Origin of the sequence: Streptomyces sp. 2-1, from assembly GCF_048564895.1 — a bacterium.
GTDB classification, from domain to species: Bacteria; Actinomycetota; Actinomycetes; order Streptomycetales; family Streptomycetaceae; genus Streptomyces; species Streptomyces phaeochromogenes.
In genome coordinates, this window is the sequence record NZ_CP183383.1 from 1,709,155 (window position 1) to 1,824,497 (window position 115,343).

Here is a 115,343-nt window from a genome sequence, read left to right on the forward strand (position 1 = left end):
CGCCAGGTGACGCGAGGGTCGCCCGCGTCCTGAGAGTGCGGGACGGTATCGCGCACGAACTCGTACGCGGCGCGTGCATAGCCATACGAGTCCACCACCCCCTCGGCGAGACGTGCGGCCGTCTCGCGCACGAGCGGATGATGGTGGTCGATCACCTCGTCAGCGGCCAAGTATGCGGACAGGTCGGGGGTGTTCTGGATCAGCTCCATGCCCGCAGAGCATAGGAATGCGATCACCCGATAGTCAATGACTTTTCGGGTGACCGCATATCTATGCATGCTGATATGGCGTGTCGCTAGCGGGCCATTTCCTCCTTGAGCGCCGCCACGAAGCCGTCGACGTCGTCCTCGGTCGTGTCGAAGGCGCACATCCAGCGGACGTCACCCGCGGCTTCGTCCCAGAAGTAGAAGCGGTAGCGCTTCTGCAGGCGCTCGCTCACGTCGTGGGGCAGCCGGGCGAAGACGGCGTTGGCCTGCACGGGATGGAGGATCTCGACGCCGTGCACCGCGCGCACGCCCTCGGCGAGGCGCTGGGCCATCTCGTTCGCGTGGCGGGCGTTGCGCAGCCACAGGTCCTTGGCGAGCAGCGCCTCCAACTGCACCGAGACGAAGCGCATCTTTGAGGCGAGCTGCATCGACAGCTTGCGCAGGTGCTTCATGTGGCTGACGGCGTCCCGGTTGAGGACGACGACGGCCTCGCCGAACAGCGCGCCGTTCTTCGTGCCGCCGAAGGAGAGGACGTCCACGCCGACCGCGTTGGTGAACGCCCGCATCGGGACGTCCAGGGAGGCGGCCGCGTTGGCTATCCGGGCGCCGTCGAGGTGCACCTTCATGCCGTGCGCGTGGGCGTGCTCGCAGATCGCGCGGACCTCGTCGGGCGTGTAGACCGTGCCCAGTTCGGTGTTCTGGGTGATCGACACGACCTGTGGCATCGCCCGGTGCTCGTCGTCCCAGCCGTACGCCTGCCGGTCGATCAGCTCGGGGGTGAGCTTGCCGTCGGGCGTGGGCACCGTGAGCAGCTTGAGCCCGCCCATGCGCTCGGGCGCGCCGCCCTCGTCGACGTTGATGTGCGCGCTCTCCGCGCAGATCACCGCGCCCCAGCGGTCCGTGAGCGCCTGGAGTGCCACGACGTTCGCGCCGGTGCCGTTGAAGACGGGGAACGCCTCGGCACTCGCGCCGAAGTGGCCCCGGATCACCTGCTGGAGGTGATCGGTGTAGTCGTCCTCGCCGTATGCGATCTGGTGCCCGCCGTTGGCCAGGGCCAGGGCGGCGAGCACCTCGGGGTGGGCCCCCGCGTAGTTGTCACTGGCGAATCCGCGGATCTCCGGGTCATGACGCCGCCGGGCGTCGGTCTTCGGAGGGTTCACCGCTTCTCGGTCAGCCACAGACGCTTTCCGTTCACTTCGGAGGCGGGCCGCTCCCAGACGCCGGTGATGGCCTCGGCCAGCTCCTTGACGTCCGTGAAGCCCGCGAACTTCGCGTTCGGGCGCTCGGCGCGCATCGCGTCGTGCACCAGCGCCTTGACGACCAGGATGGCAGCCGCGGACGTCGCCCCGTCCGCGCCCTCGGAGACTCCGGCCTTGCGGAAGTAGTCGCCCATGGCGAGCGTCCATGCCTCGGCCGCGGCCTTGGCGGCGGAGTAGGCGGCGTTGCCCGCGGTGGGCTTGCTGGCGCCCGCCGCGCTGATCAGGACGTACCGGCCGCGGTCGCTGCGCTGCAGTGCCTCGTGGAAGGCGAGGGAGGTGTGCTGCACGGTCCGGATCAGCAGCATCTCCAGGAAGTCCCAGTCGTCGAGGCTGGTCCTGGTGAAGGTCTCGCTTCCGCGCCAGCCGCCCACGAGGTGGACCAGGCCGTCGACCCGCCCGAAGTCCTTCTCGATGCGGGCGGCCCAGTCGTGGCTGGACTGCAGGTCGAGCAGGTCGACCGTGTCGCCGACGACCGTGGAGCCGCCGTGCGCGTAGCGGGCCGCGTCCACCGCCTCCGCGAGCCGCTCGGGATCGTTGTCCGAGCCGACGACGGTCGCTCCCGCCTCGGCGAGCCGCAGGAGCGCCGCCCTTCCGGCGGGTCCGCCCGCGCCGGCCACCGCGATCACCGCACCGCTGAGAGCCCCATTCCCCATGATCTTCGCCTCCTGAGCAGTGATATTGGCGCGGTCGCTCACGCGGCCACCCGCTCGGCACTCTCCGCCGTGATGCCCTTCGTGGAGGCGATCACGTTCTTCAGCTTCTTGGAGAGGGCCTCATAGAACATGCTCAGGGGAAACTCGTCCGGAAGCACGTCGTCCACGAGCTTTCGCGGCGGCTGGTTCAGATCGAGGGCGTCCGGACCCTTGGCCCAGCGGGATCCCGGGTGCGGGGCGAGGTACTGGGAGACCATGTCGTACGCGGCGAACCAGTGGACCAGCTTCGGGCGGTCGATGCCGTCGCGGTACAGCTTCTCGATCTCGGCGCACAGCTGGTTGGTGACCTGCGGGGCGCGCTGCCAGTCGATGTGCAGCTTGTTGTCGGTCCAGCGGACGACGTCGTGCTTGTGCAGGTAGGCGAAGAGCAGCTGACCGCCGAGCCCGTCGTAGTTGCGGACACGGTCGCCGGTCACCGGGAAGCGGAACATGCGGTCGAACAGCACCGCGTACTGCACGTCACGGCCCTGCGGGAAGCCGTCGGCCTCCAGCTTCACGGCCTCCTTGAAGGCGGTGAGGTCGCAGCGCAGCTCCTCCAGGCCGTACATCCAGAACGGCTGGCGCTGCTTGATCATGAAGGGGTCGAAGGGCAGGTCGCCGTGGCTGTGGGTGCGGTCGTGGACCATGTCCCACAGGACGAACGCCTGCTCGCAGCGCGCCTGGTCGCCGACCATCTCGCGGATGTCGTCGGGCAGTTCGAGGCCGAGCGTGTCGACGGCGGCCTCGGTGACCTTGCGGAAGCGGGCGGCCTCGCGGTCGCAGAAGATGCCGCCCCAGCTGAACCGCTCGGGGGCCTCGCGCACGGCGATGGTCTCCGGGAAGAGGACGGCCGAGTTGGTGTCGTATCCGGCCGTGAAGTCCTCGAAGGTGATACCGCAGAACAGCGGGTTGTCGTAGCGGGTGCGCTCAAGATCGGCCAGCCAGTCCGGCCAGACCATGCGCAGGACGACCGCTTCGAAGTTGCGGTCCGGATTGCCGTTCTGCGTGTACATCGGGAAGACGACCAGGTGCTGGAGCCCGTCCTCGCGGTGCGCGGCGGGCTGGAAGGCCAGCAGGGAGTCGAGGAAGTCCGGGACCTGGAAGCCGCCCTCGGCCCAGCGGTGCAGGTCCCTGACCAGCGCCTCGTGGTAGGCGGCGTCGTGCGGAAGGAGCGGGGAGAGCTCCTCGACCGCGTCGATGACACGGCGCACGGCGAGACCGGCGTCGGCCTGGTCCGGGGCGCCCTCGGCGTCGAAGTCGACCGAACCGTCCTTGGACTGCCATGGCCGGATCCGCTCCACGGCATCCTTGAGCACGGGCCAGGCCGGGTGCTCCACCACCCTGTCCCGGGGAGGAGCCTGCTCCTCCGCACCCACCTGCACAAGAATTTCCGTCATGACCCATCCTTCACGGGAGAACCTCGCGTATGGACACCGTATGCGTGGAGGGTTCTCCGCCACAAGTGGAGACTCGGGAGATTATCCTGCCTCCCCCCATCTTCACCGCTCTTTTTCCTGCCGGACGCCACGGGGACGATTACTTCCGCCGATTGCTGGGTAGCCGCCGGAGTTCGGTCAACCCGCCCGGGACTCGCCCACGCAGGAGTGAGGCCGGAGAGGCCCCGCACGGCCTGTTCTCGCCGCTGGAAGGCCTCATTCCCCGCTGCCGGAGCGGGTTCAACGCCGGGCAGGGCCATTAGGCTGCGGCCTTGCCGCGTGGGCACGGGACCGCAGCACGCGGCAGCCGAGCCGCCGTCGACGGAAGCGGAGTCAGCCTTGAAGTTTCTCACCATCGGGCACCGCGGAATCATGGGTGTCGAACCCGAGAACACCCTCCGCTCCTTCATCGCCGCCCAGCAGGCCGGCCTGGACCTGATCGAACTCGATCTGCATCTGAGCAAGGACGGCGCGCTCGTCGTCATGCACGACGCCGACGTGGACCGTACGACCGACGGTTCGGGGTCGATCGCCGAGAAGACCCTCGCCGAGCTGCGGGTGCTCGACGCGGGCCGCGGTGAGCGCATCCCGGTCTTCGAGGAGGTCCTGGACGCTGTCACGGCCCCGCTGCAGGCCGAGATCAAGGACGTGGCCGCGGCCCGGGCGCTGGCGGAGGTCATGAACCGGCGCGATCTGGTCGGCAGGGTCGAGGTCCTGTCGTTCCACGACGAGGCCATCGCCGAGATCGCGCGGCTCGTCCCCGGCGTCCGCACGGCGCTGGTCGCCAGCCGCTATGGCATCGATGTCGTCGAGCGGGCGACCGCGGTCGGCGCCACGAGTCTCGTCCTGAACATCCGCCGTCTGACCCTGGAGGTCGTCGAGCGCGCTCGCAAGGCGGACCTGCGGATCATCGGCTGGGTCGTGAACACCCAGGACCATCTGCGCCTCGTACGCGCCCTGGAGCTGGACGGCGCGACCACCGACTATCCGGAGATCAAGCGCACCGGCCGCTTCACGGCGTGACGGCCGGACCGCGCGGCGGAACGATTATGCGAGCGGCCTGATCAGCAGCCTGATCATGCAATCGGCTTCACCAGGAGCTCGAAGCGCAGGTCGTCGCGCTGCGGGATGCCGAACCGCTCGTCGCCGTACGGGAAGGGAGTCATCTCTCCCGTACGGCGGTAGCCGCGCCGCTCGTACCAGGCGATGAGGTCGTCGCGTACGGAGATCACGGTCATGTGCATCTCCTTGACGCCCCAGGTCTCGCGGGCGAACCGCTCCGCCTCGGCCATGATCACCTTGCCGAGGCCGGCTCCCTGAAGCGTGGGACTCACCGCGAACATGCCGAAGTAGGCGTGGTCACCGCGGTGTTCGAGCTGGCAGCAGGCGACCACCGCGCCCTCGCGCTCGACGGTGAGCAGACGGCTGTCCGGGGACTTGATGACCGCGCGCACGCCTTCCGGGTCGGTCCGCTGGCCCTCCAGGATGTCCGCCTCGGTGGTCCACCCGGTGCGGCTGGAGTCTCCTCGGTAGGCCGACTCGATCAGCACGACGAGGGCGTCGACGTCGGCGTCGGTGGCGTCGCGGAACGTCAGTCCGGTGGCGGCGGTGTCCATGGAGCGGTTCTCCGATCTCGGGCGCGGCTCGGGCACCGCTGAGCGTAACCCTCCTACTAGGCTCCGGGCGCATGGTGCATGTACTGAGCAGCCGGACCTTGCTCCGCCCCACCGACCCCGAGCGCTCCCGCGCCTTCTACGGCGAGAAGCTGGGGCTGCCCGTCTACCGCGAGTTCGGTACCGGTCCCGAGCGCGGCACGGTCTACTTCCTCGGCGGCGGCTTCCTGGAGGTCGCGGGCCGCTCCGAGGAACCCCCCTCCCCCGCCGTCAAGTTGTGGCTCCAGGTCGCGGACGTCGCAGCGGCGTACGAGGAGCTCGTGGCCGCGGGAGTCGAGGTGCGCCGGCCGCCGGTGAAGGAGCCGTGGGGGCTGATCGAGATGTGGCTCGCGGATCCGGACGGAACCGAGATCGTGGTGGTGGAGGTACCGGCGGACCATCCGCTGCGGTACCGGCCCTGAGCGGAGTTCTCAGCCGTGGCTCAGTCCCAGCACAGGCAGAACGGGTGGCCGGCCGGGTCCGCGTACACGCGCCATCCGCGGGTGCCGCCCTTGTCGTCCAGGTCGAGCGGGGTGGCGCCGAGGGCCAGCAGCCGCGGCTCCGCCGCTTCGATGTCCTGCACGGTGAAGTCCAGGTGCAGTTGCTGGGAGTTCTCGTCGGCGCGCGGCCAGTTGGGCGGGCGGTGGTCCGGGACCCGCTGGAAGGAGATGCGGTGGCCGCCGGGCACGTACAGGTCGTACCAGTCGTCGTCGTACTGCTTGACCTCACCGCCGAGCACGCCCGCGTAGAACTCCGCGAGGACGGGTGGGTCCGGGCAGTCCAGGGCTACGAGGCGGTATGCGGCGATGGCCATGATCTTCCCTTCGGTCGGCCGTCCGGAGGTCCCTTCGGGAGCTTGAGAGACCCCTCGGCGGTCCTTCACAGCTCCTTCAGCGCGGGGAGTAGTTTCTTCTCGGCCCAGTCCAGGAAGGGGAGTTGGTGGTCGCCGCCGACCTGGACCAGGGCGATCTCGGTGAAACCGGCGGTGACGTAGGGGCGTACGGCCTCGACGAAGGTGTCGACGTCGTCGCCGCACGGGATCGACTCCGCGACGTCCTCGGGCCGGATGTGCCGGGTGGCCGTGTCGAAGCCCGTCGGGCCGGGCAGTTCGGAGTTGACCGGCCAGCCGCCGAGCGACCAGCGGAACTGTTCGTGGGCCCGCCGGAGCGCCGCGTCCTTGTCGGGGTCGTAGCAGACGGGCAGTTGGCCCACCTTGGGCTTGCCGCTGCCGCCGTGCCGTTCGAAGGAGTCGACCAGTTCGGCCTTCGGCTCGGTGGCGATCACCAGGTCGGCCAGCCGGCCCGCGAGGGCGCAGGAACGCTCGCCGGAGACGGCGATTCCGATCGGGGTCGGCTCGTCCGGCAGGTCGAAGAGCCGGGCGTTCTCCACGTCGAAGTGCGGGCCCTGGTGGTTGACGTTCTTGCCGTCGAAGAGCGCGCGGATGATCTCCACGGCCTCTTCCAGCATCTCCAGGCGTATGTGCGCGGCGGGCCAGCCGCCGCCCACCACGTGTTCGTTGAGGTTCTCGCCGGACCCGAGTCCGAGCCGGAAGCGGCCCTCGGCGAGCAGTTGCGTGGTGGCGGCCTTCTGGGCGACGACCGCCGGGTGGTAGCGGGTCGTCGGACAGGTCACGTACGTCATGAGGGGGATCGTGGAGGTGGCCTGCGCCGCGGCGCCGAGGACGCTCCACGCGTACGGGGCGTGCCCCTGCTCCTCCAGCCAGGGGAAGTAGTGGTCGGACGTGACGGAGAAGTCGAATCCGGCCCGTTCGGCGGCCACCACGTGTTGTACCAGGTCACGGGGGCCCGCCTGCTCGGTCATCATCGTGTATCCGATGTGCGTCATGTGTTCCGAGTGGCCGGTCGGGGGTACCCGAAACGTGCCCGCAGGGCGGCGCCAGGAGTGGCCGCCCGCGATGGTCCAGTCCCCGGACGTGGAGAGGGAAGGAACCCATGCCCAGGCCGCAGATCAAGGACGAGAGCACCTACCAGGCGCTGCGCCGCGAGGGCGCGGGCAAGGAGAAGGCGGCCCGGATCGCCAACAGTCCGAAGTCCTCCTCGCGCAAGGGCGGCAGGAGCGGTTCGTACGAGGACCGGTCGAAGCAGGATCTGTACGAGCAGGCGAAGAAGGTCGGCGTCGAGGGCCGCTCGTCGATGTCGAAGGACGAGCTGATCAAGGCTTTGCGGAGCCGCTGACTGCAGATCGGCCGTGCTGCCCCCGACCGGACCGGGCGCCGGCGGGAGCGGCGGCGAGCGCGTGATCCCGTGGTCCTGGGGGTCCTCGGAGCCCATGGACAAGGGCGTGTCGACGAGGGCGCATGGACGCGCCGAGGAGTTTTGGCGCCTTATCCGGGCAGAACGCTCCTCATGACACCGCGACTCTCCGTGACAGCCCGCACCGCGGGGCCCGGCGTCCTGCCGCCCCTTCGTCCGATCCCCCTCGGTGGCACGGGTCCCGAGGATGTCGTCGTCGACCGTGAAGGCCGCGTGATCACGGGCGTGGCCGACGGCCGCATCCTCCGCGTTCCGCCGCGCGGTCCCGTCCATGTGGAGGAGATCGCGCGGACCGGAGGGCGTCCGCTGGGGCTCGAAGTCCTGCCGGACGGGCGGCTGTTGGTGTGCGACGCGGAGCGCGGGCTGCTGCGGGTCACGCCGGAGGCCGACACCGGGTCCGGGTCCGGGTCCGGGTCCGGGTCCGGGTCCGGGTCCGGGTCCGGAGGGAGCGTCGAGGTTCTGGCCGACCGTGTGGCGGGTGAGCCGTTGAGGTTCTGCAGCAGCGTGGCCGCGGGGGCGGACGGCACGGTGTACTTCACGGCCTCCAGCAGGCGTTTCGGGCTTCAGGAGTGGCTCGGCGAGCTGATGGAGCGGACGGCGACGGGACGGCTGCTGCGGCTCCCGCCCGGTGGTGGCGAGCCCGAGGTCCTGCTGGACGGTCTCGACTTCGCGAACGGAGTCGTGCTGGCCGAGGACGAGTCCTGGGTCGCCGTGGCCGAGACCGGCGCGTACCGCCTCACCAGGCTGTGGCTGTCCGGGCCGCGGGCCGGACAGCGCGACACCCTGGTCGAGAACCTCCCCGGTTTCCCGGGCAGCCTCTCCCGCGGCATGGACGGCACCGTGTGGATCGCGCTGGCGGGCCCGCGCCCGCGGCCCCTCGACTGGCTGCGCCGGGCGCCCGGGGGCGTACGACGAGCGGCGTGGCGAGCGGTTCGGCCCCTGCCGATCCGCCCTCGCCCGGCCACCCGCGTGCTGGGCATCGGCCCGGGCGGCCGGGTCCGCCACGACCTCAGGCGCCGCCGGGCGGGCTACCGGATGGTGACCGGCGTGTACGAGCACGACGGCATGCTGATCCTGGGCAGCCTGCTGGAGAAGGGGATCGTCGTGTGCGAGCTGCCGGGGCGGGCGTAAGGGCGCCGGAACGGAACCCGGCCGCCTCAGGGCCCGTACGCCCCAATGCCCGAACCACTGAGCGGTGCCCGGGCCCCCTCAGTGGTGGCCGAGCCCGCCGCTGCCGAAGCCGCCGCTGCTGTTGCGGCCCCAGATCGGTCGTGTCTGGTCCTTGGCGCGGCGCGAGGAGACGTTGCCGTGCAGCTCGTGCGGGGTGAGGACCGTGCCGTTGTGCGGCATCTCGTCGGGCTCGCGCATCTCGCTGACCTCGTGGACCGCCCCGCCCGCGGGCAGATGGGGATGATCCTCGGGGCGCGGCGGACCGGGTTCACGGGCACGCACCCGCATCCCCCACCACACCGCGACGACCAGCATCGCCGTGATCAGAAGCCCGACCACGAAGGGTGCCGAACCGGCCACGACTTCGTGAGGAATGGCTATCTCCCTACCGAAGGTGTCCATAAAGGCATAGTACCCACCCATAACATCCCAAACAGAGCCTCACCGGGGTTCCCGCGGCGGTGTGCCAAGGGGCGCCAGGGGTACGGGGAGGGGATGCGTATGGGTGTACTGGACGTCGGCTCGAACACGGTAAGACTCGTCATCGCCGAGACGGACGGAGCCGTTCCGCTCCCCGTGCACACGGCCAAGCGTCGGCTGAGGCTCTCCGACCATGTCGAGCGGGGTGGTCATCTGCCGAAGGACCAGGTGAACCGGCTGGTGGAGGCGGTGGCGGAGGCCCGGGTGGAAGGCAGGCGGTGGGGGGTGACCCAGCCTTTCGCCTTCGCCACGGCGATCGTGCGGGACGCCCCGAACCGCCCCGAGATCCTGGATCGGGTCACCGCGGAGGCGGGAGTGCCGCTGCATGTGCTGCCCGGCGAGGTCGAGGCGGAGCTGACCTTCCTGGCGGCGCGGCGCTGGATGGGCTGGCGCGCGGGGCCGCTGGCCATGCTGGACATCGGGGGCGGCACGCTGGAGGTGGCGTTCGGCCGGAGCAAGCTGCCGGACTTCGCGATCTCGCTGCCGCTGGGGGCCGGCCGGCTGACCCGTGAGTTCTTCCGCGGCCAGGACCCGCCGTCGCTCCGCCGGGGCAAGCTGCTGCGCCGGCACGTACGCCACCAGCTGCGTGACGTCGCGGCCCGTATCCGCTGGGAGGCGCCCCGTACGACGGTCGCCACCTCGCGCACGCTCCAGCAGCTGGGCCGGCTGTGCGGCGCGGCCCCGGGGCGGTCGGGGCCCTTCACCCCGCGCGGCATCACCCGGACCGACCTCCGCGTGGCCGTCGAGCGGCTGTCGGTGCTGCCCGCCGCCGATCGTGCACTCCTGCCGGGCATCTCCCCCGCGCGCGCCGGTCAGTCCCTGGCCGGGGCGATCGTCGCGCACACCACGATGAAGCTGATGGGCGTCGACGAGATGATCCTCTGCCCCTGGGCGCTGCGCGAAGGGGTCCTTCTGCGCTGTATCGAGGACGGCAACGCCGACTGGTGGGACGGTACGGCCCCCAGCCTCCGCGACCAGGATGCCGTACCGCCGCGGGCACTCCGCCCGGTCGGAGGAGTGGACGTGAACGCCACGGTGTCCGCCACCGCGTCGTCCGCTCAACTCCCCACCAGATCAGGGCAGTTCACCTGACGACGGGTGCCGACGGGCAGGTCCCGCCGGCACCCGGTACGCAGGGACTCGACAACCCGCGTCCCCCCGCCTCCTAGGACACCGTGCAGGCCGTTCCGTTGAGGGTGAAGGCGGTGGGTGCGGTATTGCCGCCGGACCAGGAGCCGTTGAAGCCGAAGGTGACCGACGCACCGGGCGCGATCGCCGCGTTGTACGTGGCGTTGGCCGCGGAGACCGCGGAGCCCGACTGGGTGACGGTGGCGTTCCAGGCCTGCGTCACGCTCTGCCCGGCGGGCCAACTCCACGCCAGTGTCCAGCCGTTGACGGCAGCGGTGCTCGTGTTCCTGACGGTCACCTGCGCGGTGAAGCCGGTGTTCCACTGGCTCTGCACGGCGTACGTGACCGCGCAGGCGCCCGCCGGCGGATTCGTGCCGCCGTCGGTCCAGCCCAGCGCCTCGGCGATGCCGTAAAAGGCGGGCTTCGGCTGGAAGTTCTCGTCGTACGGGGTCGCCGCGCCGTAGCCGGGGAACACGTCGGGGATCCAGGAGTCGGAGTCGGTGAAGCCCCAGACGGTGACGCCCTCGCAGCGCGCCACGGCGACGCAGGCGGCGGTGACGGCCTTGTACTCGGCCTTCTGCTGGGCGAGTTGGGCACTGGTCGGCGGGACCGTCGTGCGGATGTCGAGCTCGGTGATCGCTACGTCCACGCCGAGGTCGGCGAAGCGCTGGATGTTGGCCTGCAGTGTCGACGGCACCTGGCCGAGGATCAGATGGGCCTGCAGTCCGACGCCGTCGATCGGAACGCCCTGCTCCCTGAGGGACTTGACCAGGTTGTAGAGAGCGGTGCTCTTCGCGTTGACGCCCTCGACGTTGTAGTCGTTGACGTACAGCTTCGCGGCCGGGTCGGCGGCGCGGGCCGCCCGCAGCGCGTCGGCGATGTACGAGTCGCCGATCGCCGCCTGGAAGACCGACTGGCGGCGGGTGCCGTCCTCGTTGAACGGCTCGTTGACCACGTCCCAGTGGTCGATGCGGTCCTTGTAGCGGCCCGCCTCGGTGGCGATGTGGTCGGTCATGACGGTGCGCAGGGTGTCGGCGGTCCAGCTGCCGTTGCTGACCCAGTTCGGCAGTTGGCTGTGCCAGACCAGGGTGTGTCCGCGGACCTTCTGGGCGTGCGCCTCGGCGTAGTTCACGACGGCGTCGGCGCCGGACCAGTTGAAGCTGCCGCGGGTCGGTTCGACCGAACCCCACTTCATCTCGTTGCCCGGCGTGATCGAGTCGAACTGCTCGCCGACGATCGTGCCGTACGTGCCGGTCAGCTTGGAGGCCGTGACGGCCGTCCCGTAGTAGATGCCCTTGGCGGCGGCGAGGTCCCGCAACACGGGCGCGGCGGCGGCCTGTCGGCCCGAGCCGTCGGTCTGTCCTGAACCCTCGGTGCGCCCCGACCCGTCGGCCGTGTGACCGGAGACGGCTCCCCCGATCACGAGCGACGCCGCGGCCAGGGTCACCGACGCGGCTCTGCGTAAGCTCTGGAGCTTCATGGACGTCCCTCTCATGATGGCTTCACGTCGATCCCGGAATTTCCGGAAGACTTCTGCAAAGTTTCGAGAGTGCGTCCGGAACGGTAGAGGCGTGCGTGGTAACCGTCAACGGAGGTGGGGCAGTTGACCGAGGGGCACGCCGGGGAGAAGGCGATGCGGAAGCGTCGGGGCAAGGTCACCATCACGGAGATCGCCCGGGAGGCCGGTGTCTCCGTACCGACCGTGTCGCGGGTGGTCAACGGCCGGTCGGACGTGGCGCCCGGGACCCGGGCCCGGGTGGAGGACCTGCTGCACCGGCACGGCTACCGCAGACGGCCGGCCGCCACTTCCCGCACCCGCGCCGCGCTGCTCGACCTGGTCTTCAACGACCTCGACAGCCCCTGGGCCGTGGAGATCATCCGCGGTGTGGAGGAGGTGGCGCACGCGGCGGGCATCGGCACGGTCGTCTCGGCGATCCACAACCGCTCGGGCGACGCGCGCCAGTGGATGACGAACCTGCGGGCGCGTGCCTCGGACGGCGTCGTCCTGGTCACCTCCGTCCTGGAACCGGTGCTGCACGAGGAACTGCGCCGCCTCGGCGTGCCCCTCGTGGTGATCGACCCGGCGGGCTCCCCCGCGCTGGACGTGCCGACGGTCGGGGCGACGAACTGGGCGGGCGGGATGGCCGCCACCGAGCACCTGCTGCGGCTCGGCCATCGCAGGATCGGGTTCGTCGCGGGTCCGCCCCGGCTGCTCTGCTCGCGGGCCCGTCTCGACGGCTACCGCGCGGCCCTGGACCGTGCCGGGATCGCCGTCGACGCGTCGCTGATCGTGCCCGGCGACTTCTACCAGGAGTCCGGCTTCACGGGCTGCAACGCCCTCCTCGACCTCGCCGAACCGCCCACGGCGCTCTTCGCGGCGAGCGACCAGATGGCGATGGGCGCGGTCGAGGCACTGCGCCGACGGGGCCTTCGCGTCCCGGAGGACATGAGCGTGGTCGGTTTCGACGACCTTCCGGAAGTCCGCTGGTCGGCTCCGCCGCTCACCACGGTCCGCCAGCCCCTCGCCGAGATGGGCAAACTCGCGGTCCGTACGGTCCTGAAGCTCACCCGGGGCGAGGAACTCGACTCGCCCCGGGTGGAGTTGGCCACCGAACTCGTCGTGCGGTCGAGCACCGCGCCGGTGCCGGCCGGGCGGCGCGGTGGCGTGTGAGGGTGCCCTGGAGGTGTCCTACGGAAGGTGCTCCCACCCGCGATCCGTGCGCGTCAGCTCGTGGAACCCGGCGCCCGTCAGCCGGCTGATCGCTTCCACGGCGCCGGTGGCCTCGTACGCGAAGAGCCTCCGTACGCCCGAGAGCCGCAGCCAGTGGGCGGCCTGGGCGAGGAGCCAGTTCTCCAGGCCGTCCACCGGGTGCTCGATGTGGAGGTTGCCGATGTCGGCGAGTCCGCCGCTGCGTGCGTGACGTTCGGGGCGGTCCAGGGCGGTGTCGATCTCGATGAAGCCGAGTACGCGCCCGTCGGCGTGAGCCGTGAAACGGGTGCCGCACTCGCCGAGCGTGCGGTCGACGGAGACTCCCGGCAGAGGTGTGAACGACGGCAGATCCGCCACGTCGGCGATCAGGATGACCTCGGTGTCGCCCGTGTGCCGGAACCCGGCCCGTTCGTAGGCGGCACGGATGTGCGGCCAGGGCCGTGGCAGTCCGTAGACGACGGGCGCGGGCAGGGATCCGTCGGCGTAGCGGAGGCGTACGTTCCAGCGGGCCAGCTGGGCCAGACAGGCAGCCATCAGCAGATCGGATGCCTGGTCGGAGTCCGGCCAGAACGAGGCGGGCGGATGGCAGACGAACCAGTCGATCGCGCCGGCGTCCCGGAAGCTCTCACCGACCTCGGTGTCGGCTCGGTAGCGCAGGAGATGCGCGCCGGCCACCACGTACCGGCGCTGCTCGGCGACGAGCGTGATCCGCTCGGCCACCCACGGGTCGGTGATGAACTCGTCCGGCTGCCGTGTCATACCGCTGAGCACGGTGTTCACGGAGACGGAGACACCGGGGACGACAGCGGCGACATGCGCGTTGACGAGTTCGGTGAGCTGGTCGCGGTCGTCGCGGTGGAAGGGACGCACCGTGAGCGCGGGCATGCGGAGACCTCCGGGTCGGGTACATGAGGAGGCCGCCATGAGGTGCGGTACGCGGGCGAGAGTACGCCTCACCGAGGGGTCCCGCCATGTGGTTTTCCGTCGGCTCGCCGGGGCGGGTGGCCGGGACTAGCGTGCCAGGAGGAGCTCGTCGCGCTCCTGACGTGCTCAAAGTCGGAAAGCCGGAAAGAAGGTCGGCCATGAAACTGGACAAGCCGGTGCCCGGCGGGCCCTGCTGGACCGAGCTGGGGACCAGTGACCTGGAGGCGGCCAAGCGGTTCTACGCCGATGTCTTCGGCTGGCGTCCGGAGACGGATCCGCGCGCGGAGGCGGGCGGCTACACGCTCGCGCACCTCGGCGACGCGGCGGTGGCCGCCCTGACCCCGCTGTTCCAGGAGTCGCAGCCGGTCGCCTGGAACGTGTCGTTCGCGGTGCCCGACGTGGACACCACCGTGCGGGCGGTACAGGACGCGGGCGGCTCGGTCGTCCTGGAGCCGATGGACGTCTTCGACCTGGGCCGTTTCGCGGTGGTGGCCGACCCGGGCGGCGCGGTGTTCCAGCTCTGGCAGGCGCGCTCCTTCGCCGGTGCCGGGCTGTTCAACGCCCCCGGCGCACTCGGCTGGGTCGAGCTGATGACGCGTACCCCCGGCCTGGTCACGGCCTTCTACACAACGGTGTTCGGCTGGACCGTCAACGCCTCGGAGCACTACACGCAGTGGGGCATCGACGGCGCCGACTTCGGCGGCATGGTGGAGATGGGCGACAAGTTCCCCCACGAGGTGCCCTCGCACTGGCTGCCGTACTTCGCCGTCGAGGACCTGGAGGCCACCGCAGAGGCGAGTACGCAGGCGGGCGGCGGTGTCCTCATGGAGCCCACGGCGGTCCCCGAGGGCCCGCGTATCGCGGTGCTCCGGGACCCGCAGGGCGCGGTGTTCGGCATCTACCGGGCGGCCGACGAGGGCTAGGGAGCCGGACGAGGGACAGGGCGCCGGCGGGAGTCGGAAGCGATCGGGGCTCGACGCCGTCGGCGGTGGGACGTCAGCCGCGCGGGGTGCGCAGCCTGCCCTCCAGCTGGACCAGCAACTCGCCCAGCAGCGCGGCGAGTTCCCGCTGCTCGGCGCCGTCGACCCCGGACAGCACCGCGGTCTCGTACGAGAGCTGCTCGGGCAGGATGGAGTCGACGAGGTCGCGTCCGGCGTCGGTGAGGCGCACATGGGCGACGCGTCGGTCGCGGGTGTCGCCCCGGCGCTCGACCAGGCCGCGCTCGGTCAGCTGCTTGAGCCGCTTGGTGACGGCGGCGCCGGAGGAGAAGGTCTCGCGGGCCAGCTCGCCGGGGGTCAGTTCGAGGCCGGTGCGGCGCAGGGCGCCGAGGAGGTCGAACTCGGGCCGGGTGAGGCCCGCGTGCCGCAGGGGCGCGTCCTCGGCCTGCTGGAGGAGCGCGGCACAGCGGTTGATACGGCCGATGATCTCCATGGGGCCGGTGTCGAGGCCGGGGTGGACCGTCTGCCACTGCCGTACCACCGCGGCGAGGGTGTCTCCCGCGGCCGTCCTCCCGGCCGCCCCTCCATGGACCGCGCCCCCTCCGCCCGCCGTCCGCCCGTTCGCTGCCGTCATGCCCGTTTTCCCTCCAGAACGTGCAGTCCCTGCCGTCGTACCGCAGTCGCGAGCGTACGGTGTCCGGTGCGCTCGGCCAGCAGCACCCGCTCCGTCGGCACGGCGCGCTGCCACCACTCGCCCGCGGCCGCGTCTGCCGTGGCGCGCAGTTCGACGAGCGCCGAGGCCAGCCCGCGGCGGGCCGCCTCCAGGGCGCCGGGGCCGGGTCGCTCGGCGGCGATCAGTCGCGCGGTGTGCTCGCGGGCGCGTTCCACCGTGTCGAGGGCGTTCTCGATGCGGTCTCCGGCCCGCCGGTTGGTGACCACGACCGCCGCGGCGAAGCCGACCAGCGCGCCGACGACCGTGTCCACGATCCGGTCCGTCATCAGCTCGCCGGGCCGCTGGAAGCCCGTGAACTCGGTGATCAGCAGCGCCATCGGGGTCACGCAGATGCTGCCGAGCCAGTAGTTGCGGCTGATCAGGGCCTCCGCGCCGAAGTTGAAGGCGAGGCAGCACAGGACGAGGGCGGCGGGGCCCAGGTGGGCGAGCGGGGCGACGGCCGCGAAGAGGAGGACGCCGACGAGGTTGCCGACGACGCGCTGCACTCCGCGGCTCCAGGTCAGCGTGATGTTCGCTTGGTAGAGCGAGGCGGCGGTGACGATGGCCCAGTACGGGCGGCCGACGCCGAGCGCGAGCGACACATAACCGGCGAGGGCACAGCCGAGCGCGGTGCGCATGGCGAGGGGCAGGAGCGGGCCGAGCCTGTCGGCCAACGGGCGCCTGCCTACGGCCCGTTCGGCGTCCACGCCGAGGAGTTCGTCGGCCGCCGACGCCGACTCCACGCTCGGCACGGGGCCCGTTCCGCGCAGGTCGCGCGCCCAGGAGCGCAGCCGCCCGGCGTCCGTGTCGGCGGGTGCGGCGAGCGCGATCTCGGCCCGTACTACGAGCCGTTCGAGGGCGCGCCGGGGCTCCGATCGGGCGCCGGTGGCGAACAGCGACTGCCAGGCGGCGTGCACGGCGGCGGCCCCGGCCGCCCTGGCGCGGTCGCGTCCGGCGGAAGCTGTGGCCGACGTCTCCGCGGACTCGGCGGCGGAAGCGGACGTCTCGACGAACATCTCGGCGTACGCGGCTGCCGCGTTCAGGGCTCGCGCGGTGGCCCGGCGCTCCGGCCCGTGCGGTCGTACGAGGCCGGGGGCCATGCCGACGAGCCACGCCCAGGCGCCCGCCGCGGCGGCGAGGGCGAGATGGCCGGGGACCTGGCCGAGCGTCTGCGGGGCGAAGAGGGAGGCCGAGCTGATGAAGGCGAAGATCACCGGTCCGGGCGGGCCGATGCGGGTCGCGTCGCACAGCGCCTTCTGGGCGGCGGCGAGCAGCGCGCCGACGGCGACGAGGACCACGGCGGAGGACGTGAGCGACGCCGTGACCAGGGCGACCGCTACCGAGGCGAGCATGCCGAGCACGACCCAGGCGAGGGCCCGGGCGCGGGCCGCGTACGGCAGGTTGTGGGCGTAGAGCGCGCAGAGCGACCCGGCCATCGTGTACATCGCGAGGTCCAGCCGGCCGAGCGCCAGCAGCGTCAGGTTCGGCACGCCGACCGCGACGACCACGCTCAGCGCGGGCTTGAACCAGATGTCGGAGGGGCGGCCGACGCGCAGGACTCCGGCGAGGGGCAGTCGGCGTGCGGGGGTGGGGCTGAGTGCGGCACTGCTCATGGCAATAAGGTTAGCAGGTGTTTTACTCGTGAAAGATACTGAAGGATGACCGCACTCCCGCACGCTCCCCCGTGTACACCCTTGCGCTCGCTTGCGCTCCGCCCTGTCCGGGCATCTCTTCGAGCGGACTGTTCGACACCGTCGAGCGGGGAGGTGCGCGGTGCACGGTCCTGCGTCACCCGGCTGGCTGCTCGTCGCGTTGTGCGCGGCGACCGGGGCCTACTGTCTGCTGCGGATGCGCAGCAGGGTCGAGGAGCAGCGCCGCACCGCGGGCGGTGAGGCGCTGATGGGGTTCGGGATGGCCGCGATGGCCGTGCCCGCGGCGGCGCTCGCGCCTCCGCGCTGGGCCTGGGTCGCCTACGCGGCGGTGTTCGGGGCCGCCGCGCTGCGCGCCCTGTGGGCGGCGCGGAGCAGCGCCCACCATCTGCACCATCTGGTGGGCGCGTTCGCGATGGCCTACATGGCGGCGGTGATGGCGAGCGGGGCTCACGCCGGGGTTCCCGCACTGACGGGGGTGCTCCTCGCCTACTTCACCGCGTATGTGCTGTGGACCGGCACACGGCTGATGCCGGTCGCCGTCACGGGACCTGAACCCGGGGCTTGGCCCGGACCAGGATCCGGAGGGGGTGTCCATGCCGCCGGGTGGGGCGACCGGCTGGAGCTGGCGCGGGCGTGCCGCCTCTCGATGGGCATCGGGATGCTGGCCATGCTTCTCACACTCTGAACCGGCACTTCTCACGTTCCGGACCGGCGCATCTCGCGCTCCGAACGGGCATCTCCCGGGCCCCGGGCCCGCTTTACGAAACCGTGGTGTACGTCACTTGCCTCGGCAGCCCGTATCCGTCGGCGGTGCCCCGCTCATAGGCTGCAGCCATGATGGTCCCCGCGGCACTGCTGCTGCTCGGCGCCCTGGCCGCCGTCCTCGCTCCGCGGCTGCTCGCCCGGACGGACTGGCAGGACCGCGAACCAGTGGTCGCCCTGTGGGTGTGGCAGTGCGTGGTGATGGCCATTCTGCTGTGCTGCGCCCTGTCGATGACGCTCAGTGCGGCGGGCGCCTGGCAGGCCGTCCGCGGTCATGTCTTCGCCCCCGCCCCGCATGCGGTCGTGGAGAGCTACGCGCTCGCCGGGGGTCCCTGGGCCGCGACGACCGCGGTGGCACTCGCGCTCGGCGGTGTCTGGAGCGCCGCGATGCTGGCCCGCGAGATCACCCGGGCCAGGACCCGGCGCCGCCGTCGGCGGGCCGAACTCCTCGTACGTGCCCCGGCGTTGCCAGGCGAGGAGCCCGGCAGCGATCGACTGGTCGTCCTTGAGGGCGAGCGTCCCGACGCCTGGTGGCTGCCGGGGGCGGCGCCCCAACTGGTCATCACCACGGCCGCGTTGCGCCGCCTCAAGGGACGGCAATTGGACGCGGTGCTCGCCCACGAGCAGGGCCACGCGCAGGCCCGGCACGACTGGCTGCTGCACTCCTCGGCCGCGCTGGCCAACGGCTTTCCGCAGGTCCCGGTGTTCGCGGCGTTCCGCGACGAGATGCACCGGCTGGTCGAACTCGCCGCGGACGACATGGCCTCGCGCCGCTTCGGCCGGCTGACGACCGCCCTCGCGCTGGTCGAACTCAACGAGGACCGGGGCGTGTTCGGCCCCTGCCCCACGCCGCAGGCCCATGTTCCGCAGCGCGTCCACCGGCTGCTCACTCCCCCGGACCGCCTCCCGCCCGCCCGTCGGCTGCGGCTCACGGCGACCGCCGCGCTGGTGCCGGTGATCCCGGTCCTGGTGACCTTCGTGCCGGGTCTGCGGGCGCTCGGTTAGCCGTCTCGCGGTGCCTCAGGGACCCCGGGTTCGCCTTCGACCCCACCGGTCGGCGAGGATCGGGGTATGCACTCCCCACCCGTCGACTCGCCGCCCCACGCTCCTGGTCCCGGGATCGCCGTACGTGTAGCGGCGGCTGTCGCCCTTCCGTCCGTACTGTTGCTCGTCCTGGTCGCGATGTCCTGGGACCCGCTCATCGCCCTCGACGGCGACATCGCCCGCACCACCCACCGCTGGGCGGTCGACGACCCCGACACGACACAGACGTTCCGCATCCTCACCGACTGGGTGTGGGACCCCTGGACGATGCGTGCCGTGTGCGCCGTCGCCGTGCTCTGGCTGGTCCTGCACCACTCGGCATGGTGGCTCGCACTGTGGCTGACGGCCACATGTGTGCTCGGCACACTCCTCCAGCAGGGGCTCAAGGCGGCCGTCGACCGGAAGCGCCCGGTCTGGCCCGACCCCGTGGACTCCGCCCACTTCGCGGCCTACCCCTCCGGCCACGCCATGACGGCCACGGTCGTGTGCGGGCTGATGCTGTGGCTCCTGCATCTGTACGGCGCCGGACGCGTCCTGTGGCGTATCGCGCTCACCCTCTCCGTCGTGTCCGTCCTCGGTGTCGGCCTCACCCGTATCTGGCTCGGCGTGCACTGGTCGACCGATGTGCTCGGCGGCTGGCTGCTCGGCGTGCTGGCGGTGGCGCTCGCGGTGGCGTCGTACACGAGGTTCCAGGGGACCGCCGAGCTGCGCTGACAGCGGCGTCGCCCCGTCCTGCGGCCTCCACTTGCGGACGAAACTGTTCAGCCCCACCGGCCCCAGAACCGTGCATACGATCGAACACGGCTTCGGGAGACACCCGGCAGAGCCGCGTAGAGGGGGCAACTTGTCCAGCATTTCGAGACGTTCGCTGCTGGGGTACTCGGGGACCACCGCGGCGGGCGCGGTCATCGGTGCCGCCGGGTCCGCGCAGGCGGCCGAGCCCGATGCAGCGACCGCGGCCGAGTCGTCGTCGGCCGACTTTCCGAGCGGCACCAAGTTCAGTGCCGACTACAGCATCGGCCCCATCGACGCGTACATGACGCTGACCTTCAGCGTCTCGGTAATGGACACGCCGACGGAGAACGTCATCACCCCGATCGAGATCGCGAACCTGCTCAACGAGCTTGCCGAGTCCCACGGTTGGCCGGCCGCCACCTTCTACGGCACCCGGGCTCCGGCCCCACTGACCTGAACCACCCCACGGCGGCCGGGGGTTGGACGGAATCGCCGGTGACGGGGACGTCCGCGTCGTCTGCGGCGCGGCCGGTTCCGTCCCGGCCGATGCCGAGGTGCCCTAGAGTCGCCGGATGCGGCGACGGACAGGACTGGCGATGGCTGGGGTTGCGGCTCTGGCCTGGGGCGAGTGGTTGAACTGGCGCTGGTCCCGAACTCTCGTGGGGAACAGCGAGGGCCCCGCCGAAGCCGTGGTCGTACTGGGTTTCCAAAACCCCCAGGCGACGGCGAACGTCATCAACCGATGGCGGGTCCGAGCCGGCATTCGCTCCATCGCCACCGACAGCGCGCACGGCACCCGCGTGATCTTCAGTGGTGGCGCGCCCAGCGGTGGCGCTTCGGAGGCCAGGTTGATGGCCGACTACGCGAAGTCGGTGCTCGGGTTCGACGGCACGGTGCTCCTCGAGGACCGGAGCACGACGACATGGGAGAACATCACGAACGTGATCCCACTGCTTGAGAACGTCGACCACATCAAGATCGCCTCGCAGCCGGCCCACGCGCTCAAGGCCCGGGCGTACCTGCGGCGGCAGCGCCCTGATCTCGCGGAGAAACTGGTGCGTGCGGATGACTACCGGCCTGGCGAGTGGGTGCTCGTCAAACCGCTGTTTGCCGCGTACGGACTCTGGGCGCTCCGCGGTCTCCGTCTCAAGGCCGACGAACGGAAGATCTCGCCGTAGACGGCAACCACGGACAGCAGCCGTAGCCAGCAACTGGCTCCGGCCTGGTGCCCGCAGGTGCGGGGACCAGGCCGGAGGGTTCAGCGGTGCCGGGCAACGGTCACCGTCGTGGGGTCACTTCACGGGGCGAGCCGATAGGCGTTGGTGATCGTCTCGCGCATGGTGTTGCCGCCCTTGTCCTTCAGGTCCACCCGGAAGGACACGGCCTTGGCGGTCGCCGGGTGCTTGACGGTCACCGAGCGCGCCCCCTTCGCATCGGTCGTCACGGTGAGCGGCTTCCAGGTCCGGCCGCCGTCGTAGGAGACGTTCACGGTCAGCGCGGCGACCTGCCCGGCCGTGGCGGCGGCGCCGCTCAGCTTCAGCGGCACCGTGAGCGTGCTCCCTGCCGGAGCCGTCCCGCTCAGGCTCAGCTTCGGCGCGAGCCGCACCGTCGACAGCGGCAGCCTGGCCGTGGGCTGCGACGTCGGCAGGGCCGAGGTGAACGTCCACACCCCTGTCACCTTGGTACTGGTGGAGGTGTCCTCGGCGGAGCGGCTCGCCTCGACCGTCAGGCGGTACGCGGCGGAGGCGGCGGGGACCTCGGTGGTCATCCATTCCGTGGGCGGGCCCTCTTCGAGGATCCGCCCGCCGGATTCCAGCCGGGTGAAGCCGCTGGTGACGACGGAGGACCCCGGGTTGCCGCTGCCGTCGTTGAACAGCGGGATCCTGGCGCTGAGGTAGTCGCCGGTCCGCTCGGCGCCCTGCAACTCCGGGCTCCCGGCCGCGAGATCGGGTCCTGCCACACCGGTGTTGAACTTCAGCGTGTGGCTGGAGCCCGGCTTGTAGGCCACCCATTCCTTCGTGTGGACGATGCGCTCCTCGCCACCGGCGTTGAGCTGCGCGGCCTTCCAGGACCAGCGCACACCTTCCGCGCTGAGGTAGTGCGTGGTGGTCCGCGGCAGGTTCTGCTCCTGCGGGTCCTGTATGCCGACGCTGATCCCGCGCTCGTCCAGCGGCGTGATGTGGACCAGGCCCTTGGCCCCGGTGACGGAGGCGCCGAAGCCGAGCTTCACCTCGGCGACCTCCGCCCGGGTCACGGTGCGGTTCAGGCCGGTGAAGAAGCTGCCCTCGCGGTTGAAGGCGAGCCGGTAGTCGACGTTCTTGCCGGCCGCGCCGGGCACCTGCCACACCCCGTTGAACTGGGCCCGCATCGCGTCGGAGGCCGGTCCGAGGGCGGCGGTGCGCATCGCCGGCACGCCGTTGCTGGACCAGGTGTTGGACACGCCCGCGGCCTCGTCGTCGTACCCGACGATGGAGGTGACGAGCTTCGCGGCCGGATCGGGGGCCTTCACCGCGAACGGCTTGGCCTCGCGCGCGTCGAGGGTGACCGCGGTGTCCGCGCCGACGTTCAGCACGGGCTGGACGAAGAAGCCCACCTCGTTGTCCTCGGCGAAGACCAGGCTCTCCAGCTGGTAGGAACCCTTGGGCAGCCGCTGGACCACGGTGCCGTCCTCGCTGAAGGGGAGCTCCCTGCGATCGCCGAGCCCGCCCATGGGGGTGATGATCGTCGCGTAGGTGGCCGGGTTCGCCCCGGCGGAGTCGATGTGCCGCACCGTGACGTCGTACGACTCCACCTCCCGTTCGACGATGAGAGCGGTGCGTACCTCCTGGCCGTCGCCCGACGCCAGCACGGTGCCGCCGAAGACGCCGTCGACGGTGCCCTCTCGCGTGTCGGCGGTGACGGTGGTCTCCGCGGTGCCGCCGGCCGGAACGGTGAGCTGGGCGTCCTTGACGGTGAACATGCCGGCCGCGGCGGGGTCGCCCGCCGGGCCGGTCCCGGAGGCACTCAACCGCAGGGTGACCGGCTGGGTGCCGAAGTTGCGGTAGGTGATGGTCTTGGAGGCCGGCTCGTCGTCGGTGTGCGGCCAGGAGTGCGTGCCGAAGTCGACGGAGCCCGACTCGGCGACGACCAGGCTCGTGGCGGCGCGCGCCAGGTCCACGCGGCCGGCGCCCTGCTGGTGGACGTTCAGCAGCGGGCTGGGCTCGGCCGAACCGGTCAGCAGCGCTTTGAGCCGGGCTCCGCTCCAGTCCGGGTGCTGCTGGAGCACCAGGGCGGCGGCGCCCGCGACGTGCGGGGCGGCCATCGACGTACCGGAGTTCGAAACGTAGTCCTCGCTCGGGGGGACCGAGCTCTGCGTGCTCAGGGCGGCGGTGATGTCCACCCCGGGCCCTGTGATGTCCGGCTTGGGCGTGCCGTCGAGGTTCGGGCCGCGGCTGGAGAAGTTGGCGAGCTGGTCCTCCTTGTCCACGGCGCCGACGGTGAGCGCCTCGGGGGCGCTGCCGGGCGACCAGAGCGTGCGGGGCCCGTCGCCCGAGTTGCCCGCGGCCACCACGAACAGGGCCTTGTCCGAGAGCTGGGCGATGGCCTCCTCCTTCGGGTCGACACCCGGGGAGTCGAGGGAGCCCAGACTCAGGTTGACGACCTTCGCGCCCTGGTCGACGGCCCACTGCATGCCGGCGATGACGGTCGAGCTGTCCCCGTTGCCGTCGTCGTCCAGGACCTTCCCGTCCAGCAGCCGGGCGTCGGGCGCCACGCCCTTGTAGCGGCCACCGGACTTCGCACCGCTCCCGGCGACGATGGAGGCCACGTGCGTACCGTGCCCGTAGCGGTCCTCGGAATCGGGCGAACTGGAGAAGTTCTTCTGCGCGATCTCGACGCCCGCGAGGTCCTGGTGGGTCTGGTCCACGCCCGTGTCCAGGACCGCCACCTTGACGCCCTTGCCGGTGTAGCCCGACTTCCACATGACCGGCGCACCGATCTGCGGCACGCTCTCGGCCAGGGAAGCCTTGACCTTCGCGTCCAGCCAGACATGGGCGATGGGCCGCGCGAGCGCGGCGGTACCACGTGCCGTACGGGCCTCGGAGCGGCCTGTGACGGCCGCCCACAGCGCCGGGGCACCGGCCTTGGGCGCCTTGAAGGCCTCGCCGTCGACCGCGGGCAGCGCACGGCGTTCGCGGACGGCCACGCCCGCGAACGGGTCGTCGGCTGCGGCCCTTGCCTTGGCCCCGTCCTGCCGGTAACTGACGATCAGCGGCAGTGTGGTGCGGTGTGCGTCGTCGTACTTGTCCTTGACCAACTGCGCGACATCGAAGAGCCGCCGGTCGAGCACGCCGTCGGCGACCGGCCGCAGGGCGTCCTGCGGGACGACGTACGTGTGGCCGGCCTCGCGCCGCACGGAGAAGCCGATGTCCTCGCGGCCCTTGCCGCGCTTGAGCCGAACCACCCGGCCGTCGGCGCCGACGTCCACGCGGTCGCCGGTGATCAGCGTGACGGTCGCCGGAGGCTTCGCATTCGCCTTCGCCGGGGCCTTCGTCCCGTCCTGCGCGGCGGAGCCGACGGCTTGCGCCGGCTGGCCGCCTGCCGATACCACCCCCGTGACCAGCGCCCCTGCCACCGCGGCGGCCAGTGCCGCCGTTCTCGCGCGTGCTGTGAATCCCACTCGCGTTCCCCCGCCCTCGTGTGCATGCCAACGCGTTCTCCGTTATCACGCACGGAGATCACGTTCGGTTCTCGGCAGTACTCGCGAATCGGTGGAGGGGCACCAGGTACGGCTGCCTGCGGCCATCCGGCCGCAACTCCCCGAACCTCAACGGGAGTTCAGTGCTCGATCGGATGCCGGGCTTGGAGCGGTCATGTGTCAGGTGGCACCGCACACGGGCTAAAGTCCCGCGCATGGCTGCCGTGTTGTTCGACTTCTCCGGAACCCTCTGCCGAATCGAATCCAGCGAGTCCTGGCTGCGCGCGGTCCTGGCCGACTCTCAAGTGTCCTTGTCCGAGCCGGAGTTGATCCGGGCGGCGAAGGAACTGGAGGCCGTGGGTGCGCAGCCCGGCGGAGCTCACCCGTCAGCGCCGGTACCGGCCGACGTGGCCCCCATCTGGGGCATCCGCGACCAGAGTTCCGAGCTGCACCGGTCGGCGTACACCGGTGTCTCCCGTCAGGTGACGCTCCCCGATCCGGACCTGCACGACAGGCTGTACGACCGCCATATGGCGCCGGCCGCCTGGCGCCCGTACCCCGACACCGCCGAGGTGCTGGGCGCGCTGCGCGAGCGCGGTGTCGCCGTCGGCGTGGTCAGCAACATCGGCTGGGACCTGCGGCCGGTGTTCAGGGAGCACGGCCTCGACCCGTACATCGACGCGTACGTGCTGTCGTACGAGCACGGCATCCAGAAGCCGGACCCAAGGCTGTTCGCGACCGCCTGCGACGCGCTCGGGGCCGATCCGCGGGACACCCTGATGGTCGGCGACGACCGGCGCGCGGACGGCGGAGCCTCGGCCCTGGGCTGCGGGGTGCACTTCGTCGACCACCTGCCGGTCGCGGAGCGCCCGGACGGGCTGCGGCCGGTACTGGACCTGGCGGGCTGACCGCCGGGCGGGTCGGTCAGCTCTGGTAGCCCTCGACCTGCGACGACGGACGGACGTGTGCCTCGTCCGGGTTCTCGCCGAACTCGGACTTCGCGCGCCGCTGGCGCAGCAGGTCCCAGCACTGGTCGAGCTCGCGCTCCAGCTGTCCGAGCCGCTCGTGTTCGGTCGCGTTGTCGATCTGCCCGGACGCGACGGCGTCACGGAGCCTGCGTTCGTCGTCGACCATCGCCGTGATCCTGGCCAGGATCTGCTCTTGATCCATGTCCTACGCCTCCTCGGCACTCCAGCCCACTGTAAGGAGCGGGCAGCGGCTCGGCGACAGCTGCTGGTCAGGCCCGGACGGCCGTGCGGGACGGCACGCAGGCGGCGCGCAAGCGGCAGTACCTCCCGTCCGCCCGGGACGATCCCCCGCGTCGCCCCGAGCGGACGGCAGTCCGGAGAAGATCCCTGACGGGGTCGCTCCGGATGCGCTGAGTATAGTTGGCTGGCAGCCAGTCAACGCAGGAGTACATAGGATGTCCCCTCGCAGCCCCTCGGTCAATGAAGAGTTGCGGCGGCGTTCCCGCGAGAGGCTTCTGCAGGCGGCCCTGGAGCTGGTCAGCGAGCGTGGGTACGAGGCCACGACCTTGGGCGACATAGCGGACCGGGCGGGCTCGGCCCGCGGCCTGGTCTCGTACTACTTCCCGGGCAAGCGCCAGCTCGTACAGTCGGCGGTGCACCGGCTGATGCACCGCACGCTGGAGGAGGCGCTGGAGCGCGAGCCGCGTACGGAGGACGGTCGGGAGCGCATGGCGCGGGCCATCGACGCCGTCCTGGGCCTGGCCCGCGATCACCCCATGCTGATGCGCCAGCACATGGCGGGCATCCTTCAGGCCGAGGGGTTCATGCAGTGCCCGGAGCAGCAGCGCCTGGCGGAACTGCTCAGCGACACCATGGCCCGCTACGGCTCGGCGGACGCCGCCACCGACTACCCGATGCTGCGCGCGCTCCTGATGGGTTCGGTGTACGCGGCACTGGTGCCCGGGGTCCCGATGCCGCTCCGGACGCTGCGGGCCGAGTTGTTCCGGCGCTACCGGCTCGACTGGGAGCGGGGTGCCCCGCCGGGCGCCGAGGCACCCGACGGGACCTGCCACGAGGACCTCTCACGGTTCTTCGCTCCCGACAGCCGCGAACAGGGCCGTGAGCACAACCGCGAGACGAACGAGACCGACCGGCCCGGCCGACCGGAGTAGTCCGGCCGACCGACCGACGGAAACGGTCGGGTCGGCCGGAGCCGGTCCGGTCGGCCGGAACTGGCCGATCAGCCGAAACAGTCCGGTCAGTCGAAGTAGTCCGGCTGGGTCTGGACGTTCAGCTCACGCAGCCGCAGCCACTTCGCCGGGTCCGTACGACGGTCGTTGATCTTCAGAACGTCGAAGCCCTTGGCGATGTCGTTCGAGTAGATGTAACCGTTGTAGTAGTACGCGGACCAGGAGCCACCGGTGACCATGGTCGTGGTGCTCAGCGGACCGCGCTCGAAGTAGGCGATCTCCTTGGGCTTCGAGGAGTTGGTGAAGTCCCAGACGGAGACGCCGCCCTGGTACCAGGCCTGGACCATGATGTCCTTGCCCTTGACCGGGATCAGCGAGCCGTTGTGGGCCACGCAGTTCTCGGTGTCGGCCTGGTGGCGCGGGATCTTGAAGTAGCTCTTGAAGACGAGCTTGCGCTTGTCGCCCTTGCCGACGATGTCGTAGATGCCGTCGGCACCGCGGTTCGGACCGGTGGCCTCGTTGCAGGTGGCCGCGCCGCCGCCGCCCAGCTCGTCGGTGAAGACGACCTTGTTGGCCTTCTGGTTGAAGCTCGCCGAGTGCCAGAACGCGAAGTTCACGTTGTCCTGGACCTGGTCGATGATCTTCGGGTTCTCCGGGTCCTTGATGGAGAACAGGATGCCGTCGCCCATGCAGGCGCCCGCCGCGAGGTCCTTGGAGGGCAGCACGGTGATGTCGTGGCAGCCGGTGGTCTTGGAGACGCCCGGGTTGGTGGGCCCGCCCGGGTTGCCGCCGCCGTCAGGTCCCGAACCGGGGAACAGGACGGGGAAGTTGACGATCTTCGCCTTCTGCGGGGCCTTGCGCGGCACCTTGATGACCGAGATGCCGTCGTGCGGCGGCTGGCAGTCGGGGAAGGAGGCGCTGGGCGAGTACGAGGAGACGTAGACGTAGACGTTCTTGCGCTCCGGCACCAGCGTGTGGGTGTGCGAACCGCAGGCGGTCTCGACGGCCGCGACGTACTTCGGGTTCTTCTTGTCGCTGATGTCGAAGACCTTCATGCCCTCCCAGGAGGACTTCTCGGTCGCGGGCTGCGTGGTGCTGTTGCAGGAGTTGTCGCTGCGCGAGGAGTCCGTGGAGAGGAAGAGCAGGTCGCCGGAGACGGTGATGTCGTTCTGCGAGCCCGGGCAGAGCACCTGGGAGACCGTCTTCGGGGACTTCGGGTTGCTGATGTCGAAGATGCGGAAGCCGTCGTAGTTGCCGGCGAACGCGTACTTGCCCTGGAAGGCCAGGTCCGAATTGGTGCCCGCCAGCGTGTCCTTGGGGATGTTGGCGAGGTGCTCGATGTTGTCCGAGTGGACGATCTCGTCCTGCCCGGGTATCTCGCCGTTCGCTATCGCGGCCCGGGCCTCGGCCGCCGCGCTCTTGGAGACCTTCTCCGACGCGGCCGGCGAGTCCCCGGGGTCAGGGGTCGCGACCGCCGGACCGGCCGTGAGCAGCGCGGCCAGGAGGCCCGCCGCGGTGGCGGCAACTCCCAGACGTCTGCGCCGCGTTCGGTGATTGTTCAACAGGGTCACTGCGTCCTCCCTTGTAGCCGTTCGCAGTCGAACGGTTCAGGTTCACCCGAAGTATCGTCTTCATCATGCACAGATCAACAGGCGGCAACGCATTCGTAATGAATGTTTTTGATCAATCACGTTCAGCAGCGTGCTAAGACGGTCATCAACACTCACGAGGTGGTTGTTGTCCCGGGTGACTCAGGAGGTCGCTGTGCCCTTTGGCCGTACGTCCCTGTTCCGCGTCGCGATCGCGGCGTCCGCCGTCCTCGCGCTCGGGGGCTGCACGGGTTCGGACGACGAGACCCCGTCCAAGTCCGCGGCGGGTACGGGCCCTTCGGTCATCGCCCCCGGCAAGCCGGGCGAGGCCGCCCAGACGCTCTCCGCCGAGGACGCGGCGAAGCACCGGGCCGAGGACGACTCCCCCAACACCGCCGACCGCGATTACGCGCGCATGATGATCGAGCATCACACGCAGGCGCTGGAGATGACGGAACTCGCCCCGAAGCACGCCGAGTCGACCCGGGTGAAGGGGCTGGCCGACCGGATCACGGCCGCTCAGCGACCCGAGATCGACGCCATGAAGGCCTGGTTGAAGAACCACGGCGGCGCCGGGAAGAGCGAGTCCCACGACCACGAGGCGATGCCGGGCATGGCGACCGAGGCGCAGCTGAAGAAGTTGCGGGCCGCGCAGGGCAAGGCGTTCGACGAGCTCTTCCTGAAGCTGATGATCACCCATCACGACGGGGCCGTCACCATGGCCACCGACGTGAAGGCCCAGGGCAACAACCTTCAGATCGAGGAGATGGCCGACGACGTGATCGCCCAGCAGACGGCCGAGATCAGCCGGATGCGCGAGATGTCCTGACGGCACCGGCGACCCGGACAACCCTGACGGCCTCGGACCCGGTCAGCGACGGACGTGACGCGGCGTCAGCAGACCCGCGTCCCGCGCTCCGGCGATCAGCCTGAGCGCGCGTCGGCGACTGTGTCCGGTCGCGGACATCACCGCGAGCACCGGGTCCCGGCCCGCGCCCTGAGCCGCCAGATACTCCCCGGCGACGAAGCGCCGGCCCTCGATGCCGCGCGGCCGGGCGGGGCGTGCGTGCCGCTTGTCCGACGATCCGTCGGCGGACGCGGCGTCCACCGGTTCCGCCGCTCCCCCGCACGCCTCCAGGAGCGGGCCCTCGATCCAGTCCGGGAGAACCGCCAGGTCGTCGAGCGAGAGCGCAGGCCGGGCCCGTACGTCCTCGACGGAGACGGATCCGTCGCACACCACGGCGAGCATGTCGACCTGGGCGCCGTCGTCGAAGGACAGCCGGACGTTGCACCACATCGTGGCGGTGTCGCGCTCCTGCCCGTGCTCCCGCACTTCCCAGGCGGGCCAGACGGACACTTCACCATCCGGCGCATATCGATCAAAAAGATTAAGAAAGGATGCTTCCAGCACATACTCAACGTAACCTCATGATCACATTCACTGCGAATAGGCACGCATACGTTCCCGGCGGGGCACCCCGTCGGCGCAGCACCGTGCGCGGCCCCTCCCCGGGCGCGCCGTGCGGTGCGATGCTGGAAGCACCAGCGATCTCCTCGTTCTCCTCGGGGAAGGGGCTCAGCCGTGCTGCAGGTCGCCGTCGTCGGCTCGGGACCGAGTGGGGTATACACCGCGCAGGGTCTCGTCCAGCAGGGCCAGGTGCCGGAAGTCAGGGTGGACGTCCTGGACCGGCTGCCGTGCCCGTACGGACTGGTGCGCTACGGCGTGGCACCCGACCACGAGAAGATCAAGTCGTTGCAGAACAATCTGCGTACGGTCCTGGAGCACGAGCGGGTGCGGTTCCTCGGCGGTGTCCTGGTCGGCCCGGACGGGCTGCCGGCCGCCCGGCTGCGGGAGCTGTATCACGCGGTCGTGTACTGCGTGGGCGCCGCCACCGACCGGCATCTCGGGGTGCCCGGCGAGGAGCTGCCGGGCAGTTGGTCGGCGACCGAGTTCGTGTCCTGGTACAGCGCGCATCCGGACTCCCTGTCCGACGGTTTCGTGGTCGGCGCGCGGGCGGCGGTCGTCATCGGCGTCGGCAACGTGGCGGTGGACGTGACCCGGATGCTGGCCCGCGGCGCCGCGGAGCTGAGCCCCACCGACATGCCCCAGGCGGCGCTCGCCGCACTGGCCGACAGCCGGGTGCGGGAGATCCAGATGGTGGGCCGACGCGGCCCGTCGCAGGCCCGCTTCACCACCAAGGAACTGCGCGAACTGGGCGGCCTGCCGGACACCGAAGTGGTCGTGGATCCCGCGGAGTTGGCGCTCGACCCGGCGTACGCCGACCCCTCCGCGCTGCCCGCCGCACAGCGCCGCAACGTCGAGGTGCTGCGCGGCTGGGCCGAGCAGCCACGCCCTTCCGGCAGCCGACGGATCCGGCTCCGCTTCTTCCTCCGCCCGGTCGAACTCCTCCCGGACGGGGGCCGCGTGGGCGCCGTCCGCTTCGAACGGACCCTCCCGGACGGCCGGGGCGGCGTGACGGGGACGGGCCAATTCGAGGACATCGAGGCCCAGTTGGTCCTGCGCTCGGTCGGCTACCGCGGAGTGCCGCTGGAGGGCCTCCCCTTCGACACGGGCCTCGGCACCGTCCCCCACCTCGCGGGCCGCGTCCTGCGCGACGGCTCGGTCTCCCCCGGCGAGTACGTGGCCGGCTGGATCAAACGCGGCCCCACAGGCGTCATCGGCACCAACCGCCCCTGCGCAAAGGAAACGGTGACCTCACTCCTGGAGGACGCACCCACGCTCGCGCGCCGCGATGTGCTGCCCGATCCGCTGGCCGCACTGAGGGCGGCGGGCCTGCATCCGGTCGAGTGGGAGGGCTGGCAGGCAATCGAGCGGGCGGAGGCAGCCTTGGGCGCCTCCCTGGGCAGGCACGTGGTCAAACTCCCGGACTGGCAGTCACTGCTGGAAGCGGCCCAGGCACAGGGCACCCCGTAAGGGACGCGGGGCTGGGACATATACGGCTCCGCCGCATCGGCGCGACCAGCCACACACAACCCGCGGATAGCCACCCGCACCTCGGGGCATGACACCTGCCGGCAACAGACCGGAAATCAACAAACTGTGTAATCCGCATACGGTCTCAGGCAGTCCCCACTCCCCACGTCCCCGCCGCTCCTGGAGTGCCCATGGCAACCCCAACCCCCGCCCCCGCACGTCAAGTGCACCCCGTGGACGAAGTCCCGCCCGTCCGCCACCTCGCCGCCTTCGGCCTGCAGCACGTCCTCGCGATGTACGCGGGCGCGGTCGCGGTCCCCCTGATCGTCGGCAGCGCGATGAAGCTGTCGCCGGCGGACATGGCGTACCTGATCACCGCCGACCTGCTGCTGTGCGGCATCGCGACGCTCATCCAGTGCGTCGGCTTCTGGCGCTTCGGCGTGCGGCTGCCGATCATGCAGGGCTGCACCTTCGCGGCCGTGTCGCCGATGGTCCTGATCGGTACGGGCGGCGGCGGACTGCCCGCGATCTACGGGTCGGTGATCGTCGCCGGGCTGGCGATCATCCTGCTGGCGCCGGTCTTCGGGAAGCTGCTGCGGTTCTTCCCGCCGCTCGTCACGGGCACGGTGATCCTGATCATCGGGCTCTCGCTGCTGCCGGTGGCGGGCAACTGGGCGGCCGGCGGAGTGGGTTCACCGGACTTCGGCGAACCGAAGAACCTCGCGCTGGCGGCCTTCGTCCTGGCGGTCGTGCTCGCCGTGCAGCGGTTCGCGCCGGTCTTCCTGAGCCGGATCGCCGTGCTGCTCGGTATCGCGGTGGGTCTCGCGGTCGCCGTGCCGTTCGGGTTCACGGACTTCGACGGGGTCGGGGACGCGGACTGGCTCGGCATCAGCACGCCGTTCCACTTCGGCGCCCCCACCTTCGAGGCGTCGGCGATCGCTTCGATGCTGGTCGTGGCGCTGGTGACGATGACGGAGACGACCGGTGACTTCATCGCGGTCGGCGAGATGACCGACCGGAAGATCGAGCCCCGCTCACTCGCCGACGGCCTGCGCGCGGACGGCCTGTCCACGGTCCTCGGCGGTGTCTTCAACACGTTCCCGTACACGGCGTACGCGCAGAACGTCGGCCTCGTCGGCATGACAAGGGTCCGCAGCCGCTGGGTCGTCGCCACCGCCGGTGGCATCCTCGTCCTGCTCGGCCTGCTGCCCAAGCTGGGCGCGGTGGTCGCGGCCATACCGGCTCCGGTGCTCGGCGGCGCGGGCCTGGTCATGTTCGGCACGGTCGCCGCGAGCGGGCTGCGGACGCTCGCCCAGGTCGACTTCAAGGGCAACAACAACCTGACGGTGGTGGCCGTTTCGGTCGCCATCGGGATGCTGCCGGTCGGCGTGCCGACGGTGTACGCGAAGTTCCCCGACTGGTTCCAGACGGTGATGAACAGCGGTATCAGCGCGGGCTGCCTCACCGCGATCGTGCTGAACCTGCTCTTCAACCACCTTCCCTCGAAGGGCGGTTCAGCCGCTCCCGAGGCGGACGGCCTGGCGAGCGGCGGCAGCCAGGACGCTGTCGAGAAGCCCCGGGAAGAGATCGTCTAGGGCGTCGCGCCGCAGTCCGTTCATCTTGGCGGTGCCCCGGTAGATCTGCCGGATCACGCCCGCCTCGCGGAGCACCCGGAAGTGGTGCGTGGTGGTGGACTTGGTGACGGGCAGGTCGAAGCGCGAACAGGAGAGCTCGCCGCCGTCGGCGGCGAGCTCTCGCACGACCAGGAGCCGCATCGGGTCGGAGAGCGCGTGCAGCACGGCTTCCAGCCGGATCTCCGTGCGCTCGGGGTGCGGGAGATCGCGGCTGCTGCTGGCGGGGGCGGCGGTCGTCACGGCGGCTCCAGTCCGTCGGGGCCGGAAATCTGGGGTCTGAGGTCTCCGGAGAACTTCATTGTACGAGAGGTCTCGTAGTTTGACATCCGCCGTACTACGATGCCTATCGTACGAGTCGTAACCCGGCCCCGTCACGAATTGGAGTCCGCCGTGAGCGCGCTCTTCGAGCCCTACACCCTGCGCGATCTGACCGTCCCGAACCGGGTCTGGATGCCGCCGATGTGCCAGTACTCGGCCGTGCCGGAGGGCCCCGAGACGGGCGCCCCGAACGACTGGCACTTCGCGCACTACGCGGCGCGCGCCGCCGGCGGGACGGGCCTGATCATCGTCGAGGCCACCGCGGTCAGCCCCGAGGGGCGGATCTCGCCGTACGACCTGGGCATCTGGAACGACACCCAGGTCGAGGCGTTCCGGCGGATCACGCGGTTCCTGGTCTCCCAGGGCACGGTTCCCGCGATCCAGCTCGGGCACGGCGGCCGCAAGGCTTCGACCGACCGTCCCTGGAAGGGTGGCGCGCCCGTCGGCCCGGACGCGTACGGCTGGCAGCCGCTCGGACCGAGCCCGGTCGCCTTCGACGAGAACCACCCCGTGCCGACCGAGCTGACGGTGGACGGGATCCGGGAGATCGTCGGCCAGTTCGCCGACGCCGCGCGGCGGGCGCTGGACGCCGGCTTCGAGGTCGCCGAGATCCACGGCGCGCACGGCTACCTGGTCGGTGAGTTCCTCTCCCCGCACTCCAACCGGCGCACGGACGCGTACGGCGGCTCGTACGAGAACCGCGTGCGCTTCGCCCTCGAAGTCGTGGACGCCGTGCGCGAGGTGTGGCCGGACGGCAAGCCGCTGTTCTTCCGTATCTCGGCCACCGACTGGCTGGAGGAGAACGGCTGGACGGCCGACGACACGGTCCGTTTCGCCGCCGAACTGACCGCCCACGGCGTGGACCTGCTCGACGTCTCCACGGGCGGCAACGCGTCCGGCGTACGCATCCCCGTCGGGCCCGGCTACCAGGTGCCCTTCGCCGCGCGCGTCAAGGACGAGACATCGATGGCCGTCGCGGCCGTCGGTCTCATCACCGATGTCGAGCAGGCCGAGAAGATCGTCGCCAACGGTGAGGCGGACGCCGTCCTGCTCGGCCGGGAGCTGCTGCGCAACCCCTCGTGGGCCCGGCACGCGGCCCGCGAACTCGGGGGCGATGTGCACGTGCCGGACCAGTACCACCGCTCGGTCTGACGGGCCCCGCCTCGAGCGGGACCCGCCTCTGACTCGAGTCGCCTCTTATACGAGTTGCCTCTTACGCGAGTTGCCTCTTACGCGAGTTGCTTCCGGCGCGGGCTACTTCTGGCGGTCGAGCCAGTCCGTGAAACTCGTGCCGGCAAAGTGGGCGTCGGGGCCGGGCAGCAGCTCGCGCCCCTGGGGGTGCGCGCCGAAGTAGCCGACGGACTCGTCGGTGACGACCTCGCGCGGGTCCTTCTCGGCCGCCAGGCCCGTGCGGACGAACTCGTCGAGGTGGAGCTCCTCGGGGCCCGCCACCTCGGTGGTGCCGTTCAGCGGAGCCGCCTCGGCGGCCAGGGCGACCGCCGCGACCACGTCGTCGGAGGCGAGCGGCTGGAGGAGCGAGGAGGGCAGCCGGACCGTGTCGCCCTCGGTGGATCCGGCCGCGATGCCCTTCACGAACTCGAAGAACTGGGTGGCGCGGACGATGGTGTACGGGATTCCGGAGCCCTTGATCAGCTCCTCCTGGGCGACCTTGGCGCGCATATAGCCCGAGTCGGGCAGCCGTTCGCTCCCCACGATCGACAGCGCGACGTGGTGTCCCACGCCCGCCGCGGCCTCGGCCGCGACGAGGTTGCCCGTGGACGTACGGAAGAACTCCAGCACCGCGCTGTCCTCGAAGGACGGCGAGTTGGACACGTCGACCACGACCGAGGCGCCCTTGAACGCCTCGTCGAGGCCCTCGCCCGTGATGCTGTTGACGCCGGTGTTCGGGGAGGCGGGCAGAACCTCGTGGCCGTCCGCCCTGAGCCTTTCCACCAGCTTCGACCCGATGAGCCCAGTGCCGCCGATGACTACGATCTTCATGGTGCAACCCTTCCGGTTTCGTCCGACGGAATCGGACCTGCTGACCATGTGGACCGGACAGGGTTCGGGTTTGTGACGGCCGCGGCCTTCTTCCTTGCGCGGCCGGGCTCTTCTCCTGGTGCCGCCCGGATCTCCTCCCAGCGCGCCGCCTCCTACGGAGTGCCCCGAGGACCCGACAAGCGACCGGACTTACGGGTCGCTTCGAGCAGCCGCCGGTGCTCGCCCGCGTTCCACCGTGTCCACCGGCTCCCGCCACTCGGCGGCCAGGTCTCGGCGCGCCCGGCTGACCAGTTGCCGGGCGTTGGCCTGCCCCGTTTCGAGGACGGCCGCGATCTGCTCGTACGGGTGGTCGAAACGCCTCGCGGAGGGCGTAGGCCGCTCGTTCCGTCGGGGTCGGCTTCAGCTCAGCCGGTCTTCCAGCCCCACTGGGGACCGACCCGCTCCCACTCCGTGTCCCACTGGTCCATGCGCCGCCGCTCCAGACGGCCGCGGACCATCCGCCCGCCTGCGAAGGGCACGGCCGCGGCGCTCACTCCGATCAGGATGCCGATCATCGCCGCCCGCAGACCGGCCTGGGCCTCCGTCGCGGGCCTGGTGACGAGGAGGCCGTCGGGGTCGGTCCACACGGTGACCGGGGTGCCGGCCGTGCTGCCGGGGTCTACCCGGGTCTGACCCTCGTGGGCCGAACCGTCGGGCGCGGTCCAGCGGACCTTCGCCCACACCCGCTCCACGCCGGCTTCCCTGGTGCCGGGCGCTCGCTCGGTGAGCAGTGCGGGTACGGGCCGCCACTCGACGCGCTCCCTGTCGAGGGTGCGCTCGACCGACTGTGCCGCCGCCAGACCCGCGACCATCCCGGCGAGCATGACGAGCAGCCAGGTGACGAGCACGGCCCAGGCCTCCACCCTGTCGCTGCGGCGCCGCAGCGGATTGGGCCACCAACGCCACAGCAACGCCCTCGGACCTCGTAACGCCGCCATCGCGGGCCCTCCTCATCAGCAGCAGACCGACGCCCTCCCATACGAACGCCGCCGCCCTGTTGCTCAGGAGACGTACCCCACATCGGAGGCACCGCCGAAGAAACGTTCTGACCTGCGCAAATGTCGCGTCCGGGGGTGACTGTCAGTGCCGGGGTGCAAACTGGCCGATATCTGAGACAACGACGTCCGGAGGTGGCCGGCATGGCCGAGGTACTGCTCACGGTAGGCACACGCAAGGGACTGTTCATCGGGCGGCGGCGCGGCGGCGCCTGGGAGTTCGACGACAGTCCGTATTTCAACGCTCAAGCGGTCTATTCGGTCGCGATCGACACCCGTGGTGACGTGCCGCGGCTCCTCGTGGGCGGCGACAGCGCGCACTGGGGCCCGTCCGTGTTCCACTCCGACGACCTGGGCCGCACCTGGACGGAGCCGGCCAAGGCCGCCGTCAAGTTCCCCCAGGACACGGGCGCTTCGCTGGAGCGCGTGTGGCAGCTGCACCCGGCGGCGGCCGAACCGGACGTGGTGTACGCGGGCACGGAACCGGCGGCGCTGTACCGCTCGACGGACCGCGGCGAGTCCTTCGAGCTCGTCCGTCCCCTCTGGGAGCACCCCACCCGCTCGAAGTGGGTGCCCGGCGGCGGTGGAGAGGGCCTCCACACCGTCCTCACCGACACCCGCGACCCGCGCGCGGTGACGGTCGCCGTCTCCACGGCCGGTGTCTTCCGCACGAAGGACGGCGGGGAGAGCTGGCAGCCGTCCAACTCCGGTGTCGAGGCGGTGTTCCTGCCGGATCCGAACCCGGAGTTCGGCCAGTGCGTCCACAAGATCGCGCAGGATCCGAAGAAACCGGACCGCCTCTATCTGCAGAACCACTGGGGCGTGTATCGCAGCGACGACGCCGGGGCGCAGTGGACGGACATCGGCGAGGGCCTGCCCTCCACGTTCGGCTTCGCCGCGGCAGCCCATCCGCATCGCGGTGACACCGCCTATGTCTTTCCGATCAACGCCGACTCGGACCGGGTTCCCGCGGACCACCGATGCCGTGTCTTCCGCACGGCGGACGCGGGCAGGAGCTGGGAGCCGCTCTCGGCGGGGCTGCCGCAGGAGGACCACTACGGCACGGTGCTGCGCGACGCCATGTGCACGGACGACGCGGACCCGGCGGGCGTGTACTTCGGCAATCGCAACGGCGAGGTGTTCGCGTCGGCGGACGACGGGGACAGCTGGCAGCAGTTGGCGTCCCATCTGCCGGACGTCCTCTGCGTACGGGCCGCGGTGATCGATTGAGCCCCCGGACCGAGCCGGGCCGCGCCACCGTCCCGGACCCCAACACCCGCCGCTGTCACCGCACATACCACCCGTGGCCGGGCGGCGACCACCGGTTGATCAACCATGCGCGTACGGCAGTAGGGTGACGCCGTGGCACCACGACCTCTGCATGAAATCGTCGAACAGGGCTGGGCGAAAGCCCTCGAACCCGTGGCCGGACGCATCGCCGAGATGGGGGACTTCCTGCGCGCAGAGATCGCCGCCGGACGCACCTATCTACCGGCGGGCCCGAACGTGCTCCGCGCCTTCCAGCAACCCTTCGACGACGTCCGGGTCCTCATCGTCGGCCAGGACCCCTATCCGACCCCGGGACACGCGGTGGGACTGTCGTTCTCGGTCGCGCCCGAGGTGCGTCCGCTGCCCGGCAGTCTCATCAACATCTACCGGGAGCTGACCACCGACCTGGGCCTGCCCCCGCCGACGAACGGCGATCTGACTCCCTGGACACAGCAGGGCGTGCTGTTGCTCAACAAGGCGCTGACCACGGCCCCGCGCAAGCCGGCCGCCCACCGCGGCAAGGGCTGGGAAGAGGTCACCGAGCAGGCGATACGGGCACTGGCCGCGCGGGGGCGTCCGCTGGTGTCGATCCTGTGGGGGCGCGACGCCCGCAATCTCCGGCCGCTGCTGGGCGATCTGCCGTCGGTGGAGTCCTCGCATCCGTCACCGATGTCGGCGGACCGCGGCTTCTTCGGTTCGCGTCCGTTCAGCCGGGCCAACGACCTGCTGACCCGCCAGGGCGGCGCTCCCGTGGACTGGCGGCTGCCGTGACCCTTCCCGGCGGGACGTCGGGGGTGGCGGGGGTACCGGGCATGTCGGGTGTACTGGCTGTGGATTCCGGGGGTTCGGGGCTGCGGGTCGTCCTGGCCGTCGACGGCGGCCCGGTCACGGCTCCGCTGGCCTCCAGGGAGCCGGTGCGCACCGGCCCTCGCGGCATCGACGCCGGGCATCTCCTCGAACAACTGCTGCCGATGGCCCGGCGGTTGACGGCCGAGACCGGGGTCGAGGGGCTCCGGGCGATCGCGATCGGCGCCGCCGGTCTCACCACCCTGGGCGATTCGCTGCGCGCCGATCTGCCGTCGGCGCTGGCCCGCGAACTCGGCGTGCGGAGGCTCGCGCTGGTCGCCGACGCCGTCACCGCGTACACGGGTGCGCTGGGGCAGCGGGTGGGCGCGGTCGTCGCGGGCGGCACGGGGATGATCGCGATCGGCACGGATCTGAAGAGCTGGCGCAGGGCGGACGGCTGGGGCCATCTGCTCGGCGACTGCGGCAGCGGCGCCTGGATCGGGCGCGCCGGACTCGAAGCGGCCCTGCGCGCCGACGACGGACGGCCCGGCGGCTCGGCCGCGCTCCTCGGCCGCGCCGAGGAGATGTTCGGCTCGGCCTCGGCCCTGCCGGGACAGCTCTACCCGCGCTCGGACCGCCCCGCCGTGCTGGCGTCCTTCGCACCCGAGGTGGCCGCCTGCGCCGGCGACGACCCGGTGGCGGCGGACATCCTGGCCGCCGCCGCCCGGCACATCGCCGACTCGGCAGCCGCGGTCTGCCCGGACGAGGCACCCGGAGAAATCCAGGTCGCTCTCACGGGTGGTCTCTTCAAGATGGGCGACCCCCTCCTCGAACCGTTGCGGGCCGCCCTGGCGCAGCGACTGCCCTACGCCCGGCAGGTCCCGGCGGCGGGCGACCCGCTCGACGGCGCCGTACGCATCGCCGTCGACCTGGCGGACGACCGGCTGACGCTGCCGCGCGACGAGAGCATGCTGTACGTCGTGGCGGACGCCGCGGGGCCCCCGGGCTCCCACCGGCCGACGCACACCCCGTGATCGGTGGACAGCCAGTGAGATCAATCCGTACGTAACTCATCAGACAAAACCGGACGGATACCGCTCACCTGCACCCTCCCCGAACAGGGGAGCCCAGGAAACCAGTAACATTCGGCGCCATGAGCTCCCCCACTGGGCCCGCGTCCGGCCTGCCAGTACGAATGCCGCGACCCCGCCAGCCCGGCCGGCACCGCCGACCGGAACCGTTGGCGGCTCCCGAAGGCGCGCCCGCGCTCGTCCTCGCGGTGCCGGGCCTGCCCAGCGCCGCCACCCGCAGCCTCGCCGAGGAGGTCGTGAGCATCGCGCGCTCCGAGCTTCCCGGCCTCGACGGGCGGATCGGGTACCTCGACGGGGACGACTCGGAGTTCCCCACGCTCCAGTCCGTACTCGCGCACGCCTCCGAGGAGCGCGTGGCGCGCTTCGAGCAGGCCCGCGCCGCCGGTGTGGACGTGGTGGAGCCCGACGGCCCGGTCGCCGTGGTCGTGCCGCTGCTCGCCGGTCCGGACGGCGCGCTGCTGCGCCGGGTCCGCCAGGCCGTCATGGACAGCCGCGTGGCGGCCGAGCTGACCGATGTGCTCGGCCCGCACCCGCTGCTCGCCGAGGGGCTGCACGTGCGGCTGTCCGAGGCCGGTCTGGCCCGCGCCGACCGCGCCCGGCTGTTCACCGTGGCCACAGCCGCGGACGGCATCATCCTGGCGTCCGTGGGCGGCGACGAGGCCGTGCAGGCGGCCGGGATCACCGGCATGCTGCTCGCCGCGCGGCTCGCCGTGCCCGTGATGGCGGCGGCGCTCGACGTGGACGGCGCGATCGCGGCCACCGCCGAGCAGCTGCGTTCCTCGGGCTCGCAGCAGCTGGCGCTCGCCCCGTACCTGATCGGTCCCGAGCTCGACGCGGGTCTGCTGGACGCCGCCGCGAAGGAGGCGGGCTGCTCCGCCGCCGAGGCGCTGGGCCCGTACCCGGCGATCGGCAAGCTGGCGCTCGCGAAGTACACCTCGGCGCTGGGCATCGCGCCCCCGCAGCCGCAGGGCGCGCCGGTCCGCTGACGCGGACCGCGGTCGCACACGCGCAAACCCCGAAGGGCCCGCTCCGTTGTCCGGAGCCGGGCCCTTCGGGGTTTCGGCGTTCTTCCCGCGGATGTCCTGGCGGTCTTCCCCGCCGGTGTCCTAGTCGAGCACCACGCAGGACGCCGCGGGTGCCTTGACCGAGCCGCCCCGCTTCGGGACGCCCGTGTCCTGGTCCACCTCGAACCACGTGACGTTGCCCGAGCGCTCGTTGGCCACGTACAGGAAGCGCCCGGTCGGGTCGAGGGCGAGGGCCCGCGGCCAGGTGCCCCCACAGGGCACTGTGGTGACCAGCCTGGGCCCTTCGCCGGGCGGGCCGGGCACGAGCACGGAGAGGACGTCTTGGCCGCGTGTGGCGGTCCACAGGAAGCGCCCGTCGGGCGACACGACGATGCCGGACGGATAGGCGTCCCCGTCGGGGAGGTCCGGAAGCACGGACGTCTCACCGACCGGCCGGAGCGCTCCCTCGACGGCGTCCCACCGGCAGGCCGTGACGGTCGGCGCGAGCTCGTTGAGGACGTACGCGCGCTCCCCGTCCGGGTGGAAGGCCAGGTGGCGGGGCCCCGAGCCGGGCCGCAGCGCGAACTCGCGGTGCAGGGCGAGCGCCCCGTCCCGCAGCGCGCACACGCGTACCGAGTCGGTTCCGAGGTCCACGCTCACGGCCCAGCGGCGGCTCGGGTCGGGCTGCACGTGGTGGGCGTGCGGGCCCTGCTGGCGCTGCCCGTGCGGACCCGATCCCTTGTGCCGCAGCACACCGGAGGCGGTGGCGAGGCTCCCGTCGTGGCGGATCGGCACGGCGCTGACGCTGCCGGAGCCGTAGTTGGCCGTCAGGACGTGCCCGTCGAAGAGGCTCAGGTGGGTGGGCCCGCTGCCGCCGACCGGCACCAACGGGCCGGCCAGGGACGGTTCGTCGCCCTTCAGCCGGTACGCGGCGATCGCGCCGTCGGCCGTCTCGCTCACCGCGTAGAGCATGTCCCCGGCGGGCGACAGAGCGAGATACGAGGGGTCGGCGACGCTGTTCACGGCGCCCAGCAGCGTCAGGGCGCCGCTCTCCTCGTCCACGGCCGCGGTGAGGACACCGAGGCCCCCTGCCGCCGTGAAGGAGCCGATATAGGCCCGTCGCCGCCGTCCGTCGCCGTCCGCCACTGCCGTCCCCTCTCGGTGCCCAAGCCGTTCGGGGCGACGGTAGCAGCCAATGGCCTAGACCAGACGAGTGGCCTCGGCCGTGTGCCCGCACGCCCAGGCGGCGCGTGCGGCCTATCAGGTGTCACGTCGACCGGGGCCAGGGCAGGTTCGGCAGCGCCGTCTCCGTGCGGGCCAGGACGAACCCGTCGAACAGGGCGCCGTCGCCGTTGCTGCGCAGTGCGAGTTGGTCGACGGCCTTGACCGCTCCGGCGGTGAACTTCCACAGATCGATGCGTACGACCTTCCAGTCGGCGGGGACGGGGCCCTCGAACCGCTTCTCGACCATGGACGTCTGTGGTGGCCAGTGCGAGTCGCCGATGGACGCCGAGAAGACGGGGGCGGACTTCGCGGGCCCGAGCCGGACGCTGATCCCTGAGGTCGCGGGGCTGAGGGCTTTCCAGGCGAACTGGAGGTAGCGGTATTCGCCCGGGGCGCCCGGGTTCTCCACGATCCTGAAGTCCCAGTCGTGCATGGCGTGCCCGAAGGGTGCCCGCGACGTGGGGTAGCGCTCCATCGCCTTCCTCAGCCGCAGGCACCTGGTCCCCACGGCCGCGCCGCCGATGCCGACATGGGGCACTTCGGCCGCCGGGCGATCACCCGGGGCTGGCTGTTCCTCGTACTGCCCGCCTGCGTCCTGAGCTACCTGGGCCAGGGCGCGCTGATCCTCGACGATCCGGACAACATCAGCAGCCCGTTCTTCCTGCTCGTGCCCGAGTGGGGACGGTGGCCGATGGTTCTGCTGGCGACGGCGGCGACCGTGATCGCCTCCCAGGCGGTGATCACCGGCGCGTACTCGGTCGCCTCACAGGCCGCCCAGCTGGGCTACCTGCCGAGGCTGCGTATCGCGCACACCTCCGAATCCACCATCGGTCAGATCTACGTCCCGTGGATCAACTGGCTCCTGATGGTCTCGGTCCTCACCCTGGTCTTCGCGTTCCAGAGCTCCGCGGCGCTGGCCTACGCGTTCGGCATGGCGGTCACCGGCACCATCACGATCACCACCCTGCTCTTCTTCTACGTCGCCCGTGGCAAGTGGGGTACGCCCCGGTGGCTGCTCGCCATCGGTGCGGGCGCGCTCCTTCTCGTGGACCTGCTGTTCGTGGCGGCCAACATGACCAAGCTCGTCCACGGCGCGTGGCTGCCGCTGCTGATCGGCCTCACCGCGTTCACGATCATGACGACCTGGCAGCGCGGCCGCGCACTGGTCACCGCGGAACGATCGCGCCAGGAAGGCCCGCTGCCCGAGTTCATCGACGACCTCCGCACAGGTCAGGAGCCGACGCTCCGGGCGCCCGGCACAGCCGTCTTCCTGAGCCGGGACAAGGAGACCGCGCCCCTGGCCATGCGCGCCAACGTCGAGCACAACCACGTGCGGCACGAGCAGGTCGTGATCCTGTCCATCGGCACCGAGCCCGTGCCTCGCGTCCCGGCCGACCAGCGGATCGTCGTCGACGACCTCGGGTACGCCGACGACGGGATCATCCACGTCACCGCCCGGTTCGGCTACATGGAGACACCGGACGTGCCCGGCACTCTGGCCATGCTCGACCCGGCCGAAACCGAGGGGCCACTGCAACTCGACCAGGCCTCCTACTTCCTGTCCAAGATCGAGCTCCGTCGCGGCAAGGCACCGACGATGGCCCCCTGGCGCAAACGGCTCTTCATCGCCACCTCCTACATCACGGCCGACGCCGCCGAGTACTTCAGCCTGCCCCGCGACCGCACGGTCATCATGGGGTCGCAGATCGAGGTGTAGGCCTGTGCCACCGGGTCAAGGACCGGGCGAGCCCCGCCACCGCCTGGCCTGCGCGATCTGCCACGGCGGTCGGCGCCAGATCCGCCAGGTCGAACAGGCGGAGGCCGGCGTGTTCTCACCGGAACGTACCGTCGACTCGGGGGCGCATTTCCAAGCTCAAGCGGGAGGTGCGGGCTTCGCCGAGTTGCTCGACGGTGTGCTGTCCGCCAATCCCGCCCAGCTCACCGTCCATCGGAACACCGGCCTGCGCCGGATCAGCGCATGGGCCGCGATCATCGCCGTACCCACCATGATCTCGGCGTTTACGGCATGAACTTCGCGTGAGGCCTCCCGCCCCGACCAAGGAGGCGGATCCCCCGCGCGGGCCGCAGGTCAGCCGACGAGTGGGAGGTCGTGCCGGGTCGCTGCGGAGACCACACCTAGGTGCTCGAGCAGAAGCCCTTCCCTGGTCGACCAAGGGCAGATGTCGACGCTCTCGGCCTCGCACGCCTTGAGGAGCGCCTCGGCGACCAGAGCGCCGGCCAGGGCCTGCCCCGCACGGTGCCGGGAGATGCCCGGAAGCCGGGCCCCCCGGGCGGGATCCGTTCCGGCCAGGACCGGGATCCACCGTCGCAACTGGGACAGTGTCAGCTGCCGCCCGGTTTGGGGCTTTCCGCGCCGGGGGCGAGTGCCTGCCAGCAGGGCGAGCTGCTCGAAGGTCTTGGAGCAGGCGACGACGCTCCCGTCCGGTGCGGCCACCGGCAACCCCGGCACCGCGCTCAGGGCATGGCCGAGGTACTCGCGGACCTCCTCCAAACGCCTCGTGGAGGCGACGGTGCCGCCGGGGAACCAGTCCCGGGTCATCCGCCGGGCACCCAACGGCAGCGAAAGTACGCTGCGCGGCTGCGCTCCCCGGCCCGAGGCGATCTCCACGGTGCCTCCGCCGATGTCCAGCATCAGCAGCGGGCGGGGCTCGGATTCCGTCCACTGCCGGGCCGCCACATAGGCCAGGCGCGCTTCTTCCTCACCGGGCAGAACCCGCAGCCGGGTGCCGGTGGCACGGGCCACCTGTGCGATCACCTGTTCCCGATTGGACGCGTCCCGGATGACCGAGGTCGCGAAGGGGAACACGGTCGGCCGGCGACGGCCCCGGACGGCGGCCATCGCTTCGGCCACGGCGCGCTGCACGCTGAGGATTCCGGCCTCGCGCATGCGGCCTCTGCGGTCGACCGTCTCCTGCAGCCGAAGCCGGACCTTGTGCGAGAACACCGGCTCCAGCCCTGCACCCGGCCGCCACCGGACCACCGTCAGCAGCGCGCTGTGGCACCCGACATCCAGTACCGCGGCCTGCTTCGGCCCTCCCCGCCCCATACCGCTGTCTCCCCCGTTTCCACCCGCTCGATTCGATCAAAGACCGGTCGGCAACGACCGCTGCGCATGCTTGCGGGAAAGCAAACGCTCATACACCCTAACCGCGCCTAACCGTGCCGCGTGCCCGCCAGGCACCTTGTGACGCATCGTTGATCCCGCGCACTTCCGCACTGCGGGCGCACGCGGCGGCGTAGTCGCCCCGGGCGCCGGCTCAGAAGGGGGGGCAGCCCCCGCCCCTCCGGGCGGAGGCACCGCGAACCGCGGGTCCCCAGTGGCTGAGACTGCTGCGCGGTGCCACGGTGAACGGCGCCTTTGCAGCGGTCAGGCCGCTCTCACGCGGGAGCGATGGGGCTCCGCAAGGGTACGGCGAGTGCCTTCAGCGCCTGCTCCAGACCGTGCAGATGGCTCAGGGCCGGCTCGCCGCCGGAAGGGTGCACTGCGGCAACGGGCACGTCGGTCTCACTCCGCGCCGTGTCAGGCATGGTCAGGGCCTCCACCGCCGCTTCCACCCGCCAACAGGCGGCAGCGAGCCTCGCGTCGTGGGAGGCGTCAGGATCCGCGGCGACCGATGCCAGGCCTCGCACCTCCTGCGCGCACCGGTCGAGGAGCTCGATGACCTGGCGGGCCCTCGTTCTGCGGGCCCGCAGCGGGCTGAGCGGATGGACCAGTGGGGCCAGCGAGAGCCGCACCCGGCCCAACAGCACTTCCAGCTCGGCGACATACCGGGCCGGATCCGCCGCCGGGGACCCGGCCAGGCGGGCGGCAGCCTCAGAAGTGCAGGCATGGACGCAGTGCAACGCGCGCTGGATCCACGCATCGGTGGTGGTGTGCGTGGTCACCGGCAGCACCAGCAGCACAGCGAGCGCCGCGCCGAGCGCCCCGACCCCTGTCTCCAGCACACGCAGAACGAGCAGACCCGGATCGAGCACCCCCAGCAGCCCGTACAGCAGGCCCGCCATCACCGTCACCGCCAGCATCATCCACGTGTACGACACCGCGGCCGCATAGAAGATGCCGAACACGCAGACCGCGACGAGCACCGCGGTGGGAGCGCCGGCCCCATCCAGCGGAACCGCGATCACCAGGCCGACGGCGATACCGATGACGGTCCCCAGAACGCGCCGAAAGCCCCTCACCAGGGTCTCGCCGCGCGAGGCGGTGTTCACGAAGATCCACCAGGCGGTGCCGACGGCCCAGTACCAGCGCTCGTGGGAGAGAACCTGGCCCGCGGCGATCGCGAACGTGCAGGCCGCCGTCGCCTGGAAGGCCTGACGGGTGGTCGGCCGGGAGAGCCCGCGGCCGGCCGGCGGGGCGGGCGTGACAGGTGGTGCGGTGCGCCGCTCGATGCACCACACGCCGAAACGTACGACCGAGGACGCGGCCAGCGCCAGCGCCATCGCGGCGTACAGCTGCGGGAGTTGGCCGGGTACGGCGTGCAGGAACTGTGTGATGAAGAAGGTCATGAACGCGAAGATGCCGAGCGCGTGGCCGCGGGGCCCCCAGCGGCGGGCGTACACCCCGCAGAAGGTCACGGCGAGCCAGACCGCGTCGCGCACGGTCGGCACCGAGTGCAGGGTGGCCGCGAGGGCGAGCACGGGGAAGCCGACGACGGGCAGCAGGGCGGTGGTGACCGCCTGGCCGCGCACGGTCGGGTCGCCGACCGTGAACAGCGCGAGGAGCGCGGCGAGACCGCCCGTGATCGAGGCGGGCAGCGAGAGTCCGGCCAGCTCCGACGCGGCCACCGCGAGACCGATGCCGAGCACCGCCCGCAGTGAGATCCGCAGCCGTGCCAGGCCCGGATCCGGAGCCATGAACATCTTCTTCACCGTCGGCAGCCCGCCCCCACTTCGCGTCGACCCCACCGTCAGGACGTGCCTGTTTTCCAGGACGTGCCTTCGGGACATGGCAATGGCGCCGCGGGTCCGGATCCGGCTTCCTTGCCGTCCGGCGCTTCGCGGCGCCATGAATGACGCGTGTCCGCGCCATGGATACCCACAAGGTAAGCAGTACGGGGGCAGTGGCTCAACCGGCTCGTGATCGACTGGGCCATTGGTACAGTCGGGAACGATCAGCCCAGACCGCAGGGAGACCAACGGACCATGGCCGTGGACGAGCTCGACACCCGCATCCTGCGGCTGCTCATGGAGCAGCCGCGCACCAGCGTGCGCGAGTACGCGCGCATCCTCGGCGTGGCCCGCGGCACCCTGCAGGCACGGCTCGACCGGCTGGAGCGGGACGGCGTGATCACCGGTACGGGTCCCTCGCTCTCCCCCGCCGCGCTCGGGCACCCCGTACTCGCGTTCGTGCACATCGAGGTCACCCAGGGCCATCTCGACGAGGTGGGGGACGCGTTGGCGGCCGTACCGGAGATCATCGAGGCGTTCTCGATCACCGGCGGCGGGGATCTGCTGACGCGGGTCGTCGCGCGGGACAACGGACACCTGGAGGACGTGATCCAGGCGCTGATCAGCCTGCCGGGCGTCGTCCGCACCCGCACCGAGGTCGCACTGCGCGAGCGGGTGCCGCAGCGGATGCTGCCGTTGGTGGAGTCGATCGGGCGTACGGCCCGGGGGTGACCAGTGGTGCGGCTGCCCGGGGTGACCTTCGGTACGGCCCGGGGTTGATCGTCGGGATTCGGGAACCGGCATCCTGGATCTCATGAGCAATCTCGGCAGCACTTCGGTCATCTTCGATCTCGACGGAACACTCGTGGACAGCGAGCCGAACTACTACGAGGCGGGACGGCAGACGCTCGCCGGGCAGGGCGTCACGGACTTCACCTGGGCGGACCACGAGCGGTACGTCGGCATCAGCACGCAGGAGACGATCGCGCTCTGGAAGGAGCGGTACGCCCTGGAGGCTCCGCTCGACGTACTCCTCGCGGACAAGAACCGGCGCTATCTGGAGCTGGCCCGCGCTTCCACCCGGGTCTACCCGGAGATGCGGAAGTTCGTGGAGCTGCTGGCCGGGGAGGGTGTGCCGATGGCCGTGGCCTCGGGGTCCTCCCGGGAGGCCATCGAGGCGATCCTGGCGGGCACGGGGTTGTCCGCGTATCTGCGGACGGTCGTCTCAGCGGAGGAGGTCGCGTCCGGCAAGCCCGCTCCCGATGTCTTCCTGGAGGCGGCGCGGCGGCTCGGGGTGGTTCCCGGGGACTGCGTGGTCCTTGAGGACGCCCCGCCGGGGGCCGCCGCGGCGCACGCGGCCGGGATGCGGTGCATCGCGGTGCCGTATGTCGCGGGGCAGGCCGATGATCCGGCGTTCGCGACGGTGGGGTTGTTGTTGCGGGGTGGGCAGGATGAGTTCACGGCTCGGGTCGCACGCGAGTGGCTCCGCCGGGTTGGCGGGGAGGCCTAGGTGGGGTGGTCGGTGCGGGTTGGTTGTGGTTTGGTGCGCGGTTCCTCGCGCCCCTGAAAGGTGGGGGGCGCCCTAACACCTGCGGGTTGGTTGTGGTTGAGTGCGCGGTTCCTCGCGCCCCTGAAAGGCGGGGGGGTGGCCTACATGCGCGGGTTGGCCGTTGTTGGGCGCGCCGTTTCCTGCGCCCCTCCTTATGCCACGCCCGCCGCGTCCAGCAAAGCGGTGGCTGTTGTTGTGGTCAGGCCTGCCAGGGTTTCTGCCCTTGCGCCCGCTCGGGCGCTTGCTCCGTCGAAGACGAGGGTGAGTTGGCGGGCGAGGAGTTGGGGGTCGCGGGCGCCGCCGCGCTCGGCCTCGGCGCGGAAGGCCTCGGTCAGGGAGTCCTTGACCCGCAGGGCGACGACGCTCGCCGGATGCTCGGGGTTCTTGAGCTCGACCATGGCGGACAGGAACGGACAGCCGCGGTAGTCGTCCTTCGTCGAGGCCTGCTCCAGCAACTCGAAGATGTGCAGGATCCGGGCCCGGGGCGGCCGGGTGTCGTCGGCATCGAGGTCCAACTGCCGCGCGTACTCCGGCGCACGCCGCTCCAGGCTCGCCGCGAGCACCTCGTCCTTGCTGGCGTAGAGCTGGTACATCGAGCGCTTGGACACCCCGGCGGCCCGGCACAGCGCCTCGACGCCGATGGAGACGCCGTCGCGGTAGAAGAGCTCCATGGCCGCGTCGAGCAGCCGGTCCCTCGTGGATGTCTTGTCCGTACTGGCCATGAGCGGAGGGTACCTCCGTCGTAGAGCGCCCCCAAAACCGATCGGTCTACTGCCGACGCGGCGGCTGGAGGCTAGGCGACGAGCTGCGGATACAGCACCGAGAGATCCGCGGACAGCCCGGACTTCACCTGGCGGGACAGGTCGTCGGCCAGCACCTCGAACGCTCCGCTCTCGATGCCGTCGAGCGCCTGGGCGGCCACGTCCTCGGGCGAGGCCTTGGGGGCGTCGATCTTCGCCGCCATGTCCGTGTCGACGTATCCGACGTGGAGCCCGGTGACACCGATCCCACGCGGCTTGAGGTCGAGCCGCAGGGAGTTGGTCTGGGACCAGACCGCGGCCTTGGACGCGCTGTACGAGCCGGCGATACCGACCCACGACAGCACGGAGTGGACGTTCAGGATGTGGCCGCCGCCGTTGCGCTCGATGACCGGGACGAACGCCCGCGCGGTGAGCAGCGGTCCGTAGAAGTTCGTCTCGAAGTCCCGGCGCACGTCCTCGACCGACCCCTCCAGGAAGGACGCGTTCACGGCGACCCCGGCGTTGTTGATCAGGATCGTGACGTCGCCCGCCTGCTCGGCCGCGGCCGCGACGGACGCGGGGTCGGTGACCTCCAGCGCCAGCGGGACCGCCCGGGGATGCGTAACCGTCCGCGGATCACGGGCCGTGGCGTACACCTTCTTCGCGCCCCGCTCGAAAAGCCCTTCCACCAGCGCCTTGCCGATCCCCCTGCTGCCGCCGGTCACCAGGACGACGGAACCCTCGATCGCAGTCATGTCACTCTCCGAACTCATCACGCAAGCACTTGGAAACCGATCGGTTTCCCTTGACAGGAAGCGTAAACCGATCGGTTTCACAAAGCAAGGCGGTCGAAGCGCGCGCGAACGCGAGTGGGGCCCCGTCGTAGCGACGGGGCCCCACATGGCCGGTGAATCGGTGGCGGTCGGTCGGTGTTACGCGCCGCTCTCCCTGAGCATGTCCTCGCGCTCGACGAGCTTCACGCGCTCGCGGCCCTGGGGCTCGCCCAGCGCCTTCTCCGCGGCGTCCAGGCGGTACCAGCCGTCCCACGTGGTGAAGCGGACGTTCCGCTCGGCGAGGAACGCGTCCACGGCCTCCGGACCGGGCGAAACAGGCGTGTGCAAACGGCCGTTGGCGTGGTCGTCCAGCAGGCTGGCGACCGTCTCGTTGGCGTCACCCTTGGTGTGGCCGATCAGACCGACAGGCCCGCGCCGGATCCAGCCGGTGACGTACGCCGACTGCAGGTGCTCGCCGGTCTCCTCCATCACCCGGCCGGCCTTGTCCGGGACGGTGCCCGTCTCGACGTCCCAGGGCAGCTTGGGCAGCTTGTCGGAGAGGTAACCGACGGCCCGGTACACCGCTCCGAGGTCCCAGTCCTTGAACTCGCCGGTGCCCTTGACGTTGCCGGTGCCGTCGAGGGCGGTGCGCTCGGTGCGCAGGCCGACGACCTGGCCGTCCTCGCCGAGGATCTCGGTCGGCGACTCGAAGAAGTGCAGGAACAGCTTGTGCGGCCGGTCGCCGACGTCGCGGATGGCCCAGTTCTCCAGGGTCTTGGCGACCATGTCGGCCTGCTTGTTGCCGCGCCGGGTGGCGATCGAGCCGTCGTCGTAGTCGATGTCCTCGGGGTCGACGATGACCTCGATGTTCGGGGAGTGGTCCAGCTCCCGCAGCTCCATCGGGCTGAACTTCGCCTGCGCCGGGCCACGGCGGCCGAACACGTGGACCTCAAGGGCCTTGTTTGCCTTGATGCCGTCGTACACGTTCGCCGGGATCTCGGTCGGCAGCAGTTCGTCGGCGGTCTTGGCGAGGATGCGCGCCACGTCGAGCGCGACGTTGCCGACGCCGAGGACGGCGACCTTCTCCGCCTCCAGCGGCCAGGTGCGCGGCACGTCCGGGTGCCCGTCGTACCAGGAGACGAAGTCCGCCGCGCCGTACGAGCCGTCGAGGTCGATACCGGGTATGTCGAGGGCCCGGTCGGCCGTGGCGCCCGTGGAGAAGATCACCGCGTCGTAGAAGGCACGCAGGTCGTCCAGGTTGATGTCGCCCGGGTAGTCGACGTTGCCGAAGAGACGGATCTGCGGCTTGTCGAGCACCTGGTGCAGGGCGTTGATGATGCCCTTGATGCGCGGGTGGTCGGGGGCGACGCCGTAGCGGATCAGGCCGAACGGGGCCGGCATCCGCTCGAAGAGATCGATGGACACGCCGGGCTCGACGGCCACTGCGGACTTCAACAGCGCGTCGGCGGCGTAGATCCCGGCGGGGCCGGCTCCGACTATGGCTACCCGCAGGGGGCGAGACATGTTCAGGTTCCCTTCGAGCGATGATCGATCAGGAGTACTCACCCGGAGCCTAAACTAAGGCATGCCTAAGTCAGTAGTCGGGCCCGATCTATGACCCCATAAGGCCGCTTTATGGGGTCCACGCGCATGAAGAGGCAGGGATCGACTCCCGTGCTGGCTCAGCTGTCGTAGTCGACCGTCAGCGTCTCGGAGACCGGATACGACTGGCACGTGAGGACGTACCCCGCGTCCACCTCGTCGGCTTCGAGGGCGAAGTTGCGGCGCATGTCGGCCTTGCCGTCGGTGACCAGCGCCCGGCAGGTGCCGCAGACGCCGCCCTTGCAGGCGAACGGCAGGTCGGGGCGGGTCTTCTGGGCCCCGTCGAGAACGCTCCGGTCCCGGGCGAGGGCAGCGGTGGTGGAGCGCCCGTCGAGGGTGATGGTCACCTGGCTGACGGCCCCCTCGGCGGCGGCCTCCTCGTGACGCACTTCCCGTACGGGCTCGTCGTCGGCGTAGAACAGCTCCTGGTGGACGCGGTCTCCGGGCACCCCGAGACCGGCGAGGACCTCCTGGGCGTCACGGACCATGCCGTGCGGGCCGCACAGCCACCAGTGGTCGGCCCCCTTCACGTCGACCAGGGCGTCGACGAGCGCCGCGAGCCGTTCGGCGTCGAGGCGGCCCGAGAGCACCTCGGCCTCCCGGGGCTCGCGCGACAGCACGTGGGCGAGCTGGAATCGGGCCGGGTACAGGTCCTTCAGGTCCGCCAGCTCGTCGGCGAACATCACGGTGCCGGTGCGCCGGTTGCCGTAGAAGAGGGTGACGGTGGAGCGGGGGTCCGCGGCCAGGACGGACTCGGCGATGGACACCATGGGCGTGATGCCGGAGCCCGCCGCGATCAGCACGTGATGGCCGTGCGCGGTGAGGTCGGGGGTGAAGAAGCCGGTGGGGGCCATCACCTCGACGGTGTCCCCGGGGCGTACGTCCTGCACGAGCCACGCCGAGAACAGACCGCCCGGTACCACCCGCACCCCGATGCGCGGCGCCGAACCGGCCGGGGAGCAGATGGAGTACGAGCGCCGCTCGTCCCGTCCGTCGATCTCGCGCCGCAGCGTGAGCGACTGTCCGGGCGCGAAGGCGAACTCCTCGGCCAGCTCCTCCGGGATCTCGAAACCGACGGCCGCCGCGTCCTCGCACAACGGCTGTACGGAGGCGACGCGCAGGGCGTGGAAGGCCGGGCGTCGGGTGCGTACACGCGGACGCACCGCCGGACCGGAAGCCGGACCGGACGCAGGACCGGAAGCCGAGCCGGACGTGGGACCGGAAGCGGTAGCAGGACTGGAAGCGGCGGCCGGCGCGGCCGGGTCCTTCAGGCCTCCCATCGGCTCTTCCCTCAGGCCTTCCATCAGATCTCCTTGACGTACTCGAACGGCTCGCGGCAGGCGAGGCAGCGCCACAGCGCCTTGCAGGACGTGGCGGCGAAGCGGGAGGTCTCCTCGGTGTCCGCCGAACCGCAGCGCGGGCATGCCACCGTCCGCCGGACGGGCGACAGCACGAGCGGAACGGGCCCGGCGGTGTGGCGGGGTGCGGCGCCGGGCGGCGCGATGCCGTGCTCGGCGAGCTTGCGCCGGCCCTCCGGGGTGATCCAGTCACTCGTCCAGGGTGGGTCGAGGACCGTACGGATCTCCACGCGCGTGTACCCCGCGTCGCGCAGCCGTGCCGCCACGTCCGCGCGCATCTCGGCCATCGCCGGGCAGCCGGAGTAGGTCGGCGTCAGACTCGCGACCACGGTCCCGTCCGCGGTCATCTCGACGGCGCGCAGGACGCCGAGGTCGGCCAGGGTCAGCATGGGCAGTTCGGGATCCGGCACCTGCTCGGCGATGTGCCGGGCGTGCCGCACGTCCGTCAGTACGGTCACCATGTCGCCCCCGGGTGCGCTCGGGCCACGCTCTGCAACTCGGCCAGCAGCGGCGCGAGATGCTCGGTGCGCTCCCCCGCGCGGCCGGCACCGGGCAGCGGCCGGTACACCGGCATGGGCAGCCCTGCCGCCTCGGTGACCTGCCGCAGCACGGCGACCACCTCGTCCCGCACGTCGTACGCCGTGAACAACTCGCCGAGGTACGGGGCGACCTGCTCCATGGCCGAACGAGTCCGGCGGCGCGACTCGTCCGTGCCGTCGCCGAGGCGCACCGCCCACTCGGCCGCGTACTGCCGGTGGTAGGTCAGCTCCTTGACGCCCTTGGCGGCGATGGCCGCGAGGACGGGGTCGGGGTGCGCCGAGAGCTGCTCGAAGTGCGCGAGGCGCCAGCTGGACAGGACCAGCAGCCGCACGATCGAGAACGCGAAGTCCCCGCACGGGAGTTCGGCCAGCCGGACGTTCCTGAAGTCCTCCGCGTCCCGGAAGTAGGCGTACGCGTCCTCGTCGCGCCCGGTGCCGTCGACCTGCCCGGCGCGTGCGTACAGCAGGCGGGCCTGGCCGAGGAGGTCGAGGCCGATGTTGGCCAGCGCGACCTCCTCCTCCAGCTCCGGGGCGCGGGTGGTCCACTCGGCCAGCCGCTGCGCGGAGACCAGCGCGTCGTCGGCGAGTGCCACGCAGTCCGCGGCCAGCCGGCCGGCGTCGACGCCCTCGGGCACGGTGGTGTCCACGCCGTGCAGCGGGTCCTCGAAGCCGGTGCCGTACGCCCAGCGGGAGTCGTCCTCGTGTCCCTCGGCGAGGGTCATGTAGACGTGGTCGTCGCTCATGCCCTGCTCCTCAGATGTGCGGGACGTCGTCGGGGATGTCGTAGAAGGTCGGGTGGCGGTAGACCTTGTCTGCGCTGGGCGCGAAGAAGGGGTCCTTCTCGTCGCGCGTGGACGCCGCGATGTGCTCCGAGCGCACCACCCAGATCGAGACGCCCTCGTTGCGCCGGGTGTAGAGGTCGCGGGCGTGGGTGAGCGCCATGGCGTCGTCGGCGGCGTGCAGCGAGCCCACGTGGACGTGGTTCAGCCCGCGCTTGCCGCGCACGAACACCTCGTACAGCGGCCAGTCGCCCTTGCCGGTGCCCTGTGTGGAGCCCGGGGTGGTGCCCTGGGTGATGTCGCTCATGCCGTCGCTCCTTCACGCGCGCGTGCCGCCTGCTTGGCCGCGTGGGCCGTGGCCGCCTCCCGTACCCAGGCGCCCTCCTCGTGGGCGCTGCGGCGCCGCTCCACCCGCTCGGCGTTGCACGGTCCGCCGCCGGAGATGACGCGCTTCAGCTCCTCCCAGTCGGGGGTGCCGAAGTCGTTGCTGCCACGCTCCTCGTTCCAGCGCAGCTCCGGGTCCGGCAGCGTGACACCGAGCTTCTCGGCCTGCGGGACCGTCATGTCGACGAACCGCTGACGCAGCTCGTCGTTGCTGTGCCGCTTGATCTTCCAGGCCATCGACGCCGCCGAGTTGGGCGAGTCGCCGTCGGGCGGGCCGAACATCATGAGCGACGGCCACCACCAGCGGTTCACCGAGTCCTGGACCATGGCCCGCTGCGCCTCGGTGCCGCGCATCATCGTCATCAACAGCTCGTAGCCCTGCCGCTGATGGAACGACTCCTCCTTGCAGATCCGCACCATCGCGCGCGCATAGGGCCCGTACGAACTCCTGCACAGCGGAACCTGGTTGCAGATCGCGGCGCCGTCCACGAACCAGCCGATGACGCCGACGTCGGCGAAGGTCGGTGTGGGGTAGTTGAAGATCGACGAGTACTTCTGGCGCCCCTCGATCAGCCGCTCGGTCAGGTCCGCGCGGTCGGCGCCCAGGGTCTCCGCCGCCGAGTACAGATACAGCCCGTGGCCGGCCTCGTCCTGGACCTTCGCGAACAGGATGGCCTTGCGGCGCAGCGAGGGCGCACGCGTGATCCACTCGCCCTCCGGCTGCATGCCGATGATCTCCGAGTGCGCGTGCTGCGCGATCTGCCGCACCAGCGTCTTGCGGTAGCCGTCCGGCATCCAGTCGCGCGGCTCGACCCGGTGGTCCCGCGCGATCGTCGCGTCGAACTGCTGCTGCAACTCCTGGAGCGGCACCTCGGCGGAGTGTGTCGTGGTCATCGATACCAGCTTCCCAACCGACCATTCGTTCGGTATCAGTGTGACGTGTTTCTGCCGACCGGGCAAGACCCGGGCACGATCAGGGGCAGTGTGGCTCTGGACCCGTGAACACCTGGATTCACCCGCGACCGCCGATCATGCGATTGTGGAATAATTCGATTTGAGCTACGAAAGGCTACTTTCGTGACCAAGATGAGCAATGGCGCTGACTACGAGAGCATTCGGTTTGACCGCAGCGGTCAGGCCGAAGCCTTTGACGCCATCGGCGACCGCTACGACGAGGCCTTCCCGCACAAGGAGGGCCAGCTCTCCGCCGGAGAATGGCTTATCGACTCGTTGCCGGCGGGTTCGCGTGTGCTCGACCTCGGCTGCGGCACGGGAGTGCCGACCACGCGCCAGCTGACGGACGCCGGCTTCGAGGTGGTGGGCATCGACCTGTCGCGCAGGATGGTGCAGCTCGCCAGGGAGTACGTTCCCGCGGCGACGTTCCACCAACTGGACATCGCCGACCTGCGCCCCGGCGGCCCGCACGACCTCGGCCGTTTCGACGCCGTCGCGGCCTTCTTCTCCTTGCTGATGCTGCCCCGCGTGGAGATTCCCCTCGCGCTGCAGACCGTCCGGCACCTGCTGGTCCCCGGTGGCCTCTTCGTCCTCTCGATGGTGGAGGCCGATGTGGACAACTACGCGATCCCGTTCCTCGGCAACACGATCCGGGTTTCCGGATACGTGCTGGAGGACCTGCACAAGGTCATCGAGGCCGGGGGCTTCGAGATCGTCAAGGAGGCCTCCTACACCTACGCCCCGGCGGTCGCCGACGTCCCGCCCGAGGAACAGGTCTTCCTCTGCTGCCGACGGCACGACTGAACAGGCACGACCCTTCACCGCGGACCGCGGCCCACCGACGGGACGAAAACGCGTGACGGAGCACCCAACCCCTCAGGGCCCGCGGGTCACCCGGACCCCCCAGCCGCCCCCTCCGCACGGCCGCCGTGCGGAGGGCAGGGGCTCTCAATCCCAGACCCGGTCCCGGTCGCAGTCCCAGGACCCGGTGCCGGACAGCACCCCGGAACCAGCCCCCGACAGGGGTGGCGAGCAGACCGACCGGCTCCAGTACCTGGACGTGGCGACCCGACGGATCGCCCGCGGAATGGACCTGGACGAGACGCTCCGCGAACTGCGCCGGGCCGCCGTCCCCGCCTTCGCGGACGCGATCATCGTCCATCTGCACGATCCGCTCCCCGTCGGGGACGAGAAGTCGGCCGCGCCCGTCGTCCTGCAACTGCACAGCGTCAGCAGGAAACCGGAAGCCCCCGCCACCTCCGGGGCGCCCCTGCTCAAGAGCCGCCCCCTGCACTCGGACATCGCCGAGCGCGTACGGCCGGACACCGCCGGCCGGCTCTCGAAGCTGCTGCTGACCGGGCGGCCCGCCTTCGGTGACGCGCCGGGGATCGCGCCCGCGGTGGCCGAACTGCTCGGGCCCCTGGCCGGGGTACCGGAGGCGATCCCGCCGGGGCGCCGGCTGATCATCGCCCCGCTGCACGGCCGCCGGCACGTCATGGGGACGGTCGTCCTCCTGCGTCGGCCCGAGCGGTCCCCCTTCACCCGTGACGACCTGCTCGTGGCCTCACAGCTCGCGACGCACACCGCCATCGGCGTACAGAAAGCGGTGATGTACGGACACGAGGCCTCCGTCGCGGACACCTTGCAGCACACCATGCTGCCGTCGTCACTGCCGGAGCCCACCGGGATCCGGCTGGCCAGTCGCTATCTGCCCGCCTCGAAAACCGCCCAGGTCGGGGGCGACTGGTACGACGCCATCCCGCTGCCCGGCAACCGCGTCGCGCTGATCGTCGGGGACGTCATGGGGCATTCCATGACCTCCGCCGCGATCATGGGCCAGCTGCGCACCATCGTGCAGACCCTCGCCGGGCTCGATCTGCCTCCTGACGAGGTCCTGCACCACCTCGACGAGCAGGCCCAGCGCCTCGGCAGCGACCACATCGCGACCTGCCTCTACGCGATCTACGACCCGATCTCGCACCGGCTGCTCATCGCGAACGCGGGCCACCCGCCCGCGGTGCTCCTGCACCCGGACGGCCACGGCGAGGTGCTGCGCGTCCCCCCGGCCGCCCCCATCGGTGTCGGCGGCGTGGACTTCGAGTCCGTGGAGATGCACGCGCCCACCGGAGCGACCCTTCTGCTCTACACCGACGGCCTCGTCGAGTCGCGCGAGACGGACGTGGGAACAGGCGTCGAGGCCCTGCGCACCAGCCTCCGCACCGCGGCGGGCGGACGCGCCGCGCCCTCGCTCGAACTGCTCTGCGACCACATCCTGGGCGCCATGGTCCCGGGCTCCCGGGACGACGACATCGCGCTGCTCACCGCCCGGTTCGAGGGCTTCCCTCCGGACAGCGTGGGGTACTGGCACCTGGACCCCCACCCGCTGACCGCCGGACAGGCCCGCCGCCTCACCCGCAGGGCACTTCGCCGCTGGGGCCTGGAATCCATGCTCGACTCCACGGAACTCATGGTCAGCGAGGTCGTGACGAACGCCGTCCGTTTCGCCTCACGGCCCATCGCGCTGCGCCTGCTGCGCACCGACGTCCTCCGCTGCGAGGTGACCGACGACTCGTCCCAGGTGCCCCGGATGCGCCAGGCCCAGCCGGGCGACGAGGGCGGCCGAGGCCTCTTCCTCGTCGACCAGCTCGCGCAACGCTGGGGCGCGACGAGGCTCAGCACGGGCAAGGTCGTCTGGTTCGAGCAGCAGATCCCGAAGAACCAGCGGCCACCCGACCATCGCCGGCCCTGATCGGTGACAGCGGCCCGCCTGCGTGTCCCCCCTGCCCGCCTGCGTCCCTTGCACGCCTCAGTGTCACCGGTCAAAATGGTGACGTGAACCTGGATCATGCCTTCTTCTGCGGGAACCCCGCGCTCGACTTCGCGGCCACGCTCCGCGCCCGCCGCACGCTCCGGTTCGAGACGCTCGTGTCGCCGGACCGACTGGACGCCTGGTACGTCGAGTCCGGGGTCGTCGACACCGTCTCCCCCAGCCGTGCGGCCGACGTCGAGCAGGCGATCGTCGTACGGGAGGCCGTGTACAGCCTCATCACCGCCCGGCGGCTCGGCGAGGCCTACGACAAGGAGGCGCTCGCCGCGGTGAACAGCACGGCTCGTAAGCCCTCCGCGACCCCTCAGCTCACCGCGACCGGGCGATGGACGAGCGCAACGCCCGAAGAGGCGCTGGCCACCGTGGCACGCCATGCCGTCGAAGTCCTCGGCGGACCCGACGTTCCGCTGCTCAAGGAATGCGGCAATCCCGAGTGCACCCGCGTCTACATCGACCGGTCGCGCGGTGTGCGCCGGCAGTGGTGCGGCATGGAGTCGTGCGGGAACAAGGTCAAGGCCGCGGCCTACCGGGCCCGCAAGAAGCAGGCTCAGCCAACCGCGGTTCGCTGAGGTACCGAGTCCCCAAGGTTCAACAGGGCTCTCGTGCCAGGTTGCCGTGCCGCGGCGAGCACACGCGGCAAGCACCCCACGGCAAGCATCCACGGCCTACACCGGCAGCCGGGCCCCGAGGATGGCGAGGCAGTTCCTCCACAGGACGTCGAGGCGCTGGGGGTCGTTGTAGAGCTTGGCGAAGAGCACCTGGCCCTCGAGTTGCGCGACGACGGACCGGGCGGCCTCGCGGTGGTCGCCGACGACGATCTCGCCCCGCTCCGCCGCCTCGGCGACGACCTCCTCGACCATGTCGACCTGCGCGTCGAAGATTCCTTGCAGGCGCGAACGGACGGCTTCGGTCTGGTTGCTCAGCTCCAGGGTCAGATTCCCGAACAGGCACCCTGATACCGTGCCGCAGCTCTGCTGTCCGGCGCGCTGGCCCGCCTCGGTCTCCTCGAACAGCTGCCGCAGCCGCTGGAGCGGTTCACCGTCGCCGCGCAGGACGCGGCTCCAGTCGCCGCGCTGGGTCTCCCAGTGCTCGTCGAGAACGGCCAGGGCGAGCGCTTCCTTGGTCTCGAAGAAGTAGTAGAAGCTGCCCTTCGGCACGCCCGCGACCTTGCAGATCTCCGCGGTGCCGAGGGCCGAGTAGCCCCGCTGCCCGATCAGTGACTGCGCGGCGGTGAGGATCTTCTCCCTGGCGTTGCTGGTCCGTCCCATACGGCCAATATACGACCGATCGACTATTTACCCCGTGGTCAGTCACCGTGGGACCGGTCACCCGTGGGTGTTCCGGCGCGGGTTCGGGTCAGAATCCGCGCCAGATGTTGTCGAAGGCCGCGTCCTCGATGGACCGGCGCTGCCGCACGGCTTCCAGTTCCATCACCGCGTCGTTGACCGCGGCCAGTACCGTCGCCACCGCGTCGTCAGTGATGTCCGGAGCATCCGGGGCGTCCGGCGTTTTCTGGGAGCCCTCGGCGGCCTCGCCGGCCTCGCCGAGGGGATCGCCGTACAGCCCGGCGGCCGTCGCGAGGGCGACCAGAACGGGCTCGTGCGACTCCCAGCGGTCGACGGCCCCGCGGCGGGCGGGTGAGTCGACGAGCGCCACGTCACCGGCCCGGAAGGACACCAGTCGGCGGCGTTGCCGGGTGAGCCCGCCCTCGGTCTCGAAGGCGGTCAGATAGGCCGAGGACAGGTCACGGCCCCGGCGCCAAAGCCAGTCCTCCACCGACTCGTACGGCGCCTGCTGGGTGAGCGCCGACTCGGCCTCGCGCAGCAGGGGGTCCTCCAGGGAGGGCCGGCCGCCGGGCACGATGCGATCGCCGTCCAACTCGACGGCCTGTGCACCGAGGAGGTCGATGACCTCGGCCCCGGCGAGCGCGAGAGACAGGCTGCCCCGGTCCGTAGGGCGGCCGGATTCTCCATCCATGGCGACGATCAACAAGTCCCGCGGTGTGGTCATGAGCCGTTTCCCCTCGGAGGTATGAGCAAGCCTACGTCGCCGACATCCAGGCCCGCCGCTCGGCCGACCGGCCTCACAAGCACGTACGGACGAGCCACTCGTCGGAGTTGTACGTGTCCCTCGCCGGGTCGGGCACGGTCGCCGGCTTCTCCTCGACCATGTCCGCCAGGCTGATGCGCTGCGGCAACGCGCCGAATCGTGTACGGCGTGCAACTTGGGCGGCGTCCGGAGCGTTCTCCTGATGCACCATCTCGTCCTCCTGAGTTCGATCCGGCTGGAACGGGTTGGAACCGGTTCGGTCGCGGCGAAGGCTGCGTCACCCAACTCGTCGCGTCACCTGCCGAACAGGTGATGATGATCCCAGCCATTTTCGTCACCTGTCAAGGTGGTGACGCACCCGACGATCCCCGCCAGAAGCCCCACCGCGGCCGGAATGGGCGCCCCGGCCACCGACGGCCACGATCTGTTCGGCAGGACTTACCAAACCTGGAACCTTCGCTTTCTTGAACTGTTCGTGTTTAGGGCGATAGGTTTGGCGCCATGACCACACCCCGTACTCCGACCACCGCCGAGGAGCTGCGCGGTGTCGGCCTGCGGGTGACGGCCGCCCGCGTCGCACTGCTCGAAACCGTCCGCAGCGGCGACCACCTAGGAGTCGAGGCGATCGCCTCCGGGGTACGCGACCGCGTGGGCCACATCTCCCTGCAAGCCGTGTACGAGGCCCTCCACGCACTCACCGCGGCAGGGCTCATACGCCGCCTCGAACCGCCCGGCAGCCCGGCCCGGTTCGAGGGACGTGTCGGAGACAACCACCACCACCTCGTGTGCCGTTCGTGCGGCGTCGTCGTGGACGTCGACTGCGCGGTCGGCCACGCCCCGTGCCTGACCGCGTCCGACGACCGCGGTTTCGCGATCGACGAGGCCGAGGTCATCTACTGGGGCCTGTGCCCCGCCTGTTCCACCACCAGCAGTTCCTGAGCACCGTGATCCACCCAGTTCGGAAGGACTCTCATGACTGAGAACCATGATGCGATCGTCACTGACCCGAAGCCCGAGGAGGCAGGCGGCTGCCCGGTCGCGCACGGGCGCGCGCCGCACCCGACTCAGGGCGGCGGAAACCGCCAGTGGTGGCCGGAGCGGCTCAACCTGAAGATCCTTGCCAAGAACCCCGCCGTGGCGAACCCCCTCGGTGAGGACTTCGACTACTCCGAGGCGTTCAAGAACCTCGACCTCGCTGCCGTTAAACAGGACATCGCCGAGGTACTGACCACCTCGCAGGACTGGTGGCCGGCCGACTTCGGCAACTACGGCCCGTTCATGATCCGTATGGCGTGGCACAGCGCGGGCACCTACCGCATCAGCGACGGCCGCGGCGGCGCCGGTGCCGGTCAGCAGCGCTTCGCCCCTCTGAACAGCTGGCCGGACAACGGCAACCTCGACAAGGCCCGCCGTCTGCTGTGGCCCGTGAAGAAGAAGTACGGCCAGAGCCTCTCCTGGGCCGACCTGATGATCCTCACCGGCAACGTCGCCCTGGAGCAGATGGGCTTCGAGACCTTCGGCTTCGCCGGCGGCCGTGCGGACGTCTGGGAGTCCGAGGAGGACGTGTACTGGGGTCCCGAGACCACCTGGCTCGACGACCAGCGCTACACCGGCGACCGTGAGCTGGAGAGCCCGCTCGGCGCCGTCCAGATGGGCCTCATCTACGTCAACCCCGAGGGCCCCAACGGCAACCCGGACCCGATCGCCGCGGCCCGCGACATCCGTGAGACCTTCCGCCGCATGGCGATGAACGACGAGGAGACCGTCGCCCTCATCGCCGGTGGTCACACCTTCGGCAAGACCCACGGCGCCGGCCCGGCGGAGAGCGTCGGCGACGACCCCGAGGCCGCCCCGATCGAGGCGCAGGGCCTGGGCTGGAAGAACTCCTTCGGCACCGGCAAGGGCGCGGACGCCATCACGTCCGGCCTCGAGGTCACCTGGACCACCACGCCCACCCAGTGGAGCAACGGCTTCTTCGACAACCTCTTCGGCTACGAGTGGGAGCTCACCCAGAGCCCCGCAGGCGCCAACCAGTGGAAGCCGAAGGACGGCGCGGGCGAGGGCACCGTCCCGGCCGCCCACGACGCCTCGAAGAAGATCGCCCCCTCGATGCTCACGACGGACCTGTCGCTGCGCTTCGACCCGATCTACGAGCCCATCTCCCGCCGCTTCCACGAGAACCCGGCGGAGTTCGCGGACGCGTTCGCCCGCGCCTGGTACAAGCTGACCCACCGTGACATGGGCCCGAAGTCGCTCTACCTCGGCCCGGAGGTCCCGGCGGAGACCCTGCTGTGGCAGGACCCGCTGCCCGCCGCGGAGGGCGAGGCCATCGCCGCCGAGGACGTCACCGCCCTCAAGGCGAAGATCCTCGGCTCGGACCTGACCGTCTCGCAGCTCGTCTCCGCCGCCTGGGCCTCGGCCTCGACGTTCCGCGGCAGCGACAAGCGCGGCGGCGCCAACGGCGCTCGCGTCCGTCTCGAGCCGCAGCGCGGCTGGGACGCCAACGACCCCGACCAGCTCGCCCAGGTGCTGCGTGTCCTCGAGGGCATCCAGGCGGAGTTCAACTCCGGTGCCAAGAAGGTCTCGCTGGCCGACCTGATCGTGCTCGGCGGCAGCGCGGCCGTCGAGAAGGCCGCCAAGGACGCCGGTCACGACGTCGTGGTGCCCTTCACTCCGGGCCGTGTCGACGCCACGGAGGAGCACACCGACGCGGAGTCCTTCGCCGCCCTTGAGCCGACCGCCGACGGGTTCCGCAACTACCTCGGCAAGGGCAACCGCCTGCCGGCCGAGTACCTGCTGCTCGACCGTGCGAACCTGCTGACCCTCAGCGGCCCCGAGCTGACGGTCCTCGTCGGTGGCCTGCGCGTCCTGGGCGCCAACCACCAGCAGTCGTCGCTCGGTGTCCTCACCGAGACCCCCGGCAAGCTGACGAACGACTTCTACGTCAACCTGCTCGACCTGGGCACGACGTGGACGGCGACGTCCGAGGACGCGACCACCTTCGAGGCCCGCGACGACGCCACGGGCGACGTCAAGTGGACCGGCACCCGTGCCGACCTCGTCTTCGGCTCGAACTCCGAGCTGCGCGCGCTCGCCGAGGTCTACGCGGCCGACGACGCGAAGGAGAAGTTCGTGAACGACTTCGTCGCGGCGTGGACCAAGGTCATGGAGCTCGACCGGTTCGACCTCGTCTGATCAGTTCATCCAGTTCATCGTGACGTCCGGGTCGGCCTGCACAGGCCGGCCCGGACGTTCTCGTTCCGGCACTTCCCCGGCTGCTCCGGGACCCCTCCCCAAGCGGGTCCGTAAAAGTAGGGGCTGATGCCCCCTCGTCCGAAGCGCAGAGCCCCGGCGCTCGGAGCCCGAAGCCCGAAGTACGGAATATGGAGATCGCGGCTCAACGGCGGTGGTGGGCACACGAGTTGATACGCGTTGAAGGGTGAACGGATGAGCATGGGCAGAGGCCGGGTCGGCGTCGCGGGGGCACTGGCCCTCATGGTGGTCCTCACCGGCTGCGGAGGGGGTGGCGGTGACGGCCGGGACGACGGCTCCGGGGAGGGGGCGGAGTCGTCCTCCACACGTACGCCGTCGGAGTCGGCGCGGCCGCCCTCGCCGACGGAGTCGCCGTCCACCTCCGCGTCCCCGTCCCCGTCCCCGAGTGGAGCGGCCACGTCGGACGCCCCCGGCGGCGGCACCGATGCCGACGCCTGCTTCGACGGACGGTGTGAGATCACCGTGTCGAAGCCCATGACCATCAAGATCGACAGCCGGCTCGGCGTCAGCGACCTTGAGATCACGAAGGTCACGGAGGATGCCGTGGTGCTCCAGTCCTCCGGCTCCGGCGTGTTCCTGAGCACGTCGGTCGGCGAGGGCGGCACCGGCGGCCTGAACAGCCTCGGCTTCCGCGTGAAGTCCCTGAAGGGCGGCAGAGCGGTGCTTGAGTTCTTCCCCAAGGGCTGACTCCCGAGAAGGGGCCGTACGAACCTCGTATGGCCCCTTCACGGGATGTTCGCTCCCTCACCCGGCCACCCCGTCGCTCAGCGGACGACCAGCGGTCGGAACGCGGAGCGTACGTCGGCCTTGGACTCGCTGACGTACCTGGTCGTCGGCGGGCCCGAGTCGGAGTCGTTGGAGGCGAAGTACGTGATGCTCGCAGGGCAACTCGACCCGCTGATCTGGATCTTGCGCTTGGCGACGAGTTTGCCGGTGCGCACCTCGTAGACCTTCACCGGGACCGCGATCTTGTGGAAGGTCACGTAGGTGGTGGACCCCGAGGACTTGCCTTGGTACGGGCAGGTGCGGACGGACGAGCCGAAGGTGTCCTCGCCCATGCAGACCACCAGGACGGCGTCGGCCGCGTCGGCCGCCTTCCAGGAGCCGGGGAGTTTGTCGGAGTAGTCCTGGCCGTATGTGTTGCCGGTGTAGAACAGCGCGCGGTTGGTGCCCTTGCCCATGGGCTTGGCCCCGCTGTACTTCGCCGGGCGGGAGCAGTACTCGGGCTGGGAGCCCGTGCCGCCCGGTGTGAGCAGGCTGCGGACGTTGGCCAACTCGATGCTCTGGGTGGCCTTCCGGGCTCCCTTCCTGGCCTTGTCCGCCAGGTCGTCGCCGGGGTAGCGGTCCAGCAGCTGCTCGTAGTGCGCCAGGGCGTTCTGCCAACTGCTGTCCGCCATCAGGTCGTCACCGCATCCGACGAGCGCGGCGGGTGCGGTCCGCCGGGCCTTGTCGGCGGACCGGTCCAGTACGTCGTGGCTGCGTTTCCGCTCGCGGAGCCATTCGGTGACGGTGACGGTGGTGCAGGGGTCCTTGGCGGGCAGGCCCCCGAGGAATCCGGTCAGGGTCGTCTCGACCGTCTTCTCGTTGCCGGGTTCGGCCAGGACCGAGGCGAGTGTGCCGAAGCCCTCGTCCAGGGCGTCGGTGTTCCCGGTCAGCGCGGTGTTCAGTTCGGTCCGGGCCGTCCGAAGCCGGTCGCATGTCTCTACGGTCTCGTCGCCGCGGGCGGCCAGCGGGGCGTCGGCGACTCGATGCCCGAACCACACCCTGTCCTGGGCGCTCAACACCCCGGCGCAGTCGCCTCGTTCGCGTGCCTCGGTGACGCTCTCCTCAATCCTGGACGCGTCGAAACGCAGCAGCGCCACGGCCAGCAGTACCGACAGCGTGATGCAGAGCGCGACCACGCGCTGACGGCGCAACACGACCCCGCTGCCGCCCCTGCTCGCCAGGAACCACCCGTGGGCGACGACCGCGACCCACCACACGAGCACGGCGATCTCGTACGCCGGCCGGGCGGTCGAGACGAGCCGGGAGACGAGCACGACGGTGACGACCGCGGCGGCGACGGCGAGTCTGCGTCGCCGCAGCATCAGGTAACCGACGCCGAGAAGCGAGGCGTTGCCGAGGGCAACGGCCAGCGGGTCGTGCCCCCGGTTCTCGGTGGGCGTGGGCTCCGGCATTTCGGGCAGGGCATGCGTCGGTTCGTTCATCCTGGTCTCCCCCGGTCGCAGAACGAGTCTCGATGTCGCATGGTGCGGCCCCGCCCCCGGGACCCCTCCCGGGGATCTGCGCTCTCAGCGCATGAGCGCGCCGCGCAGTGTGAGGCCGTAGTTGGTACGAAGGCGGCGCAGTTCCCAGAGGCCCACCGCGGTGACCGACAGCGGCGCGCCGAGCGTGACAACGATCCGGACGGGCCCCGGCAGAGTGTCGTAGGCCCCTGTGAACATGTCCACCAATGCCATCTCCCACACGAGCGTGATGGCCAGCAGAGGCGGCACCGTCTCATGGATGTCCGCCGTGCGGAAGACATGGACGAGGGACATACCGACGCCGTAGAAGACGAACGGCAGGACCCAGACGATCGTGAGCAGTATGCCGACCACCGTGACCACCGTCATCACGGGATTGGTGGCAAACCGCCCGCCGGCGAAACCCGTGAGCACGCCCGCGGGAAACACGAACATGGCCCCCATGATGGCCAGGATCGAACCGAAGGGCTTCGCGGTGCGGCGCAGCAACTCCTGACGGGCCGGTGGCCGGGCCACGGCGATCAGCAGACCGACGGCGACCGGGAAGGTCGCCGCGAGCACAAGTACGTTGATCCAGGCCTGGTTTCCGCGGTCACTCGCGATGTCCCCCGCGGACTCGGCGAGTTTGTAGGAGATCGTCACCCACACGACGGCGCACAGGCCGACGATGGTGCGGATCTTCTGGATGCGGGCGACCACCTCGTCGTCGACCCGGCCCGGCCGCGACGGCGTGAAGACCTTGCGCCCGATCGCGATGGGACCCACGGTGCGCCACAGCCGCCCGAGCGGACCCACGCGGCGCGGGGGCAGCGGCCCCGGGTACGGCGGGCGGGGTTGCGGAGGGTAAGGGTGCGGACCGTTGGGATACGGGGCGTTGGGGTACGGCGCGTTGGGCGGGTAACCGCCGGGCGGCGGTGCGGTGTTGTACGGGTATGGCCCCTGGGGCTGCGGAGGCACATTGCCACCGTGCGGGTCGTACGGCGGCGGCCCCTGCGGGTTCCAGGCGTTCATCTCTGCGGCTCCCCCGATTCGCTGAAGTGACGGACGCGTCGCCGCAGTGTATTGGTTGCAGAAGGGAAGCAATTATCGGAGGCCCGAGCTACCGGCAGGTCACTCCCAGACGACGACGTTGCGTCGTACGGGCACCGTCGAGGCGTCGGTGGCGAACAGTTCCGGCGAGTGCGCGCGGATGCGTTCGATGTCGCTGAAGACGGCCCGCAGGTGCGTACGCATGGCCGTGCGGGCGAGCGGGACGTTCCCGCCGACGATCGCCTCGAAGATCTCGTGGTGCTGGGCGGCGAAGACGGCCGGGGACACGTTCTCGTGCAGGCCGAGGCGGCGGGCCCGGTCCAGGTGGCCCTTGGCCGCGGCGACGGTGGTCCACACGTTGCCGTGACCGCTCAGGCGCATCAGGCCCTGGTGGAACGCCTCGTCCAGATCGAAGAACTCCTCCAGGTCGAGGTCAGCGCGCCGCTGGCGGTTCAGGTTGCCCCGCAGTTCCTCGACGACGGCGGGGTCGAGGAGCTCGGGAAGATCGTCGAGCGAGGCGAGCTCGACCGCCTCCCGGAGGAACTGCGCGTCGGCGACCTGTGCCGGATCCACCCGCGACACGAACGACCCGATCTTGGGGAAGACCTGCACCAGGCCCTCCTGAGCCAGCAGGATCAGGCTCTCCCGCACGGGCGTGCGGCTGACGCCCAGCGACGCGGCGAGTTCGTTCTCCGACAGGGCCGCGCCCGGGGGAAGTTCGAGGGTCAGGACCAACTGACGCAATTTCAGATAGATATCGCGCCGACTCGTCCGCCCGTTCGTTTGAGCCATGTGCACATCGTACGTAGGGCGGCGCCACAAGTATTGCCATGCTGCGCGACAGATGCTTGTATACAAGTACTTCGCGACCAGGAAGTAGCCAAGGAGTACCTGTGAGCAAGATCGAACGCGTCGAGGTGTTCGTCGCCTCCCCCGGCCGGACCTTCGTCACGCTGCGTATCACCACCACGGACGGGGTGACCGGGCTCGGTGACGCGACGCTCAACGGTCGTGAGCTGTCCGTGGCGAGCTATCTGCGCGACCACGTGGTTCCCCTGCTGATCGGCAAGGACCCGGCCCGTATCGAGGACATGTGGCAGTACCTCTACAAGGGTGCGTACTGGCGGCGCGGGCCGGTCACCATGACCGCGATCGCCGCCGTCGACACCGCCCTGTGGGACATCAAGGGCAAGACGGCCGGGCTGCCCGTCTACCAGCTCCTCGGCGGCCGGTCCCGCGACGGCGTGCTGGTCTACTCGCACGCCAGCGGCACCGACACGCCCTCGCTGCTGGACGACGTCGAGCGCTACCTGGAGCTGGGCTACAAGGCCGTACGGGCGCAGGCCGCCGTGCCCGAGGTCGGCGGCACGTACGGAGTGCGCAAGGGCAAGGTCTACGAGCCGGCCGCGACCGAGCTGCCGGACGAGCAGCCCTGGGACACCGAGGCCTATCTCGGCTTCGCGCCCACCTATCTGGAGGCGGTGCGGGAACGCTTCGGCTTCGGCTTCCACCTGCTGCACGACGTGCACCACCGGCTCACCCCGATCGAGGCGGCCCGGTTCGGCAAGAGCGTCGAGGGCTGCCGGCTGTTCTGGATGGAGGACCCGACCCCGGCCGAGAACCAGGAGTCGTTCCGGCTGATCCGGCAGCACACCACGACGCCGATCGCGGTCGGCGAGGTGATGAACTCGATCTGGGACGTCCAGCACCTGATCACCGAGCAGCTCATCGACTACGTACGCACCACCGTCGTCCACGCCGGCGGGATCACACATCTGCGGCGGATCTTCGACCTCGCCGCGCTCTACCAGGTGCGGACCGGCTCCCACGGGGCGACCGACCTCTCCCCCGTCAGCATGGCTGCCGCCGTGCACGTCGACATCAGCGTGCCGAACTTCGGCATCCAGGAGCACATGGGCCACCCCGACGAGACCGCCGAGGTGTTCCGTACGGGGGTGACCTTCGCCGACGGCATGCTGCACCCCTCCGAGGAGCCGGGCCTCGGCGTCGAGTACGACGAGAAGGCCGCCGAGCGGTTCCCCTACCAGCGGCGCTACCTCCCGGTCGCCCGCCGTCTCGACGGGTCGGTGCACGACTGGTGAGCGCCGACGACCTGTTGAACCGGGAGGCCCTCCTCCGGCTCGCGCCCGAGCAACGGCCCGCCGTCGATCCGGCCGAACTGCGCACCCATATCGTCCACTTCGGGCTCGGCGCCTTCCACCGGGCGCACCAGGCCGTGTTCACCGAGCAGGCCGCCGCGCGCTCCGGCGAGCCCTGGGGCATCACCGCGGTCGCGCCCCGGTCGGCCGCGACCGTACGCGCCCTGCGGGACCAGGACTGTCTGTACTCGCTCACCGAACGCCGTCCGGAAGGGCACCGCACGCGTGTCGTGGGCTCGGTCGTCGGCGCGCTGGCCATGGGCCCCGACGCCAAGACCGTCGACGCCCTCCTCGCCGACCCCGAGGTGACGGTGGTGACGCTGACCGTGACGGAGAAGGGCTATCACCGTTCCCCGTCGACCGGTGGGCTGGACACCGCGGCCGGGCCCGTCGCCGCCGACCTCGCGGCAGCGGCCGACGGGCCTCTCACCACGGTGGTCGGACGGCTGGCCGCCGGGCTGGCCGCGCGGATGCGGGCGGGCGCGCCCCCGGTCAATGTCGTGTCCTGCGACAACATGGCGGACAACGGTGCCGCGCTGAGCCGTGTGATCCACGACTACATCCGTGCGTCGGCCTGGCCGGACCGCACGGAGATTCTGGACCGGCTGGCCGAGGCCGTCGCCTTTCCCGCGACGGTCGTGGACCGGATCGTGCCCGCGACGAGCGAGGCCGACCGGGCGGCGGCCGAAGCGGCGCTCGGGGTACGCGACGCCCTCCCCGTGACGGGCGAGCCGTACCGGCAGTGGGTGCTGGAGGACTCCTTCGGCGCGCCCCGGCCGCCCTGGGAGCTCGACGGCGCCCTGTTCGTCCCGGACGTCGCGCCCTACCAGCTCACCAAGCTGCGGCTGCTCAACGGCTCCCACTCCGCCCTGGCCTACCTCGGCACCGCCGCGGGGCTCACCACGATCGCCGAGACCATGGCGGCGGACTGGGGCGAGCGCCTCGTGCGGGCGCTGTGCGCGGAGGTAGCCCCGACCCTCCCGGCCGACGGCCCCGATCCGGTCGCGTACGCCGACGATCTCGTCGTACGTTTCCGCAATCCCGCCATGCGTCACCTGCTGCGGCAGATCGGCTCCGACGGATCACTGAAGATCACGGAGCGCTGGCTGCCGGCCCTGCGCGAACTGCGGGCCCGCGGCGCGAGCACCTCCGTCCTCGAACTCGCCCTCGCAGCCTGGGCGGACAGCACCCGACGGGCCGACGCGCCCACCGATCCGGCCGCCGAGGCACTCACCGCCTGTTGGGGGCCGTCGGCCCGGCCCACCGAGGCCGTACGCGCACTGCTGCGCGTGCTCGGTGCGGCGGACCTGGCGGACGACGCGGCGCTCGTCGCCGCGGTCGCGGACCGGCTCCCCGCGCTGCGGGCCGGCCGCGTCGAGATCTGATCCCCCGTCCCTCCCCACAGCCTCCCTCCCCGTCCCCGAACAATGGAGTTCACGATGAAGGACAGCGTCATAGCCGCTCAGCAGACGCCATCCGCTCAGCGCAGCACCCGCGATCTGACCCGGGCAGCCGTCTCGGGCTGGCTCGGCACGGCCATGGAGTTCATGGACTTCCAGCTCTACTCGCTGGCCGCAGCGATCGTCTTCAACAAGATCTTCTTCCCGGACGTCAGCCCGGCCATCGGGCTCATCGCCGCGATGGCCACCTACGGCGTCGGGTACGTGGCCCGGCTCGCCGGCGCCGTCTACTTCGGGCGGATGGGCGACCGGATCGGCCGCAAGAAGGTCCTGTTCCTCACCATCCTGCTGATGGGCGCCTCCACCACTCTGATCGGCGCCCTGCCCACCTACGCCACCATCGGCATCCTCGCGCCGATCATGCTCGTCGTGCTGCGCCTGGTGCAGGGCTTCGGCGCGGGTGCCGAGATCGCCGGGGCGACCGTGATGCTGGCCGAGTACGCGCCCGTGAAGAAGCGCGGCCTGATCTCCTCGCTGGTGTCGCTCGGCACGAACTCCGGGACGCTCGCCGCCTCCGGTCTGTGGGCCATCCTGCTCGCCGTGCTCAGCGAGGACCAGCTGCTCTCCTGGGGCTGGAGGTTGCCCTTCCTGCTGAGCTTCGGGTTGATGATCTTCGCGGTCTGGATTCGCCGCAGTCTCAAGGAGAGCCCGGTCTTCGAGGAGCGCCCCGACGTGGTCGACGGTGTGGCGCTGGCCCGTGACGAGGTCGAGTCCGCGATCGCCACGGCGGACGAGCACAAGGGCAGCGTCCTGGCGGCGGGCATCCGCCAGCGCAAGGGCAAGGCGTTCTTCCTCGCGCTGGGGCTGCGCTTCGGCCAGGCGGGCAACTCCGGGCTGATGCAGACGTTCCTGGTCGGCTACATCGCCACCAACCTGGCGGTCGGCCGGTCCGTCCCGACGGACGCGATCGTGTACGGCTCGCTGCTGGGCTTCGCCACCGTGCCGGTGATCGGCCTGCTCGGCGACCGCTTCGGACGGCGCCCGGTCTACCTCGCGCTCTCAGCTCTGACCGTCGTCCTCGCGTTCCCGGTGATGCTCCTCATCACCTCCGGGTCCACCCCGGGCATCATGCTCGGCATGGTCCTCGGCCTGAACGTCGGCGTCCTCGGGCTGTTCTCGCTCGAAAGCGTCACGATGGCCGAACTCTTCGGCTCCCGCACCCGGTTCACCCAGCTCGCGCTCGCCAAGGAGATCGGCGGCATCCTCGCCACCGCGATAGGGCCGGTCCTCGCGGCCACGCTCACGGCCGTCACCGGCAGTTGGTGGCCCATCGCGGCCATGCTCGTCGTCTACTCGCTCATCACCTTCGTCAGCGCGTTCCTCGCGCCCGAGACACGCGGACGCGATCTGGTCCGGCTGGAGGACGCCGTATGAGGGCGGTTGTGGTGCACGGTCCCGGCGACGTACGCGTCGACGAGCGGGCCCGGCCGGTACCGGGCACGGGCGAGGTGCTGCTGGCCCTGGAGTGGGGCGGGATCTGCGGATCCGACATCGCGTACTGGAAGAAGGGGGCGTCCGGCACCGCCGCGCTCGCCCATCCGCTGGTGCTCGGGCACGAGTTCGCGGGCCGGGTCGCCGCGCTCGGCAACGGAGTCACCGGTCTCCGGGAAGGGCAGCCGGTCACCGTGCACCCGGCCCAACTCGTCGGCGACGGCGTCCTTCCCGAGCGGATCGCCGGCCGGACCAACCTCTACCCGCGCGTCCGCTACTTCGGCTCGGCGGCCTTCGACCCGCACACCGACGGCGGGTTCAGCGAGTACAGGGCGGTTCCCGCGACCCAGATCCGGCCGCTGCCGGACGGCGTCGGCACCGAACAGGGCGCCCTCGCCGAGCCGTTGGCCGTCGCCCTGCACGCCGTCGGCCGGGCCCCCGAACTGCGCGGCCGTACGGTCCTGGTCAACGGCTGCGGACCGATCGGCTCCCTGGTCGTCGCCGCCGCGCGCTACCGCGGAGCGGGCCGGGTCGTCGCCGCCGATCTGGCCTCGTCGTCCCTCGCCGTCGCCCGCGCCATGGGCGCCGACGAGACGTGCGACCTGTCCGCCGGCGACAAGCTGCCCCAGGACGTGGACGTGGTCTTCGAGGCGTCCGGCGCCCCGGCCGCGCTCGGTCCCGTGCTGCGGGCCACGGCACGCGGAGGCACCCTCGTCCAGGTGGGCAACCTGCCCGGTACGGCGGTGGCCGCCGCGCTCGGCGACCTGGTGACCCGCGAGATCACCTGGATCGGCTCGTACCGCTTCGTCGAGGAGATCGACGAGGCGCTGCTCGCACTCCGGGACGGCCTGGACGTGACCCCGCTGATCACCCACCGCTTCCCGCTGGAACGGGCCGAGGAGGCGCTCGCCGTGGCCGCGGATCCGGGGAGCGGGAGCAGCAAGGTGATGTTGCGGCTCGGGGCAGATACGCCCGATACGCCTGACGTCACCGCAGCCGCCGCAGCCGCGGGGTTGTGACGCGGCGGGTCCTTGTGCCCGGGCCCGCCCGCCACGCCGCCACGTCATTGAGTCCGCACTCCCGCCCCGCCCCGCCCCGTCCCGTACGCCAGGAGAATCCCGTGTCTTTGCCGTCCACTCCCCACGTCGCCGACAGCCAGGAGCCGGTGGCCGATGTCGTGTGCGTCGGCGAGACGATGGCGGTGCTCAGCCCGCCGGACGCCCGGCCGTTCGCCGAGCAGGCGGTGCTCAGCATGGCCATCGGCGGTGCCGAGTCCAACGTCGCCTGCGGACTGGCCGGTCTCGGGCACCGCGCCGCCTGGCTGAGCCGACTCGGTGACGATCCGTTCGCCCGTCGCATCCTGGCCGAACTCACCGCGCGGGGCGTGGACGTGAGCGCCGTGGAGACCGACCCGGAGCGGCCGACCGGCGTCTACTTCAAGGACCCGGGCCCGGACCGCACCCGTACGCACTACTACCGCGGCGGATCGGCCGCGTCCCGGATGGGGCCGGAGCTGGCCCGGCTGCCCGTACTCCGCCAGGCCCGGATCGTGCATCTGTCGGGCGTGGCCGCGGCCGTCTCCGACAGCTGCGCCCGTCTGCTGGAGGCGCTGCTGCTCGGCCGGGAGGACCGCGCCGGGCGCGGTCCGGTCGTCTCCTTCGACGTCAACCACCGTCCCGCGCTCTGGCGCGACCGCGGTACGGACGCCGCGCGGAGTCTGCTGGCGCTCGCCCGCGCCGCGGACATCGTGTTCGTGGGACGGGACGAGGCCGAGGAGTTGTGGGGCACCGCCCTTCCGGACGACATCGCGGCCCTGCTCGCTCCCGCGCCCGTCGTGGTCGTGAAGGACGCCGAGCACGGAGCGACCTCGTACGCCGACGGGGTACGGATGTTCGTGCCCTCGCTGCCCACCAAGGTCGTCGAACCGGTGGGCGCGGGCGACGCGTTCGCGGCCGGCTACCTCGCCGGCGTCCTGGAGGACCGCGACGAACGGTCACGGCTGCGCCTCGGCCATCTGGCTGCCGCCGCCGCGCTGCGGACCAGGGACGACGTGCCCGTCATGCCGACGCGCGCGGAGACCGACCGCTGCCTCGCCCTGGACGACGACGCGTGGGCCGCCCCGGCACCTCGCTGAGGATGCTGAGGAAACCGCCGTGCAACACCCCGAGCCGGGCCCCATCACGCCAGGCCCCACGCCTCGGTCCCCATCGAAGGAGAACTCCCGCCCATGACCGCCGACTTCCTCTCCCAGCTGTCGAAGGACCGCGTGATCGCCGTCGTCCGTGCACCGGAGATACCCGACGCGGCGGCGCTGTGCGCGGCCCTGCGCGCCGGTGGCATCCGCTGGATCGAGTTCACCCGCACCACGCCCGGACTCGCCGCGCATCTGCGACGGGCGGTGGCCGACGACGGGGACGGCATCGGCGCGGGCACGGTGATGACCGGCGAGCAGGCCGAGGAACTGATCGACGCGGGGGCCAGGTACCTCGTCACCCCCGGCTGCCGCCCGGAGGTGGCGAAGGCGGCGTCGGCGGCCGGAGTGCCGGTCGTGCTCGGCGCCCTCTCCCCGACGGAGGTCGGTCTGGCGCTAGACCTCGGCGCCGACGCGGTGAAGATCTTCCCCGCGCGCGCCTTCGGCCCCGGCTACCTCCGGGATCTGGCCGGCCCGTTCCCGGACGTACCGCTGGTGGCCTCGGGGGGCGTGAACGAGGACAACGCGGCTGCCTTCCTCGCCGCCGGGGCGCGTGCGGTGTGCGCTGGCTCGAACGTCGTACCGCCCTCCCTGGTGGCCGCCGGGGACTGGCCGGAGATCACCCGACGGGCCCGCGCCTTCACGGACTCCTGCCGATGACGGTCGGGGGCAGTCGGGGGCAGCGTCAGGCGGGCCTGTCCCTGTCCCTGTCCCTGTCCCACAGCACATGCAGGGTGAGCGGCTTGCGGAAGACCAGACCGTACGGAGCGGTGGGGTGCTCGGGGTCGAGGCGCAGGGCGGGGAGGCGTTCGAGCAGCCGCTGGAGCGCGATCCGGGTCTCCAGGCGGGCGAGGTGTGCGGCGAGGCAGTAGTGCGGGCCGTGGGCGAAGGCCAGTTGGAGGCGTGCGTTCTCGCGGCGGACGTCGAAGCGGTCGGGGTCGGGGAAGACGGCCGGGTCGCGGTTGGCGCCCGTCAGGGAGACGGTGACCAGGTCGCCCTTGCGTATCGTGGCCGGGCCGAGGACGGTGTCACACGTGGCGTAGCGGTCCACGACCGCCGCCCCGGGTTCGAGGCGCAGCGATTCCTCGATCGCGCCGTCCAGCACGTCGAAGTCGGCCCGGACCAGGGCGAGTTGGTCGGGGTGGCGCAGCAGATGCAGCAGCGCGTTGGTGATCATCCCCTCGGTGGTCTCGATGCCCCCGAACATCAGGACCGCGGCGTTGGACGCCACTTCGGGCACCGTCAGCCGTCCGGCTGCGGAGACGAGGAGCGACGACGTGCTCCGGTCGGCGACGGTGGCTTCCACGGCGGCCCGTAGTTGCGCGTACGCCGCGGCGCCGGCGGGCGCCGCCTCATGGCCGGCGGTGATGTCGGAGACCGACCGCACGATGGTGTCGTACCAGGAGAGCACTGTCTCCGCGTCCGTGCCCACCAGCCCGAGCGCCTCGGTCACGACGGCGACCGCGAGGGGACCGGCGAAGGCGCGTCGCAGGTCGACGGCACCGGCCGGTTCCAGTTCGGTGATGAGCCGCCCGGTCTCCCGCTCGATGAACGAGGCGAAGCCGTCACGGACCTCGCGCGGGCGGAAGGGCTGGTTGAAGGGCTCGCGGTGGCGGGTGTGCTCGTCGCCGTCCAGCGACAGCATGCTCGGCCCGACGACCTGCGCGGTGGAGAACCGGGGGTCGTCCACGGTGAAGGTCGCCGCGTCCCGCATGACGCTCAGCGCCAGGTCGCGCCGGGTCACCAGCCAGCCGTCCAGCTCGGGCAGCCACGACACGGGCTCCCGCTCACGGAGCTGGGCCAGTCGCGCGTGCGGGTCCCGGGCGAGTTCGGCGAGCGTGGTCGCGGCACCGAGCGGGAAGGAGTCGACGACGCTCATCGCGTACTCCGGCATCGCGTACTCCGGCCGAGTGCAGGGAAACCGATCATAGCCAAGGCTAACCGCTGAACACGGGGGCCCGGATCCGCCCCCGCACACCGAAGCGGCCTGTCCCCTCCCCCGTGAGAGGACAGACCGCGGTTCCTCACCTCAAAGGCCGACGATCCGACTCGGCGTCAGCTTTGGTGTCAGCTTTGGTGTCAGTGCTTCGGCGTCAGCAGGGGAAGAAGACGCTGTTGTCGTTGGCGAGCCGCTTGAACGCGGCCTGGGTCCCCGACCCGGCGATCCCGTCGATGGCGCCCGTGTAGCCCCAGTTGAAGGCCAGCTTGCGCTGCAGTGCCTTGATCGTGTTGGGGCCGACGATGCCGTCGATGGCACCGGTGTAGCCCCAGTACTCCTTGAGCCAGCGCTGGTACGCCTTCCAGCTGTTGGTGCCCAGCAGTCCGTCGATGGCGCCGGTGTAGCTCGCCGGAGCGTTCCGCAGGAAGCACTGCATGTTCTTGGCCTGCTGGGTGCTCAGGCCGAGGTTGTTCGTCGCAAGGATGGTGACGTCCTGGGCGCTCACCGCCGGCTTCGCGGCCGGTGCGGAGTCCGCGAAGGCGGCGCCCGAGCCCGCCAGGCCCCCCGCGGCGATCCCGACGGCGGCGGTGACACTGACGATCGTCCTCGTCAGAGCTCGCATACTTTCCCCTCCGATGCTTCGGTTCCCTCTGTGCCCTCTGTGGGCGGGGCCGACCGTCTGGTCGGCTCGGCAATCAGACTGTGTGGCAGGCGGTGTGCCGCGCCACGGCCGCCGGGAAAGTGACGTCATCGCGGGACGTCCCACTCGCTGACCTGCGACGACCTCACTCGCCCGGACGATCCCGCGGGACGGTCCCGGCCGGGCCGCCGTGGCGGACGGTGGCCGATTCGGTACGGGGCGGAACCGGTGTATGGGGCACATCGTGAAAGCTGATGCAGAATGCGCGGGAAAATCGGACCGCTGACCTCGGTCCGCGAACGCGAGTGGGGGGAACATGTCGCGTTGGAAAGCGCTGCCCGGAGAACTGGATCCGCGTGTACGGCAGTTGGTGGTTCGTCTACGCCGGCTCAAGGACCACAGCGGCCTGAGTCTGCGGCAGTTGGCGGCTAAGACGGGGTACAGCACGTCTTCGTGGGAGCGGTACCTGGGCGGGCGTTCGCTACCGCCACGGGAGGCCGTCGAGGCGATGGCCCGGATCGGCGGTGACGATCCGACCCGGCTGCTCGCACTGCACGAGGTCGCCGCCGAGGCCTGGGGAGAGGGACGCGCGGGCACGTCGGCACCGGACGGACCGAATGCACCAGAAGTGCCGGAGGCATCCGAAATAACTGGCACGGCTGATGCGGCTGGGACGGCCGGTGCGGCTCACACGGTTGAAGTCGCTGGGGCGCTTCAGGCGGCCGGAGCCGATGACACTGGGCCGTACAACCTGTCGGCCCCGAACGAGGAGACACGGCACGGGCGTTCGCTGCGCGTGGCGCTGGTGGCGGGGTCCGTGGCGCTGGTGCTGGCCGTCTCCTCGGCGGTCCTGCTGGCCGTACGGCTCTCGGACGGCGACAGCAGGGCGTCGGCGACCCCTCTCGGCTCGGCCACCTCGTCCGTATCGCCTTCACCGTCGCCGTCGGGCCCGCGTACGTACGCCTGCGAGGTGGAGCGGATCGACGGCCGCTGGTACGCGGGCAACAGCCGGACCCGGGACGCCGTCCTGGCGGAGGGCCTCGCCGGTCCGGAGGTGGCCGAGGCACAGTGTCTGCTGCGCAGGGCGGGTTTCGCGCCGGGGGTCGTGGACGGGATCTTCGGTCCGCACACCAAGAGCGCGGTCGAGCAGTTGCAGAAGCGGGCGGGCCTCGTCGTGGACGGCATCATCGGCCGGCACACCTGGGGAGCGCTACGGCGATGACGCGCCCGACGCCGTCGCCCGAACGGGCACGACTGGCGGCAGCGCTGCGGGACCTGCGGGCACGCACGGGCCTGAGCATGGTGGGCCTGGCGAAACGGACCGCGTTCAGCAAGTCGTCCTGGGAGCGCTATCTCAACGGCAAGAGCGTGCCGCCGCGCGACGCGGTGCGGGAACTGTGCCGGCTCGCCTCCGAACCGGAGGGGCGGTGTCTGGCGCTGTGGGAGATCGCGGAGTCGGAGTGGAGCGGGCGCGCGGCACCGGCCCCGGCACCAGCACCAGCACCAGCACCAGCACCAGCACGGCGTACGGATACGGTCGCGGAGGCGCCGTCGGCAGCTCCGGGACCGGTGGTCCCGCCCGAGGCGTCCGCTCCGGCTTCGCGGGACGACACGCGCGCCGGGCACAGGGGTGCGGCCGTGGCGGTGCTCGCGTCGGTGTGTGCCGTGGTCGTCGGTGGTGTGGCGATCACTCTCTTCCTCGTCCTGGGCCAGGACGCGCCACGCTCGTCCTCCTCCGGCGCCCCGTCCCCGTCCGCCACCGGACCTCGTTGCCGGGGAGCCGCGTGCGAGGGCCGGAACCCGATGGACATGAAGTGCGGGGTCGGGCCGCAGACCCTCGCCTCGTACCGCACCGCCTCGGGAGCGATGCTGGAACTGCGCCACAGCCGGACGTGCGGGACCAGTTGGGCCCGGATGTGGGGAACGCGGATCGGCGACCGGCTGGAGGTGACCGCGGACGGCCGCCCACGTTCCGCCGGGGTCGAGATCGCGGACGAGGCCGACGCGGCGGCGTACGTCTACACCCCGATGACCACCACCCGCTCCGGCACTGTCGTACGGGCCTGCTTCCGTCCGGCGCCGGACGGCCAGCCGGACCGCGAGTCGGGCGGCAGGTCGGACGGCAGGGAGGAGTGCTTCGAGGGCCGTGTCCGCTGAGCGGCCGGCCGCACGTCCCGATATCCGGCCGATATCCGGTCGCATGGCCTCCTGGCCGGTCAGTGGAGGGATGTCAGCCAGGCCGTGATGGCTTCGGCAGCCTGCGGGGCCTGTTCCTCGATCAGGGTGAGGTGGCTGCCGTCGACCTCGGAGACGGTGTGGGCGGTGTCCCAGGAGGCGTGCCAGTCCGCGGTGGCCGCTGTCTCCGCGTGTCCGGCCCATTCCCTGGGCCGGACGAACAGCACAGGGGCCGCGATGTCCTCGACCTGGTGTCCTTCCATCAGCCCGCCGTACCACATCAGCGCCGACAGGCGGGCACTGCTGAACGGCCCGAAGACCGCTTCCCGTTCGAAGACGCCCGCGAGCATCTGGTTGCGCAGGTCGGCCATGCCCTCGGTGTCCGGGTGGTAGGTGTCGAGGAGCACGACCGCCGAGGGCCCGGTGCCGCTGTCCTCCAGGTGGCGCGCCACGGCGTGGGCGAAGAGGCCGCCCGCCGAGTAGCCGGCCAGGGCGAAGGGCTCATCGGCAGCCGCCAGTCGGATCTGTGCCGCGCAGCCCTCGACCACGGTGGCGAACGATGCCGGCAGGCTCTCCGTCTCGGCGTATCCCGGCAACGGCACCGCCGTGACGTCCAGGATCCCGTTCAGGTTCGCGGCCAGCCGCGCGAACTGGTGGGCGCCCCCGACTCCTGGTGAAGGGAAGCAGAACAGGCCGGGCATCCGCGGGCCTTCCGCCAGCTTCACCAGTGGTGGCAGGGTCTCCGGCTCGACCGGTGAGGTGTGGGTCGGCCGTAGCGCGGCCACCGCCTGGAGCAGCGCGACGCCCTGGTCCAACCGCCCGCTCCGGAACGCCTCCCGGAACATCGCGGCCGGCGAGTCGAGCGACGGCTCGCCGGCTCCCCCGTCGGTGGCCGTGATGGTCGAGCGGTTGTCCAGTTCGGCCAGCAGCCGGGTGGTGAGCGCCCGTGGGCTGGGGTGTTCGAAGACGGCGGTGGCCGGGATGGTGAGGCCGATGTCCGGCTTGAGGCGGTTGCGCAGCCCGAGCGCCGCCACGGAGTCGAACCCCATCTCCAGGAAGGCCCGGTCGGGGTCCACGGCCTCCGGCCCCGGGTGTCCCAGGATGGCGGCGGCGTGGGCGCGGACGAGTTCCAGGACGCGCTGCCGACGTTCGTCCTCGGGAAGCGCGGACAACTGGTCGGCCCGCCCTGGACCGTCGCTCATCGGCCCGCCGACGGCTGCCGTCCGCCGCGCGGGCGGCCGGGCCAGCGCCCGCAGCATGGGCGGCACGCCCTCCGCCCGGCTGCCGACGGCCACCGGATCCCAGTGCGCCGCCACCACGACCGGCAGGGCAGTACGGATGGCCGCGTCCAGCAGGGCCGGCCCCTCGGCGCCGGTCAGTACCCGCATTCCCTGTCGGCCGTAACCCGCCGCGTCCGCCGCCGCGTTGCTCTCGTCCCACTCCCCCCGGACCAGGCACTGGGCGGGCAGTCCCTCGGCGGTCCGGTGCTCGGCCAGCGCGGAGAGGAAGAGACCGGCCGCCGCCGCACTGCCCCGGCCGGGCCCGTCCACCACGGCGGCGGAACCGGAGAACAGCACGAAGGCGGTCAGCGGCAGCTCACGAGTCAGCTCGTGCAGGTGCCAGGCCGTGTCCACGTGGGTCCGCAGCGCGTCCTCGATCTGCTCGGCGCTCAACGCGCCGATCAGATCGCCCTCCGTGCCGCCCACTGCGTGGACGACCCCGGTCAGCGGGTGGTCGTCGCCGACGGTGGCCAGCAGCGCCGCGACCGCCTCCCGGTCGGTGAGATCACACTCCTCGACCCGGACCTCGGCGCCCAGATCGGCCAACTCCCCGGCCAGTGCGACGACTTCTCCGGCCGCCGTACCGTCGTGCCCGGCCAGCAGCAGGTGACGTACGCCGTGCTCTGTCACCAGGTGCCGGGCCAGTAGGGCACCTGGGCCTCCGGCCGCTCCGGCCGCTCCGGCCGCTCCGGCCGCTCCGGCCGCTCCGGCCGCTCCGGCCGCTCCGATGATGAGTACCGTTCCGTCGGCGTTCCAGGGTGTCTCCCCGTCCGGCGCGGCATCCGCCCGTGTCAGGCGCGGCACGCTGATCCGGCCTGCCCGCAGGGCCAGTTGGGTTTCGCCGGAGGCAACGGCCTGGGCGACGGCGGAGGACAGAGCGGCCTCGGACTCCGCACTGTCGTCCAGGTCCGCCAGCAGGTAGCGGCCGGGCAGCTCCGCCTGTGCGGCACGGACCAGGCCCCACACCGCCGAGCCCGCCAAGTCGGTGATCTCCTCGCCCGCCACCGAGACCGCGCCGCGCGTCACGACCACCAAGGGCGAGCTCGAGGGTGGGTCGTCACCGGCTCGGGAGCTCAGCTCGTCGAGTATGCCGAACACCGCCGACCGGACCCGGACAGGCACGTCGGCCCCCTCGGCGACGACCCGGTGCACGGCCGGCTCCTCACCCGTGGCGGCCACGGACGCGCCGGCCATCGGCAGCCACGCCACCTGGAGCAGCGGCCGGCCGCCCTGCGCCCCGAGGGCTCGGATCTGCTCGGCAGTGACCGGGCGGGCGGCCAGCGACTCGACCGTGGCCACCGGGGCCCCGGTGGCGTCGGCCGCGGTCAGCCGCAGACCAGAGCCGGCCGCCGTGACTTTCACCCGCAGCATCGAGGCTCCGGTGGCGTGCAGCCGGACCCCGCTCCAGGCGAAGGGCACGGCGGGTTCCCCGGTCTGTCCGTCCCCGGCGTCCAACAGACTGATCTGCAGGGCCGCGTCGAGCAGGGCGGGGTGGATGCCGAACTCCGCGGCCTCGGCGGCCGACTCCTCGGGCAGCGCGACCTCGCCGAACGTGGCGTCGGCGTGACGCCATACCGCCCGGAGTCCCTGAAAGACCGGCCCGTACTCCAGTCCGCCCGCGCGGAGTTCGGCGTAGAAGTCGCCGAGAGGCAGCGGGTCGGCGCCTTCGGGCGGCCAGGTCTCCAGCCCCGTAGCGCCCGCTGGTCCTGAATCCGAGCCTGCATCCAGGCGGGTCTCCGGACCCGCATCCAGGCCCAGCGTTCCTTCGGCGTGCAGGGTCCAGGTCGCACCGTCCTCGTCCGCCGGGGTCTCGGTCCGCGAGTGGACCCGTACCTCGCGGCGCCCCTCGCCGTCGGGTGCGTCCACTGTCACCTGCACCGCGATGCCACCGCGTTCCGGTACGACCAGCGGCGCGCGCAGGGTCAGTTCATCGACCACTCCGCAGTCGGTCCGGTCCGCCGCGCACATCACCAGTTCCAGGAAACCGGTCGCGGGGAACAGCACGATGTCGTGCAGCCGGTGGTCGGCGAGCCAGGGGTGGCTGTCGAGGGAAAGCCGGCCGGTGAGGACCAGGCCGCCACTGCCACTGCCACTGCCGCTGCCGGGAAGGGCGACGGCCGCGCCGAGCAGCGGGTGTCCGACGGGGAGTTGCCCGAGGCGGGCGGGATCGGCGCCGTACGAGACCGGGGTGTCCAGCCAGTAGCGCCGGTGCTGGAAGGGATAGGTCGGCAGCTCGACGACGCGCGCGGTACCGGGGAAGGACGCCTGCCAGTCCGGGGTGACACCGTGCACGCATGCCTGGCCGAGCGAGAGCAGGAAGTGGTCCAGGCCGCCCTTGTCCCGCTGCAGGGACGAGATCGCCACCGCCGCCGCGCCCGCCTCGTCGGCGTCGTCGAGGGTCTCCTGGAGCCCGACCGTGAGCACCGGATGGGGGCTGATCTCGACGAACACGCCGTGGCCCTGCTCCAGCAGCCCCCGGACCACCGACTCGAACCGCACCGGCTGCCGCAGGTTGGTGTACCAGTACCCGGCGTCCAGGCCCGTGGTGTCCGCCAGCAGCCCGCCGGTGACGGTGGAGTGGAACGGCACGTCACCCTGCCTGGGCGCAATGCCCGCCAGGCGTTCGAGGAGGGTTTCGCGCAGGGCTTCGACCTGAGGTCCGTGCGAGGCGTAGTCGACCGCGATGCGCCGCGACCGCACGTCCTGGTCGTGGCACAGCACCATGAACTCGGCGAGGGCGTCCGGGTCACCGGACACCACCGTGGAGGTCGGGCCGTTGACCGCCGCGATCCCCACCCGGTCCTCCCACTTGGCCAGCAGCCGCTCCACCTCGGCGGCGGAGGCGGCCACCGACACCATGCCGCCCTGACCGGACAGCCGGGGAATGGCCTGGCTGCGCAGCGCCACCACGCGGGCACCGTCCTCCAGCGACAGCGCCCCGGCCACACAGGCGGCGGCGATCTCGCCCTGGGAGTGGCCGACAACGGCGTCCGGCTCGACGCCGTAGGAGCGCCACAGCCCGGCCAGGGCCACCATCACCGCCCACAGGACCGGCTGGATGACGTCCACCCGCTCCAACGCCTCCGGATCACCGAGCACTTCCTCCAGCGACCAGTCGACCCACGGTTCCAGCGCCCGCCCGCACTCGGCGAGTTTCTCCGCGAACACCGGGGACGCGGCGGCCAGTTCCTGGCCCATCCCGACCCACTGCGATCCCTGGCCGGGGAACACGAACACCCGCCTGCCGGCGCGGCCGGCCACACCTGTGACCACGTGTCCGGCCTGTGCGCCGCTGGCGACCGCCGCCAGGCCGCGCAGCAGTTCGGCGCTGTCCTCGCCGATGACCACGGCCCGATGGTCGTGCAGCGCACGGGTGGTGGCCAGGGAGTACCCCACGTCTGCCGGGTCGAGCTCGTGCTCGGTGACGTGCGCGGCGAGCCGGGCGGCCTGCTCCCGCAGGGCCTGCTCGCCGCGGGCGGACAAGACCCAGGGGACGGCCGCCGGAGGGACGCCCCCCGGCCGCTGATCCTGCTCGGTGCCTCCCGGCTGCTGAGCCAGCTCGGCACCTCCCGGCTGCTGATCCTGTCCGGTGTTCCCCGGCCGCTGAGCCGGCTCGGTGTCTCCCGGCTGCTGAGCGCGCTCGGTGTCCCCCGCGTTGCCTGGCCTGGGCGCGGGTGCCTCTTCCAGGATGACGTGGGCGTTGGTGCCGCTGATGCCGAAGGACGAGACGCCGGCCCGGCGCGGGTGGCCGTCGCGCCGCCACTCGCGCGCCTCGGTGAGGAGGTCCACCGACCCGGTCGACCAGTCCACGTGCGAGGAGCGCTCGGTGACGTTCAGGGTCCTGGGCAGCACGCCGTGCCGCATCGCCATGACCATCTTGATCACTCCGGCCACCCCGGCAGCCGCCTGGGTGTGCCCGATGTTGGACTTCAGCGAACCCAGCCACAGCGGCCGGCCCTCGGGCCGCTGCTGCCCGTAGGTGGCCAGCAGCGCCTGGGCCTCGATCGGGTCGCCGAGGGTGGTGCCGGTGCCGTGCGCCTCCACCGCGTCCACCTGGTCGGCGGAGACCCTGGCGTTCGCCAGGGCCTGGCGGATCACCCGTTCCTGCGAAGGGCCGTTGGGGGCGGTCAGACCGTTGGAGGCACCGTCCTGGTTGACCGCCGAGCCCCGCATGACGGCCAGTGTCCGGTGATTGTTGCGCCGGGCGTCCGACAGTCGCTCCAGTACGAGCATGCCCACGCCCTCGGACCAGCCGGTGCCGTCGGCATCGGCGGCGAACGACCGGCACCGGCCGTCCGGTGACAAGGCGCCCTGGCGGCTGAACTCCACGAACATGTCCGGCGTCGACATCACCGCCACACCACCGGCGAGAGCCAGCGTGCACTCCTTCTGCCGCAGTGCCTGGCAGGCCAGGTGCAGACTCACCAGCGAGGACGAGCAGGCGGTGTCCACGGTGACGGACGGCCCCTCCAGGCCGAAGGTGTAGGAGACACGCCCCGAGACGATGCTGCCCGCGGTCGCCCCGGTCGGATAGTCGTGGTACATCATCCCGGCGAAGACGCCGGTCGGGCTGCGCCTCAGCGTGCCCGGCGGGATACCGGCGTGTTCCAACGCCTCCCAGCAGGTCTCCAGCAGCAGCCGCTGCTGCGGGTCCATCCCCTGTGCCTCGCGCGGGCTGATGCCGAAGAAGTCCGGGTCGAACTCCCCTGCCCCGTAAAGGAATCCGCCCTCGCGGACATAGCTGGTCCCGGGTCGGGACAACTGCGGGTCGTAGAGGCGCTCGACGTCCCAGCCGCGGTCGTGCGGGAACTCCGAGATGCCGTCGGCCCCTTCGGCAACAAGCCGCCAGAGTTCGTCCGGCCCCCGCACTCCGCCCGGATAGCGGCAGCCGATGCCCACGATCGCGATCGGTTCGACCGGGTCCGAGGACAGCTTCCTGACCTGCTCCCGCAGCCGTTCTGTCTCCTTCACCGAGGAGCGGAGCGCCGCGAGAAGTTTCTGTTCGTCGGCCGTCACGGCGTCATACCTCCTGGGGGGAGTCACTGCTGTCGGAGCTGCTGTCCGAGCTGATGCCGGAGCCACCCAGCGCCATGCTGATGAGGCTGTCGGCGTCCATCGCGTCGATGTCGGGCACTTCGGCCCGCTCCGAACCGTCCTCGCCGGGTCCTCCCCGGGCCTCTTCCCCACCGAGACCGGCGAGTTCGAGCAGCCCGGCCATCAGACCGGCGTCCCGGAGCCGCCGGAGCGGAATGGCCTGCAGCGCCCTGCGGACGCGCTCCTCGTCCCGGGCCGCCGAACCGTCGTCCCCACGTTCGGGGGCGAGCTCGGCGTGCAGGGATTCGGCGAGGGCGTACGGGGTGGGGAAGTCGAAGACGGCGGTGGACCGGACCGGGACGCCCGTGGCCGCCTTGAGCCGGTTGCGGAGTTCGACCGCGCCCAGGGAGTCGAAGCCCATCTCCTGGAAGGCTCGGTCCGGCGCGATGGCCTCCGCCGAGCCGTAGCCGAGCACGGCGGCCACATGGGTACGAACCAGATCGAGTACGAGCCTCTCGCCCTCGGCCAGCGACAGTCCGGCCAGCCGCTCCGCCAACGCCGGTCCGGCCTGCGCGGACGCCCCGCCCGCCACGGCCCGCCGCACCGTCGGCCGTGCGACGGCCCGCAGCACCGCCGGCACGCCTTCGGCCCTGTCACCGATCGCCACCGGATCCAACTGGGCCAGGAACAGCACGGGCAGCGGGACACGGGTGGCGAGATCCAGCAGGGCCAGCCCGTCGACGGCCGACATCTCCCGCATGCCCCATCGCCGGATCCGTTCCCGGTCCCTGTCGGACAGCCCCTGAACCATGCCGTGTCCGTCGCCCCACAACCCCCAGGCCAGGGACTGGGCGGGCAGGCCCTGGGCGGCCCGGTGCTCGGCCAGCGCGGAGAGGAAGAGGTTGGCCGCCGCGTAGTTTCCCTGTCCAGGGCCGTCCACCACGCTGGAGGACGAGGAGAACAGCACGAATGCGGTCAGGTCCAACTCCCGGGTCAGCTCGTGCAGATGCCACGCCCCGTCCGCCTTGGGCCGCAGCACGTACTCGATCTGCTCCTCGGTCAGCGTCTCGATCATCCCGTTGGCCGCGACTCCGGCCGCGTGCACGACTCCCTTGAGGGGGTGCCCGGGATCGACGCCCGCCAGGAGGGCGGCCAGCGCGTCACGGTCGGCGACGTCGCATGCCTCGATACGTACCTGGGCGCCGAGTTCGGACAGTTCGCCGAGGAGCTCGGTGGCACCGGGGGCAGTCAGGCCGCCGCGGCTGATCAGGAGGAGGTGGCGGATGCCGTGCCGGGTGATGAGGTGCCGGGCGACCAGCGCACCGAGACCGCCGGTGCCGCCGGTGACGAGGACGGTGCCGTGTGGGTCCCAGGGGGTGGGTACGTCGCCAACCTGGGGCTGGGGTTGGGTCCGAGTGAGGCGGGGGACTGTGATCTGCCCCGCGCGGAGGGCCAGTTGGTGTTCGCCGGTGGCCAGGGCGTGGGCTGCTGCGGTGGGCAGAGCCGCTTGGGAGTCGGGGTGGTCGTCGGTGTCGATGAGGAGGTGGTGGCCGGGTGTTTCTGCCTGGGCGGAGCGGACCAGGCCCCACACCGCCGCCGCGGCCGGATCGGTGGGTGGGTCCGTGTCGGTCACGGACACCGCGTTGTGGGTGACCAGGGCGATGGGGGTTCGGTCGGAGGTGGTGTGTTCCTGTCCGGCGGAGGACTGGAGGGTGCGGAGGGTGGTGTGCAGTGCGGACCGGACTCGGGTGGTCATGTCGGGGCCGTCGGCTGTGACGTGGTGGAGGGTGACGTCCTGGGTTGTGGGGGTTGTGGGGGTGGTGGGGGTTGGAGTGGCAGGGGGTGTGGGTGCTGGCGTCCAGTCCAGGTGGAAGAGGGCTTGGTGGGCGTGGTGGGTGGAGTGGTCGGCGGTGTTGGGGGTGGCTGGGGCGGGGCGGGTGGTGAGGGAGCTGACTGAGGCGACGGGGGTTCCGTGCGGGTCGGCGAGGTTGATGGCCGTGGTGGTCGGTCCGGTGGGTCGGAGGTGGACGCGTAGGGCGGTGGCTCCGGAGGCGTGGAGGGTCACGCCCTGCCAGGCGAAGGGGAGGTGGGCGGTGGGGGTTTGCGTGCCGTGGTCTCGGTCGTCGTGCCGGTCGTCGCCGTGGCTGCGGTCCTGGTTGTGGTCCTGGCTGTGGTTGGCGCCGGCCAGGGCGTGCAGGGCGGCGTCGAACAGGGCCGGGTGCAGGCCGAAGCTCGTGGCCTGCTCGGCGCTCGGGGTGGGGAGTTCGACCTCGGCGAACACCTCGTCGTCGCGGTACCAGATCGCCCGTACGCCCTGGAAGGCAGGGCCGTAGTGGAGGCCCTGGCGGGCCAGGTGCGGGTAGAGGTCTTCGATGGGTATGGCGTGGGCTCCGGCTGGCGGCCATTGGGTGAGGTCGTCGGCCGCCGCGGTGGCGGTGGCGCTGGTGGTAGCGGTGGTGAGGGTTCCGGAGGCGTGGAGGGTCCAGGGTGCGGTGGGATCTGGGTCGTTGTCGGGGCGGGCGTAGATCTCCAGGGCGGCACGGTCGGTGCCCGGGTCACGCCGGACGATCACCTGGAGGGTGACCGCCGTGTCCGACGGCAGGACGAGGGGTGCCTCGTGGGTCAGTTCCTCCAGGGTGGGGAGGCCGACGATGTCCCCGGCACGGACAGCGAGTTCGACAAAGCCGGTACCTGGGAAGAGGACGGCGTCGTGAACGGCGTGGTCGGCCAGCCAGGAATGACTGCGAGTGGACAGACGGCTGGTGAGAACCGCGCCGGTCTCGTCCGCGGCAACTACCACCGCGCTCAGTAGCGGGTGCTCGGCGGTCTCCAGTCCTGCCTGCTCCACGTTCACTGTGTCTTGTACCGCGTCGATCCAGTAGTGCTTGTGCTGGAAGGGGTAGGTGGGCAGGTCGATGGGGTGGGTTGGCCGGTCTTCGAAGAGGGTGGGCCAGGTGATGGGGATGCCTCGGGTGTGCAAGTCGCCCAGGGCTTGGAGGAGATGGGCGGGCTCGGGTCGGTTCCGGCGCAGAGCGGGAACCGCGTCCCCGTCCTGATCGGCCAGGGGAGTCAGGGTGGCGTCGGGGCCGATTTCCAGGAAGGTGGTCACGCCTTCGGTGCGGAGGGTTTGCAGGCCGTCGTTGAAGCGGACGGTTTCGCGTACGTGGCGTACCCAGTAGTCGGGTGTGCACAGGTCTTTGGGGTCGGCGAGGGTGCCGGTGAGGTTGGAGATCAGGGGGATGACTGGTGGGTGGAAGGTGACCTGGGCGGCGACCTTGCGGAAGGCGGCGAGCATGGGCTCCATCTGTGGGGAGTGGAAGGCGTGGGAGACGCGTAGGCGGCGGGTGTGCTTGAAGTGGGATGCGGCCTGCAGTACAGCGGTTTCCTCGCCGGAGATGACCACCGCGTCGGGGCCGTTGACCGCTGCGATCGCCACCTGTTCCAGGCCCGCCAGGACAGTGGCGACTTCGTCTTCGGTGGCCCGTACTGCGACCATCGCACCCCCGGCGGGCAGTGCCCCCATCAGCCGGGCCCGGGCTGCAACCAGGGCACACGCGTCGGGCAGGGAGAATACGCCGGCCAGGTGTGCGGCGGTCAGTTCGCCGATGGAGTGTCCGGCGAGGTAGTCGGGCCGTACGCCCCAGGATTCCAGCAGTCGGCCCAGCGCCACTTCCAGTGCGAAGAGTGCCGGTTGTGCGAACTCTGTACGGTCCAGACGGCCGTGGCCCTCCGCCTCATCCTCAGGCCACATGATTTCCTGCAGGGGCAGGCCCAGCTCTTCGGCCACCTCGTCCAGGACGCGGGTGAACACCGGGAAGGTGTCGTACAACTCCCTTCCCATGCCCAGGCGTTGGCTGCCCTGGCCGGAGCAGATGAACGCCAGCTTGCCCGGGCGGGCCGAGCCTGTCTCGACCTCCGGCCCCGCCTCCCCCTCAGCGACCTTGCCCAGCCCATGAAGTAGTGCGGCACGGTCGGAGACGGTGACCACTGCCCGGTGCTCCAACGCGGCACGGGTGGTGGCCAGCGAGTAGGAGAGGTCGAGCAGACCCAGGTCGGGCCGCTTTTCGAGGTGGGACAGCAGATTCGCGGCTTGGCCGCGCAACGCCTCCTCGCTCTGACCCGAGATCAGGAATGGCGGCAGCAGTGTCTCCGCAACAGCCGCCGCGTCTCCCACGACACCATCGGGGTCGGCTTGCGGCGGGACCACCTGCTCCTTGTCGCCACTCTGGGGAGCTTCTTCGAGGATGAGGTGGGCGTTGGTGCCGCTGATGCCGAAGGCGGATACGCCCGCTCGGCGGGGGTGGCCGTTGGGTTGCCAGGGTTGGGCCTGGGTGAGCAGTTCCACCGCTCCAGCCGTCCAGTCCACATGCGAGGACGGCTCGGTGACATGCAGGGTCTGGGGCAGTAGGTCGTGGTGCATGGCCATGACCATCTTGATCACACCGGCCACCCCGGCCGCCGCCTGGGCATGCCCGATGTTCGACTTCAATGACCCCAGCCACAACGGCCGCTCCTCGGGCCGGTCCTGTCCGTAGGTGGCGATGAGTGCCTGGGCCTCGATCGGGTCACCCAACGTGGTGCCGGTGCCGTGTGCCTCGACCGCATCCACATCCGCTGCTGTCAGGCCGGCGTTGGTGAGTGCTTGGTGGATGACGCGTTGCTGGGCGGGGCCGTTGGGGGCGGTGAGGCCGTTGGAGGCGCCGTCCTGGTTGACCGCCGAGCCCCGGATCACGGCCAGGATCTGGTGGTTGTTGCGTCGGGCGTCGGAAAGCCGTTCCAGGACGAGGACGCCCACCCCCTCGGACCAGCCGGTGCCGTCGGCGTTATCGGAGAAGGATTTGCAGCGTCCGTCGGGGGCCAGGCCGCGTTGGCGGCTGAACTCGATGAACGTGTCCGGAGTGGACATGACGGTGACGCCGCCGGCCAGGGCGAGGCCGCAGTCGCCGTTGCGCAACGCCTGAGCCGCCAGATGCAGACTCACCAGCGAGGACGAGCAGGCCGTGTCGACGGTCAGGGCGGGTCCTTGCAGGCCGAGGGTGTAGGCGATGCGGCCGGAGATGATGCTGCCCGCACTCGCCCCGGTGGGGTAGTCGTGGTACATCACCCCCGCGAACACTCCGGTGGGCGTGCCCTTGAGCGATTCCGGCACGATCCGGGCGCGTTCCAGCGCCTCCCACGAGACTTCCAGCAGCAGCCGCTGCTGCGGGTCCAGTTCACGCGCCTCCCGCGGGGAGATCCCGAAGAACTCCGGATCAAAGCCCGCCGCACCCTCCAGAAACCCGCCCTCCCGCACGTAGCTGGTGCCGGGGCGTATGGACTCGGGGTCGTAGAGCCGCCCGAGGTTCCAGCCCCGGTCGGCCGGGAACGGGGCAACACCGTCGACGCCCTCGGCGACCAGTCGCCACAAGTCCTCGGGGCTGTTCACTCCGCCCGGGTATCGGCATGCCATTCCGACGATTGCCATCGGCTCGTCCGTATCGGACACCCGTACCGGAGTTGCGGTGTTGTTGCTGCTGGCTGGGGTGGTGTGGAGGTGGGTGAGGAGGTGGTGGGCGAGGGCGGTGATGGTGGGGTAGTCGAAGACGAGGGTGGCGGGCAGGTGCAGGCCGGTGGCGGTGGCCAGGGCGTTGCGGAATTCGACGGCGGTGAGGGAGTCGAAGCCCATCTCGTTGAATGCCCGGCCTGGTTCGATCACCGTTTCCGGGCCGAAGCCCAGCACCACGGCCACCTGAGCACCCACCAGGTCGGCGACCACGGACAGTTGCTGGTCCTCGTCCAGGCCATGCAGCCGACGCGCCAGTGAGGAGCCGTGAGCGTGGGTGATGGTGTTTCGTGTAGCGGGCTTGATCAGGCCGTGCAGGACCGTGGGAATTTCGTCGCGCCGGGTGTGTAAAGCCGTCGGGTCCAGGCGGACCGGGACTGCGAGGGCTTTCCCGCAAGCCACAGCCGTGTCGAACAGAGCCAAGCCCTCCTGGTCGGTGAGGGGCTGGATGCCGGAGCGGGCCAGTCGGGCACGGTCCTGGCCGGTCAGTCGGCCCGCCATCCCCTCCGCCTGCTCCCATGGCCCCCAAGCGAGCGACTGTGCCGGTAGTCCCAGGCTGTGCCGGTGGTGGGCGAGGGCGTCGAGGTAGGTGTTGGCTGCGGCGTAGTTGGCCTGGCCTGCACCGCCGAAGATCCCGGCGATGGAGGAGAACAGGATGAAGGCCGTCAGGTTCTTGTCCTGGGTGAGTTCGTGCAGGTGCCAGGCCGCGTCGGCTTTCGGCTGGAGGACGGTGTCCAGCCGGTCGGTGGTCAGGGACGGCAGCATCCCGTCGTCCAGAACCCCGGCCGTGTGCACCACACCGGACAGTGGGTGTTCGGGGTCAACACCCGCGAGGAGGGCCGCCAGTGCATCGCGGTCGGCGACGTCACACGCCTCGATGTGGACGGTGGCGCCTAGTTCGGACAGTTCCGCCATCAACTCCGTGGCGCCAGGAGCGGTGATGCCGCGGCGGCTGGTCAGCAGCAGCTGCCGCACCCCGTGCCCGGACACGAGATGCCGGGCAACCAACGCCCCCAGACCACCCGTTCCGCCGGTGATGAGGACGGTGCCGGTGGCATTCCACGGCGTGGGATCTTCAGCTGCCTGGGCCGGGGTGTGGGTGAGGCGGGGGATGGTGATCTGCCCCGCGCGGAGGGCGAGTTGATGTTCGCCGGTGGCCAGGGCGTAGGCGGCGGCGGAAGGCAGTGCTGTCTGGGAGTCGGGGTGGTTGTCGGTGTCGATCAGGAGATGGTGGCCGGGTGTCTCGGCCTGGGCGGAGCGGACCAGACCCCACACCGCCGCCGCGGCCAGGTCCACAGGCAGGTCTGTGTCGGTGACGGACACCGCGTGCTGGGTGAGGACGATCAGCGGCGTGGAGCCGGACCCGCCCTCTGGTTCGGTGCCCGGGGATTGGAGGGCGTGCAGAGTGTCCGACAGTGCCAGCCGCAGAGCAGCGGCCGGGCCATCGCCCGCCTGGTTCGTGACCCGGTGGATACGCAGACCCTCCAGCCCAGCAGCCGCACTGTCATGGCCGCTTGGGTCCGGGATGGGTGTCCAGTCGAGGTGGAAGAGGGCTTGGCGGACGGTGTGGTTGGTCGTTTTGGGTGCGGGGCGGGTGGTGAGGGAGGTGACCGTGCCGACGGGGGTTCCGTGCATGTCGGCGAGGTGGATGGCGGTGGAGGTTGGTCCGGTGGGGTGGAGGTGGACGCGCAGTGCGGTGGCTCCCGAAGCGTGCAGCCGCACGCCCTGCCAGACGAACGGCAGATGCACGCCCGGCTCCTGCCCGCCATCGTCACCGTCGTCTTCGCCGGTGCCCGCCAGGGCGTGCAGGGCGGCGTCGAACAGTGCCGGATGCAGCCCGAAGCCCCTCGCCTGCTCGATGGCCTGGGCAGGGAGTTCGACCTCGGCGAACACCTCATCCCCGCGCTCCCAGAGCGCAGACACGCCCCGGAACACCGGACCGTACGCAAGACCCAGCCCGGCCAGCCGCTCGTAGAAGCCGTCCAACGACACCACAACCGCCCGCTCCGGCGGCCAAATCTCCATGCCCGAGGTTGTCGGCTGGGGGGCTTTCTGCTCTGTAGGTATGACCAGGCCGTCGGCATGCCGGAGCCACGGCTCGTCAGGGACGTTCTCGCCGCGCGAGTACACCGCGACCGAGCGCGCGCCGGAGCCCTCGGGCGCGCCCACGACCACCTGAATCACGACAGCGTCACCCTGCGAGAAGACAAGCGGAGCCTCGATGGCCAACTCTCCGACAACGGGGCAACCCACCTCGTCCCCCGCCCGGATCGCCAACTCCACGAAGCCGGTGCCAGGGAACAGCACATTGCCCATCACCTCGTGATCGGCCAGCCACGGATGTGTACCCACGGAAATCCGCCCGGTGAACACCACACCCTCGGAGTCGGCGAGGGCTACAGCAGCGCTCAGTAGTGGGTGTTCGGCGGTCTCCAGTCCTGCCTGCTGCACATCCACCGTGTCCTGCGTGGCGTCCATCCAGTAGTGCTTGTGCTGGAAGGGATAGGTCGGCAAGTCGATGGGGCGGGTGGGCCGGCCTTCGAAGAGGGCCGGCCAGGTGACGGGGACACCTCGGGCATGCAAGTCGCCCAGGGCCCGCAGGAGATGCGCGGCTTCGGGGCGGTCCCGGCGCAGGGCGGGGATCGCGTCTCCGTCCTGGTCGGCCAGGGCGGTCAGGGTGGCGTCGGGGCCGATCTCCAGGAAGGTGCCAACTCCCGCATTGCGCAACGCCTGCATGCCGTCGCCGAACCGGACCGCCTCACGTACGTGGCGTACCCAATAGTCGGGTGTGCACAGGTCGTTCGGGTCGGCGAGGGTGCCCGTGAGGTTGGAGACCAGGGGGATGACCGGTGGGTGGAAGGTGACTTGGGCGGCGACCTCGCGGAAGGCGTCGAGCATCGGGTCCATCTGTGGGGAGTGGAAGGCGTGGGAGACGCGTAGGCGGCGGGTGCGCTGGAAGTGGGATGCGGCCTGTGCGACCGCCGTCTCCTCGCCGGAGATGACCACCGCCTCGGGACCATTCACCGCGGCAATCGCCACCCGCTCCACGCCCGCCAGGACGGCGGCGACCTCGACTTCGGTGGCCCGCACCGCGACCATCGCACCCCCGGCAGGCAGCGCACCCATCAACCGGCCGCGTGCTGCTACCAGCGCACACGCATCCGCCAACGAGAACACCCCGGCCAGGTGTGCGGCGGCCAGTTCACCGACGGAGTGCCCCGCAAGGTAGTCGGGCCGAACACCCCACGACTCCAGCAGACGACCCAACGCCACCTCCAGAGCGAACAGCGCCGGCTGCGCGAACTCCGTACCGTCCAGGCGGCCGTGGCCTTCAGCCCCTTCCGCAGGCCACATGATCTCCCGCAGGGGCAGGCCCAGTTCTTCGGTCACCTCGTCCAGGGCGCGGGCGAACACCGGGAAGGTGTCGTACAACTCCCGTCCCATACCCGAGCGTTGGCTGCCCTGGCCGGAGCAGATGAACGCGAGCTTGCCCGGGCGGGCCACGCCCGTGACCACGTTCGCCCCCGCTTCGCCCTCGGCGACCTGGGCGAGCCCGTCCAACAGCTCGGTCGTCTTCGCACCGACCACTACCGCCCGGTGCTCCAGTCCGGCGCGGGTGGTGGCCAGCGAGTACCCGACGTCCAGCGGGTCCAGGCCCTGCTCGGTGATGTGGGCGGCCAGTTGAGCGGCCTGTGCCCGCAGCGCCGGTTCGGTACGGGCCGACAGCACCCACGGCACCACCGGGAGAGCCGGGGCGGTCTGCCCACTCTGCTCAGGATGTTCAGCTTGAGGGGCTTCTTCCAGGATCAAGTGGGCGTTGGTGCCGCTGATGCCGAACGAGGAGACCCCCGCACGGCGGGGGTGTCCGTTGGGCTGCCAGGGCTGGGCCTGGGTGAGCAGTTCCACCGCCCCCGCCGACCAGTCCACATGCGAGGACGGTTCGGTGACATGCAGGGTCTGGGGCAGCAGGTCGTGGTGCATGGCCATGACCATCTTGATCACACCGGCCACCCCGGCCGCCGCCTGCGTATGTCCGATGTTCGACTTCAGCGACCCCAGCCACAACGGCTGGTCCCCGGGCCGGTCCTGTCCGTAGGTGGCGATCAGTGCCTGGGCCTCGATCGGGTCACCGAGGGTCGTGCCGGTGCCGTGTGCCTCCACCGCATCCACATCCGCCGCGGAGAGCCCCGCACTGGCCAGCGCCTGCCGGATCACCCGCTGCTGAGAAGGACCATTCGGAGCCGTCAGCCCATTGGACGCACCGTCCTGGTTGACCGCCGAACCCCGAACAACCGCCAGCACCCGGTGACCATTGCGCCGCGCCTCGGACAACCGCTCCAGGACAAGGACCCCCACACCCTCCGCCCAGCCCGTGCCATCAGCATCCTCCGAGAACGACTTGCACCGCCCGTCAGGCGCAAGACCCCGCTGACGGCTGAACTCGATAAACGACTCCGGGGTCGACATCACCGTCACCCCACCGGCCAGAGCCAGAGTGCACTCACCGTTGCGCAGCGCCTGAGCCGCCAAATGCAGGCTGACCAGTGATGACGAACACGCCGTATCCACGGTCAGAGCCGGACCCTCCAACCCCAGCGTGTAGGCGACACGCCCCGACACGACACTGCCCGCACTCGCCCCCGTCGGATAGTCGTGATACATCACCCCCGCAAACACCCCGGTCGGCGTCCCCTTCAGCGACTCCGGCACGATCCGAGCGCGTTCCAGCGCCTCCCACGAAACCTCCAGCAACAACCGCTGCTGCGGATCCAGTTCACGCGCCTCCCGTGGGGAGATCCCGAAGAACTCCGGATCGAAACCCGCCGCACCCTCCAGGAACCCGCCCTCACGCACGTAACTCGTCCCGGGACGTGCGGACCCGGGGTCGTAGAGCCGTCCCAGATCCCAGCCCCGGTCGGCCGGGAACGGCGAGAGCCCGTCAACGCCCTCCGCCACCAGCCGCCACAACTCCTCAGGGCTACTGACGCCACCCGGATACCGGCACGCCATCCCCACGATCGCCACCGGCTCATCCGCAGCAGACACCCGTACCGGGGCGGCGGTGTTGTCGCTGTCTGATGGGGAGTTGAGGAGGTGAGCGAGGAGGTGGCGGGCGAGCGTGGTGACGGTGGGGTAGTCGAAGACCAGGGTGGAAGGCAGGCGCAGGCCGGTCGCGGTGGCCAGGGCGTTGCGGAATTCGACCGCGGTCAGGGAGTCGAAGCCCATCTCGCTGAACGCCCGGCCTGGTTCGATCACCGTTTCCGGGCCGAAGCCCAGCACCACCGCCACCTGAACACCCACCAGGTCGGCGACCACGGACAGTTGCTGATCCGCGTCCAGACCGTGCAGCCGACGTGCCAGCGAGGACCCCTGCCCGGCCTTCACGCTCGCGCGACGGCCCTGCCGCCCGACCAGCCCCGCAAAGACGGTCGGAACCTCCCCGGCCCCCGCGTGCAGACCAGCCAGGTCCAACCGCACCGGGACCACAGCCGGCACCGCATCCGGCAGCGCCAAGGCCGCGTCGAACAGGGCCAAGCCCTCCTCGTCGGTGAGGGGCAGGACGCCGGAGCGGGCCAGCCGGGCACGGTCCTGGCCGGTCAGCCGGCCCGCCATCCCCTCCGCCTGCTCCCACGGCCCCCAGGCCAACGACTGCCCAGACAGCCCCAAGCCCTGCCTGTGCTGCGCCAGAGCATCCAGGAACGCGTTCGCCGCCGCGTAGTTGGCCTGGCCCGCGCCACCGAAGACACCCGCGATCGACGAGAACAGTACGAACGTCGAGAGATCCATCTCCCGGGTGAGTTCGTGTAGATGCCAGGCCGCGTCCGCCTTCGGCCGCAGCACGGACTCCAGCCGGTCCGGGGTCAGATCGGCCAGCAGGGCGTCGTCCAGGACCCCGGCCGCGTGCACCACACCCGTCAGCCGATGATCCGGATCAATACCGGCCAACAGCCCGGCCAGCGCCTCACGGTCGGCGACATCACACGCCTCGACCCGCACCACCGCACCCAGTTCCGACAGCTCCGCCACCAACTCACCCGCACCAGCAGCCGCCATACCCCGACGACTCACCAGCAGCAAACGCCGCACCCCGTGAACGGCCACCAGATGCCGGGCAACCAACGCCCCCAGACCACCCGTACCACCCGTAACCAACACCGTGCCGTCCGGATCCCACGGCGTGGGAGCTTCGGCGGCCCGGGCCTGGACGCGCGCCAGGCGGGAACCGTGGCGGACGCCCTCGCGGATCAGCAGCTCCGATTCCATGCCTGCCGTCTGGTCCAAGGTGGCCAGCAGCGCCTCGGAGTCCGGGTGGCTGTCCAGGTCGGCGAGCAGGATCCGGCCGGGGTTCTCCATCTGCGCGGATCGAGTCAGGCCCCAAACGGCTGCCCCGGCCGGGTCGATGGCCTCTTCAAGGGAACGGGCCACGGCCTCCCGTGTGACGACCACCAAGGTGGAGGTCGAGAACCGTTCCTCGGCCAGACAAGCCTGCAGTGCGTCCAGTGCATGCTGTGCCCTCGGGCCAACCAGTCCTCCGGTCTCCCGGAGGTCGAGGACGATGACGTCCGCCGCGTCCACGGCCGTCACCTCCGACGCGGACCGCACGGTGGCGACACGCCTCTCATTCACCTCGCCGGGAACGGAGGCCGGGGTGACGGGAATCCACTCCATCTGGAAGAGCGAGCGGTGGCCGTCGGACGCTGTCTCACTCAGCTGCCCGGCGGAGATCTCGCGGTAGGCGAGAGAGTCCACTGTCGCAACATGCGCGCCGACGCCGTCGGCCAGCGTCATCCGCAGTGCGGAACCGGCAACCGAGATCTTCACCCGTAGCTGCGAGGCGCCGGTGGCGTAGAGGCGAACGCCACTCCAGGCGAAGGGAATTGCGGGCCCACCGCCCGTATCGCCGCCACCATCGCGCTCGCTACCACCAACGCCGTCGCCGCTGCCATCGCCGCTGCCGTCGTCGCTGCCATCGTCGACAAAGAACTTGGCGTGCAGGGCGGCGTCGAGCAGCGCGGGGTGGATGCCGAATGCGGCGGCGTCACCGGCGGCTGTCTCGGGCAGTTCGACCTCGCAGAACACCGTGTCGTCCAGCTGCCAGGCCGCCCGCAGCGCCTGGAACATCGGCCCGTACGCGAGTCCGTATCCGACGAGCCTGTCGTAGAAGTCGTCGAGTGGCAGTGGGGTGGCGTGGGCGGGCGGCCATGTCTCCATGCCTGTCGGCCCGTTGGCCGGGGCGGTGTCCCGGGCAGTGTCCGGGGCGAGGAAGCCTTCGGCGTGCAGGGTCCATTCCTCGTCGAAGGCCGCGTCCTCGGGCCGCGCGTGTACACGTACCTCCCGACGCCCCTCCGCATCGGGAGCGCCCGCCATCACCTGCACCGCCACCCCACCCCGCTCGGGCAGGACCAGCGGCGCGTGCAGCGTGAGCTCCTCCACCAGCGCGCAGCCCACCTCGTCGCCCGCCCTGACGGCCAGTTCGACGAAGCCGGTGCCGGGGAACAGCACAGTGCCCATCACCGCGTGATCGGCCAGCCACGGCTGCCCCTGGACCGACAGACGGCCCGACAGGACCACACCACCCGAGCCGGGCAGCTCCACCACCGCACCCAGCAACGGGTGTTCGGCGCTCACCAGACCCGCAGCACCCACCTCACCCCCCGCCTGGGCAGAACTCGTCCAGTAGTGCTTGTGCTGGAAGGGGTAGGTCGGCAGGTCGACAGGGCGGGTGGGCCGGCCTTCGAAGAGGGCGGGCCAGGTGACGGGGACACCTCGGGTGTGCAAGTCGCCCAAGGCCCGCAGGAGATGGGCCGCCTCAGGCCGGTCCCGACGCAGAGCCGGAATCGCGTCCCCGGCCTGATCGGCGTCTGCGGACAGTGCCGCAAGGGCGGTCAGGGTCGCGTCGGGGCCGATCTCCAGGAACGTGCCGACTCCCGCGTCGCGCAACGCCTGCATACCGTCGCCGAAGCGAACCGCCTCGCGGACATGCCGTACCCAGTACTCAGGCGTGCACAGGTCCTCCGGGTCCGCGAGAGCACCGGTCAGGTTGGACACCAGCGGAATCACCGGCGGATGGAACGTCACCTGCGCGGCAACCTCGCGGAAGGCAGCCAGCATCGGCTCCATCAACGGCGAGTGAAAGGCGTGCGAGACCCGCAACCGCCGCGTGCGCTCGAAGCGAGCCGCAGCCCGCATCACGGCACTCTCCTCGCCGGAGATCACGACAGCGTCGGGGCCGTTGACCGCCGCGATCGCCACCCGCTCCAGACCGAGATCCTGGTCCGCCAGAACGGCAGCCACCTCGCCCTCGGTGGCCCGCACCGCGACCATCGCCCCACCCGCAGGCAACGCACCCATCAACCGACCACGCGCCACCACCAACGCACACGCATCCGCCAGCGAGAACACCCCGGCCAGATGCGCAGCGGCCAGTTCACCGACCGAGTGCCCGGCGACATAGTCCGGCCGCACACCCCACGACTCCAACAACCGCCCAAGCGCCACCTCCAACGCGAACAACGCCGGCTGCGCGAACTCCGTACCATCCAGACGACCGTGGCCATCAGCCTCTTCAACGGGCCACATGACCTCCCGCAAGGGCAGACCCAGCTCCCCGATCACCTCATCCAGCACACGGGCAAACACCGGGAACGACTCATACAACTCCCGCCCCATACCCAGCCGTTGACTTCCCTGACCGGAACAGACGAACGCCAGCCGACCACCAACCGGCAACCCACCCAACCGCTCACCCCGGGCCACCGCCTCCAGCTCAGCCACCAACTCGGCAGTATCCGCACCAACCACCACCACCCGGTGCCCCAGTGCCGCACGCGTAGCAGCCAGCGAATACCCGACATCCACCACATCCAGATCCCGCTCGCCCACATGGGCGGCAAGACGCGCCGCCTGCTCCCGCAACGCCTCCCCCGTACGAGCCGACAACACCCACGGCACCACCGGCAAAGCCGGGCCAGACCCCTCGGCCTCCTCAGAACCCTCCGCGCTCTCCGTCTCCGGAGCCTCTTCGAGGATCAAGTGGGCGTTGGTGCCGCTGAGCCCGAACGAGGAGACGCCCGCCCTGCGGGGATGGCCGTTGGGCTGCCAGGGCTGGGCCTGGGTGAGCAGTTCGACCGCACCTGCCGACCAGTCGACATGTGGTGACGGCTCATCCACGTGCAGCGTCCGGGGCAGCACACCATTGCGCATCGCCATGACCATCTTGATCACACTCGCGACGCCGGAAGCCGCCTGTGTGTGACCGATGTTCGACTTCAGCGAACCCAGCCACAACGGCCGGTCCCCCGACCGGTCCTGCCCATACGTGGCCAGCAGCGCCTGCGCCTCGATCGGGTCACCCAACGCCGTACCCGTACCGTGCGCCTCCACCGCATCCACATCCGCCGCGGAGAGTCCGGCACTCGCCAACGCCTGCCGAATCACCCGCTGCTGAGAAGGACCATTCGGAGCGGTGAAACCGTTGGAGGCGCCGTCCTGGTTGACCGCCGAACCCCGGATGACGGCCAGTACCCGGTGGCCGTTTCGCCGCGCCTCGGACAACCGCTCCAGGGCGAGGACGCCGACGCCCTCGCCCCAGCTGGTGCCGTCGGCCGAAGCCGAGAACGCCTTGCAGCGGCCGTCGCGGGACAGCGCGCCCTGGCGGCTGAACTCGGTGAACATGTCGGGCGTGGACATCACGGACACGCCGCCGGCCAGGGCGAGCGAGCATTCGCCGCGCCGCAGTGCCTGACTGGCGAAATGGATCGCGACCAGCGATGACGAGCAGGCCGTGTCCACCGTGACCGAGGGTCCTTCCAGGCCCAGGGTGTAGGAGACGCGGCCCGAGATGACACTGCCCTGGACGGCGCTGGCGACGTAGTCGTGGTGCATCAGGCCCGCGTACACGCCCGTCGGGCTGCCCTTGAGTGTTCCCGGGTCGATGCCGGCACGTTCGAACGCCTCCCAGGACGCTTCCAGCAGCATCCGGAACTGGGGGTCGAGCCGCAGCGCCTCGCGCGGGGAGATACCGAAGAACTCCGGGTCGAACTCCGCGGCTTCGTAGACGTATCCGCCGTCGAGGACGTAAGTGGTCTCCGGGCGGCTTAGTTCGGGGTCGAGCAGTCGGTCGAGGTTCCAGCCCCGGTTGGTGGGGGGATCGGAGGTGATGCCGTCGACGCCGTCGGCGACCAACTGCCACAGGCCCTCGGGGCTGGTGACACCGCCGGGGTAGCGACAGGCGATGCCGATGACGGCGATCGGGTCGTCGTCGGCCTCGGTTGACGCGACCATGGGGGCCGCCACGAACAAGTCGGTACCGGATGCCTCGGCGAGCAGGAAGTCGGTCAGGGCGCGCGAGCTCGGATGGTCGAAGACGACGGTGGCCGGCACCCGCAGGCCCGTCGCGGTCTGAAGGCGGTTGCGGAGTTCGACGGCGGTCAGGGAGTCGAACCCCAGCTCCTGGAAGGCGCGTTCTGCCTCGATGGCGTCGGCCGCCGCGTGGCCGAGGACGGCCGCCACATGGGTGCGTACCAGGTCGAGAACGGTCCGCTCCCGGTCGGCGTCGGACAGCCCGGCCAACTGGGCGGCGAGGGCCGGGGTGTCGGCCGCCGCCCGTTCGCTGCGGGCCGCTCGCCGGAGTGGCGCGCGGACCAGGCCCCGCAGGATGTGCGGGATGCCGTCGGTGCGGGCCCGGATCGCCGCGGTGTCGAGGTGGATCGCCACAGGCACGGGCTCGGTCGTCGCGACGGCCGCGTCGAGCAGCCGGAGGCCTTCGGTGACGGTGAGTTCGAGCATGCCCCAGCGGTTGACGCGCGCCACGTCGGCCGCGCTGAGCTGCCTCCTCATGCCCTGGCCCTCTCCCCACAGGCCCCAGGCCACGGTCCGGGCGGGCAGGCCCTGGGCACAACGGAGTTCGGCGAGGGCGTTGAGGAAGAGGTTGGCCGCCGCGTAGTTGCCCTGTCCGGGGCCGTTGACCAGGCTGGCCGACGAGGAGAACAGTACGAACGCGGTCAGGGGCATGTCGCGGGTCAGCTCGTGCAGGTTCCAGGCGCCGTCCACCTTGGGCCGCAGCACGTAGTCCAACTGCTCCGGGGACAGGGCGTCGACGACGCCGTTGTCGGCGACACCGGCCGTGTGCACGACGCCTGTCAGTGGGTGTTCGGGGTCGATGGTGGTGAGGAGCGCAGCCAGGGCGTCACGGTCGGCGACATCGCACGCCTCGACGCGCACCGAGGTGCCCGCTCCCGCTGCGGACAGTTCCGATACGAGGTCGGCGGCGCCGTCGGCAGCCAGGCCCGTGCGGCTGACCAGCAGCAGGTGGCGTACGCCGTGCTCGGCCACGAGGTGTCGGGCCACGACGCTGCCCAGGCCGCCGGTGCCGCCCGTGATCAGCACGGTTCCGGCGGCGGACCACGAGGGGGTGGAGGCTTCTTCGGCGGCCGGTGTCGCGACGGTCTCCAGCCGGGGAACGAGACCCGCCCCGGCGCGCAGCGCGAGCTGCGGCTCGCCCGAGGCTACGGCGGCGGCGACGGCGGCCTCGGAGGCCGGATCGTCGTCCACATCGATCAGCACGTACCTGTCGGGAGTCTCCGCCTGGGCCGACCGCACCAGACCCCAGACCGCCGCACCCGGGAGATCGGTGACCGCCTCGGCGTCCGTAGCAGAGTTCGCCTCGCCGCCCGTAGCGGAGTTCGCCTCGCCGGCCGCGGCGGAGACCGCTCCGTGCGTCACCACGACCAGGCGCCCGGGTCCCTGCCACTCCTGAAGTGCCGCCAGGACGTGGTGAGTTGCGTAGCGGACCTGCTCCGGGACGGGGCCCTCCAGGTTGCGGGGGCTGTGCAGCACGGTGAAGCCTTCGGAGGAGTCAACCGGAGCCGCTCCGGCGTCCGCCGGGTCGAGGGGAACCGGTGTCCAGTTCACCCGGTACAGGGACCCCCCGCTGCCGGTGCCCCGGAACCCGCTGAGCTGTTCCACCGAGACGGGGCGGGCGATCAGCGAGTCGACGGTGAGCACGGGTGCACCGGTGGTGTCGGCCACCGACAGGCGCAGTCCGTCGCCGTGCGGCGAGACCTTCACCCGCACCGCGGAGGAACCCGTCGCCAGCAGGGAGACGCGGTTCCAGGCGAACGGGATCGAGGTCTCCCCCATGCCCTTGTCGTCGTCCGCGTCACCCGAGTCCAGGAACCGGGTCTGCAGGGCGGCGTCCAGCAGGGCGGGGTGCACACCGAACCCGGCGGCGTCGGTCTGCGCCTCGGTCGGCAGGACGATCTCGGCGAACAGGTCCGTGCCGCGCCGCCAGGCCGCGCGCAGGCCCTGGAACGAAGGGCCGTACGCGAATCCCTGCTCGACCAGCCGCTCATAGAGCCCGTCCACCGGCAAGGCGGTCGCCCGCTCCGGGGGCCAGACCACCAGATCCGAGGTCGTCGGCTCGGGGGTCTCCTCCTCTGCCGGCACGACCACACCGCCGGCGTGCCGCAGCCACGGCTCGTCGGGGACGTTCTCACCGCGCGAGTACACCGCGACCGAGCGCGCGCCGGAGTCCTCGGGCGCACCCACGACCACCTGGATCACGACAGCGTCACCCTGCGAGAAGACAAGCGGGGCCTCGATGGTCAACTCGTCGACCACCGGGCAACCCACCTCGTCCCCCGCCCGGATCGCCAACTCCACGAAGCCGGTGCCGGGAAGCAGTACGGTACCCATCACCGCGTGATCGGCCAGCCACGGATGCGTACGTGTGGAAAGCCGCCCGGTGAACACCACACCCCCGGAGTCGGCGAGGGCAACCGCGGCGCTCAGCAGTGGGTGGTCGATGGGCCCCAGGCCGATCGACGCGGCGTCTCCGGCGGGAGTCACACCGTCCATCCAGTAGCGCCGGCGCTGGAAGGCGTACGTGGGCAGGTCCACGGGGCGAGTGGGCCGGTCCTTGAAGAGTGCGGGCCAGTCGACGGGGACGCCGCGGGTGTGCAGGTGGCCGAGCGCCTTCAGCAGGTGGGGAGCTTCTGGCCGGTCCCGGCGCAGGGCGGGGATCGCGTCCCCCGCCTGGTCGGCGTCTGCGGACAGGGTCGCGAGGGCGGTCAGAGTGGCGTCGGGGCCGATCTCCAGGAACGTACCGACTCCCGCGTCGCGCAACGCCTGTATGCCGTCGCCGAAGCGGACCGCTTCGCGTACGTGGCGTACCCAATAGGCGGGTGTGCACAGGTCCTTCGGGTCGGCGAGAGCGCCTGTGAGGTTGGAGACCAGCGGAATCACCGGCGGGTGGAACGTGACCTGCGCAGCGACCTCGCGGAAGGCAGCCAGCATCGGGTCCATCAACGGCGAGTGGAAGGCGTGCGAGACCCGCAGCCGCCGTGACCGCTCGAAGCGGGCCGCGACCAGTGCGACCGCCGTCTCCTCACCGGAGATGACCACCGCGTCGGGTCCGTTGACCGCCGCGATCGCCAGCCGCTGCTGACCGAGATCCTGGTCCGCCAGGACGGCGGCGACCTCGTCCTCGGTGGCCCGTACTGCGACCATCGCACCGCCCGCAGGCAGCGCACCCATCAACCGGCCACGCGCCGCAACCAACGCGCACGCATCCGGCAGCGAGAACACCCCGGCCAGATGCGCAGCCGCCAGCTCACCGACGGAGTGCCCGGCGAGGTAGTCGGGCCGAACACCCCACGACTCCAGCAGACGACCCAACGCCACCTCCAGAGCGAACAGCGCCGGCTGCGCGAACTCCGTACCATCCAGACGACCGTGGCCATCAGCCTCTCCTACGGGCCACATGACCTCCCGCAAGGGCAGGCCCAGCTCCCCGATCACCTCATCCAGGGCGCGGGCAAACACCGGGAACGACTCGTACAACTCCCGTCCCATACCCAGCCGTTGACTGCCCTGGCCGGAACAGACGAACGCCAGCTTGCCCGGCCGGACCGCGCCCGCCGCCACCACGTTCGCCCCGGTCTCCCCCTTGGCAAGCGTGTCCAGCCCGCTCAGCAGGCCGACGCGGTCGGTGGCGGTGATGGCCGCCCGGTGGTCGAACGCGGCGCGGGTGGTGGCCAGTGCGTGGGCGAGGTCGCGCAGGACCAGGTCGGGCCGCTGTTCGAGGTGGGACAGCAGTTGGGCGGCCTGGTCGCGCAGCGCCTCCTCGTTCCTGCCCGAGACCAGGAACGGCGGCATCGATGATTCGGCAGACGACTTGTCACCCGGCTCGGACCGGTGCGGGGTCGTAGACGCCTCTTCCTCGGCCTCCGGGGCCTCTTCGAGGATGAGGTGGACGTTGGTGCCGCTCATGCCGAACGAGGAGACACCCGCCCGGCGGGGACGGCCCTCGGGACGCCATGCCCGCGCATCGGTCAGCAGTTGCACGGCCCCGGCCGACCAGTCCACATGCGAGGTCGGCTCGGTGACATGCAGGGTTCGGGGCAGCAGGTCGTGGCGCATGGCCATGACCATCTTGATCACACCGGCCACCCCGGCCGCCGCCTGGGCGTGACCGATGTTCGACTTCAGGGAGCCCAGCAACAACGGCCGGTCCGTGGGCCGTTGCCCATACGTGGCCAGCAGCGCCTGGGCCTCGATCGGGTCACCCAGGGTGGTGCCGGTGCCGTGCCCCTCGACGACATCGACGTCCGCCGGTGTCAGACGGGCGTTCATGAGGGCCTGACGGATGACGCGTTGCTGGGCGGGGCCGTTGGGGGCGGTCAGGCCGTTGGAGGCGCCGTCCTGGTTGACCGCCGAGCCGCGAATCACGGCCAGTACCCGGTGGCCGTTGCGCCGCGCCTCGGACAACCGCTCCAGCATCACCAGGCCGACGCCCTCGGACCAGCCGGTGCCGTCGGCGCTCTCGGAGAAGGGCTTGCAGCGTCCGTCGGCGGCCAGACCTCCCTGGCGGCTGAACGCGACGAACGGTTCGGGCTTGACCAGCAGCGCCACTCCCCCGGCCAACGCGAGCGAGCACTCCTGGCGGCGCAGCGACTGGCAGGCGAGGTGCATGGCGACGAGCGAGGAGGAGCAGGCGGTGTCCACGGTCACGGCCGGGCCTTCGAGCCCCAGCGTGTAGGAGACCCGCCCGGTGATCACGGCGCCGGCGCTGCTGGTGCTCATGTGCGCCTCGGCGATCTCGGGCCGGGTGGCCACCAGTTCGCCGTACGCCTGGCTGCTCGACCCGACGAACACGCCGACCGGACCGCCGCGCAGTGTGTGGGGGTCGATGCCGGCTCGTTCGCAGACCTCCCAGGCGGTCTCCAGGATCAACCGCTGCTGGGGGTCCATGGTGAGCGCCTCGCGCGGCGATATGCCGAAGAAGCCCGGATCGAAGTCACCGATGTCCGAAACGAAGCCGCCCTCGTGGACGTACGAGGCGCCCGGCCGGTCCGGGTCCGGGGTCAGGAGTGCGTCGAGGTCCCAGCCCCGGTCGGACGGAAAGGGCTCGATCGCGTCGTTCCCCTCGGCGACCAGCCGCCACAGGTCGTCCGCCGAACGGATGCCTCCGGGATAACGGCAGCTCATCGCCACGATGGCGATCGGCTCCTGCTCCTGAGCCTCCGCCTGCCGCAGCCGCTGACGCGTCTGGTGCAGTTCGGCGCTGACCTTCTTGAGGTAATCGAGAATCTTCTTCTCGTCCTCCACCACCGTCACCCCACTGAGCAGATACCAACGGACTCTCGCGAGGGGCAAGAATCCGGTGGGCGTCGAAGGCGCGCCTACCCCTAACCGCCCCTACCGGCCGACCGGGGACTCAGCCCACCCCGAGTTCCTTGTCGATGAAGGCGAGCACGTCGGCGGCGCTCGCCTCCTGGAGACGGTCGGCGACAGCGGCGCTGTCGGTACCGTCCGTGCCGTCCGCTCCGCCGGTGCTCTCGGTGAGCCTGGAGATCAGCGACTGGAGCCGGGCGGGCAGCCTGGTCCTCGCGATCTCCTCGGGCGGAAGGGCGGTCATCGTGGCTTCCAGCCGGGCAAGGTCGGCCAGTACGCCGTCGACGGTTCCCGGTTCGTCGTCGAAGAGTTCCTTGCGCAGGTGCCGGGCGAGCGCGGCCGGGGAGGCGTGGTCGAACACCAGGGTCGCGGGCAGCAGTACCCCTACTGTGGCGCCGATCCGGTTGCGGAGATCGATCGCGGTCATCGAGTCCATGCCGAGGTCCTTGAACGCACGGTCCTGCCCGATCTCTGCCGGGTCGTCGTAGTTGAGCACCTGTGCCACCTGCTCGTTCACCAACTCGACCAGCGCCGGCTCCCGTTCGGCCTCGGGCAGCGCCGCCAGCCTGGCGATCAGGGCCGGATCGCCGCCATTGCCACTACCTTTGCCACTACCGTTGCCGGGTCCGGTGTCGCCTCCGGCGTTGGACGCGCCGGGGCGGTCGTGTGCCGCGAGCGCGGCGGCCACCTCGGGCAGGGCCCGCATCAGGGGACGCGGACGGGCGAAGGTGTAGGTCTCGGCGAACCGCGGCCAGTCGAAGTCGCCTGCCACGAGGTGGGTTTCCCGGTCTTCCAGGGCCTGGCCGAGCAGGGCCAGAGCCGGTTCGGCGTCCAGGGCGGGAGCGCCGAGCCGTCGCAGCTGGGCTGCCGCCTCCTCGTCGACCATGCCGCCCCGCCAGGCGCCCCAGGCGACGGAGGTCGACGCGAGGCCACGGGCCCGGCGCTGGTGTGCCAGCGCGTCGAGGAAGGCGTTCGCGCCCGCGTACGCGCACTGTCCGGCGCTGCCCCAGGCGGCGGCGCCCGAGGAGAAGAGGACGAAGGCTTCCAGCGGTTGCTCGGCCAGTAGTTCGTCCAGATGCGTGGCACCGGCGGTCTTCGATCGGCCGATCTCCGCGAACTCCTCCAGGGTCGTCCCGGACAGCTTCCCCGACTGGTGCATGACTCCCGCGACATGGAACACGGCGGTCAGCGGATACTGCGCCGGCACGCTGTCCAGGAGGGCGGCAAGCGCGTCTCGATCGGTAATGTCACAGGCGGCGATGGTGGATCGGGCGCCCAACTCGGCCAGTTCCACCGCCAGTTCAGCGGCACCTTCCGCGTCGGGTCCTCGGCGGCTGGTGAGCAGGAGGTGATCGGCGCCGTTCCGGGCCAGCCAGCGCGCGACATGGGCGCCGAGGACTCCCGTGCCACCGGTGACGAGCACGGTTCCGTGCGGCTTCCACGGCGGCCACGGCTGCCGGTCGGTGTCGACTGCGCGTGGGGCGCGTACCAACCTGCGGGCGAACGTGCCGGACTGGCGGAGCGCCAACTGGTCCTCGACCGGGTGACCGTCGTGGCCCTGGAGCGCTTCCGCGAGGCGGTCGGCCATGGCGTCGTCCAGTATGCCGGGTACGTCGACCAGGCCGCCCCAGGTGTCGGGGTGGTCCAGCCCCAGCACGGTCCCCATCCCCCACACCACCGCCTGCGCGGGGCTGATCTCCTCGTCGCCCACAGGGACGGCACCGGAAGTCAGGCACCACAGACGCGCGTTCGCCCCGAGCGTCTCCAGTGCCTGGACCAGGGCGACCGTCGCCGCCGTGCCGCGCGAGAGCGTCGGCTGCCGGGGATGCGGCTCCTCGTCCAGGGCGAGCAACGAAAGCACGCCCGCGGGGGCCGCGTCGGTGGCGGCGAAGTGTTCGCGCAGCTGGGCTACGAGCCCTTCCTCGTCCGTGCCCTCCGCGACGACCGGGACCACGTGGGCGCCGCCGCGCCGGGCGAGCCCGTCGACGATCGACGCGGTCTGCGGATGGGCACGGTGTGAGGGCGGCACTACGACCAGCCAATCTCCGGAGCTTCCGGAGCGTGCGGAGTCGGGGGCCGATGGGGTCGCCATACCGGTTGGCGTATCGGGTGACGTGTCGGTTGACGTGTCGGCTGGCGTACCGATCCCCGTACCGGCTGCCGCGCCGACTCCCGTACCGAGCTGGACGGGGTGCCAGGCGATTCGATAGCGGAGGCGGTCCAGAGCGGACCGACCGCGGTTGCGGCGGCGCCAGGACGACAGCGCGGGCAGCACCGGTGCCAGATCGGCGGGCTCGATGCCGAGATCCGCCGCGAGGGAGTCGGAATCCTCGCTCTCGACCGCCTGCCAGAACCCGCTCTCGGCAGGACCGGCAGCCGCTGGAGCTTCGTCCGTCGCCGGGGCCAGCCAATAGCGTTTGTGCTGGAAGGGGTAGGTAGGCAGGTCTACGTGGCTGGTGGGCTGGTCCTTGAAGAGTGCGGGCCAGTCGACGGGGATGCCTCGGGTGTGGAGGTGGCCGAGTGCGTGGAGGAGCTGAGGGGTTTCGGGCCGGTCCCGGCGCAGGGTGGGGAACGCGTCTCCGTCCTGGTCGGAGAAGGAGGACAGGGTGGAGAGGGTGGTGAGGGTGGCGTCGGGGCCGATTTCCAGGAAGGTGGTTGCTCCTGCGGTGCGGAGGGCTTGTAGGCCGTCGCCGAAGCGGACTGCTTCGCGTACGTGGCGTACCCAGTACTCGGGCGTGCACAGGTCCTTCGGGTCGGCGAGGGTGCCGGTGAGGTTGGAGACCAGCGGGATGACCGGTGGGTGGAAGGTGACCTGAGCAGCAACCTCGCGGAATGCATCCAGCATCGGGTCCATCAACGGCGAGTGGAAAGCGTGCGAGACCCGCAACCGCCGAGAGTGCTCGAAGCAGGCCGCAGCCTGCGTCACGGCACTCTCCTCGCCGGAGATGACCACCGCGTTCGGGCCGTTGACCGCCGCGATGGTCACCAGCTGGTGGTCGTGTTCCTGGCCCGACAGCACCGCGGTGACTTCGTCCTCGGTGGCTCGCACGGCGACCATCGCACCGCCCTCGGGCAGCGCGCCCATCAACCGACCGCGCGCCACCACTAGGGCGCACGCATCCGGCAGGGAGAACACCCCGGCCAGATGCGCAGCCGCCAGTTCACCGACGGAGTGCCCGGCGAGATAGTCCGGCCGCACACCCCACGACTCCAGCAACCGGCCCAGGGCCACCTCCAGGGCGAACAACGCCGGCTGCGCGAACTCCGTACCATCCAGACGGCCGTGGCTCTCGGCCCCTTCCGCAGGCCACATGATCTCCCGCAGGGGCAGGCCCAGTTCCCCGATCACCTCGTCCAGCACACGGGCGAACACCGGGAACGACTCGTACAACTCCCGTCCCATTCCGTGGCGTTGGCTGCCCTGGCCGGAACAGACGAACGCCAGCTTGCCCGGCCGGAGCGAACCCGAAGCAACGACGCCCTCCCCCGCCTCGCCCCCGGCGACCTTGCCCAGCCCAGCCACCAACTCAGCCGTGTCCGCACCGACGACCACCGCCCGGTGTTCCAGTTCGGCGCGCGTGGTGGCCAGCGAGTAGGCCACAGCGGCCCGGTCCAGGTCCCGCCCGGTGACGTGGTCCGCCAGTCGCGCGGCCTGCTCCCGCAGGGCTTGCTCAGTACGGGCCGACAGCACCCACGGCACCACCGGCAGAGACTGGACGGGCTGCTCGGGCTGCTCGGAGTTCTCGGTCTGGGGGGCCTCTTCGAGGATCAGGTGGGCGTTGGTGCCACTGATACCGAACGACGAGACACCCGCTCGGCGCGGATGCCCCTCGGGATGCCACGGCCGCGCGTCGGTCAGTAGTTTCACGGACCCGGCCGACCAGTCGACATGCGGTGACGGCTCGTCAACGTACAGCGTCCGGGGCAACACGTTGTTGCGCATGGCCATGACCATCTTGATCACACCGGCCACCCCGGCCGCCGCCTGGGTGTGACCGATGTTCGACTTCAGCGAACCCAGCCACAACGGCCGGTCCCCGGGCCGGTCCTGCCCATAGGTGGCGATGAGCGCCTGCGCCTCGATCGGGTCACCCAGGGACGTCCCCGTACCGTGCGCCTCCACGACGTCGATGTCCGCCGGGGACAGGCCCGCGTCGGCGAGTGCCTGGCGGATCACGTGTTGTTGGGCGGGGCCGTTGGGGGCGGTCAGGCCGTTGGAGGCGCCGTCCTGGTTGACCGCCGAGCCGCGAATGACGGCCAGGACTTGGTGGCCGTTGCGCCGTGCGTCGGACAACCGCTCAAGGACGAGGACCCCCACCCCCTCCGACCAGCCCGTACCGTCGGCCGAGGCGGAGAACGCCTTGCACCGGCCGTCGCGGGACAGCACGCCCTGGCGGCTGAACTCCACGAACACATCCGGTGCGCACATGACCGTGGCGCCTCCGGCGATCGCCAGCGAGCACTCCTTGCGGCGCAGCGCGGCACAGGCCAGGTGGAGGGTGACCAGCGAGGTGGAGCAGGTGGTGTCGATGGAGACGGCGGGGCCCTGGAGGCCGAGGACGTAGGAGATCCGGCCGGAGAGGACGGCTGTGGAGTTGCCGAGGAGCAGGTATCCGGCGACGTCGTCGGGCACGTTCATGGCCCGGGTGGCGTAGTCGTGGTACATGGCTCCGGCGAACACCCCGGTGCGGCTCTCGCGCAGTGACAGCGGGTCGATGCCCGCGCGTTCCAGGGCCTCCCAGGTGGTCTCCAGCAGGAGGCGCTGCTGCGGGTCCATGGCCAGTGCCTCGCGCGGGCTGATGCCGAACAGCCCGGCGTCGAAGTCGGCGATACCGGCGAGGAAGCCGCCTGCCTGGGCGTGGCTGGTCCCGGGCCTGTCGGAGTCGAGGTTGGGGTCGGTGTCGTGGAGGGACGCGAGGTCCCAGCCTCGGTCGGCGGGAAAGGGTGACAGGGCGTCGTGGCCGCCTGCGACCGTCTCCCACAACTCCTCGGGAGAGGTCACACCGCCGGGCAGCCTGCAGCCCATGCCGACGACGGCGATCGGCTCGTGTGCCCTTTCCTCGGTTTCGCGGAGACGTCGGCGGGCTTCGCGGAGGTCGACCGTGGCGCGTTTGAGGTAGTCGCGGAGTTTCTCGTCGTTCGCCATTCCGTCAGGCACTCCCTGGCAGTCCGAGTTCGGCGTCGAGGACTTCGAAGAGCTCGTCGTCGGTGGCCGATTGAAGATCTGTGGTGAGTCCGGCTGAGCCGTCGGTCGGGCTCGAGTCCGGGTCGGCGTCGGCCAGTCGGCCGTGCCAGCGGCGTAGGAGCGTCTCCAACCGCCCGGTGATCCTGGTGAGTTCGCCGTCGCCCTGGGGCACCGCGGCCAAGGCGGCCTCCAGCCGGTCCGCCTCGGCCAGTACCGAGCGAAGGCTCTGCCCCTGACCGGACGACCACCGGGCGGCCAGTTGCTCGCCGAGGTGGCGGGCCAGCGCGGCCGGGCTCGGGTAGTCGAAGACTGCAGTGGCCGACAGGTGCAGGCCGGTGACCTTCTTGATCTGGTTCCTCAATTCGATCGCGGTCAGCGAGTCGAAGCCGAGGGTCTGGAACGTGTGGTGGGCCTCGATCGCGGTCGCCTCGCCCGTGCTGTGGCCGAGGACGGCGGCGACGTGGCCGCGCACCAGGTCGGTGAGCGCGCGTTCGCGTTCGGTGTCCGAGAGCGCGGCGAGCCGTGCCGTCAGGGCCCGCCCGTTGTCGCCGGCCGCGTCCTGGGCAGTACGCCGGGACGAGGGGGTGGGGACCAAGCCCCGGAGTGCCGTCGGCAGATTCCCTGCCTGGGCCTGGGCCCGCAGGGCGCCGAGGTCCAGCCGCAGCGGCAACAGCGCGGGGTCGTCTCCGGGCGCGGCGCGCACGGCCATGGAGAAGAGCCGGAGGCCATCGTCGGGAGAGAGCGCCTGGATTCCGTTGCGGAGCATGCGGGAGCGGTCGGTCTCGGCCAGGTCTCCGGCCATGCCCAGGCCTCCGCCCCACGGTCCCCAGCCGAGGGACTGGCCCGGCAGGCCGAGGCCGTGGCGGTGGTGGGCGAGTGCGTCGAGGAACGCGTTGGCAGCGGCGTAGTTGCCCTGCCCGGCGGTGCCGAGGGCACCGGCCGCGGAGGAGAACAGAACGAAGGCCGACAGGTCCAGGCCGCATGTCAGTTCGTGCAGGTGCCATGCCGCGTCGGCCTTGGCGTTGAGCACGTTGTCGAGGTGCCGTGGTGTCAGGTCGGCGATCAGGGCGTTGTCCAGGACTCCGGCGGAGTGCACGACGGCGGTCAACGGATGCTCGGCGGGGATGTCGGCCAACAGCCCGGCGATAGCGTCCCGGTCGGTGATGTCGCAGGCCGCGATGGTGGTCCGGGCGCCCAGCTCGGCCAGTTCGGCGACCAGGTCCGGGGCACCGGGCGCGTCCAGGCCGCGGCGGCCGGCCAACACCAGGTGGCGCATGCCGTGTTCGGTCACCAGGTGCCGGGCGATCTGACGGCCGAGACCCCCGGTGCCGCCGGTGATCAGCACGGTGCCGTCACGGTCCCAGTCGGGTGCTTCGTGCCGCTGGTCCGCTTCCACGTCTGTGCCTGCTCGTTGCCGTGCCAGGCGGGGGGCCAGGAGGCGGTCGCCGCGCACGGCCAGTTGCGGTTCGTCGGCGGCCAGGGCGGTTTGGAGAGTGAGCATGGGGGCGTGTAGGGGGGTGTGCAGGGAGGAGGTGTACGGGGTCGGCAGGTCCATCAGTACGATCCGGCCGGGTTCCTCCTCCTGCGCGGCGCGCGCCAGGCCCCACACCGCCGCGTGTCCCAGGTCGGTGACGCTCTCGTCGGTCGCGGTGGCCACCGCACCGCAGGTGGCCAGGACCAGCCGGGTTGCCTCCAACCGGCCGTCGGTCAGCAGCGTCCGGAGGACATCGAGAGCGCCGTCGACCGATGCTCGGACCGTCTCGGGCACGGGGCGGACGGGGTCCTGTTCCGCGACGACGAGGAGTACGGTCTCGGGCACGGGCAGGTCCCCGGAGCCGACCGCGTCGAGCAGGGCGGCCATGTCCCGATAGGTACCGGGTCCGGAGGCGGCGCGGCCCACGACCGCCCAGTCAGGCGCGGCGGGATCGGCGAGGGACGCCGGAGCGGAGACAGGTACCCAATCGAGCCGGTAGAGCGAGCCCGAAGTATGTGTGCCGGTGGCGGTGTTGAGCTGGTCGCCGGTCACCGGGCGGGTGGTCAGCGACTCCACGGTGATCACCGGCGCTCCGGTGGCGTCGGCCGCACTGATGGCACCACCCGAAATCCGGACCCGCAGGGCGGACGCCCCGGACGTGTGCAGTCGTACGCCGTTCCAGGCGAAGGGCACCGACGGGTGCTGTTCGTCGTCGTTCCTCGCGCTCCTCTCGCCCCTCCCGTTGTTCTCGCCCCACCTATCGTTCTCGTCGTTCTCGTCGTCCGGGACGAGGAGCGCGGCGTGCAGGGCGGCGTCCAGCAAGGCGGGGTGGATGCCGTAGGAGGTGGCATCGGTGGTCTGGGCGGGGAGTTCGACCTCGGCGAACACCTCGTCGGCACGGTGCCAGGCGGCTCGTACGCCCTGGAAGACGGGGCCGTAGTGGAGTCCCTGCTTGGCCAGCCGGTCGTAGCAGTCGTCGAGTGGTAGGGGGGTGGCGTGGGCGGGGGGCCACGTCTCCATGTCTGGTGGTGTGTTGGTGGGGGTGGTGTCGGGGGTGAGGGTGCCTTCGGCGTGCAGGGTCCATTTTTCGTCGGGGGTGGCGTGCTCGGGTCGTGTGTGTATGCGTAGGTGTCGGTGGCCGTTTTGGTCGGGGGCGGCTGCCATCACCTGCACTGCCACGCCGCCGTGTTCGGGCAGGGGGAGTGGGTTGTGCAGTGTGAGTTCCTCCAGCACCGGGCAGTTCACTTCGTCGCCTGCTCGGATGGCCAGTTCGACGAAGCCGGTGCCGGGGAACAGGATGGTGCTCATGACGGTGTGGTCGGCCAGCCAGGGCTGTCGCTCGACCGACAGGCGGCCCGACAGGACCACATCCCCCGAGCCGGGCAGCTCCACCACCGCGCCCAGCAACGGGTGTTCGGCACTCTCCAGTCCTGCCTGCTGCACATCCACCGTGTCCTGCGTGGCGTCCATCCAGTAGTGCTTGTGCTGGAAGGGGTACGTGGGCAGGTCTACGGGGCGGGTGGGCTGGCCTTCGAAGAAGGCGGGCCAGGTGACGGGTACGCCCCGGGTGTGCAAGTCGCCCAGGGCTTGGAGGAGATGGGCGGCCTCGGGCCGGTCACGGCGCAGGGCGGGGATCGCGTCCCCGGCCTTATCGCCGTCTGCGGACAGGGCCGCGAGGGCGGTGAGGGTGGCGTCGGGGCCGATCTCCAGGAACGTGGTCACGCCTTCGGCGCGCAACGTCCGTATCCCATCACCGAACTGGACCGCCTCGCGTACATGCCGTACCCAGTACTCGGGAGTGCACAGCTCCTTCGGGTCCGCGAGGCTGCCGGTGAGGTTGGAGACCAGCGGAATCACCGGCGGGTGGAACGTCACCTGCGCGGCAACCTCGCGGAAGGCAGCCAGCATCGGGTCCATCAACGGCGAGTGGAAGGCGTGCGAGACCCGTAAACGTCGGGTGTGCTCGAAGTGGGCTGCGGCCTGCATCACGGCGGTTTCCTCGCCGGAGATGACCACCGCCTCAGGACCATTCACCGCTGCGATCGCCACCCGCTCCACGCCCGCCAGGACGGTGGCGACCTCGTGTTCGGTGGCCCGCACCGCGACCATCGCACCCCCTGCAGGCAGCGCACCCATCAACCGGCCGCGTGCTGCTACCAGCGCACACGCATCCGCCAACGAGAACACCCCGGCCAGGTGTGCTGCGGCCAGTTCACCGACCGAGTGCCCCGCGAGGTAGTCGGGCCGCACACCCCACGACTCCAGCAGACGACCCAACGCCACCTCCAGCGCGAACAGCGCCGGCTGCGCGAACTCCGTACGGTCCAGGCGGCCGTGGTTCTCGGTCTGTTCCGTGGGCCACATGATCTCCGGGAGCGGCAGGCCCAGTTCTTCGATCACCTCGTCCAGCACACGGGCAAACACCGGGAAGGTGTCGTACAACTCCCGCCCCATGCCCAGGCGTTGGCTGCCCTGGCCGGAGTAGATGAACGCCAGCCGACCACCGACCGGCACCCCACCCAGCCGCTCACCCCGGGCCACCGCCTCCAGCCCACCCACCAACTCGGCCGTATTCGCACCGACCACCACCGCCCGGTGCTCCAACACAGCACGCGTCGCGGCCAGCGAATACCCGACATCCACCAGGTCCAGAT

General features: G+C 71.0%; 80 protein-coding genes and 3 pseudogenes (2 of these 83 only partly in view). 40 read left to right on the forward strand and 43 right to left on the reverse strand.

The window, feature by feature from the left end; all coding sequences use genetic code 11:
• The 4 genes from ACN20J_RS07705 to ACN20J_RS07720 all read right to left on the reverse strand — a co-directional run.
• A protein-coding gene (locus ACN20J_RS07705) for a transglutaminase domain-containing protein (protein WP_419665575.1) crosses the window boundary here: on the reverse strand, positions 1–209 show its 5' portion. Its footprint begins 403 nt before the window's first position; only the first 209 of its 612 coding nucleotides appear in the window; it begins with the start codon at positions 207–209; the stop codon falls past the left edge of the window.
• 86 nt (positions 210–295) lie between these two features.
• A complete protein-coding gene (locus tag ACN20J_RS07710; protein WP_189842300.1) occupies positions 296–1,366 on the reverse strand; it encodes a threonine aldolase family protein in 1,071 nt (356 codons plus the stop codon).
• Positions 1,363–2,118: an SDR family oxidoreductase gene (locus ACN20J_RS07715; RefSeq protein WP_189842205.1), complete on the reverse strand. Its 756-nt coding sequence runs from the start codon at positions 2,116–2,118 to the stop codon at positions 1,363–1,365. The genes ACN20J_RS07710 and ACN20J_RS07715 overlap by 4 nt, the downstream gene beginning before the upstream one ends.
• A gap of 38 nt (positions 2,119–2,156) precedes the next feature.
• Positions 2,157–3,554 (reverse strand): DUF6421 family protein, encoded by a 1,398-nt coding sequence (locus ACN20J_RS07720; protein WP_190228717.1) that lies wholly within the window; start codon positions 3,552–3,554, stop codon positions 2,157–2,159.
• A 378-nt stretch (positions 3,555–3,932) separates the two neighbouring features.
• Here ACN20J_RS07720 and ACN20J_RS07725 point away from each other — a divergent pair, with 378 nt between their 5' ends.
• Positions 3,933–4,616 carry a glycerophosphodiester phosphodiesterase gene (locus ACN20J_RS07725; RefSeq protein ID WP_419665576.1) on the forward strand — a complete coding sequence of 228 codons (684 nt, stop codon included), beginning with the start codon at positions 3,933–3,935 and terminating at the stop codon, positions 4,614–4,616.
• A gap of 53 nt (positions 4,617–4,669) precedes the next feature.
• Here the strand turns inward: ACN20J_RS07725 and ACN20J_RS07730 are convergent, their stop codons facing one another.
• Entirely contained in the window at positions 4,670–5,209 is a 540-nt protein-coding gene (locus ACN20J_RS07730; protein ID WP_419665577.1) for a GNAT family N-acetyltransferase, read from the reverse strand.
• Between the two features lie 71 nt (positions 5,210–5,280).
• Here ACN20J_RS07730 and ACN20J_RS07735 point away from each other — a divergent pair, with 71 nt between their 5' ends.
• Positions 5,281–5,667, forward strand: a complete 387-nt coding sequence (locus ACN20J_RS07735; protein WP_189842209.1) for a VOC family protein — start codon at positions 5,281–5,283, stop codon at positions 5,665–5,667.
• 20 nt (positions 5,668–5,687) lie between these two features.
• On the opposite strand, the gene ACN20J_RS07740 is transcribed toward ACN20J_RS07735, so the two are convergent.
• Together ACN20J_RS07740 and ACN20J_RS07745 are read right to left on the reverse strand one after the other, a co-directional pair.
• A complete protein-coding gene (locus tag ACN20J_RS07740) occupies positions 5,688–6,059 on the reverse strand; it encodes a VOC family protein (protein WP_419665578.1) in 372 nt (123 codons plus the stop codon).
• Positions 6,060–6,124: 65 nt separating this feature from the next.
• Positions 6,125–7,090 carry an LLM class F420-dependent oxidoreductase gene (locus tag ACN20J_RS07745; RefSeq protein ID WP_419665579.1) on the reverse strand — a complete coding sequence of 322 codons (966 nt, stop codon included), beginning with the start codon at positions 7,088–7,090 and terminating at the stop codon, positions 6,125–6,127.
• Between the two features lie 107 nt (positions 7,091–7,197).
• Here ACN20J_RS07745 and ACN20J_RS07750 point away from each other — a divergent pair, with 107 nt between their 5' ends.
• Together ACN20J_RS07750 and ACN20J_RS07755 are read left to right on the forward strand one after the other, a co-directional pair.
• The gene (locus tag ACN20J_RS07750; protein WP_189842212.1) at positions 7,198–7,440 is read left to right on the forward strand and encodes a DUF7218 family protein; all 243 of its coding nucleotides are present in this window, start codon (positions 7,198–7,200) and stop codon (positions 7,438–7,440) included.
• Positions 7,441–7,611: 171 nt separating this feature from the next.
• On the forward strand, positions 7,612–8,649 hold the full coding sequence (locus tag ACN20J_RS07755) for an SMP-30/gluconolactonase/LRE family protein (protein ID WP_419665580.1): 1,038 nt from the start codon (positions 7,612–7,614) through the stop codon (positions 8,647–8,649).
• Between the two features lie 78 nt (positions 8,650–8,727).
• On the opposite strand, the gene ACN20J_RS07760 is transcribed toward ACN20J_RS07755, so the two are convergent.
• Complete coding sequence (locus ACN20J_RS07760; RefSeq protein ID WP_189842214.1) at positions 8,728–9,090, reverse strand: DUF6479 family protein; 363 nt, start codon at positions 9,088–9,090, stop codon at positions 8,728–8,730.
• A 93-nt stretch (positions 9,091–9,183) separates the two neighbouring features.
• On the opposite strand from ACN20J_RS07760, the gene ACN20J_RS07765 reads away from it, so the two are divergent.
• Entirely contained in the window at positions 9,184–10,260 is a 1,077-nt protein-coding gene (locus ACN20J_RS07765; protein WP_189842215.1) for a Ppx/GppA phosphatase family protein, read from the forward strand.
• A 73-nt stretch (positions 10,261–10,333) separates the two neighbouring features.
• On the opposite strand, the gene ACN20J_RS07770 is transcribed toward ACN20J_RS07765, so the two are convergent.
• Positions 10,334–11,776, reverse strand: a complete 1,443-nt coding sequence (locus ACN20J_RS07770; protein ID WP_189842216.1) for an endo-1,4-beta-xylanase — start codon at positions 11,774–11,776, stop codon at positions 10,334–10,336.
• A gap of 153 nt (positions 11,777–11,929) precedes the next feature.
• Between ACN20J_RS07770 and ACN20J_RS07775 the strand changes: the two genes are divergently transcribed.
• Complete coding sequence (locus ACN20J_RS07775; RefSeq protein WP_189842217.1) at positions 11,930–12,967, forward strand: LacI family DNA-binding transcriptional regulator; 1,038 nt, start codon at positions 11,930–11,932, stop codon at positions 12,965–12,967.
• An 18-nt stretch (positions 12,968–12,985) separates the two neighbouring features.
• Here the strand turns inward: ACN20J_RS07775 and ACN20J_RS07780 are convergent, their stop codons facing one another.
• On the reverse strand, positions 12,986–13,891 hold the full coding sequence (locus tag ACN20J_RS07780) for an N-acetyltransferase (RefSeq protein WP_189842218.1): 906 nt from the start codon (positions 13,889–13,891) through the stop codon (positions 12,986–12,988).
• 197 nt (positions 13,892–14,088) lie between these two features.
• On the opposite strand from ACN20J_RS07780, the gene ACN20J_RS07785 reads away from it, so the two are divergent.
• A complete protein-coding gene (locus ACN20J_RS07785; protein ID WP_419665581.1) occupies positions 14,089–14,853 on the forward strand; it encodes a VOC family protein in 765 nt (254 codons plus the stop codon).
• Between the two features lie 73 nt (positions 14,854–14,926).
• Here the strand turns inward: ACN20J_RS07785 and ACN20J_RS07790 are convergent, their stop codons facing one another.
• Together ACN20J_RS07790 and ACN20J_RS07795 are read right to left on the reverse strand one after the other, a co-directional pair.
• Positions 14,927–15,502 carry a MarR family winged helix-turn-helix transcriptional regulator gene (locus ACN20J_RS07790; RefSeq protein ID WP_190228728.1) on the reverse strand — a complete coding sequence of 192 codons (576 nt, stop codon included), beginning with the start codon at positions 15,500–15,502 and terminating at the stop codon, positions 14,927–14,929.
• Positions 15,499–17,193 carry an FUSC family protein gene (locus ACN20J_RS07795; RefSeq protein WP_419665582.1) on the reverse strand — a complete coding sequence of 565 codons (1,695 nt, stop codon included), beginning with the start codon at positions 17,191–17,193 and terminating at the stop codon, positions 15,499–15,501. Before ACN20J_RS07795 ends, ACN20J_RS07790 begins: the two co-directional genes overlap by 4 nt.
• Before the next feature lie 160 nt (positions 17,194–17,353).
• Here ACN20J_RS07795 and ACN20J_RS07800 point away from each other — a divergent pair, with 160 nt between their 5' ends.
• The 5 genes from ACN20J_RS07800 to ACN20J_RS07820 all read left to right on the forward strand — a co-directional run bounded on the left by ACN20J_RS07800 (position 17,354) and on the right by ACN20J_RS07820 (position 20,951).
• On the forward strand, positions 17,354–17,917 hold the full coding sequence (locus ACN20J_RS07800; protein WP_189842222.1) for a DUF5134 domain-containing protein: 564 nt from the start codon (positions 17,354–17,356) through the stop codon (positions 17,915–17,917).
• A gap of 149 nt (positions 17,918–18,066) precedes the next feature.
• Positions 18,067–18,999: a M56 family metallopeptidase gene (locus tag ACN20J_RS07805; protein WP_359841627.1), complete on the forward strand. Its 933-nt coding sequence runs from the start codon at positions 18,067–18,069 to the stop codon at positions 18,997–18,999.
• A 66-nt stretch (positions 19,000–19,065) separates the two neighbouring features.
• Positions 19,066–19,752 carry a phosphatase PAP2 family protein gene (locus ACN20J_RS07810; RefSeq protein ID WP_189842224.1) on the forward strand — a complete coding sequence of 229 codons (687 nt, stop codon included), beginning with the start codon at positions 19,066–19,068 and terminating at the stop codon, positions 19,750–19,752.
• A gap of 130 nt (positions 19,753–19,882) precedes the next feature.
• Positions 19,883–20,230, forward strand: coding sequence for a hypothetical protein (locus ACN20J_RS07815; protein ID WP_419665583.1), 348 nt, complete (start codon positions 19,883–19,885; stop codon positions 20,228–20,230).
• Positions 20,231–20,345: 115 nt separating this feature from the next.
• Complete coding sequence (locus ACN20J_RS07820) at positions 20,346–20,951, forward strand: YdcF family protein (protein WP_190228732.1); 606 nt, start codon at positions 20,346–20,348, stop codon at positions 20,949–20,951.
• Between the two features lie 119 nt (positions 20,952–21,070).
• Here the strand turns inward: ACN20J_RS07820 and ACN20J_RS07825 are convergent, their stop codons facing one another.
• A complete protein-coding gene (locus tag ACN20J_RS07825; RefSeq protein WP_419665584.1) occupies positions 21,071–24,430 on the reverse strand; it encodes a S8 family serine peptidase in 3,360 nt (1,119 codons plus the stop codon).
• Between the two features lie 233 nt (positions 24,431–24,663).
• Between ACN20J_RS07825 and ACN20J_RS07830 the strand changes: the two genes are divergently transcribed.
• Entirely contained in the window at positions 24,664–25,356 is a 693-nt protein-coding gene (locus tag ACN20J_RS07830) for an HAD family hydrolase (protein ID WP_419665585.1), read from the forward strand.
• A gap of 16 nt (positions 25,357–25,372) precedes the next feature.
• Here the strand turns inward: ACN20J_RS07830 and ACN20J_RS07835 are convergent, their stop codons facing one another.
• Positions 25,373–25,618: a DUF2630 family protein gene (locus tag ACN20J_RS07835; RefSeq protein ID WP_189842229.1), complete on the reverse strand. Its 246-nt coding sequence runs from the start codon at positions 25,616–25,618 to the stop codon at positions 25,373–25,375.
• Positions 25,619–25,871: 253 nt separating this feature from the next.
• On the opposite strand from ACN20J_RS07835, the gene ACN20J_RS07840 reads away from it, so the two are divergent.
• Positions 25,872–26,588 (forward strand): TetR/AcrR family transcriptional regulator, encoded by a 717-nt coding sequence (locus ACN20J_RS07840; protein WP_189842230.1) that lies wholly within the window; start codon positions 25,872–25,874, stop codon positions 26,586–26,588.
• Positions 26,589–26,674: 86 nt separating this feature from the next.
• On the opposite strand, the gene ACN20J_RS07845 is transcribed toward ACN20J_RS07840, so the two are convergent.
• The gene (locus ACN20J_RS07845; RefSeq protein WP_189842231.1) at positions 26,675–28,177 is read right to left on the reverse strand and encodes an LVIVD repeat-containing protein; all 1,503 of its coding nucleotides are present in this window, start codon (positions 28,175–28,177) and stop codon (positions 26,675–26,677) included.
• Between the two features lie 193 nt (positions 28,178–28,370).
• On the opposite strand from ACN20J_RS07845, the gene ACN20J_RS07850 reads away from it, so the two are divergent.
• Positions 28,371–29,024 carry a DUF305 domain-containing protein gene (locus ACN20J_RS07850; protein ID WP_190228735.1) on the forward strand — a complete coding sequence of 218 codons (654 nt, stop codon included), beginning with the start codon at positions 28,371–28,373 and terminating at the stop codon, positions 29,022–29,024.
• 42 nt (positions 29,025–29,066) lie between these two features.
• Here ACN20J_RS07850 and ACN20J_RS07855 read toward each other — a convergent pair whose 3' ends face one another.
• The gene (locus tag ACN20J_RS07855) at positions 29,067–29,552 is read right to left on the reverse strand and encodes a DUF6214 family protein (protein WP_419665586.1); all 486 of its coding nucleotides are present in this window, start codon (positions 29,550–29,552) and stop codon (positions 29,067–29,069) included.
• A 225-nt stretch (positions 29,553–29,777) separates the two neighbouring features.
• Here ACN20J_RS07855 and ACN20J_RS07860 point away from each other — a divergent pair, with 225 nt between their 5' ends.
• Together ACN20J_RS07860 and ACN20J_RS07865 are read left to right on the forward strand one after the other, a co-directional pair.
• Positions 29,778–31,130: an FAD-dependent oxidoreductase gene (locus tag ACN20J_RS07860; RefSeq protein WP_419665587.1), complete on the forward strand. Its 1,353-nt coding sequence runs from the start codon at positions 29,778–29,780 to the stop codon at positions 31,128–31,130.
• Between the two features lie 191 nt (positions 31,131–31,321).
• A complete protein-coding gene (locus ACN20J_RS07865) occupies positions 31,322–32,725 on the forward strand; it encodes a nucleobase:cation symporter-2 family protein (protein WP_361889538.1) in 1,404 nt (467 codons plus the stop codon).
• Here ACN20J_RS07865 and ACN20J_RS07870 read toward each other — a convergent pair.
• Positions 32,645–33,004, reverse strand: a complete 360-nt coding sequence (locus ACN20J_RS07870; RefSeq protein ID WP_189842236.1) for an ArsR/SmtB family transcription factor — start codon at positions 33,002–33,004, stop codon at positions 32,645–32,647. The genes ACN20J_RS07865 and ACN20J_RS07870 overlap by 81 nt on opposite strands.
• Positions 33,005–33,154: 150 nt before the next feature.
• On the opposite strand from ACN20J_RS07870, the gene ACN20J_RS07875 reads away from it, so the two are divergent.
• Entirely contained in the window at positions 33,155–34,234 is a 1,080-nt protein-coding gene (locus ACN20J_RS07875; protein WP_419665588.1) for an NADH:flavin oxidoreductase/NADH oxidase, read from the forward strand.
• 102 nt (positions 34,235–34,336) lie between these two features.
• Here ACN20J_RS07875 and ACN20J_RS07880 read toward each other — a convergent pair whose 3' ends face one another.
• Together ACN20J_RS07880 and ACN20J_RS07885 are read right to left on the reverse strand one after the other, a co-directional pair.
• The gene (locus ACN20J_RS07880; protein ID WP_189842238.1) at positions 34,337–35,083 is read right to left on the reverse strand and encodes an SDR family oxidoreductase; all 747 of its coding nucleotides are present in this window, start codon (positions 35,081–35,083) and stop codon (positions 34,337–34,339) included.
• A gap of 404 nt (positions 35,084–35,487) precedes the next feature.
• A complete protein-coding gene (locus tag ACN20J_RS07885) occupies positions 35,488–36,060 on the reverse strand; it encodes a hypothetical protein (RefSeq protein WP_419665589.1) in 573 nt (190 codons plus the stop codon).
• A gap of 201 nt (positions 36,061–36,261) precedes the next feature.
• On the opposite strand from ACN20J_RS07885, the gene ACN20J_RS07890 reads away from it, so the two are divergent.
• The 4 genes from ACN20J_RS07890 to ACN20J_RS07905 all read left to right on the forward strand — a co-directional run bounded on the left by ACN20J_RS07890 (position 36,262) and on the right by ACN20J_RS07905 (position 40,249).
• The gene (locus tag ACN20J_RS07890) at positions 36,262–37,347 is read left to right on the forward strand and encodes a WD40/YVTN/BNR-like repeat-containing protein (RefSeq protein WP_190228743.1); all 1,086 of its coding nucleotides are present in this window, start codon (positions 36,262–36,264) and stop codon (positions 37,345–37,347) included.
• A 132-nt stretch (positions 37,348–37,479) separates the two neighbouring features.
• The gene (locus tag ACN20J_RS07895) at positions 37,480–38,157 is read left to right on the forward strand and encodes a uracil-DNA glycosylase (RefSeq protein WP_055614099.1); all 678 of its coding nucleotides are present in this window, start codon (positions 37,480–37,482) and stop codon (positions 38,155–38,157) included.
• A gap of 41 nt (positions 38,158–38,198) precedes the next feature.
• Entirely contained in the window at positions 38,199–39,206 is a 1,008-nt protein-coding gene (locus tag ACN20J_RS07900) for an N-acetylglucosamine kinase (protein WP_419665590.1), read from the forward strand.
• Between the two features lie 119 nt (positions 39,207–39,325).
• Entirely contained in the window at positions 39,326–40,249 is a 924-nt protein-coding gene (locus ACN20J_RS07905) for a sirohydrochlorin chelatase (protein WP_190228745.1), read from the forward strand.
• A gap of 120 nt (positions 40,250–40,369) precedes the next feature.
• Here the strand turns inward: ACN20J_RS07905 and ACN20J_RS07910 are convergent, their stop codons facing one another.
• Both ACN20J_RS07910 and ACN20J_RS07915 read right to left on the reverse strand, forming a co-directional pair.
• A complete protein-coding gene (locus ACN20J_RS07910; RefSeq protein ID WP_361889517.1) occupies positions 40,370–41,413 on the reverse strand; it encodes a lactonase family protein in 1,044 nt (347 codons plus the stop codon).
• 121 nt (positions 41,414–41,534) lie between these two features.
• Positions 41,535–41,966: a hypothetical protein gene (locus ACN20J_RS07915; RefSeq protein ID WP_189842305.1), complete on the reverse strand. Its 432-nt coding sequence runs from the start codon at positions 41,964–41,966 to the stop codon at positions 41,535–41,537.
• Positions 41,967–42,020: 54 nt separating this feature from the next.
• Here ACN20J_RS07915 and ACN20J_RS07920 point away from each other — a divergent pair, with 54 nt between their 5' ends.
• Entirely contained in the window at positions 42,021–43,208 is a 1,188-nt protein-coding gene (locus tag ACN20J_RS07920; RefSeq protein ID WP_419665591.1) for a KUP/HAK/KT family potassium transporter, read from the forward strand.
• A gap of 172 nt (positions 43,209–43,380) precedes the next feature.
• A pseudogene (locus ACN20J_RS07925) lies at positions 43,381–43,526 on the forward strand (magnesium transporter CorA); the annotation flags it as partial.
• Positions 43,527–43,580: 54 nt separating this feature from the next.
• Here ACN20J_RS07925 and ACN20J_RS07930 read toward each other — a convergent pair.
• Both ACN20J_RS07930 and ACN20J_RS07935 read right to left on the reverse strand, forming a co-directional pair.
• A complete protein-coding gene (locus ACN20J_RS07930; protein WP_419665592.1) occupies positions 43,581–44,558 on the reverse strand; it encodes a Ppx/GppA phosphatase family protein in 978 nt (325 codons plus the stop codon).
• Between the two features lie 332 nt (positions 44,559–44,890).
• Complete coding sequence (locus ACN20J_RS07935) at positions 44,891–46,375, reverse strand: FUSC family protein (protein ID WP_419668850.1); 1,485 nt, start codon at positions 46,373–46,375, stop codon at positions 44,891–44,893.
• A gap of 282 nt (positions 46,376–46,657) precedes the next feature.
• On the opposite strand from ACN20J_RS07935, the gene ACN20J_RS07940 reads away from it, so the two are divergent.
• Together ACN20J_RS07940 and ACN20J_RS07945 are read left to right on the forward strand one after the other, a co-directional pair.
• A complete protein-coding gene (locus ACN20J_RS07940) occupies positions 46,658–47,134 on the forward strand; it encodes an Lrp/AsnC family transcriptional regulator (RefSeq protein WP_190228750.1) in 477 nt (158 codons plus the stop codon).
• Positions 47,135–47,216: 82 nt separating this feature from the next.
• Complete coding sequence (locus ACN20J_RS07945) at positions 47,217–47,912, forward strand: HAD family hydrolase (RefSeq protein WP_361991224.1); 696 nt, start codon at positions 47,217–47,219, stop codon at positions 47,910–47,912.
• Positions 47,913–48,103: 191 nt separating this feature from the next.
• Here ACN20J_RS07945 and ACN20J_RS07950 read toward each other — a convergent pair whose 3' ends face one another.
• The 8 genes from ACN20J_RS07950 to paaA form a co-directional block, all read right to left on the reverse strand.
• Positions 48,104–48,673 carry a TetR/AcrR family transcriptional regulator gene (locus tag ACN20J_RS07950; protein ID WP_189842249.1) on the reverse strand — a complete coding sequence of 190 codons (570 nt, stop codon included), beginning with the start codon at positions 48,671–48,673 and terminating at the stop codon, positions 48,104–48,106.
• Positions 48,674–48,744: 71 nt separating this feature from the next.
• Positions 48,745–49,446 (reverse strand): SDR family oxidoreductase, encoded by a 702-nt coding sequence (locus tag ACN20J_RS07955; protein ID WP_189842250.1) that lies wholly within the window; start codon positions 49,444–49,446, stop codon positions 48,745–48,747.
• Between the two features lie 177 nt (positions 49,447–49,623).
• On the reverse strand, positions 49,624–50,988 hold the full coding sequence (locus ACN20J_RS07960) for an FAD-dependent oxidoreductase (RefSeq protein WP_190228753.1): 1,365 nt from the start codon (positions 50,986–50,988) through the stop codon (positions 49,624–49,626).
• 158 nt (positions 50,989–51,146) lie between these two features.
• Positions 51,147–52,370: a 1,2-phenylacetyl-CoA epoxidase subunit PaaE gene (paaE, locus tag ACN20J_RS07965; protein ID WP_419665593.1), complete on the reverse strand. Its 1,224-nt coding sequence runs from the start codon at positions 52,368–52,370 to the stop codon at positions 51,147–51,149.
• Complete coding sequence (gene paaD / locus ACN20J_RS07970; protein ID WP_419665594.1) at positions 52,370–52,885, reverse strand: 1,2-phenylacetyl-CoA epoxidase subunit PaaD; 516 nt, start codon at positions 52,883–52,885, stop codon at positions 52,370–52,372. Before paaD ends, paaE begins: the two co-directional genes overlap by 1 nt.
• Positions 52,879–53,706, reverse strand: a complete 828-nt coding sequence (gene paaC, locus ACN20J_RS07975) for a 1,2-phenylacetyl-CoA epoxidase subunit PaaC (RefSeq protein ID WP_364186821.1) — start codon at positions 53,704–53,706, stop codon at positions 52,879–52,881. The genes paaD and paaC overlap by 7 nt, the downstream gene beginning before the upstream one ends.
• Before the next feature lie 10 nt (positions 53,707–53,716).
• A complete protein-coding gene (gene paaB / locus ACN20J_RS07980; RefSeq protein ID WP_190228756.1) occupies positions 53,717–54,049 on the reverse strand; it encodes a 1,2-phenylacetyl-CoA epoxidase subunit PaaB in 333 nt (110 codons plus the stop codon).
• On the reverse strand, positions 54,046–55,020 hold the full coding sequence (gene paaA, locus ACN20J_RS07985; RefSeq protein ID WP_190228757.1) for a 1,2-phenylacetyl-CoA epoxidase subunit PaaA: 975 nt from the start codon (positions 55,018–55,020) through the stop codon (positions 54,046–54,048). Before paaA ends, paaB begins: the two co-directional genes overlap by 4 nt.
• Positions 55,021–55,212: 192 nt before the next feature.
• Here paaA and ACN20J_RS07990 point away from each other — a divergent pair, with 192 nt between their 5' ends.
• The 3 genes from ACN20J_RS07990 to ACN20J_RS08000 all read left to right on the forward strand — a co-directional run bounded on the left by ACN20J_RS07990 (position 55,213) and on the right by ACN20J_RS08000 (position 58,476).
• A complete protein-coding gene (locus ACN20J_RS07990; RefSeq protein WP_189842257.1) occupies positions 55,213–55,884 on the forward strand; it encodes a class I SAM-dependent DNA methyltransferase in 672 nt (223 codons plus the stop codon).
• 184 nt (positions 55,885–56,068) lie between these two features.
• Positions 56,069–57,829, forward strand: coding sequence for a SpoIIE family protein phosphatase (locus ACN20J_RS07995; RefSeq protein ID WP_189842258.1), 1,761 nt, complete (start codon positions 56,069–56,071; stop codon positions 57,827–57,829).
• An 83-nt stretch (positions 57,830–57,912) separates the two neighbouring features.
• Positions 57,913–58,476 carry a CGNR zinc finger domain-containing protein gene (locus ACN20J_RS08000; protein ID WP_419665595.1) on the forward strand — a complete coding sequence of 188 codons (564 nt, stop codon included), beginning with the start codon at positions 57,913–57,915 and terminating at the stop codon, positions 58,474–58,476.
• Positions 58,477–58,572: 96 nt separating this feature from the next.
• Here the strand turns inward: ACN20J_RS08000 and ACN20J_RS08005 are convergent, their stop codons facing one another.
• The 3 genes from ACN20J_RS08005 to ACN20J_RS08015 all read right to left on the reverse strand — a co-directional run bounded on the left by ACN20J_RS08005 (position 58,573) and on the right by ACN20J_RS08015 (position 60,167).
• Entirely contained in the window at positions 58,573–59,175 is a 603-nt protein-coding gene (locus ACN20J_RS08005) for a TetR/AcrR family transcriptional regulator (RefSeq protein ID WP_361889479.1), read from the reverse strand.
• Positions 59,176–59,263: 88 nt separating this feature from the next.
• The gene (locus tag ACN20J_RS08010) at positions 59,264–59,917 is read right to left on the reverse strand and encodes a GOLPH3/VPS74 family protein (protein ID WP_419665596.1); all 654 of its coding nucleotides are present in this window, start codon (positions 59,915–59,917) and stop codon (positions 59,264–59,266) included.
• Between the two features lie 73 nt (positions 59,918–59,990).
• Positions 59,991–60,167 carry a hypothetical protein gene (locus ACN20J_RS08015; protein ID WP_190228761.1) on the reverse strand — a complete coding sequence of 59 codons (177 nt, stop codon included), beginning with the start codon at positions 60,165–60,167 and terminating at the stop codon, positions 59,991–59,993.
• 290 nt (positions 60,168–60,457) lie between these two features.
• On the opposite strand from ACN20J_RS08015, the gene ACN20J_RS08020 reads away from it, so the two are divergent.
• The 3 genes from ACN20J_RS08020 (at position 60,458) to ACN20J_RS08030 (ending at position 63,916) form a co-directional block, all read left to right on the forward strand.
• Positions 60,458–60,895: a Fur family transcriptional regulator gene (locus ACN20J_RS08020; RefSeq protein WP_189842263.1), complete on the forward strand. Its 438-nt coding sequence runs from the start codon at positions 60,458–60,460 to the stop codon at positions 60,893–60,895.
• A gap of 33 nt (positions 60,896–60,928) precedes the next feature.
• Entirely contained in the window at positions 60,929–63,151 is a 2,223-nt protein-coding gene (gene katG / locus ACN20J_RS08025) for a catalase/peroxidase HPI (RefSeq protein WP_189842264.1), read from the forward strand.
• 252 nt (positions 63,152–63,403) lie between these two features.
• Positions 63,404–63,916: a hypothetical protein gene (locus ACN20J_RS08030; protein WP_419665597.1), complete on the forward strand. Its 513-nt coding sequence runs from the start codon at positions 63,404–63,406 to the stop codon at positions 63,914–63,916.
• Positions 63,917–63,993: 77 nt separating this feature from the next.
• On the opposite strand, the gene ACN20J_RS08035 is transcribed toward ACN20J_RS08030, so the two are convergent.
• The 3 genes from ACN20J_RS08035 to ACN20J_RS08045 all read right to left on the reverse strand — a co-directional run bounded on the left by ACN20J_RS08035 (position 63,994) and on the right by ACN20J_RS08045 (position 67,296).
• Complete coding sequence (locus tag ACN20J_RS08035; RefSeq protein WP_419665598.1) at positions 63,994–65,436, reverse strand: tetratricopeptide repeat protein; 1,443 nt, start codon at positions 65,434–65,436, stop codon at positions 63,994–63,996.
• An 84-nt stretch (positions 65,437–65,520) separates the two neighbouring features.
• Positions 65,521–66,486, reverse strand: coding sequence for a hypothetical protein (locus ACN20J_RS08040; protein ID WP_419665599.1), 966 nt, complete (start codon positions 66,484–66,486; stop codon positions 65,521–65,523).
• A gap of 99 nt (positions 66,487–66,585) precedes the next feature.
• Positions 66,586–67,296, reverse strand: coding sequence for a GntR family transcriptional regulator (locus ACN20J_RS08045; protein ID WP_419665600.1), 711 nt, complete (start codon positions 67,294–67,296; stop codon positions 66,586–66,588).
• Between the two features lie 101 nt (positions 67,297–67,397).
• Between ACN20J_RS08045 and manD the strand changes: the two genes are divergently transcribed.
• The 6 genes from manD to ACN20J_RS08075 all read left to right on the forward strand — a co-directional run bounded on the left by manD (position 67,398) and on the right by ACN20J_RS08075 (position 74,405).
• Positions 67,398–68,606 carry a D-mannonate dehydratase ManD gene (gene manD / locus ACN20J_RS08050; protein ID WP_259333790.1) on the forward strand — a complete coding sequence of 403 codons (1,209 nt, stop codon included), beginning with the start codon at positions 67,398–67,400 and terminating at the stop codon, positions 68,604–68,606.
• Positions 68,603–70,048: a mannitol dehydrogenase family protein gene (locus tag ACN20J_RS08055; protein ID WP_419665601.1), complete on the forward strand. Its 1,446-nt coding sequence runs from the start codon at positions 68,603–68,605 to the stop codon at positions 70,046–70,048. The genes manD and ACN20J_RS08055 overlap by 4 nt, the downstream gene beginning before the upstream one ends.
• Before the next feature lie 54 nt (positions 70,049–70,102).
• Positions 70,103–71,497 carry an MFS transporter gene (locus ACN20J_RS08060; protein WP_189842270.1) on the forward strand — a complete coding sequence of 465 codons (1,395 nt, stop codon included), beginning with the start codon at positions 70,103–70,105 and terminating at the stop codon, positions 71,495–71,497.
• Positions 71,494–72,573: an L-idonate 5-dehydrogenase gene (locus ACN20J_RS08065; RefSeq protein WP_419665602.1), complete on the forward strand. Its 1,080-nt coding sequence runs from the start codon at positions 71,494–71,496 to the stop codon at positions 72,571–72,573. The genes ACN20J_RS08060 and ACN20J_RS08065 overlap by 4 nt, the downstream gene beginning before the upstream one ends.
• A 101-nt stretch (positions 72,574–72,674) precedes the next feature.
• Positions 72,675–73,688 (forward strand): sugar kinase, encoded by a 1,014-nt coding sequence (locus ACN20J_RS08070; protein ID WP_419665603.1) that lies wholly within the window; start codon positions 72,675–72,677, stop codon positions 73,686–73,688.
• A 93-nt stretch (positions 73,689–73,781) separates the two neighbouring features.
• Positions 73,782–74,405, forward strand: a complete 624-nt coding sequence (locus ACN20J_RS08075) for a bifunctional 4-hydroxy-2-oxoglutarate aldolase/2-dehydro-3-deoxy-phosphogluconate aldolase (RefSeq protein ID WP_326761577.1) — start codon at positions 73,782–73,784, stop codon at positions 74,403–74,405.
• Between the two features lie 25 nt (positions 74,406–74,430).
• Here the strand turns inward: ACN20J_RS08075 and ACN20J_RS08080 are convergent, their stop codons facing one another.
• Entirely contained in the window at positions 74,431–75,624 is a 1,194-nt protein-coding gene (locus tag ACN20J_RS08080; protein WP_419668851.1) for a cytochrome P450, read from the reverse strand.
• Between the two features lie 214 nt (positions 75,625–75,838).
• Positions 75,839–76,306 (reverse strand): peptidoglycan-binding domain-containing protein, encoded by a 468-nt coding sequence (locus tag ACN20J_RS08085; RefSeq protein WP_190228769.1) that lies wholly within the window; start codon positions 76,304–76,306, stop codon positions 75,839–75,841.
• A 334-nt stretch (positions 76,307–76,640) separates the two neighbouring features.
• Here ACN20J_RS08085 and ACN20J_RS08090 point away from each other — a divergent pair, with 334 nt between their 5' ends.
• Entirely contained in the window at positions 76,641–77,546 is a 906-nt protein-coding gene (locus tag ACN20J_RS08090) for a peptidoglycan-binding protein (RefSeq protein ID WP_419665604.1), read from the forward strand.
• A complete protein-coding gene (locus ACN20J_RS08095; RefSeq protein WP_419665605.1) occupies positions 77,543–78,481 on the forward strand; it encodes a DUF2690 domain-containing protein in 939 nt (312 codons plus the stop codon). Before ACN20J_RS08090 ends, ACN20J_RS08095 begins: the two co-directional genes overlap by 4 nt.
• Positions 78,482–78,540: 59 nt before the next feature.
• On the opposite strand, the pseudogene ACN20J_RS08100 reads toward ACN20J_RS08095, so the two are convergent.
• The 4 genes and pseudogenes from ACN20J_RS08100 to ACN20J_RS08115 all read right to left on the reverse strand — a co-directional run.
• Positions 78,541–84,774: pseudogene (locus ACN20J_RS08100) on the reverse strand (acyltransferase domain-containing protein); the annotation flags it as partial.
• A gap of 25 nt (positions 84,775–84,799) precedes the next feature.
• Positions 84,800–105,964: a type I polyketide synthase gene (locus ACN20J_RS08105; RefSeq protein WP_419668852.1), complete on the reverse strand. Its 21,165-nt coding sequence runs from the start codon at positions 105,962–105,964 to the stop codon at positions 84,800–84,802.
• Between the two features lie 109 nt (positions 105,965–106,073).
• Positions 106,074–111,170: pseudogene (locus ACN20J_RS08110) on the reverse strand (SDR family NAD(P)-dependent oxidoreductase); the annotation flags it as partial.
• Between the two features lie 10 nt (positions 111,171–111,180).
• Positions 111,181–115,343: the 3' end of an SDR family NAD(P)-dependent oxidoreductase gene (locus tag ACN20J_RS08115; protein WP_419665606.1), read on the reverse strand. It continues 6,877 nt past the right edge of the window; the window shows 4,163 of its 11,040 coding nt (coding positions 6,878–11,040); its start codon lies off the right edge, out of view — the gene reads right to left on this strand; it ends in the stop codon at positions 111,181–111,183.

Bases quoted from the DNA above. Each gene is read 5' to 3' on its own strand.
- ACN20J_RS07715 (WP_189842205.1), bottom strand. From the start codon at position 2,118: ATGGGGAATGGGGCTCTCAGCGGTGCGGTGATCGCGGTGGCCGGCGCG.
- ACN20J_RS07720 (WP_190228717.1), bottom strand. From the start codon at position 3,554: ATGACGGAAATTCTTGTGCAGGTGGGTGCGGAGGAGCAGGCTCCTCCC.
- ACN20J_RS07730 (WP_419665577.1), bottom strand. From the start codon at position 5,209: ATGGACACCGCCGCCACCGGACTGACGTTCCGCGACGCCACCGACGCC.
- ACN20J_RS07735 (WP_189842209.1), top strand. From the start codon at position 5,281: ATGGTGCATGTACTGAGCAGCCGGACCTTGCTCCGCCCCACCGACCCC.
- ACN20J_RS07740 (WP_419665578.1), bottom strand. From the start codon at position 6,059: ATGGCCATCGCCGCATACCGCCTCGTAGCCCTGGACTGCCCGGACCCA.
- ACN20J_RS07745 (WP_419665579.1), bottom strand. From the start codon at position 7,090: ATGACGCACATCGGATACACGATGATGACCGAGCAGGCGGGCCCCCGT.
- ACN20J_RS07750 (WP_189842212.1), top strand. From the start codon at position 7,198: ATGCCCAGGCCGCAGATCAAGGACGAGAGCACCTACCAGGCGCTGCGC.
- ACN20J_RS07755 (WP_419665580.1), top strand. From the start codon at position 7,612: ATGACACCGCGACTCTCCGTGACAGCCCGCACCGCGGGGCCCGGCGTC.
- ACN20J_RS07760 (WP_189842214.1), bottom strand. From the start codon at position 9,090: ATGGACACCTTCGGTAGGGAGATAGCCATTCCTCACGAAGTCGTGGCC.
- ACN20J_RS07765 (WP_189842215.1), top strand. From the start codon at position 9,184: ATGCGTATGGGTGTACTGGACGTCGGCTCGAACACGGTAAGACTCGTC.
- ACN20J_RS07770 (WP_189842216.1), bottom strand. From the start codon at position 11,776: ATGAAGCTCCAGAGCTTACGCAGAGCCGCGTCGGTGACCCTGGCCGCG.
- ACN20J_RS07775 (WP_189842217.1), top strand. From the start codon at position 11,930: ATGCGGAAGCGTCGGGGCAAGGTCACCATCACGGAGATCGCCCGGGAG.
- ACN20J_RS07780 (WP_189842218.1), bottom strand. From the start codon at position 13,891: ATGCCCGCGCTCACGGTGCGTCCCTTCCACCGCGACGACCGCGACCAG.
- ACN20J_RS07785 (WP_419665581.1), top strand. From the start codon at position 14,089: ATGAAACTGGACAAGCCGGTGCCCGGCGGGCCCTGCTGGACCGAGCTG.
- ACN20J_RS07790 (WP_190228728.1), bottom strand. From the start codon at position 15,502: ATGACGGCAGCGAACGGGCGGACGGCGGGCGGAGGGGGCGCGGTCCAT.
- ACN20J_RS07795 (WP_419665582.1), bottom strand. From the start codon at position 17,193: ATGAGCAGTGCCGCACTCAGCCCCACCCCCGCACGCCGACTGCCCCTC.
- ACN20J_RS07805 (WP_359841627.1), top strand. From the start codon at position 18,067: ATGATGGTCCCCGCGGCACTGCTGCTGCTCGGCGCCCTGGCCGCCGTC.
- ACN20J_RS07810 (WP_189842224.1), top strand. From the start codon at position 19,066: ATGCACTCCCCACCCGTCGACTCGCCGCCCCACGCTCCTGGTCCCGGG.
- ACN20J_RS07820 (WP_190228732.1), top strand. From the start codon at position 20,346: ATGCGGCGACGGACAGGACTGGCGATGGCTGGGGTTGCGGCTCTGGCC.
- ACN20J_RS07830 (WP_419665585.1), top strand. From the start codon at position 24,664: ATGGCTGCCGTGTTGTTCGACTTCTCCGGAACCCTCTGCCGAATCGAA.
- ACN20J_RS07835 (WP_189842229.1), bottom strand. From the start codon at position 25,618: ATGGATCAAGAGCAGATCCTGGCCAGGATCACGGCGATGGTCGACGAC.
- ACN20J_RS07840 (WP_189842230.1), top strand. From the start codon at position 25,872: ATGTCCCCTCGCAGCCCCTCGGTCAATGAAGAGTTGCGGCGGCGTTCC.
- ACN20J_RS07865 (WP_361889538.1), top strand. From the start codon at position 31,322: ATGGCAACCCCAACCCCCGCCCCCGCACGTCAAGTGCACCCCGTGGAC.
- ACN20J_RS07880 (WP_189842238.1), bottom strand. From the start codon at position 35,083: ATGAAGATCGTAGTCATCGGCGGCACTGGGCTCATCGGGTCGAAGCTG.
- ACN20J_RS07885 (WP_419665589.1), bottom strand. From the start codon at position 36,060: ATGGCGGCGTTACGAGGTCCGAGGGCGTTGCTGTGGCGTTGGTGGCCC.
- ACN20J_RS07890 (WP_190228743.1), top strand. From the start codon at position 36,262: ATGGCCGAGGTACTGCTCACGGTAGGCACACGCAAGGGACTGTTCATC.
- ACN20J_RS07900 (WP_419665590.1), top strand. From the start codon at position 38,199: ATGTCGGGTGTACTGGCTGTGGATTCCGGGGGTTCGGGGCTGCGGGTC.
- ACN20J_RS07905 (WP_190228745.1), top strand. From the start codon at position 39,326: ATGAGCTCCCCCACTGGGCCCGCGTCCGGCCTGCCAGTACGAATGCCG.
- ACN20J_RS07915 (WP_189842305.1), bottom strand. From the start codon at position 41,966: ATGGAGCGCTACCCCACGTCGCGGGCACCCTTCGGGCACGCCATGCAC.
- ACN20J_RS07920 (WP_419665591.1), top strand. From the start codon at position 42,021: ATGGGGCACTTCGGCCGCCGGGCGATCACCCGGGGCTGGCTGTTCCTC.
- ACN20J_RS07930 (WP_419665592.1), bottom strand. From the start codon at position 44,558: ATGGGGCGGGGAGGGCCGAAGCAGGCCGCGGTACTGGATGTCGGGTGC.
- ACN20J_RS07935 (WP_419668850.1), bottom strand. From the start codon at position 46,375: ATGTTCATGGCTCCGGATCCGGGCCTGGCACGGCTGCGGATCTCACTG.
- ACN20J_RS07940 (WP_190228750.1), top strand. From the start codon at position 46,658: ATGGCCGTGGACGAGCTCGACACCCGCATCCTGCGGCTGCTCATGGAG.
- ACN20J_RS07945 (WP_361991224.1), top strand. From the start codon at position 47,217: ATGAGCAATCTCGGCAGCACTTCGGTCATCTTCGATCTCGACGGAACA.
- ACN20J_RS07950 (WP_189842249.1), bottom strand. From the start codon at position 48,673: ATGGCCAGTACGGACAAGACATCCACGAGGGACCGGCTGCTCGACGCG.
- ACN20J_RS07955 (WP_189842250.1), bottom strand. From the start codon at position 49,446: ATGACTGCGATCGAGGGTTCCGTCGTCCTGGTGACCGGCGGCAGCAGG.
- ACN20J_RS07960 (WP_190228753.1), bottom strand. From the start codon at position 50,988: ATGTCTCGCCCCCTGCGGGTAGCCATAGTCGGAGCCGGCCCCGCCGGG.
- paaE (WP_419665593.1), bottom strand. From the start codon at position 52,370: ATGGAAGGCCTGAGGGAAGAGCCGATGGGAGGCCTGAAGGACCCGGCC.
- paaD (WP_419665594.1), bottom strand. From the start codon at position 52,885: ATGGTGACCGTACTGACGGACGTGCGGCACGCCCGGCACATCGCCGAG.
- paaC (WP_364186821.1), bottom strand. From the start codon at position 53,706: ATGAGCGACGACCACGTCTACATGACCCTCGCCGAGGGACACGAGGAC.
- paaB (WP_190228756.1), bottom strand. From the start codon at position 54,049: ATGAGCGACATCACCCAGGGCACCACCCCGGGCTCCACACAGGGCACC.
- paaA (WP_190228757.1), bottom strand. From the start codon at position 55,020: ATGACCACGACACACTCCGCCGAGGTGCCGCTCCAGGAGTTGCAGCAG.
- ACN20J_RS07990 (WP_189842257.1), top strand. From the start codon at position 55,213: ATGAGCAATGGCGCTGACTACGAGAGCATTCGGTTTGACCGCAGCGGT.
- ACN20J_RS08005 (WP_361889479.1), bottom strand. From the start codon at position 59,175: ATGGGACGGACCAGCAACGCCAGGGAGAAGATCCTCACCGCCGCGCAG.
- ACN20J_RS08010 (WP_419665596.1), bottom strand. From the start codon at position 59,917: ATGACCACACCGCGGGACTTGTTGATCGTCGCCATGGATGGAGAATCC.
- ACN20J_RS08015 (WP_190228761.1), bottom strand. From the start codon at position 60,167: ATGGTGCATCAGGAGAACGCTCCGGACGCCGCCCAAGTTGCACGCCGT.
- ACN20J_RS08020 (WP_189842263.1), top strand. From the start codon at position 60,458: ATGACCACACCCCGTACTCCGACCACCGCCGAGGAGCTGCGCGGTGTC.
- katG (WP_189842264.1), top strand. From the start codon at position 60,929: ATGACTGAGAACCATGATGCGATCGTCACTGACCCGAAGCCCGAGGAG.
- ACN20J_RS08030 (WP_419665597.1), top strand. From the start codon at position 63,404: ATGAGCATGGGCAGAGGCCGGGTCGGCGTCGCGGGGGCACTGGCCCTC.
- ACN20J_RS08035 (WP_419665598.1), bottom strand. From the start codon at position 65,436: ATGAACGAACCGACGCATGCCCTGCCCGAAATGCCGGAGCCCACGCCC.
- ACN20J_RS08040 (WP_419665599.1), bottom strand. From the start codon at position 66,486: ATGAACGCCTGGAACCCGCAGGGGCCGCCGCCGTACGACCCGCACGGT.
- ACN20J_RS08045 (WP_419665600.1), bottom strand. From the start codon at position 67,296: ATGGCTCAAACGAACGGGCGGACGAGTCGGCGCGATATCTATCTGAAA.
- ACN20J_RS08060 (WP_189842270.1), top strand. From the start codon at position 70,103: ATGAAGGACAGCGTCATAGCCGCTCAGCAGACGCCATCCGCTCAGCGC.
- ACN20J_RS08065 (WP_419665602.1), top strand. From the start codon at position 71,494: ATGAGGGCGGTTGTGGTGCACGGTCCCGGCGACGTACGCGTCGACGAG.
- ACN20J_RS08075 (WP_326761577.1), top strand. From the start codon at position 73,782: ATGACCGCCGACTTCCTCTCCCAGCTGTCGAAGGACCGCGTGATCGCC.
- ACN20J_RS08080 (WP_419668851.1), bottom strand. From the start codon at position 75,624: ATGAGCGTCGTCGACTCCTTCCCGCTCGGTGCCGCGACCACGCTCGCC.
- ACN20J_RS08085 (WP_190228769.1), bottom strand. From the start codon at position 76,306: ATGCGAGCTCTGACGAGGACGATCGTCAGTGTCACCGCCGCCGTCGGG.
- ACN20J_RS08090 (WP_419665604.1), top strand. From the start codon at position 76,641: ATGTCGCGTTGGAAAGCGCTGCCCGGAGAACTGGATCCGCGTGTACGG.
- ACN20J_RS08095 (WP_419665605.1), top strand. From the start codon at position 77,543: ATGACGCGCCCGACGCCGTCGCCCGAACGGGCACGACTGGCGGCAGCG.